Origin of the sequence: Methylophaga pinxianii (genome assembly GCF_020447225.1) — a bacterium.
GTDB lineage: Bacteria > Pseudomonadota > Gammaproteobacteria > Nitrosococcales > Methylophagaceae > Methylophaga > Methylophaga pinxianii.
The window spans coordinates 1-114414 of sequence record NZ_JAJAEO010000189.1; the positions used below are offsets into that span (position 1 = coordinate 1).

127 protein-coding genes, 1 tRNA gene and 1 other RNA gene (1 of these 129 only partly in view) are annotated in these 114414 nt (G+C 45.0%); 78 read left to right on the top strand and 51 right to left on the bottom strand.

Annotated features, from left to right (window positions below):
- Positions 1–94: 94 nt before the first annotated feature.
- From LGT40_RS15310 to LGT40_RS15390, 17 genes are all read right to left on the bottom strand, one after another.
- Complete coding sequence (locus LGT40_RS15310) at positions 95–3901, bottom strand: YhdP family protein (RefSeq protein ID WP_226073643.1); 3807 nt, start codon at positions 3899–3901, stop codon at positions 95–97.
- A 2-nt stretch (positions 3902–3903) separates the two neighbouring features.
- Positions 3904–5376, bottom strand: a complete 1473-nt coding sequence (rng, locus tag LGT40_RS15315) for a ribonuclease G (protein ID WP_226073641.1) — start codon at positions 5374–5376, stop codon at positions 3904–3906.
- Complete coding sequence (locus tag LGT40_RS15320) at positions 5369–5953, bottom strand: Maf family protein (protein ID WP_226073639.1); 585 nt, start codon at positions 5951–5953, stop codon at positions 5369–5371. The genes rng and LGT40_RS15320 overlap by 8 nt, the downstream gene beginning before the upstream one ends.
- Positions 5950–6420 (bottom strand): 23S rRNA (pseudouridine(1915)-N(3))-methyltransferase RlmH, encoded by a 471-nt coding sequence (rlmH, locus tag LGT40_RS15325; RefSeq protein WP_226073637.1) that lies wholly within the window; start codon positions 6418–6420, stop codon positions 5950–5952. Before rlmH ends, LGT40_RS15320 begins: the two co-directional genes overlap by 4 nt.
- Positions 6417–6773, bottom strand: coding sequence for a ribosome silencing factor (gene rsfS / locus LGT40_RS15330; RefSeq protein WP_226073630.1), 357 nt, complete (start codon positions 6771–6773; stop codon positions 6417–6419). Before rsfS ends, rlmH begins: the two co-directional genes overlap by 4 nt.
- 33 nt (positions 6774–6806) lie before the next feature.
- Positions 6807–7658: a YdcF family protein gene (locus LGT40_RS15335; RefSeq protein WP_226073627.1), complete on the bottom strand. Its 852-nt coding sequence runs from the start codon at positions 7656–7658 to the stop codon at positions 6807–6809.
- Positions 7658–8323: a nicotinate-nucleotide adenylyltransferase gene (gene nadD, locus LGT40_RS15340; RefSeq protein ID WP_226073625.1), complete on the bottom strand. Its 666-nt coding sequence runs from the start codon at positions 8321–8323 to the stop codon at positions 7658–7660. Before nadD ends, LGT40_RS15335 begins: the two co-directional genes overlap by 1 nt.
- Entirely contained in the window at positions 8304–9560 is a 1257-nt protein-coding gene (locus LGT40_RS15345; RefSeq protein WP_226073667.1) for a glutamate-5-semialdehyde dehydrogenase, read from the bottom strand. The genes nadD and LGT40_RS15345 overlap by 20 nt, the downstream gene beginning before the upstream one ends.
- Positions 9561–9589: 29 nt before the next feature.
- The gene (holA, locus tag LGT40_RS15350) at positions 9590–10621 is read right to left on the bottom strand and encodes a DNA polymerase III subunit delta (protein ID WP_226073623.1); all 1032 of its coding nucleotides are present in this window, start codon (positions 10619–10621) and stop codon (positions 9590–9592) included.
- Positions 10622–10628: 7 nt separating this feature from the next.
- Positions 10629–11114 (bottom strand): LPS-assembly lipoprotein LptE, encoded by a 486-nt coding sequence (locus tag LGT40_RS15355; RefSeq protein ID WP_226073621.1) that lies wholly within the window; start codon positions 11112–11114, stop codon positions 10629–10631.
- 18 nt (positions 11115–11132) lie between these two features.
- Positions 11133–13586, bottom strand: a complete 2454-nt coding sequence (gene leuS / locus LGT40_RS15360) for a leucine--tRNA ligase (protein ID WP_226073620.1) — start codon at positions 13584–13586, stop codon at positions 11133–11135.
- 158 nt (positions 13587–13744) lie between these two features.
- Positions 13745–14131, bottom strand: coding sequence for an H-NS histone family protein (locus LGT40_RS15365; protein WP_226073618.1), 387 nt, complete (start codon positions 14129–14131; stop codon positions 13745–13747).
- Positions 14132–14207: 76 nt separating this feature from the next.
- Positions 14208–14462, bottom strand: a complete 255-nt coding sequence (locus LGT40_RS15370; protein WP_226073616.1) for a YfhL family 4Fe-4S dicluster ferredoxin — start codon at positions 14460–14462, stop codon at positions 14208–14210.
- A 57-nt stretch (positions 14463–14519) separates the two neighbouring features.
- Positions 14520–15008 carry a pantetheine-phosphate adenylyltransferase gene (gene coaD / locus LGT40_RS15375; protein WP_226073614.1) on the bottom strand — a complete coding sequence of 163 codons (489 nt, stop codon included), beginning with the start codon at positions 15006–15008 and terminating at the stop codon, positions 14520–14522.
- 9 nt (positions 15009–15017) lie between these two features.
- Positions 15018–15590: a 16S rRNA (guanine(966)-N(2))-methyltransferase RsmD gene (gene rsmD / locus LGT40_RS15380; RefSeq protein ID WP_226073612.1), complete on the bottom strand. Its 573-nt coding sequence runs from the start codon at positions 15588–15590 to the stop codon at positions 15018–15020.
- Positions 15574–16875 carry a M16 family metallopeptidase gene (locus LGT40_RS15385; RefSeq protein ID WP_226073596.1) on the bottom strand — a complete coding sequence of 434 codons (1302 nt, stop codon included), beginning with the start codon at positions 16873–16875 and terminating at the stop codon, positions 15574–15576. Before LGT40_RS15385 ends, rsmD begins: the two co-directional genes overlap by 17 nt.
- The gene (locus tag LGT40_RS15390) at positions 16865–18226 is read right to left on the bottom strand and encodes a M16 family metallopeptidase (protein WP_226073587.1); all 1362 of its coding nucleotides are present in this window, start codon (positions 18224–18226) and stop codon (positions 16865–16867) included. The genes LGT40_RS15385 and LGT40_RS15390 overlap by 11 nt, the downstream gene beginning before the upstream one ends.
- Positions 18227–18289: 63 nt before the next feature.
- Between LGT40_RS15390 and ftsY the strand changes: the two genes are divergently transcribed.
- The 4 genes from ftsY (at position 18290) to rpoH (ending at position 21897) form a co-directional block, all read left to right on the top strand.
- Positions 18290–19351, top strand: coding sequence for a signal recognition particle-docking protein FtsY (gene ftsY / locus LGT40_RS15395; RefSeq protein WP_226073573.1), 1062 nt, complete (start codon positions 18290–18292; stop codon positions 19349–19351).
- Positions 19351–20013 (top strand): cell division ATP-binding protein FtsE, encoded by a 663-nt coding sequence (gene ftsE / locus LGT40_RS15400; RefSeq protein ID WP_226073571.1) that lies wholly within the window; start codon positions 19351–19353, stop codon positions 20011–20013. The genes ftsY and ftsE overlap by 1 nt, the downstream gene beginning before the upstream one ends.
- A complete protein-coding gene (gene ftsX, locus LGT40_RS15405; RefSeq protein ID WP_226073569.1) occupies positions 20010–20936 on the top strand; it encodes a permease-like cell division protein FtsX in 927 nt (308 codons plus the stop codon). The genes ftsE and ftsX overlap by 4 nt, the downstream gene beginning before the upstream one ends.
- 100 nt (positions 20937–21036) lie before the next feature.
- Positions 21037–21897 (top strand): RNA polymerase sigma factor RpoH, encoded by an 861-nt coding sequence (gene rpoH / locus LGT40_RS15410; RefSeq protein WP_226073567.1) that lies wholly within the window; start codon positions 21037–21039, stop codon positions 21895–21897.
- A 59-nt stretch (positions 21898–21956) separates the two neighbouring features.
- Here the strand turns inward: rpoH and fdxA are convergent, their stop codons facing one another.
- A complete protein-coding gene (gene fdxA / locus LGT40_RS15415; protein ID WP_069296830.1) occupies positions 21957–22280 on the bottom strand; it encodes a ferredoxin FdxA in 324 nt (107 codons plus the stop codon).
- A 153-nt stretch (positions 22281–22433) separates the two neighbouring features.
- On the opposite strand from fdxA, the gene LGT40_RS15420 reads away from it, so the two are divergent.
- From LGT40_RS15420 to infA, 17 genes are all read left to right on the top strand, one after another.
- Positions 22434–22730, top strand: a complete 297-nt coding sequence (locus tag LGT40_RS15420) for a lipopolysaccharide assembly protein LapA domain-containing protein (protein WP_226073566.1) — start codon at positions 22434–22436, stop codon at positions 22728–22730.
- 6 nt (positions 22731–22736) lie between these two features.
- Positions 22737–23921 (top strand): lipopolysaccharide assembly protein LapB, encoded by a 1185-nt coding sequence (gene lapB, locus LGT40_RS15425; RefSeq protein WP_226073564.1) that lies wholly within the window; start codon positions 22737–22739, stop codon positions 23919–23921.
- The gene (gene arsC, locus LGT40_RS15430) at positions 23918–24268 is read left to right on the top strand and encodes an arsenate reductase (glutaredoxin) (protein ID WP_226073563.1); all 351 of its coding nucleotides are present in this window, start codon (positions 23918–23920) and stop codon (positions 24266–24268) included. The genes lapB and arsC overlap by 4 nt, the downstream gene beginning before the upstream one ends.
- 9 nt (positions 24269–24277) lie before the next feature.
- On the top strand, positions 24278–24871 hold the full coding sequence (wrbA, locus tag LGT40_RS15435) for an NAD(P)H:quinone oxidoreductase (protein ID WP_226073561.1): 594 nt from the start codon (positions 24278–24280) through the stop codon (positions 24869–24871).
- Complete coding sequence (locus LGT40_RS15440; protein WP_226073559.1) at positions 24868–25233, top strand: DUF2069 domain-containing protein; 366 nt, start codon at positions 24868–24870, stop codon at positions 25231–25233. The genes wrbA and LGT40_RS15440 overlap by 4 nt, the downstream gene beginning before the upstream one ends.
- A gap of 47 nt (positions 25234–25280) precedes the next feature.
- Positions 25281–25505, top strand: coding sequence for a hypothetical protein (locus tag LGT40_RS15445; RefSeq protein ID WP_226073557.1), 225 nt, complete (start codon positions 25281–25283; stop codon positions 25503–25505).
- Positions 25506–25594: 89 nt separating this feature from the next.
- The gene (locus LGT40_RS15450; protein ID WP_226073555.1) at positions 25595–26398 is read left to right on the top strand and encodes a biotin--[acetyl-CoA-carboxylase] ligase; all 804 of its coding nucleotides are present in this window, start codon (positions 25595–25597) and stop codon (positions 26396–26398) included.
- Positions 26395–27240, top strand: a complete 846-nt coding sequence (locus tag LGT40_RS15455; protein ID WP_226073553.1) for a type III pantothenate kinase — start codon at positions 26395–26397, stop codon at positions 27238–27240. Before LGT40_RS15450 ends, LGT40_RS15455 begins: the two co-directional genes overlap by 4 nt.
- 22 nt (positions 27241–27262) lie before the next feature.
- Positions 27263–27353: transfer RNA gene (locus LGT40_RS15460), tRNA-Ser, on the top strand.
- A 247-nt stretch (positions 27354–27600) separates the two neighbouring features.
- Positions 27601–27697: signal recognition particle sRNA small type (gene ffs / locus LGT40_RS15465), an RNA gene on the top strand.
- Positions 27698–27738: 41 nt separating this feature from the next.
- The gene (gene dnaX, locus LGT40_RS15470; protein WP_226073549.1) at positions 27739–29529 is read left to right on the top strand and encodes a DNA polymerase III subunit gamma/tau; all 1791 of its coding nucleotides are present in this window, start codon (positions 27739–27741) and stop codon (positions 29527–29529) included.
- Between the two features lie 17 nt (positions 29530–29546).
- Positions 29547–29855, top strand: a complete 309-nt coding sequence (locus tag LGT40_RS15475) for a YbaB/EbfC family nucleoid-associated protein (RefSeq protein WP_226073547.1) — start codon at positions 29547–29549, stop codon at positions 29853–29855.
- An 8-nt stretch (positions 29856–29863) separates the two neighbouring features.
- A complete protein-coding gene (gene recR / locus LGT40_RS15480; RefSeq protein WP_226073545.1) occupies positions 29864–30463 on the top strand; it encodes a recombination mediator RecR in 600 nt (199 codons plus the stop codon).
- A gap of 29 nt (positions 30464–30492) precedes the next feature.
- Positions 30493–31671: an EAL and HDOD domain-containing protein gene (locus LGT40_RS15485; RefSeq protein ID WP_226073535.1), complete on the top strand. Its 1179-nt coding sequence runs from the start codon at positions 30493–30495 to the stop codon at positions 31669–31671.
- Between the two features lie 2 nt (positions 31672–31673).
- Positions 31674–32399 carry a leucyl/phenylalanyl-tRNA--protein transferase gene (gene aat, locus LGT40_RS15490; protein WP_226073527.1) on the top strand — a complete coding sequence of 242 codons (726 nt, stop codon included), beginning with the start codon at positions 31674–31676 and terminating at the stop codon, positions 32397–32399.
- On the top strand, positions 32389–33102 hold the full coding sequence (locus LGT40_RS15495; RefSeq protein WP_226073518.1) for an arginyltransferase: 714 nt from the start codon (positions 32389–32391) through the stop codon (positions 33100–33102). The genes aat and LGT40_RS15495 overlap by 11 nt, the downstream gene beginning before the upstream one ends.
- Positions 33103–33150: 48 nt before the next feature.
- Positions 33151–33369: a translation initiation factor IF-1 gene (infA, locus tag LGT40_RS15500; RefSeq protein ID WP_009726411.1), complete on the top strand. Its 219-nt coding sequence runs from the start codon at positions 33151–33153 to the stop codon at positions 33367–33369.
- A gap of 43 nt (positions 33370–33412) precedes the next feature.
- Here infA and LGT40_RS15505 read toward each other — a convergent pair whose 3' ends face one another.
- Entirely contained in the window at positions 33413–33898 is a 486-nt protein-coding gene (locus LGT40_RS15505; RefSeq protein ID WP_226073516.1) for a disulfide bond formation protein B, read from the bottom strand.
- Between the two features lie 70 nt (positions 33899–33968).
- On the opposite strand from LGT40_RS15505, the gene LGT40_RS15510 reads away from it, so the two are divergent.
- Positions 33969–34481 (top strand): zinc ribbon-containing protein, encoded by a 513-nt coding sequence (locus LGT40_RS15510; RefSeq protein WP_226073514.1) that lies wholly within the window; start codon positions 33969–33971, stop codon positions 34479–34481.
- Between the two features lies 1 nt (position 34482).
- Here the strand turns inward: LGT40_RS15510 and LGT40_RS15515 are convergent, their stop codons facing one another.
- The 4 genes from LGT40_RS15515 to LGT40_RS15530 are packed head-to-tail and all read right to left on the bottom strand — an operon-like array spanning position 34483 to position 37625.
- The gene (locus LGT40_RS15515) at positions 34483–35661 is read right to left on the bottom strand and encodes a cupin domain-containing protein (RefSeq protein WP_226073512.1); all 1179 of its coding nucleotides are present in this window, start codon (positions 35659–35661) and stop codon (positions 34483–34485) included.
- Positions 35658–36257 carry a histidine phosphatase family protein gene (locus tag LGT40_RS15520; protein ID WP_226073510.1) on the bottom strand — a complete coding sequence of 200 codons (600 nt, stop codon included), beginning with the start codon at positions 36255–36257 and terminating at the stop codon, positions 35658–35660. The genes LGT40_RS15515 and LGT40_RS15520 overlap by 4 nt, the downstream gene beginning before the upstream one ends.
- A gap of 2 nt (positions 36258–36259) precedes the next feature.
- Positions 36260–36700, bottom strand: a complete 441-nt coding sequence (locus LGT40_RS15525) for an NfeD family protein (RefSeq protein WP_226073508.1) — start codon at positions 36698–36700, stop codon at positions 36260–36262.
- Position 36701: 1 nt separating this feature from the next.
- Positions 36702–37625, bottom strand: coding sequence for an SPFH domain-containing protein (locus LGT40_RS15530; protein ID WP_226073506.1), 924 nt, complete (start codon positions 37623–37625; stop codon positions 36702–36704).
- 123 nt (positions 37626–37748) lie between these two features.
- Between LGT40_RS15530 and LGT40_RS15535 the strand changes: the two genes are divergently transcribed.
- Complete coding sequence (locus tag LGT40_RS15535) at positions 37749–38384, top strand: CsiV family protein (RefSeq protein ID WP_226073505.1); 636 nt, start codon at positions 37749–37751, stop codon at positions 38382–38384.
- Here LGT40_RS15535 and LGT40_RS15540 read toward each other — a convergent pair.
- Both LGT40_RS15540 and LGT40_RS15545 read right to left on the bottom strand, forming a co-directional pair.
- Positions 38368–39102 carry an S-methyl-5'-thioinosine phosphorylase gene (locus LGT40_RS15540; protein WP_226073503.1) on the bottom strand — a complete coding sequence of 245 codons (735 nt, stop codon included), beginning with the start codon at positions 39100–39102 and terminating at the stop codon, positions 38368–38370. The genes LGT40_RS15535 and LGT40_RS15540 overlap by 17 nt on opposite strands.
- Entirely contained in the window at positions 39099–39635 is a 537-nt protein-coding gene (locus tag LGT40_RS15545; protein WP_226073501.1) for a hypoxanthine-guanine phosphoribosyltransferase, read from the bottom strand. Before LGT40_RS15545 ends, LGT40_RS15540 begins: the two co-directional genes overlap by 4 nt.
- Positions 39636–39699: 64 nt before the next feature.
- Between LGT40_RS15545 and LGT40_RS15550 the strand changes: the two genes are divergently transcribed.
- Genes LGT40_RS15550 through LGT40_RS15560 form a run of 3 tightly spaced genes read left to right on the top strand, consistent with a single transcriptional unit; the run spans position 39700 to position 42348 of the window.
- On the top strand, positions 39700–40620 hold the full coding sequence (locus LGT40_RS15550; protein ID WP_226073499.1) for an ABC transporter substrate-binding protein: 921 nt from the start codon (positions 39700–39702) through the stop codon (positions 40618–40620).
- Positions 40610–41386, top strand: coding sequence for an ABC transporter ATP-binding protein (locus LGT40_RS15555; RefSeq protein ID WP_226073497.1), 777 nt, complete (start codon positions 40610–40612; stop codon positions 41384–41386). Before LGT40_RS15550 ends, LGT40_RS15555 begins: the two co-directional genes overlap by 11 nt.
- On the top strand, positions 41383–42348 hold the full coding sequence (locus LGT40_RS15560) for a FecCD family ABC transporter permease (protein ID WP_226073495.1): 966 nt from the start codon (positions 41383–41385) through the stop codon (positions 42346–42348). Before LGT40_RS15555 ends, LGT40_RS15560 begins: the two co-directional genes overlap by 4 nt.
- 290 nt (positions 42349–42638) lie before the next feature.
- Here LGT40_RS15560 and LGT40_RS15565 read toward each other — a convergent pair whose 3' ends face one another.
- Entirely contained in the window at positions 42639–43052 is a 414-nt protein-coding gene (locus LGT40_RS15565) for a hypothetical protein (RefSeq protein ID WP_226073493.1), read from the bottom strand.
- A 127-nt stretch (positions 43053–43179) separates the two neighbouring features.
- Here LGT40_RS15565 and trhO point away from each other — a divergent pair, with 127 nt between their 5' ends.
- Positions 43180–44175: an oxygen-dependent tRNA uridine(34) hydroxylase TrhO gene (trhO, locus tag LGT40_RS15570; protein WP_226073492.1), complete on the top strand. Its 996-nt coding sequence runs from the start codon at positions 43180–43182 to the stop codon at positions 44173–44175.
- Positions 44175–45842, top strand: coding sequence for a gamma-glutamyltransferase (ggt, locus tag LGT40_RS15575; protein ID WP_226073490.1), 1668 nt, complete (start codon positions 44175–44177; stop codon positions 45840–45842). The genes trhO and ggt overlap by 1 nt, the downstream gene beginning before the upstream one ends.
- 4 nt (positions 45843–45846) lie before the next feature.
- Here the strand turns inward: ggt and LGT40_RS15580 are convergent, their stop codons facing one another.
- Positions 45847–46308 carry a hypothetical protein gene (locus LGT40_RS15580; protein WP_226073488.1) on the bottom strand — a complete coding sequence of 154 codons (462 nt, stop codon included), beginning with the start codon at positions 46306–46308 and terminating at the stop codon, positions 45847–45849.
- Positions 46309–46340: 32 nt separating this feature from the next.
- On the opposite strand from LGT40_RS15580, the gene LGT40_RS15585 reads away from it, so the two are divergent.
- Entirely contained in the window at positions 46341–47105 is a 765-nt protein-coding gene (locus LGT40_RS15585) for a TatD family hydrolase (protein WP_226073486.1), read from the top strand.
- On the opposite strand, the gene LGT40_RS15590 is transcribed toward LGT40_RS15585, so the two are convergent.
- Positions 47106–47399: an encapsulin-associated ferritin-like protein gene (locus LGT40_RS15590; protein WP_226073484.1), complete on the bottom strand. Its 294-nt coding sequence runs from the start codon at positions 47397–47399 to the stop codon at positions 47106–47108.
- A 94-nt stretch (positions 47400–47493) separates the two neighbouring features.
- On the opposite strand from LGT40_RS15590, the gene LGT40_RS15595 reads away from it, so the two are divergent.
- From LGT40_RS15595 to LGT40_RS15645, 11 genes are all read left to right on the top strand, one after another.
- Entirely contained in the window at positions 47494–48405 is a 912-nt protein-coding gene (locus LGT40_RS15595) for an AAA family ATPase (protein ID WP_226073482.1), read from the top strand.
- Positions 48405–49373, top strand: a complete 969-nt coding sequence (locus LGT40_RS15600; RefSeq protein ID WP_226073480.1) for a DUF58 domain-containing protein — start codon at positions 48405–48407, stop codon at positions 49371–49373. Before LGT40_RS15595 ends, LGT40_RS15600 begins: the two co-directional genes overlap by 1 nt.
- A complete protein-coding gene (locus tag LGT40_RS15605; RefSeq protein ID WP_226073478.1) occupies positions 49336–51411 on the top strand; it encodes a transglutaminase TgpA family protein in 2076 nt (691 codons plus the stop codon). Before LGT40_RS15600 ends, LGT40_RS15605 begins: the two co-directional genes overlap by 38 nt.
- An 81-nt stretch (positions 51412–51492) precedes the next feature.
- Entirely contained in the window at positions 51493–52230 is a 738-nt protein-coding gene (locus LGT40_RS15610; RefSeq protein ID WP_226073476.1) for a tRNA threonylcarbamoyladenosine dehydratase, read from the top strand.
- Entirely contained in the window at positions 52223–52723 is a 501-nt protein-coding gene (locus tag LGT40_RS15615) for a hypothetical protein (RefSeq protein ID WP_226073474.1), read from the top strand. Before LGT40_RS15610 ends, LGT40_RS15615 begins: the two co-directional genes overlap by 8 nt.
- 274 nt (positions 52724–52997) lie before the next feature.
- Entirely contained in the window at positions 52998–53552 is a 555-nt protein-coding gene (locus tag LGT40_RS15620; RefSeq protein ID WP_226073472.1) for a TMEM165/GDT1 family protein, read from the top strand.
- 54 nt (positions 53553–53606) lie between these two features.
- Positions 53607–54101, top strand: coding sequence for an aminoacyl-tRNA deacylase (locus tag LGT40_RS15625; RefSeq protein ID WP_226073470.1), 495 nt, complete (start codon positions 53607–53609; stop codon positions 54099–54101).
- 161 nt (positions 54102–54262) lie between these two features.
- Positions 54263–54613, top strand: coding sequence for an ArsR/SmtB family transcription factor (locus LGT40_RS15630; protein ID WP_226073468.1), 351 nt, complete (start codon positions 54263–54265; stop codon positions 54611–54613).
- Positions 54610–55143: a rhodanese-like domain-containing protein gene (locus LGT40_RS15635; RefSeq protein WP_226073462.1), complete on the top strand. Its 534-nt coding sequence runs from the start codon at positions 54610–54612 to the stop codon at positions 55141–55143. The genes LGT40_RS15630 and LGT40_RS15635 overlap by 4 nt, the downstream gene beginning before the upstream one ends.
- A 6-nt stretch (positions 55144–55149) precedes the next feature.
- Positions 55150–55974 carry a sulfite exporter TauE/SafE family protein gene (locus LGT40_RS15640; RefSeq protein ID WP_226073460.1) on the top strand — a complete coding sequence of 275 codons (825 nt, stop codon included), beginning with the start codon at positions 55150–55152 and terminating at the stop codon, positions 55972–55974.
- 14 nt (positions 55975–55988) lie between these two features.
- Complete coding sequence (locus LGT40_RS15645) at positions 55989–56687, top strand: MBL fold metallo-hydrolase (RefSeq protein ID WP_226073458.1); 699 nt, start codon at positions 55989–55991, stop codon at positions 56685–56687.
- A gap of 34 nt (positions 56688–56721) precedes the next feature.
- Here the strand turns inward: LGT40_RS15645 and LGT40_RS15650 are convergent, their stop codons facing one another.
- Together LGT40_RS15650 and dbpA are read right to left on the bottom strand one after the other, a co-directional pair.
- The gene (locus tag LGT40_RS15650) at positions 56722–57660 is read right to left on the bottom strand and encodes a GGDEF domain-containing protein (RefSeq protein ID WP_226073457.1); all 939 of its coding nucleotides are present in this window, start codon (positions 57658–57660) and stop codon (positions 56722–56724) included.
- Between the two features lie 68 nt (positions 57661–57728).
- The gene (gene dbpA, locus LGT40_RS15655) at positions 57729–59111 is read right to left on the bottom strand and encodes an ATP-dependent RNA helicase DbpA (RefSeq protein WP_226073455.1); all 1383 of its coding nucleotides are present in this window, start codon (positions 59109–59111) and stop codon (positions 57729–57731) included.
- Positions 59112–59260: 149 nt separating this feature from the next.
- On the opposite strand from dbpA, the gene LGT40_RS15660 reads away from it, so the two are divergent.
- Complete coding sequence (locus LGT40_RS15660; RefSeq protein WP_226073453.1) at positions 59261–60109, top strand: hypothetical protein; 849 nt, start codon at positions 59261–59263, stop codon at positions 60107–60109.
- 70 nt (positions 60110–60179) lie between these two features.
- Here LGT40_RS15660 and LGT40_RS15665 read toward each other — a convergent pair whose 3' ends face one another.
- A complete protein-coding gene (locus LGT40_RS15665) occupies positions 60180–62477 on the bottom strand; it encodes a mechanosensitive ion channel domain-containing protein (protein WP_226073452.1) in 2298 nt (765 codons plus the stop codon).
- A 191-nt stretch (positions 62478–62668) separates the two neighbouring features.
- On the bottom strand, positions 62669–63199 hold the full coding sequence (locus tag LGT40_RS15670; protein WP_226073450.1) for a histidine phosphatase family protein: 531 nt from the start codon (positions 63197–63199) through the stop codon (positions 62669–62671).
- A 139-nt stretch (positions 63200–63338) separates the two neighbouring features.
- Here LGT40_RS15670 and LGT40_RS15675 point away from each other — a divergent pair, with 139 nt between their 5' ends.
- The 6 genes from LGT40_RS15675 to LGT40_RS15700 all read left to right on the top strand — a co-directional run bounded on the left by LGT40_RS15675 (position 63339) and on the right by LGT40_RS15700 (position 68835).
- Complete coding sequence (locus tag LGT40_RS15675) at positions 63339–64034, top strand: DUF2238 domain-containing protein (protein WP_226073448.1); 696 nt, start codon at positions 63339–63341, stop codon at positions 64032–64034.
- 122 nt (positions 64035–64156) lie between these two features.
- On the top strand, positions 64157–64648 hold the full coding sequence (locus LGT40_RS15680) for a hypothetical protein (RefSeq protein ID WP_226073446.1): 492 nt from the start codon (positions 64157–64159) through the stop codon (positions 64646–64648).
- Positions 64649–64888: 240 nt separating this feature from the next.
- Positions 64889–66115, top strand: a complete 1227-nt coding sequence (locus LGT40_RS15685) for an MFS transporter (protein ID WP_226073443.1) — start codon at positions 64889–64891, stop codon at positions 66113–66115.
- Between the two features lie 61 nt (positions 66116–66176).
- A complete protein-coding gene (locus LGT40_RS15690) occupies positions 66177–66767 on the top strand; it encodes a DUF5610 domain-containing protein (protein ID WP_226073441.1) in 591 nt (196 codons plus the stop codon).
- Positions 66768–66927: 160 nt separating this feature from the next.
- Positions 66928–67590 carry an SDR family oxidoreductase gene (locus LGT40_RS15695; RefSeq protein ID WP_226073439.1) on the top strand — a complete coding sequence of 221 codons (663 nt, stop codon included), beginning with the start codon at positions 66928–66930 and terminating at the stop codon, positions 67588–67590.
- A 24-nt stretch (positions 67591–67614) separates the two neighbouring features.
- The gene (locus tag LGT40_RS15700; protein WP_226073437.1) at positions 67615–68835 is read left to right on the top strand and encodes an RNA polymerase sigma factor; all 1221 of its coding nucleotides are present in this window, start codon (positions 67615–67617) and stop codon (positions 68833–68835) included.
- A 7-nt stretch (positions 68836–68842) separates the two neighbouring features.
- Here the strand turns inward: LGT40_RS15700 and LGT40_RS15705 are convergent, their stop codons facing one another.
- Positions 68843–71575, bottom strand: a complete 2733-nt coding sequence (locus LGT40_RS15705; protein WP_226343219.1) for a bifunctional diguanylate cyclase/phosphodiesterase — start codon at positions 71573–71575, stop codon at positions 68843–68845.
- Between the two features lie 111 nt (positions 71576–71686).
- Entirely contained in the window at positions 71687–72172 is a 486-nt protein-coding gene (locus LGT40_RS15710) for a type IV pilin protein (protein WP_319000270.1), read from the bottom strand.
- Positions 72173–72497: 325 nt separating this feature from the next.
- Here LGT40_RS15710 and LGT40_RS15715 point away from each other — a divergent pair, with 325 nt between their 5' ends.
- From LGT40_RS15715 to LGT40_RS15730, 4 genes are all read left to right on the top strand, one after another.
- On the top strand, positions 72498–72935 hold the full coding sequence (locus LGT40_RS15715) for a YybH family protein (protein WP_226073433.1): 438 nt from the start codon (positions 72498–72500) through the stop codon (positions 72933–72935).
- Positions 72936–72945: 10 nt separating this feature from the next.
- Entirely contained in the window at positions 72946–73776 is an 831-nt protein-coding gene (locus tag LGT40_RS15720; protein WP_226073431.1) for a YciI family protein, read from the top strand.
- Positions 73777–73825: 49 nt separating this feature from the next.
- Positions 73826–74212 carry a YciI family protein gene (locus tag LGT40_RS15725; protein WP_226073429.1) on the top strand — a complete coding sequence of 129 codons (387 nt, stop codon included), beginning with the start codon at positions 73826–73828 and terminating at the stop codon, positions 74210–74212.
- 142 nt (positions 74213–74354) lie between these two features.
- Positions 74355–74696 (top strand): zinc ribbon domain-containing protein YjdM, encoded by a 342-nt coding sequence (locus LGT40_RS15730; protein ID WP_226073426.1) that lies wholly within the window; start codon positions 74355–74357, stop codon positions 74694–74696.
- Positions 74697–74754: 58 nt separating this feature from the next.
- On the opposite strand, the gene LGT40_RS15735 is transcribed toward LGT40_RS15730, so the two are convergent.
- On the bottom strand, positions 74755–74997 hold the full coding sequence (locus tag LGT40_RS15735) for a DUF4282 domain-containing protein (RefSeq protein WP_226073424.1): 243 nt from the start codon (positions 74995–74997) through the stop codon (positions 74755–74757).
- 236 nt (positions 74998–75233) lie between these two features.
- Here LGT40_RS15735 and LGT40_RS15740 point away from each other — a divergent pair, with 236 nt between their 5' ends.
- From LGT40_RS15740 to LGT40_RS15750, 3 genes are read left to right on the top strand one after another with little or no spacing between them, the layout of a single operon-like run.
- Entirely contained in the window at positions 75234–76565 is a 1332-nt protein-coding gene (locus tag LGT40_RS15740) for a paraquat-inducible protein A (RefSeq protein ID WP_226073422.1), read from the top strand.
- Entirely contained in the window at positions 76566–78239 is a 1674-nt protein-coding gene (gene pqiB / locus LGT40_RS15745; protein ID WP_226073413.1) for an intermembrane transport protein PqiB, read from the top strand.
- Between the two features lie 12 nt (positions 78240–78251).
- Positions 78252–78839 (top strand): PqiC family protein, encoded by a 588-nt coding sequence (locus LGT40_RS15750; RefSeq protein WP_226073411.1) that lies wholly within the window; start codon positions 78252–78254, stop codon positions 78837–78839.
- A 46-nt stretch (positions 78840–78885) separates the two neighbouring features.
- Here LGT40_RS15750 and LGT40_RS15755 read toward each other — a convergent pair whose 3' ends face one another.
- The 5 genes from LGT40_RS15755 to LGT40_RS15775 form a co-directional block, all read right to left on the bottom strand.
- A complete protein-coding gene (locus LGT40_RS15755; RefSeq protein WP_226073409.1) occupies positions 78886–80247 on the bottom strand; it encodes an NAD-dependent succinate-semialdehyde dehydrogenase in 1362 nt (453 codons plus the stop codon).
- Positions 80248–80262: 15 nt separating this feature from the next.
- Complete coding sequence (gene doeA / locus LGT40_RS15760) at positions 80263–81522, bottom strand: ectoine hydrolase (protein ID WP_226073407.1); 1260 nt, start codon at positions 81520–81522, stop codon at positions 80263–80265.
- Positions 81519–82799: an aspartate aminotransferase family protein gene (locus tag LGT40_RS15765; protein ID WP_226073405.1), complete on the bottom strand. Its 1281-nt coding sequence runs from the start codon at positions 82797–82799 to the stop codon at positions 81519–81521. The genes doeA and LGT40_RS15765 overlap by 4 nt, the downstream gene beginning before the upstream one ends.
- A 34-nt stretch (positions 82800–82833) precedes the next feature.
- Positions 82834–84009 (bottom strand): N(2)-acetyl-L-2,4-diaminobutanoate deacetylase DoeB2, encoded by a 1176-nt coding sequence (gene doeB2, locus LGT40_RS15770; protein WP_226073403.1) that lies wholly within the window; start codon positions 84007–84009, stop codon positions 82834–82836.
- Positions 84010–84245: 236 nt separating this feature from the next.
- Complete coding sequence (locus LGT40_RS15775; protein WP_226073401.1) at positions 84246–84986, bottom strand: ferredoxin--NADP reductase; 741 nt, start codon at positions 84984–84986, stop codon at positions 84246–84248.
- 209 nt (positions 84987–85195) lie between these two features.
- Between LGT40_RS15775 and LGT40_RS15780 the strand changes: the two genes are divergently transcribed.
- From LGT40_RS15780 to LGT40_RS15815, 8 genes are all read left to right on the top strand, one after another.
- Entirely contained in the window at positions 85196–85837 is a 642-nt protein-coding gene (locus tag LGT40_RS15780; RefSeq protein ID WP_226073399.1) for a 2OG-Fe(II) oxygenase, read from the top strand.
- A 3-nt stretch (positions 85838–85840) separates the two neighbouring features.
- On the top strand, positions 85841–86209 hold the full coding sequence (locus LGT40_RS15785) for a YidH family protein (protein WP_226073397.1): 369 nt from the start codon (positions 85841–85843) through the stop codon (positions 86207–86209).
- Between the two features lie 10 nt (positions 86210–86219).
- Complete coding sequence (locus LGT40_RS15790; RefSeq protein ID WP_226073395.1) at positions 86220–86552, top strand: SMR family transporter; 333 nt, start codon at positions 86220–86222, stop codon at positions 86550–86552.
- Between the two features lie 138 nt (positions 86553–86690).
- The gene (locus LGT40_RS15795; RefSeq protein WP_226073393.1) at positions 86691–88949 is read left to right on the top strand and encodes a lipopolysaccharide kinase InaA family protein; all 2259 of its coding nucleotides are present in this window, start codon (positions 86691–86693) and stop codon (positions 88947–88949) included.
- Between the two features lie 151 nt (positions 88950–89100).
- Positions 89101–89346: a DUF6868 family protein gene (locus LGT40_RS15800; protein ID WP_226073392.1), complete on the top strand. Its 246-nt coding sequence runs from the start codon at positions 89101–89103 to the stop codon at positions 89344–89346.
- Between the two features lie 191 nt (positions 89347–89537).
- A complete protein-coding gene (rnk, locus tag LGT40_RS15805) occupies positions 89538–89951 on the top strand; it encodes a nucleoside diphosphate kinase regulator (protein ID WP_226073382.1) in 414 nt (137 codons plus the stop codon).
- Complete coding sequence (locus LGT40_RS15810; RefSeq protein WP_226343220.1) at positions 89935–91026, top strand: META domain-containing protein; 1092 nt, start codon at positions 89935–89937, stop codon at positions 91024–91026. The genes rnk and LGT40_RS15810 overlap by 17 nt, the downstream gene beginning before the upstream one ends.
- Before the next feature lie 2 nt (positions 91027–91028).
- Positions 91029–91268 carry a putative signal transducing protein gene (locus LGT40_RS15815; protein ID WP_226073378.1) on the top strand — a complete coding sequence of 80 codons (240 nt, stop codon included), beginning with the start codon at positions 91029–91031 and terminating at the stop codon, positions 91266–91268.
- Here the strand turns inward: LGT40_RS15815 and ribF are convergent, their stop codons facing one another.
- Entirely contained in the window at positions 91269–92201 is a 933-nt protein-coding gene (ribF, locus tag LGT40_RS15820; protein ID WP_226073376.1) for a bifunctional riboflavin kinase/FAD synthetase, read from the bottom strand.
- A 125-nt stretch (positions 92202–92326) separates the two neighbouring features.
- Here ribF and LGT40_RS15825 point away from each other — a divergent pair, with 125 nt between their 5' ends.
- From LGT40_RS15825 to folE2, 5 genes are read left to right on the top strand one after another with little or no spacing between them, the layout of a single operon-like run.
- Positions 92327–92572, top strand: a complete 246-nt coding sequence (locus tag LGT40_RS15825; RefSeq protein WP_226073374.1) for an exodeoxyribonuclease VII small subunit — start codon at positions 92327–92329, stop codon at positions 92570–92572.
- 26 nt (positions 92573–92598) lie between these two features.
- Entirely contained in the window at positions 92599–93465 is an 867-nt protein-coding gene (gene ispA / locus LGT40_RS15830) for a (2E,6E)-farnesyl diphosphate synthase (RefSeq protein WP_226073649.1), read from the top strand.
- 15 nt (positions 93466–93480) lie between these two features.
- Entirely contained in the window at positions 93481–95301 is a 1821-nt protein-coding gene (dxs, locus tag LGT40_RS15835) for a 1-deoxy-D-xylulose-5-phosphate synthase (RefSeq protein ID WP_226073371.1), read from the top strand.
- 47 nt (positions 95302–95348) lie between these two features.
- Positions 95349–95729, top strand: a complete 381-nt coding sequence (gene queD, locus LGT40_RS15840; RefSeq protein WP_226073369.1) for a 6-carboxytetrahydropterin synthase QueD — start codon at positions 95349–95351, stop codon at positions 95727–95729.
- Positions 95730–95737: 8 nt separating this feature from the next.
- Positions 95738–96547, top strand: a complete 810-nt coding sequence (folE2, locus tag LGT40_RS15845; RefSeq protein WP_226073367.1) for a GTP cyclohydrolase FolE2 — start codon at positions 95738–95740, stop codon at positions 96545–96547.
- A 46-nt stretch (positions 96548–96593) separates the two neighbouring features.
- Here folE2 and LGT40_RS15850 read toward each other — a convergent pair whose 3' ends face one another.
- On the bottom strand, positions 96594–97241 hold the full coding sequence (locus LGT40_RS15850; RefSeq protein WP_226073365.1) for a retropepsin-like aspartic protease family protein: 648 nt from the start codon (positions 97239–97241) through the stop codon (positions 96594–96596).
- Positions 97242–97280: 39 nt separating this feature from the next.
- Between LGT40_RS15850 and mobA the strand changes: the two genes are divergently transcribed.
- Genes mobA through ttcA form a run of 3 tightly spaced genes read left to right on the top strand, consistent with a single transcriptional unit; the run spans position 97281 to position 100514 of the window.
- Positions 97281–98396: a molybdenum cofactor guanylyltransferase MobA gene (gene mobA, locus LGT40_RS15855; RefSeq protein WP_226073363.1), complete on the top strand. Its 1116-nt coding sequence runs from the start codon at positions 97281–97283 to the stop codon at positions 98394–98396.
- On the top strand, positions 98389–99648 hold the full coding sequence (gene moeA, locus LGT40_RS15860; RefSeq protein ID WP_226073361.1) for a molybdopterin molybdotransferase MoeA: 1260 nt from the start codon (positions 98389–98391) through the stop codon (positions 99646–99648). The genes mobA and moeA overlap by 8 nt, the downstream gene beginning before the upstream one ends.
- The gene (gene ttcA, locus LGT40_RS15865) at positions 99648–100514 is read left to right on the top strand and encodes a tRNA 2-thiocytidine(32) synthetase TtcA (protein WP_226073359.1); all 867 of its coding nucleotides are present in this window, start codon (positions 99648–99650) and stop codon (positions 100512–100514) included. Before moeA ends, ttcA begins: the two co-directional genes overlap by 1 nt.
- A gap of 659 nt (positions 100515–101173) precedes the next feature.
- Here ttcA and LGT40_RS15870 read toward each other — a convergent pair.
- Positions 101174–101560, bottom strand: a complete 387-nt coding sequence (locus LGT40_RS15870; RefSeq protein ID WP_226073357.1) for a VOC family protein — start codon at positions 101558–101560, stop codon at positions 101174–101176.
- Between the two features lie 60 nt (positions 101561–101620).
- Positions 101621–102505 (bottom strand): DMT family transporter, encoded by an 885-nt coding sequence (locus tag LGT40_RS15875; protein ID WP_226073355.1) that lies wholly within the window; start codon positions 102503–102505, stop codon positions 101621–101623.
- A 74-nt stretch (positions 102506–102579) separates the two neighbouring features.
- On the opposite strand from LGT40_RS15875, the gene dapC reads away from it, so the two are divergent.
- The 7 genes from dapC to LGT40_RS15910 all read left to right on the top strand — a co-directional run bounded on the left by dapC (position 102580) and on the right by LGT40_RS15910 (position 109252).
- Positions 102580–103776 carry a succinyldiaminopimelate transaminase gene (dapC, locus tag LGT40_RS15880; protein WP_226073353.1) on the top strand — a complete coding sequence of 399 codons (1197 nt, stop codon included), beginning with the start codon at positions 102580–102582 and terminating at the stop codon, positions 103774–103776.
- Between the two features lie 17 nt (positions 103777–103793).
- Entirely contained in the window at positions 103794–104615 is an 822-nt protein-coding gene (gene dapD, locus LGT40_RS15885) for a 2,3,4,5-tetrahydropyridine-2,6-dicarboxylate N-succinyltransferase (RefSeq protein WP_226073351.1), read from the top strand.
- Between the two features lie 149 nt (positions 104616–104764).
- Positions 104765–105109 carry an ArsC family reductase gene (locus LGT40_RS15890; RefSeq protein ID WP_226073349.1) on the top strand — a complete coding sequence of 115 codons (345 nt, stop codon included), beginning with the start codon at positions 104765–104767 and terminating at the stop codon, positions 105107–105109.
- On the top strand, positions 105099–106241 hold the full coding sequence (dapE, locus tag LGT40_RS15895) for a succinyl-diaminopimelate desuccinylase (protein ID WP_226073347.1): 1143 nt from the start codon (positions 105099–105101) through the stop codon (positions 106239–106241). Before LGT40_RS15890 ends, dapE begins: the two co-directional genes overlap by 11 nt.
- A gap of 5 nt (positions 106242–106246) precedes the next feature.
- Complete coding sequence (locus LGT40_RS15900; protein WP_226073342.1) at positions 106247–106534, top strand: hypothetical protein; 288 nt, start codon at positions 106247–106249, stop codon at positions 106532–106534.
- Between the two features lie 72 nt (positions 106535–106606).
- Positions 106607–108733, top strand: a complete 2127-nt coding sequence (locus LGT40_RS15905) for a TonB-dependent receptor (RefSeq protein ID WP_226073341.1) — start codon at positions 106607–106609, stop codon at positions 108731–108733.
- A 165-nt stretch (positions 108734–108898) separates the two neighbouring features.
- Complete coding sequence (locus LGT40_RS15910; RefSeq protein WP_226073339.1) at positions 108899–109252, top strand: hypothetical protein; 354 nt, start codon at positions 108899–108901, stop codon at positions 109250–109252.
- Here the strand turns inward: LGT40_RS15910 and LGT40_RS15915 are convergent, their stop codons facing one another.
- From LGT40_RS15915 to LGT40_RS15930, 4 genes are all read right to left on the bottom strand, one after another.
- A complete protein-coding gene (locus tag LGT40_RS15915) occupies positions 109253–110014 on the bottom strand; it encodes an SDR family oxidoreductase (protein ID WP_226073331.1) in 762 nt (253 codons plus the stop codon).
- Positions 110015–110159: 145 nt separating this feature from the next.
- A complete protein-coding gene (gene purU, locus LGT40_RS15920; protein WP_226073329.1) occupies positions 110160–111017 on the bottom strand; it encodes a formyltetrahydrofolate deformylase in 858 nt (285 codons plus the stop codon).
- Between the two features lie 60 nt (positions 111018–111077).
- Complete coding sequence (locus tag LGT40_RS15925; RefSeq protein WP_226073327.1) at positions 111078–111428, bottom strand: nucleotide pyrophosphohydrolase; 351 nt, start codon at positions 111426–111428, stop codon at positions 111078–111080.
- The gene (locus tag LGT40_RS15930) at positions 111421–112185 is read right to left on the bottom strand and encodes an alpha/beta fold hydrolase (protein ID WP_226073320.1); all 765 of its coding nucleotides are present in this window, start codon (positions 112183–112185) and stop codon (positions 111421–111423) included. Before LGT40_RS15930 ends, LGT40_RS15925 begins: the two co-directional genes overlap by 8 nt.
- Positions 112186–112241: 56 nt before the next feature.
- Between LGT40_RS15930 and LGT40_RS15935 the strand changes: the two genes are divergently transcribed.
- Complete coding sequence (locus LGT40_RS15935) at positions 112242–112412, top strand: hypothetical protein (protein ID WP_226073317.1); 171 nt, start codon at positions 112242–112244, stop codon at positions 112410–112412.
- A 46-nt stretch (positions 112413–112458) separates the two neighbouring features.
- Here the strand turns inward: LGT40_RS15935 and fabB are convergent, their stop codons facing one another.
- The 3 genes from fabB to LGT40_RS15950 form a co-directional block, all read right to left on the bottom strand.
- A complete protein-coding gene (fabB, locus tag LGT40_RS15940) occupies positions 112459–113676 on the bottom strand; it encodes a beta-ketoacyl-ACP synthase I (RefSeq protein WP_226073309.1) in 1218 nt (405 codons plus the stop codon).
- 10 nt (positions 113677–113686) lie between these two features.
- The gene (fabA, locus tag LGT40_RS15945; RefSeq protein ID WP_041354415.1) at positions 113687–114202 is read right to left on the bottom strand and encodes a 3-hydroxyacyl-[acyl-carrier-protein] dehydratase FabA; all 516 of its coding nucleotides are present in this window, start codon (positions 114200–114202) and stop codon (positions 113687–113689) included.
- Positions 114203–114348: 146 nt separating this feature from the next.
- Positions 114349–114414 carry the end of a TolC family outer membrane protein gene (locus LGT40_RS15950; RefSeq protein ID WP_226073307.1) on the bottom strand. 1254 nt of this gene lie beyond the right edge of the window, so the window shows 66 of its 1320 coding nt (coding positions 1255–1320); the start codon falls outside the window, past its right edge; the stop codon is at positions 114349–114351.

Below are 114414 nucleotides of genomic sequence, written 5' to 3' on the forward strand. Positions count from 1 at the left end.
CATGGTGATTGGGTGTGATAGTTGTTTGTGGTGAACTACAATTATACCGAGTCACCATGCTGCTCAATATTTAACCACCAAAGATCAACAGACCCTAGGGTGTTTCAGGGCGATTCAACGATAGGTCCGGTTCATCCCAGGTACCGGTAAGACTATAGCGGTAACTGATCATATCGACCAGATCCCGGTCAAAGAGTCGGCCCGCAATACGATCCACCAGATAAATCGCTGTTCCAACCCCCAACCCTACAGGTCCGCCTGCAACTGCCCCGGCCAGCGGTAAGGAGGAGGAAACATTTGGCGTCACCACAACGGTTTGGTGGTAGGTTCTGTCAACAATGTTGATAGGACCAGTAACATCAATATTGGCACTCTCACCCTGCATTTTTAGATTATCAGTGACGGCCAGACCATTGGCGAAATCAAAATCGCCGCTGATTTCCCTGAAGGCAAAGCCTTTTCCAAAAAAGTCACTGAAGTCAAGTGCCAATCGCCGTGGAATAGCCGCAAAGCTCAATAAGCCGAAAATACGCCCGGCGGCACCTTGTTCAACATCAACTAATTGCCCATTATCAATTTGTAGATTTAGACTGCCCTGTAATTCAGCCAAAGACAAATTCAATGGTTCATCAGGCCAACTAAACTGACCGGTAACATCCACTTGATTGGACTGAATGGCCGGCTGATAGCCCAAGTCCATAAACAACCCTGCCAAGTCACTACTGGTCAGCTTTAGATTCAATTGGCTATTGTCGACCTGATTATTTTTTTGCCATATGCCATCCAGAATGGCCTGTAGTACGGAGGATTCTATACTGGCATTTTCCAACACCCAGCGGTCAGGTTGTTGAAGTGCACGAGCTTGCACTCTCCCCAATTGCATACCATCCACCGTCAAATTATCAATATTCAGCTGAAAACTCGGCCAAAGATCAGAACTGAATTTTTTACGTCCTGCATTTTCATTTGTCGATACAGGTAATTGCAGATCAACAAAGTCAAAATGCAATGTAGGTAATAAAGCGGTATCCATAGGCCAGCGAATATTCCCCCGCAATTGTCTCGATTGAACCTCCAGCTGCCAGATTTGATTTCTTTGAAATGCTTTTGACTGGACATCATTCAGCACCCACTGGTTAAAGCGCAGACTATCAACTGCTAACTCAACCTCAACAAGTGGCAGATTATCTTTTTCAGTAGTGGGAAACTCTGCTAACCATTGTTGATGCCACTGCGTCCAGTCTGATATTGATAAGTCATTGAGACGTGCTCTAACACGAATTCCTGCAGCCGGAAGCTCGGGATTGGGAAGGCCTATGGTTATCTCCCCTCTTGCCGCTTCCTCAAGTGACCAGACAGCTTGCAAGCTATCGTCATAATTCAGCTGAATAATGGACTGCTGTTGTGAATCCTCATTCAATTTGATATTGATTGTTCGAGTGTCTGATGCTTTTTTACCTAAAGGCTCTGGTGCATTTATCGTTAGCCCGGCTAAATCTGAAGTGACCTGTATATCGGTCTCAAATTCACCCATCGATTTCTCGCGGATTTCAATATCAGCCTGATAATCCGTAATTCCGTCGATAAATCCGGGCATCTTGCCCTGCCATAAAGCCGCTATCTGTTGGCTTTCTACCTCACCTTTAGCCGTCACTAAGATAGAATCTGCTTGAGGCACGACATTAATGGTCGCAGGTCTGGCAAAAACGTTGGCTGAAATGGCTTCGGCATTGACACCATCGTTATTAAAGAAAAGTTTTCCTTGAACATTCTCAACCGGCATTCCCGGCAATGTGGCCAAACTTATTTGACTGTTTTCAAAACTGACATGGCCATCCACCTCTGTGGCATCTGGATTAAGTAGTGGAATTTCCAGCTTTAAAGCAATATTGCTATTGCCCTGGGCACTGACCCAATCGGTCACTTCCCCGTAACGCGAGTTCAATGGGCTGATACGTAAAAAACTCAGAGCATCCTGAGTCGTCCCGGTTAACAGTCCAGTGAGATCGAGTACAGGCTTGCCTTTATAAACATTATTTATAACTGCATTGATATCGACAAAATTGAAACCGGCAATTTTGCCTGTTCGCGGCCGAATTTCTAACTGATTGCCAGTACTGTAGACTTGCCCCTCAATCGCTTCAAGCTCCGGCCACCCTTTACCATAATTCAGGCCGACATCACTGACATTCAGAGTCGCTTCAAATTTATTTTCAGCATCATCAGCGGTAAACGGGAACTGAGATAAATCGCCTTTTAATATGAGGCTGCCTGTTTGAATTTGCCCACTGGTATAGGCATTTTCAGCCCAGGCCAGATAATCCTGATCCAGAATTGACCTGGGCACATAACTTAACCATTTGGTGACATTCACATCCAGCATTTGGAGATTAATATCCGCAATTTTTACCTCTGCCTGCTGTTCAATACCGATCGCTCCCTGCAGCCTTAAATCATTGTTCCAAACATCAAGTTCCGTCATCTGAAACTGCCAGTTTTCCTGCTGCTTGCTCCAAACAAGATTCGCTTCGGCGACATCAAAATAAATAGCGTCAGGAAGCCAGGTTGGTGCAAATACGGTTAAATTCCGACTATTCATTAACACGTTTGCTGTACCAGGCTGCCAATCAAGTTGAAGACTTAGCCCTGTTACCCCAGGTACTTCGTCAACTGGCAGACTGGCAAACTCGTCTATCAGCATACTGGCAGATTGCGGTTCATTTTTATCATTCAATGTGAACCGCAATTGCCGAATATCACCGGCAGGTTGATATTGTGTGAGGATTGACGGAGCACTATCACTGAGTAAAGCCAGGTCAGTCACATCACTCAACCGTAAAAAACTACTCTCGGCAACTAAGCCATTGTGCTCTGAAAATTGCAGATGAATGGTTGACTGAGGCCAACTATCTCCTGCAATGGATAACTGTATCGGTTCAGCATTTAATTGCCATTCAGACCTAGTGCCTTGCCAGTTGAATTGGGCCATAAAACTGTCAATTTCAACGGCTTCCACTTCTGGTTTAGTCAAATTCGCCAGGCTCACATCACTGAGTTGAATTTGACCTCGCCATTGTTTTTTCATCATGGCGACAGCATCAAAACTCAGATCAGCCCGCCCACGCATTACTGAGACATCATGCCATTGTTGATCCATGAAAATAGTCGCCAATTGCAATCGACTAACGTCCAGCTGATTAAACTGCCAGTTTGAGATGCCTGCAGACGTTAAATACCCCTCAGCTGAGAAACTAAGTTGTTGCCCCAGATGATGTGGCAATTGAATTTCGCCAAGTAACCTTGATTTTTTGTCTTGAACCAATGCCAGCTGGTTTACATCGTACAATCCACTCAGTTGAGGTAATAACTCGTCTTCGTATTGAATTCTAGCTGACAACAATTCAATATCACGCCAGGTATGGATTTGCTCAATCCAGTCGATCTGTGAGGCATCAAATGTCTGCTCTGGCGACTTGCCTTGCAAGCCGATAAGACTTATCTCTCCACTGGCAGAACGTTGTATTCCCAATTGCAAACCGGAGACACGGGCCGAATCGACTACCAGTTCCCGCTGTTGCAAACTGGCAATAAGATCAACACCTATATAAAGCTCTTTTGCAGTAAACAGTTCGCCAATCTCAGGTTGGGCCTGCATCACAGCAATGTCGCCCACCATTAATTTGGGAAATAGATCAAACCAGTACAGTCCTGCTTCACCAATCTGAATCGGATAACCTGTTTTCTCGCTGGCCCAGGCAGCAATTTCATCCTTGCGCTCGGCAATAGCATTGGAGAACCAATAGGCTAACCCAACACAAACCAACATGATCACGGCAAGCAGGACCACAATATTGGTAAATTGTTTTCCGGCAATATGCAGGCTGCGGTGGAATAGCGACATAGCTACATCAACACCACATTAAATTGCTCACGACCATATTGAGGCTCACATTGAAACAAAATTGGCTTACCGATAAATTGTTCTAATTCAGCTACTTTAGTGGAATCTTCATCATTAAGCCGATCAATAACATCTTGAGAGGCTAATACCAAAAACTGTTTTGATTCATATTGCCGCGATTCTCGGAGAATTTCCCGGAAGATTTCATAACAGATCGTTTCCACATTTTTGGTATAGCCTCGGCCATCACAACAGGGGCAAGGTTCACAAAGAATATGCCCCAGGCTTTCGCGCGTACGTTTCCGTGTCATTTCCACCAGTCCAAGTTCGGACACCGCACTGATATTGTGTTTGGCGCGATCCAATTGCATGGCTTTTTCCAGTGTCCGCAAAACCTGCTCGCGATGGCTGACTTCTTCCATATCAATAAAGTCGATGATAATAATGCCACCGAGATTACGGACACGTAACTGCCTGGCAATGGCTTGAGCAGCCTCCAGGTTGGTTTTGAAAATCGTTTCTTCGAGATTTTTATGCCCGACAAAGCCACCAGTATTCACATCGACAGTGGTCATTGCTTCTGTTTGATCAAAAATCACATAGCCACCGGATTTCAGCGGAACTTTACGATCCAGTGCTTTCTGAATCTCGTCTTCCACACCGAATAAATCAAACAATGGGCGATCCCCCCGGTAATGTTCCAAGCGGGCAGCACATTCCGGCATAAAGCCTTCCGCAAACTGCTGGGCTTCTTTAAATGTCTCGGCGGCATCAATACGTATGCGTTCGATATCAGGCGAAAACAGGTCGCGTAAGGCTCGCAATGTTAACGGCAGATCCTGATACAGAGCTTCACCACATTGGGTACTGGTAACGCGCTGGCGTAACTTTTCCCATAATCGATGCAGAAACTCCAGATCCGCGCGTAATTCTGCGTCACTGACACCTTCCGCCGCTGTCCGTAAAATGTAACCACCTTGCTGATCACCCAGCAGGTCCGATAAACAGTTTTTCAGCCGCTCGCGTTCCGCTTCACCCTCAATTTTCAATGATATCCCAATGCCTTCCGCTTCAGGCATATACACCAGATACCTTGATGATGCTGATAATTGTGTCGTTAGACGTGCACCTTTACTGCCCATGGGATCTTTAATCACTTGCACAAGAAGCTCATCCCCTTCACGCAATAGGCTGGTGATCGGCGGGGTAATTCGTGGAGCTTCTTTTAAGTCGCCAGACTGGCCTTTAGGTATGGAAATATCCGAAGCATGTAAAAAAGCTGCGCGGGCTAATCCGATCTCGACAAAAGCCGCCTGCATTCCGGGCAACACCCGACAGACTTTTCCTTTGTATATATTGCCGACCAAGCCACGGTGTTCACTTCTTTCTATGAAAATTTCTTGTAATACGCCGTTTTCCACCACCGCCGCTCGGGTTTCACTTGGCGTCACATTGATCAGAATTTCACTACTCATGGACCATATTTACCTGTTGTAAAAGCTGACTGGTTTCAAATAAGGGCAACCCCATTACACCAGAGTAGCTTCCGCTGATTTTTTCTATAAACATCGCCGCCAATCCCTGAACCGCATATCCTCCAGCTTTATCTTGTCCCTCGCCAGTTGCCAGATACCAGTTAATTTCAGCTTCAGTAAGCGTTTTGAACTGTACATCACTTATTTGTAAGCTTAGCCAATGTTGCTGCTGCCAGACTATCGCTACAGCACTCAATACCTGATGTTGATTGCCAGATAATAGTTTTAAAAACTCTCTAGCTTGCTGCGAATTGACCGGTTTGCCGAGAATTTGTTTTGAAGGCAACACAACAGCAGTATCGGCCCCTATCACCGGACGATAATCAGCCTGTAAGGTACACCAGCCGGCTGACGCTTTGGCTAACGCAATACGCCTGGCGTAATCAGGCGGTGATTCTGCGGTATAAACCGTTTCATCTACTGATACATTTAAGACAGAGAAATCGACTCCGATTTGTTTCAGGAGTTCACGACGACGCGGCGAAGCCGAGGCAAGATAGACTGGCGGAAATTTCATGCGCGATGGTAAGGATGATTCTGCAAGACCGTCCAGGCACGATACAATTGCTCTGCAACCACAATACGAACCAACGGATGGGGCATAGTCAAATTAGATAAAGACCATTTTTGATCTGCGCGTTGCTGACATTCGAGGGATAACCCATCCGGACCACCAATTAATAAGCTGACATCGCGCCCCAATGTCTGCCAGTTTTTCAATTGTTCGGCCAGTTGCTCGGTTGACCAGTTACGGCCACCGACTTCTAATGCAATCACATAGTCATTTTCGGGTAAAGCCGTCATGATGCGTTTACCTTCTTCCTGCATCCATTGCCCGGAACTACCCGATTTACCACGTTTTGCTGGAACTATCTCTTGCAGAATCAGCTGACATTCCCGTGGCATACGCCGGGCATATTCGTTATAACCTTCCGTTACCCACTGCGGCATTTTCTGCCCAACAGCAAGCAAGTTCAGTTTCATTCATTTTCTGCCGAAGCACTTTGCGTGACTTCAGCGACAGACCATAATTTTTCCAGATTGTACGTCGCTCTGGTTTGCGGCGTCATAATATGTGCAATCACGTCACCTAAATCTACCAGTGCCCATTCGCCAACATCCTCACCTTCCATTCCCAAAGGTTGGACACCCGCTGCTTTCGCCTGTGATGACACTTCATTTGCTAACGCTTTTACCTGTCTGGTGGATTTACCTGTGGCGATAATCATAACATCGGTCACGTCAGTCATGCCGGTGACATCCAGAACGGTAATATCTTCTGCTTTAATGTCTTCCAGTGCGTCTATTACTAATAATTTCAGTTGTTCTGCCTTCATGGGCACTCCAAATAATAAATTTTGTTGTTAAGTTTAACGTATGTCGGCCTGCGAGTCTGTGGTGGTTTCAACCAAGCGTTTTGTAGGTATATCTGGAAACCATTGACTGGTTTTCCCTGTAATGAAATACGCTGTAAGTCCGACCCATTCACGCCATGCAGGTTCTAGTTTTTCGAATTGTTCAAATAAGGCAAAGTCCATTTGACGTGATTCACCCGTCTGACTTCGATAGTCGACCGGATACGGTACGACAGAAATTCCCTGTTTTTCAGCAATACCTACCGATCGTGGCATATGGTAGGCTGATGTCACCAAAAGATACTGACCATTTCTCTTGGGTATAACGGTTTTTAAACGTTGGAAATTTTCATAGGTATTTCGGGATTGAGACTCAATGATAAGTCTTTTCTCCTCAACCCCCACCATGGTCAGTAGTTCATGGCTTAGTTCAGCAGGGGTTGTGCCCGCATCAAATCGCAATAAATTATTGCCCCCTGTAAAGATGATGGGGCTATCAGGATACTGTTTGGCTAACAATGCTGCACCAAAATATCGGTCACTAGCCTGGCCAACCTGCGGTTGTTGCCAGCTAATGGTTGTTTTTATATCTTCACCACCGCCCAGAACAATAATGCCATCAATATTCTCTGGCAACTGTTCTGGCTGGCTGATTCGAGCTTCCAATGGATAAATTAACCAATCCCCCAAAGGAAAGATTATCAAACTTAAGCTGAATAACAACGCCGGAAACAAAAAACGTAGAGCAACTTTACGATAACCAAACAATAAAAACACCGTGCCCAAAACCAGCAGTAAATTCAGCACCATCAATGGACTGAGAATCGCCCAAGCTAATTTTGATAACACAAAAAACAGTTGTTCCATCAAATCTCACTGGCTTTTGATCGGTAAAGTCCTAATTGTTCAATCACCGTAATAACTGATTCCGGTAATAAAAAGTTGACCGGCTTTCCCGCCATCAGGTCTTCGCGAATTTGTGTGGCAGAAATTGCCAACGGTGTTACCTTCAACGGCCAAATCATACCTGAACTCAGTAACCTATCTTCAGTTTTGGCTAAATGTTGCTGATACCAGTGTTGCAGGTCTTCTTGCAGATCCAGAGTTTCATCAGGGCGTTGAACTACTACAATATGCGCTAATTGCAAAATTTGTTGCCAGCGTGACCAACTCTTTATACCCCGAAAAGCATCCGTTCCCAAAATAAGAAATAAAGGGTTGTCGACAAACTCTTCCCGCAAACTGAGTAGCGTATCCACCGTGTAAGAAGGCCCTTCACGATGCAGTTCACGGTCATCGACTAATAGTTGTGGAACGTATTTAACCGCCAGCTCCAGCATCAACCGTCTGGCATCCGCACTGGCCATTGTGTCCTGCCGATGTGGCGGTATGGCGCAGGGAATCAAGCGTACATGATTTAACTCTAACTGCTGGCAAACTTCCAGAGCCGAACGTAAATGTCCAAAATGTACGGGATCAAAGGTACCGCCCAGAATGCCTATCGCATCGGATTTATTTTCTGATTTGACCACTACCAAACACTATCCATTTTTGTGATGTCAAACCATTTAAACCCACCGGGCCACGGGCATGCAATTTATCAGTAGAAATACCAATCTCAGCTCCCAGCCCATACTCAAACCCATCTGCAAACCGTGTTGACGCGTTCACCAATACCGAACTGGAATCCACCTCCTGCAGAAAACGTCTGGCTGTATCGTAGTTATTGGTCACAATACTTTCGGTATGCGCTGAACTGTGCTGGTATATGTGCAGCATGGCATCATCCACATTGGCCACTATTTTGATCGAGAGAATGGGCGCTAGATATTCGGTATCCCAGTCGGCCTCAGTCGCCACATTAATATTTGGCAAAATTTGCAAGGTCGAATTACAGCCGCGTAATTCAACACCTTCCTTGAAAAAACGATCTGCCATTGCTGGTAAAAATGCTTTCGCTATATCCACATGAACCAATAAGGTTTCCATTGCATTGCAAACACCATAACGATGGCATTTGGCATTAAACGCAATCTCTTGTGCCATGGACAAATCTGCTTCAGCATCCACATACACATGACAGATTCCATCCAGATGTTTAATCACCGGTACACGCGCATCCTGACTGATACGTTCAATCAGATTTTTCCCTCCTCGGGGCACAATGACATCGACATATTCAGGCATGGTAATCAATTGGCCGACAACTTCGCGATCAGTGATTTCAACAACTTGAACCGCTGTAATTGGTAAACCAGCCTGTTTTAATCCCTGATGAATGCAGGCAGCCACTGCCTGATTCGAGTGAATCGCTTCGCTGCCTCCGCGTAAAATTGTTGCATTGCCGGATTTTAAACAAAGACCTGCTGCATCCGCAGTCACATTCGGTCTTGATTCATAAATAATGCCGATAACGCCTAATGGCACGCGCATTTGCCCAAGCTGAATACCGGAAGGTCGATAACGCATATCACTGATTTCGCCGATAGGGTCAGGTAAAGCTGCAATTTGTTCAAGACCCTCAGCCATTGATTCAATGCGGGCATCGGTCAATGTCAGCCGGTCCAGCATCGCAGCGTCCAGGCCTTTGGCTTTCCCGGCATCTAAATCCAATTGATTAGCATTTTTTAATACTGCTGCCTGGTCTCGAATGGCCTTGGCCATCGCCATTAAGGCGGTATTTTTATCACTGGTTGTTGCACGAGCCAAAACTCGGCTGGCTTCACGAGCTTGTTGACCCAATTTTTGCGTATAGGCTGCGACGTCCACAGCTCTCTCCTCTTTTAATTTTTCTGCTTTCATGTTTGCTGCAATTGCATTGGCACACCAGCAACCTGTAAACACAATGTCGTCAACATCCGCCATGCATTGTCATCTCCACCACCTTTTGCAGCCCGATCAATCGCCGCCATTTGCGGTAAAAATGCCCGCCACTCAGCGGCTGAATGTCGACGTAAGCCTGATTGAATCAAAGGCCTGGCCTTATCCCAAACGGGTGGTTTCTGACTGGCAAAGACTTGCGCCGCCTGGGTACCATTTTCAAGCTGAACAGCCATATCAATCATTCGATGTAAAGACCAGGATACAGCGGAAAATACTGCCAGCACATCATTACCCTCAGCCTGTAACATTCTTAACATACGCGGAATTTTGGCAGACTGGCCGGTATAGACCGCATCCATCAGTGAAAATGCCTCAAATCGCGCACTGTCAGCCACGCTATCTATCAATAACTGTTCATCGACATGGCCATCAGGACTGAGTAAAACCAGTTTGTCGATTTCCTGAGCGGCAGCGAAAAGATTGCCTTCTGTTCGCTCTGCCAGCAAATTCGCCACCGAGGGTGTGCTTTGCAACCCTTTTTGGCGCATTCGTTGCTGAATCCATCGAGGCAACATCTCAATGCCAACAGGCCAGACTGGGATACTAATGCCGGCATTTTCAAGTGCGCTAAACCATTTGCTCTTCTGTTGCTGAGGCGTCAGTTTTCCGGTGATGAGTAACAAAAAAGTATCCGTGACGGGCTGCTCGGCAAACTGTCGCAGAAACTCTCCTCCCTCTTTGCCAGGGGCACCTGAAGGGAGTCTGATTTCAATCAGCTTTTGAGAAGCAAATAAAGACAAACTGTCATCCGCAAATCTGAGTTTTGACCAGTCAAATCGTGCATCAGCATGCCAAACCTGTCTTTCGGATATTCCATGTGCTCTTGCTTGCTGACGGATTTGATCGGCAGTTTCTTCTACTAATAGCGCCTCATCACCAAAAACCACGCTGATGACCGGCAGACTATGTTGTAGTTGTGAGTTAAGCTGTTCTGCCTTGACTCGCATCAGTCAATCAATCCAGTGCGGATAATCGACGAACGATTGCCTGACTTATCTGTTTTTGCATCTCGTCGCGTAACAGACGTTCCTCTCCATCACGACCCAATACCTGCTCTTGGTCAAACTGATAGTCACGTCTCGCTTCAAAACTTTCGTTGTCGATTAATTTATTTTGCTGGTTATCGGTCAACTGAAAAGAAACTTCCAAAATCAGTTCATATTCACTGACTTTTGCATTGCCTCCAACCGACAATACCAGTCGCTGGTAACGGTTTCGCACAAAAGTAAGTACCGCCGCTCCCTCACTGTATTCATCAATGACATTAACACCATTACGGCGTAGAGTGCGTTTGAGCTCCAGACCTAGTCCATCACGCATACTGATACCCTGAATATGCAAAGTCTGAATACTTGCAGGCAGGTCCGCTGCACCACGCAACTGAAAACCACACGCGACGATCAGCATCGATAAACCGGCAATAATCAGTTTTTTCAACATCAATGTTTCCTTTATTTATCAGCCGATAACGATATTGATCAGCCTGCCTGGTACCAGAATAACTTTACGAATGGTTTTACCATCAATATAGCGTTGTACATTCTCATCAGCGAGGACCTGCGGTTCAATATCACCTTGTTGAGCGTTTACATCGACCATCAATTTTGATCGAAGTTTACCATTGACCTGAATCATCAGCTCGATTTTGTCCTGCTTTAATGCATCTGCATCTACCTCAGGCCATGCAGCATCAATAACCGCATGGTCATGTCCTAATTGTGCCCACAAAACATGACTGATATGCGGCGTAATGGGTGCCAACATTAACACCACCAGTTCCAAAACTTCCTGACGGACTGCCCGCGCCTGTTCATTTTGCTCAGTAAATTTTGCCAAGGCATTCATCAACTCCATCACAGCCGCAATAGCAGTATTGAATGTATGGCGGCGTCCTAAATCATCGCCCACCTTTGTCAGAGTTTGATGAGCCAACCGGCGTAAATCTGTTGCGGCTTCGGATAAATCGTTAAACGTTTTTTCCGGAACAGCACCAGCTTCGGTATGCTCATGCACACTACGCCATAACCGTTTCAGGAAACGATTCGCCCCTTCGACAGCATTATCCGACCATTCCAGCGACATTTCAGGTGGCGCCGCAAACATCATGAACAAACGCGCTGTATCAGCACCGTATTCATCTATCAAGGCTTGCGGATCAACCGTATTCCCTTTGGACTTGGACATTTTGGCACCATCCTTTAGTACCATGCCCTGAGTCAACAGGTTCTTGAAGGGTTCGTCTCCACTAACCAATCCTTCATCCCGCAATAATTTATGGAAGAACCGAGCATAAAGTAGATGTAATACAGCGTGCTCAATACCGCCGATATACTGGTCAACTGGCAACCAGTAGTCAGCCCGCTGATCCAGCATGGCTTCATGATTATCGGCACTGGTAAAACGCGCGTAATACCAGGAAGACTCAAAGAAAGTATCAAAAGTATCGGTTTCCCGTCGTGCCGGCTTGCCACATTCAGGACAATCGCATTGATAAAACTCAGGCATGGATTTTATCGGCGATCCGGACCCATCAACGACCACGTCTTCTGGTAACAATACTGGTAAATCACTTTCAGGCACTGGCACTGCACCACAGCTATCACAATAGATAATCGGAATGGGTGTGCCCCAGTAACGTTGACGTGAAACGCCCCAATCTCTTAAACGATAATTAACCTGACGTTCACCTTTGCCGAGAGTGGTTAATTCATCCGCTATCGCCTCAAATGCTTCTACCGAAGTCAGACCGGTAAATTGCGCCGAGTTCACCAGGCGCCCTTTTTCAGTGAAGGCAGCCTCATGCAAATTAATCTCTGCATCATCCACTGGTGCAATTACCTGGCGGATAGGCAAGGCATATTTTTGAGCAAATTCGAAATCACGCTGATCATGGGCAGGCACTGACATGACTGCACCAGTGCCATAGCCCATTAAAACAAAGTTTGCGACCCAAACCGGAAGTCGTTCTCCACTAATTGGATGAATCACCGATACGCCGGTGGCCATGCCTTTTTTCTCAGCAGTTTCCAGTGCCGCTTCAGTGGTATCGGTTTTTTTACATTCTTCGATAAATTGCTGAAGCTGCGCATTGGTTTGAGCCATATGCAAAGCGATTGGATGTTCAGCTGCAATCGCAACATAACTGACGCCCATCAAGGTATCTGGCCGCGTGGTGTATACCGCAATATCTTCATTACTGTCCGCGACGGCAAATGTTAGTTGAACACCTTCCGAACGACCAATCCAGTTAGACTGCATGGTTTTAACCTGCTCCGGCCAACCAGACAGCTGTTGCAGATCATCCCGCAGAGCTTCGGCATAATCAGTAATCTTCATGAACCATTGTGGAATTTCGCGGCGCTCAACCAGAGCCCCGGAACGCCAACCCCGACCGTCAATAACCTGTTCATTTGCTAATACAGTTTGATCGACCGGATCCCAGTTCACCGCAGCTGTTTTGTTATAGACCAGGCCTTTTTTGAATAAACGGACGAAAAGCCACTGTTCCCAGCGGTAATAATCGGGTTTGCAAGTAGCAATTTCTCGATCCCAGTCATACGCCAATCCCAGTCGTTGTAACTGACCGCGCATATAATCGATATTTTTATATGTCCAGTCGGCCGGTGGCACCTGGTGTTTTAAAGCGGCATTCTCTGCAGGTAAGCCAAAGGCATCCCACCCCATTGGCTGCAGAACATTTTTTCCCAGCATGCGCTGGTAACGTGAAATAACATCGCCAATTGTATAATTGCGCACATGCCCCATATGCAGTTGACCACTGGGATAGGGAAACATTGACAGGCAATAAAATTTTTCTTTACTGGGGTCTTCTACAGCACGAAAAGTTTGATGTTGTTGCCACCAGCTTTGGACATTGGTTTCGATCACATCTGGGCGATAATCAGCTTGCATGGGTTCTCTTTGTGAATATGGTGCAGGAAAGGTGAAAGGATACCTCAGCAACAGAAATGCCGAAAGCATCTAATGCTTCACTGACATTCAGCTGATGGATTAATGTAATCCGTGAAATAGACAAAGTGCAGTTTATCGACTGCACTCAGCAGGCATGTCTAGATTTTAAATTCTTCGAGCTTACGTCCACGGTTAAGTTCTTCAACCAACCACAAAGGACGCTTACCAAACCCTTTCCAGGTTTTTTGCGGATCTTCTGGATGACGGTATTTATCTGCACTTTCAGCACGTGGCTTACGCGCACCAGATAAACCCACACGCATATTTTTAGCCACGGCTGTTAATGCTTCTGCCGGCGTCACTTTTTTATCTTTTGCCAGAGCTCTTACTGCATCAGCTACCGCAACAACATCACTGTCTTTACTGTTAAGTTCGGCGACTTTTTTGGTTTTCAGTTTTTTAATTTGTTTTTTTGACTGACTAATCAATTTTTGTAGTTCTTGTTCAGAAAGCTTTTCCAATTGCATAGCAGATAAAGTACTCATCGAATTACCTTTAATTTAGGAAATATAAAAACGAAATAATATCAATACTGATAACTTTGTCTATTTGAAAAGTTTATTAATTCCCGGCAGAAACTAATATTTTATATTTTGCATAAAGTTGATCATGGGATTCAACATTATCAGGATCTTTTGGAATGCAATCCACAGGACAGACTTCAACACATTGCGGGGTATCAAAATGTCCCACACATTCTGTGCATAAAGAGGGATCAATTTCATAAATCTCCTCCCCTTGCGAAATTGCACCATTAGGGCATTCCGGTTCGCATACATCACAATTAATGCATTCGTCAGTAATAAACAGAGACATGCTTTACTCCGATAACTCAATATTAAGCGGTAATGAAACCGGTAAATTTTAACTCGACTATTTTTTGACGGCTAGCTGTTGCTTTAATGCCTCTTGTACACAGGGAGCGACAAACTGGGACACATCACCACCCAAAGCGGCTATTTGTCTGATCAGGCTGGACGAAATAAATGTAAATTGTTCGGCAGGAGCTAAAAATAAGGTTTCTACTTCTAATTGCAACCGACGATTCATTGCGGCTAATTGAACTTCATATTCAAAATCAGAAACGGCTCGCAACCCGCGTATTATCACCGATGCATTCCGTTGCATTGCATAATCAACTAACAAACCATCAAAACTGGTTATTTCTATATTTGGAAGATCAACTAACGTTTGTTGTGCTAAAGCTAAGCGTTGTTCAATCGAAAATACTGGTTTTTTTCCTGTATCTGCCGCGACAGCTATGATGACTTTTTCAAATAAACGACTGGCACGCTGAACCAGATCTGTATGCCCATGTGTAATGGGATCAAATGTTCCGGGATAAATGGCGGTAATTGACATGCCAAAACCTTATTGCATTGCAAATAAGCAATATCTTACATCACCTGCTTGTTTATCTTTAATTAAATGCCAATTATCGGGAAACTGTTCAAGATTGTGATATTTATTACATTCCAGATAGACCAGACTTTTTGGATGCAACAAGTTGTTACGAGTTAACAAATCCGCCATCTCATTCCATAAATTTGCATCAAATGGCGGATCCAGAAATACAATGTCATAAGGCTTCGACGCTTGGTTTAAAAACTGCTGGGCGGGTTGTCTGAATAAGGTACATTGCTCTGCCGCTAACATGGTTTTATTGGCTTGCAGCTGTTTATAAGCTTGCAAATCGAGCTCAACCATATCCACTTTCTCAGCGCCCCTTGAAGCGGCCTCAAAGCCTAATGCACCGCTTCCACTGAACAGATCGATACACACTGCTCCGGGTAAATAAGCTTGCAGCCAATTAAACAAGGTTTCACGAATACGATCCGGTGTGGGTCTTAATCCCTCTATCACCGGAAAAGCCAATCGTCTCCCCCGCCATTGGCCGCCAATAATACGTACCGATTGACGCGTCGACTTACTCAGTTTCGCCACCGACCAGCACCGTTACCATTTTTTGAGGATAAATACGTTTTTTATAAGCCGCTTTTATTTGCTCAACTGTCACGGCATTCACTCTTGAGTTAAATGTTTCCAAATGATCCAGCGGTAATTGGTAAAAGCCCATCATCGCCAGATAATCAGCAATTTTACTGTTGCTGTCCAAGCGTAAAGCAAATCCACCCGTAATATTTTTTTGTGCGGCTATAAGCTGATCTTCCGTGGGACCTTGCTCCACATAATCCATCACAGTCTGTTTTAATACTTCCAGAGCCTGATCTGCCTGGTCGTTACGAGTCTGCAAACCAAATTGATAAGGTCCAGCCTCTCGCATCGGTCTGAAATAACTGTAGGCACTATAAGACAGGCCACGCTTTTCACGGATTTCATTGCTGATAATGGACACCAAACCACTGCCGCCCAGAATGTGATTACCGACATAGAGTGGGAAAAAATCTGCATCATCACGGGTTAAACCAGGTTGTCCCATCAGAATTGTGGTTTGACTGGATGGATAAGGTAGGCGAACTTCACGCGCCGTTTCGAGTGGTTCAACGGCAGGTAGCGCAGGCGCTTTGGTACCAGCAGGCAAAGCACTTGAAATTTTTTCTGCCAAGGATTTCGCCTGTTTGATATCGGCATCGCCCACAATGACCAACACAGCATTGTTAGCCACATAGTACTGTTGATAAAACTGCTGCAAATCAGCAATAGTTATCTCATTGACCGAAGCTTCTGTACCCATTGGCATGGTTGAATATGGATGATCCCCATACAATTGTTGATAAAAAGCACGCTCTGCAATGGCTGAAGGTGACTGTTTTTCACCTTGTAGACCGGTTTTGACTTGGTTAATAAGACGTTCAAAGGATTTTTCAGGAAAAGCTGGCTGACTGACCACTTCAACAAATGTATCAATGGCAGGTTCCAGTGCATCCGGTTTTGATAGACTTCGCAAACTCATTACCGCCATATCACGCTCAGATTCGGCACTGAATTCGGCACCGACATCATCAAACGCAGTGGCAATTGCATCCGTATCTTTATTCTGGGTGCCTTGATTAAGCATCGCACTAGTCAATAATGCTACCCCGCCTTTAGGATCCCGTGCCGCACCGGCATCAAAGACGAGGCGAATATCCAGCATCGGTAACTCCTCAGCCTTGACAAAATACACCTGAGTGCCTTTGGACGTTTGCCAGTTTTCTATCTGTGGGCTGGCAGAAACTGAAAAGGCCAGTAAAAGTCCGGATAAAAATAAAGAGAACTTAACGAACATGTGGATCTCCAGAAGTTGGACGTGGTGTAGTGTGATCAGTCGGCATTGGGATCAGCTCTGCAACCGTGAGTCCGTCATCAATAAAATATTTTTTTGCCACTTGCTGTACTTGTTCAGCCGTTATTGCACTGATTTTATCCGGATAGCTGTCGGCCAGCCTCCAGTCCAAACCGACTGTTTCAAGCATTCCCAGTTGCATCGCTTGATAAAAAACACTATCAAGCTGATAAACTGAACTGGCAATCACCTGGGTTTTCACTCGCTGTAATTCTGCCTCGGTGACCGGTGACTGTTTGACTTTATCGATCTGCTCAAAAATGGCTTGCTTAACATCGTCAATCGTTTTGCCCTGAGCAGGTGTACCAGCAATAGTAAAAACATCGTCCAGGCGAGAAAATGCGCTGTTATACGCACTGACACCTGAGGCCACTTGTTGTCCCCGAACCAGTTCGCGAGCAAACCGACTGCTGGCACCACCATCCAAAATTCCTGCCATTACATCCAGTGCATAGGGTTCCCATTCTTCCGCTGCAGTAGTCACTACAGGTACTTTCCAACCCATCATTAAATAGGGAAGTTCCGCCGGCGCTTTCAATTCCACTGTCCGCTTGCCACGCTGCGTCACTTCAATCTGAGGTTTTACAGTGGCGAGCTCTTCTGGTTGTAGCGGGCCAAAATATTTTTGTGCCAATTGATAAACTGCGTCTGGTTCCACATCACCCACTACCACGACAGTGGCATTATTGGGGGCGTACCACATTTGATACCACTTACGCAGATCATCCGGATTATAGTGATTAATGTCATTCATCCAACCAATGACCGGGTGATGATAAGGACTGTTCACAAATGCCGCAGCATTCATCGCCTCACGTAATAAAGATTGTGGATTGTCATCAGTACGCATGCGTCGTTCTTCGGCGACCACCTCACGCTCTTTAAGCAACTCGGCATCATCAATCACCAGATTGCGCATTCGCTCGGCTTCAAGACGAAAACTGATTTCCAAACGTTCTTTTTCCAGTGTCTGAAAATAGGCTGTGTAATCACGTCCAGTAAAGGCATTTTCAGAGCCACCGTTTTCAGCAATAATTCGGGAAAACTCGTTTGGTCCGAGATTTTCAGTTCCCTTGAACATCATATGTTCAAGAATGTGTGATATGCCGGTAATGCCATTGTGCTCGTAACTTGAGCCGACTTTATACCAGACCTGCGAAACGACTACCGGTGCCCGGTTATCTGGCTTGACCAGCAATTTAAGACCATTGTCCAGCTGATATTCACTGACTTGTGCAAAGCCAATGACAGGCACTATCAGCAGTGCCCATACAATTTTTTTTAAGGTGTGCATCTGCATCTCACAATTGATCACATGATAAGATTAATAATCGAACACTAACGACAAACCGAGATTATGTTTAGTTTCCTCAGAAAAAAAGCCAAACCCAGCGAAATCAGCAGCGAGGAACAAAACCTCACTGAACAGCAGTCAGCCGCACATGATGCGGAAATTGCCGCAGATACTCAAGCCAGCGATGAACAAGGTTCAGTCGGTTTCTTTGGTCGTCTCAAACAAGGACTAAGCCGCAGTAGCGCCAAACTGACAGAAGGCTTTGCCGACTTGGTGCTGGGCAGAAAAACCATTGATGATGATTTACTTGAAGAGCTGGAAACCCAATTACTGAGTGCTGATCTGGGAATAGAAGCCACTCAGACCATCATTAATGATTTAACACAGCGCGTTGCCCGCAAACAGCTTAATGATCCCGAGGCATTATTCGCCGCCATGCATGCAGACATGGTCGACATTCTTAAACCGGTGTGCAAACCGCTTCACATTCCATCCTCAAATACGCCTTTTGTGATTCTGATGGTGGGTATTAACGGCGTGGGTAAAACCACAACCATTGGTAAGCTGGCCAAACAGTTCCAATCAGAAGGCAAAAAAGTCATGCTGGCTGCAGGCGATACCTTTCGTGCCGCCGCTGTTGAACAACTGCAAGTATGGGGAGAACGCAATCAAATCCCGGTGATTGCGCAGCAAAAAGGGGCTGATTCTGCCTCAGTTATATTTGATGCCCTGCAAGCCGCCAAAGCCCGGCAGATGGATATTTTAATTGCTGATACAGCCGGACGGTTACACACTCAATCCAATCTGATGGAAGAACTCAAAAAAGTAAAACGGGTTATGGCCAAACTGGATGCTGATGCTCCACATGAAATCATGCTGGTACTGGATGCAGGCACCGGACAAAATGCATTATCGCAAGCGGAGCAGTTTCACCAGGCTATTGGCCTTACCGGCATTTCCCTGACGAAGCTGGATGGCACAGCCAAAGGGGGCATCATTTTTGCCATCGCCAAAAAAGTCGGCTTGCCAATTCGGTATATCGGTGTCGGGGAAAAGATCGATGATTTGAGAACCTTCGAGGCGGAGGATTTTGTCGATGCATTACTGGGTCGTGAAATACAATAATGATACGTTTTGAACAAGTTTATAAACGCTATGAAAGTCAGCAGGAGGCGCTCTCCGGTTTAAGCTTTGAGTTACTGTCTGGCGAAATGGCTTTTTTAACGGGGCATTCTGGCGCAGGTAAAAGTACTTTGCTTAAACTTATCGCTTTGATTGAACGTAGTTCTCACGGCCAAGTTATCGTGAATAATCAAAATCTCAACCGACTGCCGAAATGGAAGATCCCTTATTATCGTCGTAAGATAGGTCTGGTGTTTCAGGAACATAATCTGCTTCATGATCGTACTGTATTTGATAATGTTGCTTTGCCACTCATTATCGCCGGGGAAAATCATCGTGAAATAGGTCGTCGAGTTAGAGCGGCTTTGGATAAAGTTGGCTTACTGGGTAAAGAACGTAGTCTCCCCATAGCACTTTCAGGTGGTGAACAGCAGCGCGTTGGTATCGCTCGCGCAGTGGTGAATCGTCCGCCCGTTCTATTGGCTGACGAGCCAACAGGCAACCTTGATCCAGAGTTATCTCGTGAAATCATGCATTTGTTTGAACAGTTTAATCAGGTTGGCGTCACCGTCTTTATTGCCAGCCATGATCAGGATTTGATCAATCAATTACCTTACCGACACATTACCCTGCAACAGGGAAGACTTGCAGAAAACCATTCATGAAACTATTGAATATTCATAATTACCTGTTACGTCATGTACAGGTCATGCTTTCCAGTCTGGGCGAGTTGTGGCGTCAACCTGTCGCCACCTCAATGACGTTGCTCGTTATCGGTATTGCGTTACTGTTACCCGCCGGTTTGTTTGTCATTTTGAAGAATGTCGAACAAGTGAGCGGAGAATGGCAGCATGCCAATCGCATTTCTTTGTTTTTGCAAAATGAGATTAGTGATAAGCGTGGTGAGCAGCTAGCAGAGCAGCTTCGGACTTGGCCAGATATTGTCGAAGTTTCGTTTCAGTCTGCTCAACAGTCTTTAAACGAATTTCGTGAAATCTCTGGGCTGGAAAGTCTGCTCGACACTTTACCCAGCAATCCCCTTCCAGCCGTTATTGTTATTGAACCAGCAGAAGATCAACAACAAGAAGCCATTGAGGCCCTTTTAGCGAGGCTTGCGGCCTTACCTGAGGTTGATTTGGCGCAGCTTGATATGCAATGGCTGCAACGTCTGCGCAGTATTAACGAAACCGCGCAAAGGGGTATTACAATCCTGGCTTTTTTATTATCATTAAGTGTATTGCTGGTTATTGGGAATACCATTCGGCTTGCTATCCTTAATCGTCAAACGGAAATCCGTGTCATTAAGTTAGTTGGCGGTACCAATACTTTTGTCAGGCGACCATTTTTATACACAGGAATGTGGTATGGGTTACTCGGTGGTGTACTGGCATGGATCACCCTGCTGATTAGCCTGATTATTATCAGTGGCCCGATTGACGAATTGGCCACCTTATATGACAGTCAGTTCCAATTGAAATGGTTTGCTGGTCAAATGTTATTTGCATTACCGATTTGTGGTTTGCTGCTTGGGATACTGGGAGCATGGCTTGCGGTAAGTAGACATTTAAACGCAATTGAGCCAAGCTAGGCATATACCGAAACTTTCTATCCCAATAGCATTCTAATAGATACTTTTTAATATTCTATTTGGTAAAATGACAGTAGATTTCTCTAGGGAGAACGCACACATGACAACGCATGCAGCCCAATATCAACTTGCCACAGCACCTATTGGCAATCTGGATGCATACACCAATCTCGTCCATCAAATCCCCGTTTTAACGGCTGAAGAAGAGCACGATTTAGCGACTCGACTACAACAAAACGGCGATCTGGAAGCCGCTCAGCGATTGGTATTGTCTCATTTACGCTTTGTGGTTCGTATCGCGAAAGGTTACAGCGGTTATGGTTTACCGGTTGCTGACTTGATTCAGGAAGGTAATATCGGCCTGATGAAAGCGGTCAAACGTTTTGACCCTGAAAAGGGGGTACGTCTGGTTTCTTTTGCAGTGCATTGGATTCGTGCTGAAATTCATGAATATGTCATTCGCAACTGGCGGATCGTTAAAATCGCCACGACGAAAGCGCAACGTAAATTATTCTTTAATTTACGCAGTGCAAAGCAACGTCTGGGTTGGTTGAACCAGGATGAAATTGAGGCCGTTGCAGAAGATCTTGGTGTTACCGCAGCAAACGTGATTGATATGGAACGTCGACTGGCCCAGCCAGATACTTCGTTTGACTTACCAGTTGATAATGACGATGAAGAATCCAGCTATTCTCCTGCAGCCTATTTAAAAGCAGCTGATAATAGCGACCCATCCAAGCAGTTAGAAAATGATGATTACGCCGATTTTCAACAGCAAAAACTGGTCAATGCTTTAGCTACTTTAGATGAACGCAGCCGTGACATCATTAGTCAACGCTGGTTGCATGATAACGAAAAAGCTACGCTCCACACGCTGGCCGAACAGTACCAAGTTTCCGCTGAGCGGATACGACAAATTGAAAATAATGCGATGAAAAAGCTGCGCCAGTTAATGGATTAACCAGCAGCCATAAAAAAGCCCGCTAACCGTATCGGAAAGCGGGCTTTTTTTATCCAAACCTAGCGTTCGAGTAAAGGTGTTTTATTAGGTTTGCCATCCCATTCTTCAGCATCATCTAGAGGATCTTTTTTCTCAGAAAGCACTGGCCAAACCTGAGATAATTCCGCATTAATTTGCAGAAATTCCATTTGTTCGTCCGGCAAATCGTCCTCAGAAAAAATAGCTTCCGCAGGACATTCAGGCTCACAAAGCGTGCAATCTATACATTCATCAGGATCAATAACCAAAAAGTTAGGACCTTCGTGAAAACAGTCTACTGGGCAGACATCAACACAATCAGTATATTTACATTTAATACAGTTTTCAGTGACAACAAAGGTCATGGTGAAATCTCCACAAATACAATTTTTTACAGGCCAGACCTGTCAGAATGTCGAATATTCTACATGATTTACTGCCACTCTGGGCAATGAAGATAATTACGGTATGATCATTTTTGACTCACCAGATAACCCATCTGAAAACAGGATGAACCGATGATAAGAAAAATTTTAATTCTCACCGTATTTATCAGTGCTTTTGTAATCAGCACGGCATTTGCCGCATTTAATATGCAAAGCGTGTCGCTGGATGTGTTTTTTGCACAATGGCAATTGCCCCTAGCTGTTCTCTTAATTGCTGTATTACTAGTGGGATTGTTGATTGGTGCAACACTTATTGCTCTGAGTACGCTGCGCATTCGTTATGAAAATCATCGCTTGGTCAGTAAATTACAAAATGCCGAACAGGAATTAAACAGCCTGCGGATTTTACCTGTACGTGACAGTCACTAGCTCAATATGATGATGCACTGGTTATTTTTATTGCTTCCGGTCGCGGCCTTATCAGGTTGGGTGTTGGCCAAGCAACATTATCAACGTCAGCCAAAAAAACATGCCAAAGCATTTAATCCAGAATATTTTAAAGGGTTGAATTACCTGCTGAATGAACAACCAGATAAGGCAATTGATGTTTTTATTGGTTTGCTTGAAGTGAACAGCGAGACCGTCGAAACCCATTTAGCGTTAGCCAACCTTTTTCGTCGTCGCGGTGAAACTGAGCGTGCCATTCGTATTCATCAAAATCTTATTGCACGGCCTAGTCTTCATGGCGAACAACGGTTACAAGCCATGGTCGAGTTAGGGATGGATTATATGCATGCCGGCGTATTAGACCGGGCAGAACATCTGTTTCTGGAATTGCTTCATCAACCACACCCACATCCGGAAGCGGCAAAACAATTAATGCGCATTTATCAACAAGAAAAAAAATGGGCGCAGGCCATTGAGATGGGTAAACAGATTGATTCCAGTAAGACCGGTCAGGTCAGACCTTTGATTGCACAGTTTTATTGTGAGTTGGCCGAACAACAAGTTCACCAAGATCGTCATGAAGCATTTAATATGTTGAAACAAGCCTTGTTACATGATGCCAATTGCGTCCGAGCCAGTCTGTTAGAGGGCAGACTGTATCTCGCCTTGAAGCAACCTCGTAAAGCTCTGGATGCGTTAAATAATATCGAACAGCAAAATTCCAGATACCTCTCAGAGGCTCTGCCCTATTGGTATGAGGCTTATCAACAATTAGGTGATTTACCAGCATTACGCGAGCGATTATCACAATTAATTAGCCGGCATCCGAATATGACTTCTGCTCGAATTATGCTGACACAGATTGTGGCGCAACTTGAAAACACCAAAGCCGCCCAACAATTGCTTTATGAACAACTACATCATCATCCATCTGTTGAAGGTTTACATACCTTAATCAAACTTGGCGAAAACAATCAGATCGCCCTTATCCCTCTGATTGAGCGTATTACCCGAACCATGGTGGAAAAAGGCGATCGCTATACCTGCAAAAACTGTGGTTTTTCAGGTAAAACTTTACACTGGTTATGTCCGGGTTGTTCTCATTGGGGAACAGTTCGTCCGACTGAAATTCATCTTACTGCTTTGGAAAAATTATTGGATTCACCTGCATGAGTAAAACCGTTATTTATCATAATCCGCGTTGTAGCAAATCACGCGAAACCCTCGCCTTGTTGGAAGGTCAACAACAGGATATTGAGATTGTAGAATATCTGCAGTCCCCACCTTCCGTTACAGAACTAACCACGCTATTAAAACAGCTGGGAATGCAACCAAGACAATTGCTACGTACTAAAGAAGCTTTGTATAAAGAACTGCAACTGAATAATGACAACTTGTCAGATCAACAGTTAATTGAAGCCATGTGTGCCAATCCTAAACTGATAGAGCGACCTATCGTGATCAAAAATAATCAAGCCATTATCGGCAGACCACCTGAAGCGGTGTTAGACATACTCTGAGTAACCAGCATGCATGAGATTTTGATCCTTTATTACAGCCAATCTGGTCAGGTTAAAGCGATGGCTGAACAAATTGCTCGCGGCGTGGAAAAACATCCGAACTGTACGGCAAGAATCAGAACCGTGCCCAAAGTTTCCACTGTCTGCGAAGCGACAGAACCAGATATTCCCTCATCTGGCCATCTTTATGCTACAGCTGCTGATTTGCAGGACTGCTCAGGGTTGATTTTGGGTAGTCCCACCCGTTTTGGCAATATGGCAGCTGCTTTGAAATACTTTATTGATAGTACCAGTGACTCGTGGTTATCTGGCACTTTAAACGGTAAGCCTGCTGCCGTATTTACGTCTACAGGCAGTCTACATGGCGGACAGGAAAGCACTTTATTATCAATGATGTTGCCACTACTACATCATGGCATGGTCTTTACTGGTTTGCCTTATACCGAAGCGGCATTAATGACAACACACACCGGTGGTACGCCCTATGGAGCAAGCCATTTTGCTGGGGCAGAGAATAAACGTTCGTTGAGTCAGGAAGAAATAGATCTTTGTCAGGCATTAGGTTTACGTGTCGCTGAACTTGCAATAAGGCTAGTAAAATGAAGTTAGTACGGTCCCTCAGAATCATTTCTTTACTTAGCTTTTTTGGACTGATGATCAACTTGTTGCTGTGGATCCTGATCGCTGAGCACAGCGCAAATTTTCCCGTCGCCGCATGGCTCATCATTGGCGTCATGCCATTACTGTTTCCGATGCGCGGTATTTTATATGGAAAAACCTACACCCATGCCTGGGCCAGTTTTTTGATGCTGTTTTATATTGCTCATGGCATCGGCGAAATCTACAGCAGAGATGCTGTTATTTGGTATCCGTTATTTGAAGTGGTCTTTAGTAGCAGTTTTTTTATTGCAGCTAATCTTTATATTCGTGCTTCAGCAAAATTGCGAAGAGACTCACAGACTTAGGCATTAATTAATGCTGAAATACACTTTAATATTTATCGGAGTTCGTCGTGAGTAGCATTCCAGCCATACAATCTGCATATCAAGGCATCCAAAGTGGTATGCAAAGCATGAACAAAAATGCTTTTGCTGTGGCAAGTGAGTCGACCAAAGGTGGTGATTTCGTCACTCCAATGGTTAATATGAACAGCGATAAACTTCAGGTTCAAGCTTCCGCAAAAGCCTTGCAAATCAGTTCAGACACGCTGGGCTCTTTGCTCGATATCAAAGTCTAAAGCGTTTTTCCTCGCGATTTCTTGTAATACTGGCAAAAAAAATACTTTTGACGCTACACTATAGTCGTTACTGACTACGAAGACCTATTTTGAGTTTACCTCCATACGTTGCACTCAACGAAAATATCATCCGCGAAACGCTCAATCCTGAAATACTTCATCAGCTTGATAGCCTTCAGGTTTTTACTGAGGTGACATCAACTAATGATATTCTCTGGCAAAAAGCCCAAAATGGCATAACTGGAACAGCTATATGCCTGGCTGAAATGCAAACGGCTGGCCGTGGCCGCCGTGGAAGTCAATGGATGTCTCCCGCCAGTGGCAATATTTATTTGTCAATCATGCGTTCATTAAACTCAGAATCTGTACGTAATGGTTTAAGCATTGCTATTGGCATCGCCTTAATTAATACTCTTCAAGAAGAAGGTGTAGAAGGCTTGCAGTTGAAATGGCCAAATGATGTATTACATAACCGGCGTAAACTTGCAGGAATTCTTGTAGAATCTCGTTACGGAAGTCAAAACTACGTTACCGTTGGCATTGGCTTGAACCTCTCACTACCGGACAATTTACATACTGCCATCCCTCAGCCCATCATCAGTCTGGAGCAACTTTGTGATCCGCTCCCCTGTCGCAATCGGCTGGCAGCAAAAATAATTCAAAATATGATTGAAACCCTAGAACTCTTTTCTCATCGTGGCCTTAGCGACTTTTTGCCTCTATGGCCACAATACGATGCCTTGCATAATCAAGCCATCAATATCATCAGCGAAAACGGCCAATTTACCGCACTCGCTTGTGGTATCAACGAACAAGGTGAATTACGGTACATGCGTGACCAGCAAGTAGCATACTTATCCAACAGCCACCTCAGTATCAGGTTTGCCTCATGATCTTATTAGTCGATATTGGAAACAGTCAGATTAAATGGGCCACGATACAGTCTAAGGTATTGGCTGAATCCCAACACTTCTCCAGACCCAAAACGGGTGTAAAAGCGGCTTTGAATAAAGCGTGGAAGCCCCTTGACGGCATTGAAGCTGTGTTTGTCAGCAATGTTGCGGGTGATAAAGTGGCTACCCAGCTAAGTGAATGGGTGGAAAAACAATGGAAACTGACTCCCATCTTCGTACAAAGCGAAAAAAGAAGATTTGGTGTTACAAATGCCTATGAACAGCCCGAAACACTGGGAGTGGATCGCTGGTTAGCTATAGTCGCTGGCCGCCAACATGCAAGACAAGTCACCTGTATTATTGATTGTGGAACGGCTATCACGGTCGATATCGTCACTGAAAAAGGACAACATCAGGGTGGTTTGATTGTGCCCGGGTTATCGCTGATGAAACAAATGCTCACGGATAACACCGATGCTTTAAGCAATGTCGCACAGGAAAGTGAATTTAATTTATTAGCGACCAACACACATAGCGCTGTTCAAGCAGGCACTTTGTATATGGTGACCGCCACTCTGGAAAACCTTATCAACGATCTGCAACAAAACTTTAAAGATGAAATTCGATTTTTGATTACGGGTGGCGACGCAGAAGAGTTAATTCCATTACTGCCACAGCCACTACTTCACGAGCCTGATCTTGTACTCAAAGGATTAGCGCAATACGCCAGACAAAATAATCAACGTCATAAAAATAAAACGATAAACCACACCGAAGACGAATCTTCCGCAGATGAAGACGGTGTTAAAGAATCATCAACATTGCCAGAAAACACGAACTGAGATAAGCTTTCGCCCCCTTATAGGAGAACTGGCCGAGTGGTTGAAGGCGCACGCCTGGAAAGTGTGTATAGGTTAATAGCCTATCGAGGGTTCGAATCCCTCGTTCTCCGCCAATTTAACCGGTCGACAAAATCCAGTTAGCCTTCTAATTTATCTGGTAATTCCCTTTTTATATTGCTACTGCTGTTGTCAATCAACCGCCAGCCAAAGCGTAATTGCTTTCATATGTATTCTTGACGACATCGAACACTGGAAATCGTCCAGAGCATAGATGACGATTTAAATTTCTCCGTTTTTATTCCCCGAATGCATGGCACTAAAAGCAAAAAAAGCATAGAATAGCCAACTCTATGGTGGCCCAGCCGGTCTCCTCGCGACGATATGTTGGTTACCACGTCAGGCCCGGAAGGGAGCAGCGCAGCCATCGGACTCGGGCGCCGAGATTGGGCTGGTTTGGGTCACCACCCTTATGACCACATTGGGTATCTGACAAGCTGCATGAGTTATCTGGTACTAGCCCGCAAGTGGCGCCCCAAAAAATTTGCCGAAGTTGTCGGCCAGCAGCACGTATTACGTGCGCTGATCAATGGTCTTGATCAAAATCGTCTGCATCATGCATTTTTATTTGCCGGTACCCGCGGGGTCGGTAAAACCACTCTAGCCCGAATCTTTGCCAAATCGCTTAATTGTGAACAAGGAATCAGCTCTACTCCCTGTGGCGAATGTAATAGTTGTATTGAAGTTGACAATGGTCGTTTTGTTGACTTGATTGAAGTGGATGCCGCGTCGCGCACCAAGGTCGATGATACCCGTGAGCTGCTGGATAATGTTCAGTATGCGCCCAGTCGTGGGCGCTACAAAGTCTACTTGATCGACGAAGTTCATATGCTGTCTACCAGCAGTTTTAATGCATTATTAAAAACGTTGGAAGAACCCCCTCCCCACGTCAAATTCCTGTTTGCGACAACTGATCCGCAAAAATTACCGGTCACTATTTTATCGCGTTGTTTGCAATTTAACTTGCGTCGTCTCGATATCAAACAAATCGCCGAACATCTGGCGTTTATTCTTCAGCAGGAAAACATTGATTTTGAAGCCGAGGCTTTACATCAAATTGCTTTTGCGGCTGATGGCAGTATGCGTGATGCATTGAGTTTACTGGATCAAGCCATTGCCTTTGCTGGTGGAACAGTCTCTGCAGAAATTGTCAGTCAGATGCTCGGGAGCGTTTCACAGCAACAGCTGATGCAATTACTCGAAGCATTTGCGAATAAGGATGCCAAAGCGTTACTTGCTCATACCGATGAACTGGCATCATTGGGCCGTGATTTTGTGGTTGTGTTAGACGGTTTAATGACCAGTCTGCAGCGCATTGCGACCCTTCAATTAGTCGCTGATACTGAGCCACTCGATCAACAGGATGATGCGGCACTAGAGCAATTCGCTAGCGTATTCAGTGCAGAAACCGTTCAACTGCTTTATCAGATTGCACTGCATGGTAAACGTGATATGCCTTATGCAGCAGATCCCCGAAGCGGTTTCGAGATGACATTGTTGCGGATGTTGAGTTTTCAGCCCCAAGTGGCTAATACAAATGTGGGACAGCCCCCCGTAAAAAAGTCGCAAGCTGATACGCCATCGGTGCCGGTTTCGGCACCTGTAAATGCATCAATACAACCCGATATAAATGATTCAGTTACTGAAACGACAACTGTTCATTATTCTACTGCCGTCGCACCAACAGAAACCCCAGACCAAGCCCCAATAGCCTCTCCAGCTATCGATATTAAAGAACCAACCATTGAACCTAAAACCGATTCGGTGGTTAAATCTGACTCACGGGCTCAATCAACAGAAACCGTTGATTTATCTGTATCTAGTGAAGCAGAACAGTTGGCCGGTTTGACAACTGCGAACTGGACAGCTTTGATTGCGCAATTAAAACTTTCTGCTTTTGCCAGACAGCTGGCGGACCACTGTGCATTTATCCGCGCCGATAAACATAAAATCTATCTCTCAGTCGCCCCTGAATTACAGCACCTCGCAAATGATAAATCGGTAGCCAAGTTAGAAACGGCCGTGAGTAAACAGCTACAGTTTGAAGTCACATTAGTGTTTGTTGAAGCATCGGATACGGAAAATGTCCCTACCCTGGCTGCTGAACGTGCACAACAAGCCGCAGAGCTTCAGCAAAATGCAGTTGATGCCATTCACAATGATCCCGTTGTGGAACAGATCAAAAATGCATTTAATGCCCGTATAATCGACACAACAATTAAACCCCTATAACTTTAAAAGGATCTCCTATGAAAGGTGGATTAGGTAATCTGATGAAACAGGCCCAGCAAATGCAGGCCAATATGCAAAAGGCGCAGGAAGAATTGGCCAATGTTGAAGTAACTGGCCAAGCGGGCGGTGGCATGGTGCAAATTACTATGACCGGTAAACATGATGTCAAACGCGTCAGCATTGAAGACAGCCTGTTTCAGGATGATAAAGATATGCTTGAAGATCTTATTGCGGCAGCGGTCAACGATGCTGTAAGACAAGTGGAAAAAACCACTCAGGAGCGTATGGCTGGCATGATGCCTCCTGGTATGAAGTTGCCGTTTTAGTTCTGAATATGGCGACTCTCGGACCCAGTATTGATCAATTGATCCAGGCTCTACGCTGTTTACCTGGCGTGGGGCCAAAATCAGCACAACGGATGACGTTTCATTTGCTGGAACGTGATCGTGGTGGTGGTGAACATCTTGCTGAAATGCTCAGCAAAGCTCTGGCAAATGTAAAACACTGCCAACGTTGCCGCATTTTGAGTGAGGATGACATCTGCAGTCGTTGTAATGACAGTTCACGTCGACAAGATCAGTTGTGTATTGTTGAGATGCCAAGTGATGTGATTGCGATTGAACAGGCGACGCATTACCAAGGTCAGTACTTTGTGTTGACCGGTCATTTATCTCCATTGGATGGGATTGGTCCTGAGGCGTTAGGCATTCCTGATCTTATTGAGCGTTTTGATCAAAAAACGATCACCGAAGTCATTTTGGCCACCAACCCAACGGTTGAAGGACAGGCGACAGCACACTACATCAGTGAGTTAGCCCGTGCCAGAGAGATCCACGTTACCCGTTTGGCACATGGTATTCCATTGGGGGGTGAACTTGAGTATGTTGACAGTGGTACACTGTCTCATGCATTTTCAGGACGAGAAACCTATTAACCGATCGTAATTATTAAGAGCAGCTCTAGATGACGGAAATCAACTTGGCATACGACTCATTAAAACATTTTAACGGTCTCATTCACCGTCAGCCGCTGTTTATTTCTAAAAAACTTGATGTTGACAGTTACCATCTGACTTTTCTTGATAGCAATGGCAACTCACTTGATGAAAATACGCCGGTTCCCGAATTTTTGCCGCAGCTTTCAGATATTCTGCAAGCGATAAATCATAATCAAAAAACCCTGTTGACCGTACCAGCTTCGTGGCAACAAGTGCTCTTTGATTATGCCATGCCCCGAATTGATTTAATTATTGAAGCTAATGATAAAGCTGTATTCAAATCAGCAATGCCCCATGTCAGTTATGCAGTAAACGCCAAAAATAAAACCGGTAAAAGCCGAACATTGTTAATTGATCTGAACGCTTTCTCAGAGGAAGAAATATCGGAACAATTACCCAAATGGCGTCAACAACACGAAGTTTTGTGTGCGCTAAACGTTAATGCAGCGAACCAATTCAGTTTATGCCAGCTCCACGAGATAGATTTAATGCAGGGGTTCTTCTATACCCTGCCAGATACGAGTGTTGACAAAAAAATCGCACCAGCAGCGCAAACCTTGATGGAACTGTTGGTTAAATTGCAAGACCCAGAGGTTGAAGTTGATGAGCTGGCTGAGATTATCAATCAGGATGTGGCTCTCAGTTACAAGCTGCTACGCTTAATCAATTCAGCTTTTTTTGGTTTGCCTCGCGAAGTTGGCAGTACCCGTCAGGCTATTGTGATGCTGGGACAAAACAAAATTAAAACCTGGGCTAGCCTGCTTTGTCTGTCCGGCCTCGATAATAAACCTAATGAGTTACGCACTACTGCGATGATAAGAGGTCGTATGTGTGAATTGTTAGCAAAATATTATAAAGGTCATGCCGATGTGTTTTTTGCTGCTGGTCTGTTTTCCACACTTGATGCATTGATGGATAAACCGCTTGAAGTGCTGCTCCAGGATTTACCATTAAGTGAAGAGCTGCATTCAGCGTTGTTGCATAAAGAAGGTCCAGCAGGTAATGCGCTTGAGCAAGTGTTGAATTATGAGCGTGGAAACTGGTCTGCCATCGATTATTCTGCAGTCAGTGCTGATGCACTCTTAGCGGCCTACCTGGATGCACTTTTCTGGGCAAAAGAGCTTAACTTACAGTTAAACGATTAAGTATGGCGATTAGCTGGTTAGGTGCAGCTGCGGATAGTCCATTTCCACCAGTTGAACACGCCACCTCTCACGGCTTACTGGCAGCTGGAGGTGATTTAACTGTGACGCGTTTATTGAATGCTTATCGTCAAGGAATTTTTCCTTGGTTCAATGCTTATGATCCAATTTTATGGTGGAGCCCAAACCCGCGAATGGTGTTTCACACTGATAATCTCCATATCAGTAAAAGCCTAAAAAAAGCATTAAAACAAAAACCTTTCAGTATTACCTTTGACCAGGATTTTATCGGCGTCATGCACGCTTGCGCCGCACCTCGATTAGCTAAAATGCCTGCCGAACAACATGAAACATGGATTCATAATGAAATGATATCGGCTTATTCCGAGTTACATCACGGCGGATACGCGCATAGTGTTGAATGTTGGCAACAAGGCCAACTGGTGGGAGGCGTTTATGGTGTAGCCATTGGCAGGATGTTTTTTGGTGAGTCTATGTTCAGCTTTAAAACCAATGCATCAAAAATTGCCCTGGTGGCACTCGCCGAACAACTCAATCAATGGGGATATCCATTAATTGATTGCCAGGTTTACTCAGAACATCTTTCACGACTTGGTGCCGTTACCTTGCCAAGAGAAACATTCGTTCAGCAGGTGCAAAAATTATGTTCTTTACCAGGCCAATCCGGCAACTGGCAAACCAGCGCACTACCTTTTGCTTATGAGCCTTGATTTTTACCAGGATAGACCGCACAGCTGTTCTTATCTGGAAGGCCGTTTGGCGCGAAATATTTATCCTGATCCGTTACGTCCACTAACCAATGCCCTCTATAGCCAGTTAATTCAGCATGGATTTCGACGCAGTGGAGATCACGTTTACCGTCCATTTTGCCCTGCATGTGATGCCTGTGTTCCAGTACGGATTGATGTGAGTCAATTCCATCCCAATCGCAGTCAACGCCGATGTTTACGTCATAATCAAGATATTGAGATCAACGTCCAACCAGCAGTTTTTAATGAAGAACATTATGATCTTTATCAGCGCTACTTGGCTCACCGACATGCTGGCGGTGGTATGGATAATCCCAGCAAAGAAACCTACCTGCAATTTCTGACCAGTCACTGGAGCGATACCGCTTTTATTGAGTTTCGTCTGCAATCAAAAGTGGTGGCCGTTGCCATCACTGATTTTGTACATGACGCTGCATCAGCTTTTTACACCTTTTTTGATCCCACCATGCAACAACGCGGATTGGGCACATTTGCCATTCTCAAACAGATTGAATTAGCGCAACGACAGAACTTATCCTGGTTATATTTAGGCTACTGGATTGGTGATAGTCCTAAAATGCGTTACAAGAGCCGTTTTGCAGCTTTACAACAATTTGATGGACAATGGCGCAAGTTTGATAAAAAAGCTTTGAATAATCAGTGATTTTACGGCAAAATGGATCTTTTAATAGTTAGGTAAAATCAAACCTGTATGGCAAAAGAAGATCATATTGAATTCGAAGGCACTGTTATTGACACCATGCCTAATACTACTTTCCGTGTTGAGTTGGAAAACGGTCATGTTGTAACAGCACATATTTCCGGGAAAATGCGTAAAAACTACATCCGCATTCTGACCGGTGATAAAGTTACTGTTCAGCTGACACCTTACGATTTAAGCAAAGGCCGTATCGTCTATCGCGCTCGCTAATCAGCCGTAATCTCCCACGGCTGATGAATTGTTCAATTACGTATTAATGCTGTCGCCAGGCAGCAGCAATTGCCAAGCAAAACATCCCCAGAAATGCCAGCAGCGTCCATGCAGGAATACTGAGGCTTAAGAATGTCCACGACACTTCTGCGCACTCTCCTGAACCACGTAAAACTAACGACAAAGCATCGGCCAGGGGAAAGTTTTGCATAATAAAGCCCATGCCTGGACCACAACTCGGAACTTGATCAGCTGGTAAACTTTGTAACCAGACATGTCGTGCCGAAATCGCTGCTCCCATTAACGCCATTACACCAATCAAACCTGCGTAAAATCGGCTACCGGTTTTTGCTGGATTATGTATAGCGGCTATCAGAAAAAATACCCCGATAATGAGTACGACCACACGCTGCAAAATACACAATGGACAGGGTTCCAGTTCCAGGACATGCTGCATGTAAATTGATGCCAGCAATAAGGCTAAACAAAATATAAACCCACCAAACATAAGCTTGCGTGCAGTGATCAAAACGGTTTCCTCCGTTGGATTAATTTGTGCTAAGTTAACTTAAAAACCGCATCATATAAAGGGTTAAGTCATGTCAGATAATAACTTTGAAGAAAAGTTCACCGCAGCTTACGACAAAATGATGGAGCGCATTGAGCATTTTTTTGATGATGCCGAGACCAATGCTGCTCCAACACTTAGGCAACGGATAGAACTGGCAAAGCTACGTGCAATAGAATTACGAGAGATGACCAGCGAAGAAGCCGACAAAATTGCTTATTATGTCGAGCGTGATTTGCATGATGCTGCTGATTATTTAGAAACCACAGGCAAAGAATTTTCTACCTGGTTTAATTTTGATTTACAGCTGATCGAAGCACGGTTATACGAAATGTTTGCTTCGGTTGCTGACAAAACCCGACTTGAACTCCGTCAGTTGGCCAGTCAGGCACAAATTGCCCAGCAGTATTACACAGGAGAAATTACCGGTATCGGCTCGCTTATTTGTGAATCATGTGGCACTGAAATGCACTTTAAAAAAACCGGACGAATTCCACCCTGTCCTAAATGTCGCCATACTGAGTTCAGACGTCAGGCAAAATAATTCAAACAACGTCAGCAGACCAATACCATGCGCCTTCCGCTATCAGTTCAAATAACACTTCAGTTAATGTAGGATAATGCCGTATCGCTTGCCAATCAGCCTGAGTAAGTTCTTTTTTTGTGGTTAACATGGCAAGTAGCTCGGTGCAGGCCAGCTCGACTTGATACCCCTCACCCGCCACAAACAGAAAAGCTGTTGCGTCATCTCTGAACCAGGCAAAACGTAAATACTGATTACGTTGCATATGCTCACCATGACTAAAGCGCTTATCCATTTCGATCAAGGTGGGTTTATCTGTGACAAACTCGTCAGCAAAATCCACTAATGTCGGCTTGGTTTCAGTCACTAACCGACCGACGGCCAAAGGTAATAAAGCAGCATTCTCATTTAAACAATCAAACAACTGATGTTGAAATCGTTTTATCGCACTGGCGTCAATTTCAGTCATCGAAGCTGTCGCCTTTACATTAGCATCGCTATAGAGCTTTTCACTTATATCCTGCTCTAAAAGTGTGTGAGTAAAAGCATCTAGCAACTGTTGTTGCGATGAGGCCCGAAACCCCACTGAAAAGGTTAAACAAGGATTAAGAGCAATGCCATGATGTGCATAATGCGGTGGCAGATATAACATATCACCCGGCTGTAAATCCAACTGCCGGTCAGCTGTAAACTCCTGCAATATGCGTAAATCGGTATCGTCTCTGAAAACAGCATTATCGATTGGCCTGTCACTGATTTGCCATTGTCTGCTGCCTTGTGCCTGAAGTAAAAAAACATCATAGCTATCCGTGTGTGGCCCGACTGAACCGCCTTCAGGCGCATAACTCACCATCACATCATCACGACGCCAATCGGCCAAGAAATCAAAGGGCCTCAGCAATGCTTGCAGCGGCGGGTAATGTTTATCCATATCCTGAACCAGTAAGGTCCAATGTGTTTCGGGTAATTCAGCAAAATCAGCCTGGTCAAACGGTCCATGTTCCAATTGCCAAGGCCGATCACCGAACTCCCGAATCAGACGTGATTCAATGCCGTCTTCACCCGCAAAATTGACAAGATCCTCCGGGGTAAGATCACTGACCGGAGCAGCAAACGCCTGACGAATGACTAATGGTTTCTTTTGCCAATATTCATCCAGAAACTGCTGTTGACTCAAACCGGTATTAAAAAATGCCGTCATAAGGTTCCTGCATGAAACTGTAACTGGGGATAAAGCCTGGGTTCTTTGTTATGAATGACAACACGACTAATCGCTGCGTAAGGGACTTGAATACGAAACATGGCCTCAAGGGGCATCGCCAAGACTTCGGCGAGAATAATGCGAATAACGCCAGCATGAGCAACCAGCAAAAGATGTTTATTCGTGTGGATATGCAATAAGTTTTGCCAGGCTTGTTGAATACGTTGCTGAAATGCTAGCAATGGTTCTGCATTCGCTGGGGTATTTTTTATCGGATCATCGTAGAAAGCATAAAACGCTTGTTTATTCTGCTGTTCCAATTCACTCGCGGTCTTACCTTCCCAATCGCCAAAACCGATTTCCATAAATGTCGAGTCATACTGCAACGAAATTGCGTATTTATCGGCCAGTTCTTTGGCGAAAGCTGCACATCGAGTAAGAGGTGAGCTGACAATATGTTGCCAGGGTTGAATCTTTTCAGTGGCAGAACGCATTTGCTGCCAGCCCAAATCACTTAACGGGTCATCCAATTGACCACGGTAACGCATTCCGCCTTTGGGTTCCCCATGGCGCATCAAATCGATTACTAAAGCCATCTTTAACCAACAATTTCAACTTTCAGTATGACACTGTCTACAGCCACCACCTGCACTCGGGTTCCTATCGGACAATCCGGTCCATGCACTTTCCAGGTCGAGTCGTCGAGAATCACTTTGCCCTGACCATTTACAATGGGATTGGTCAGGGTAATGATACGACCTACATGTTGCTCGCCACGTCGATTTAATAACGGTTCGTCTGTGGCAATGGGGTGCTTAAGGTAATATCTGCGCCATAAAATAATACTCAGCACCGCCAATACTGCAAACATTAGCCACTGAAACTGCCAGGGTATCTCTGGAAACAATAGTAATACCAGGCCAGTGACAAAAGCTGCAATCCCTAACCATAACGCAAAAAAACTTGGCAGAATAATTTCCAGGGTGATCAGCATCACAGCCAAAACCCACCAATGCCAAAAATCAATTACAAATACCATCTTATTTCTCTTGCCTTACAAAAGCTTCTTTCGCCAGCTCAGTAATACCGGCCAGCGAACCAATCACACTGCCTGCTTCCAGAGGCATCATGATAATTTTGTGATTGTTGGCACTGGCCATGTCCTTCAGTGCTTCGATGTATTTTTGTGCAACAAAATAATTTACTGCCTGCACATCACCCTGAGCAATTGCTTCCGATACCATGGTGGTCGCTTTGGCTTCTGCTTCGGCTAGACGCTCACGAGCTTCCGCATCACGAAATGCCGCTTCACGTCGACCTTCAGCATCTAAAACGGCCGCTTGTTTTTCACCTTCGGCCCGTAAGATTTCTGATTGGCGATGTCCTTCCGCTTCAAGAATATTAGCGCGCTTAATACGCTCTGCTTTCATCTGCCGCCCCATCGCTTCAATTAAATCAGCCGGCGGTTCAATATCTTTAATTTCAATACGGGTGACTTTAATTCCCCACGGTGTGGTGGCATCATCTACCACCGTTAATAAACGGGTATTGATTTCGTCACGCTTAGATAATAATTCATCCAGATCCATTGAGCCCATTACGGTCCGCACATTAGTCATGGTTAAATTCAGAATAGCGTTATCCAGACCACTGACTTCATAGGCTGCTTTGGCCGCATGAATCACCTGATAGAAAACCACACCATCAACCCGCACCATCGCGTTATCTTTGGTGATAATGCCTTGAGAAGGTACATCCAATACCTGCTCCATCATGTTAATTCGTGCGCCAACCTTATCAATCACTGGCACAATCAGATTCAAGCCTGGTCGCAGGGTTTTGGTATAACGTCCAAATCGCTCAACGGTAAATTCCCAGCCCTGATCGACGGATTTGACCCCCATTAAAATGAGAACAATAGCCAGCACCAGTACCACGATAACAAATAGTGAAAAACCTTCCATTACTCTGCTCCATTGCGACTTTTATGTTCACCGGATGATACCAGTAAAATAGATCCTCAGATCTTGGACTTTTTGGAGTGAGCATAAGACAATAGGCATATTGACCTTTGAGGACTGTTTTACATGAAATCTTTGAGCCTTTTCCGTTGCCTCTGTTTTGTCGCTTTAATGGGGTTTGGTGTCACTGCACAGGCTCAACAGTGGTATCACGTTGAACTTGTGGTGTTTGAATTACTCAATCCTTCTGATAACGAACAGTCACCCATATTTACACTACAGGATCCCGCCCCATTAAGAGTGGGTATGGCCAATAAAGCAATTCAACCAGCAGATAACAAAAATCTTGGTAATATTGCACAGCGTTTGCGCAACTCGGCAGGCTATCGTGTCGTGACTCACCAATCCTGGCAACAGGCTGTGGGAAACCGTAATACAGCTCAGGCCGTAGCCATCGAGTCAGATCGGGTAAAAGGGCAAGTGCGTTTTCACATTGCTACATATCTGCATGCTAATCTGGATTTGTGGTTACAAGATGGGATGCAATCCGTTGAAAGTGATTCATTCCACACCCTGCATCAACCGCGGTTGGTGGAGATGCGTCGCATACGTAGCAAGCAGGTACATTATTTTGATCACCCTCGTTTTGGTGCGATTTTACAATTGATCCCGGTCTCTACACCGGATCAAGTGTTATCCAATATGACCGGTCCGGAAACCTACTCATTACCGGCAGAAGGTGAGGCTACAACAGCGGAATAGCACTTTTTAACAGACGATGAACCCGATGCATGGAACTATCCATGGTTTCGATAATGACCTCCATTGATAAAGGGTGAGAACTTATACCAGCGGCATGGTTAGCCACCACAGCAATACTGGCATAGGCAATATTCAACTCTCGAGCTAATCCCGCTTCAGGCATTGCTGTCATGCCCACCACATCGGCTCCGTCGTTTTTCAGTCTACGAATTTCAGCAGCCGTTTCCAATCTTGGGCCCTGGGTAACCGCATAAGTGCCACCATCAATCACTGTCATTTCCACGATATTGGCAGCCAGCTGAATCTGTTGCCGCAGGGTTTCATCAAATGGATAGGTGAAATCGATATGTCTAGCTGCTGAAAAGTCTTCACTGAAAAAACTGGACTCCCTTCCCCAACTATAATCGATTAATTGATCAGGCAAAGCAATTACTCCGGGTTTATAGAGTTCTGTAATTCCACCAACTGAAGCGACAGCAAGAATTTGCTCCACCCCTAACTGGTGCATGGCCCAGATATTTGCCCGGTAATTAATCAAATGCGGTGGAATGGTATGGTGTTCGCCATGGCGAGGAATAAAAGCGACGTCTTTACCCGCAAATTTCCCAATCATTAAGGGCGCCGATGGTTCACCAAAAGGTGTTTCGCGTTGCATCTGTTGTTCAAGCTCTAACCCCTCTAAATGGCTTAAACCACTTCCCCCAATTAATCCAATCATGATGCATTCTCCTTGACTGCAAAAATACCGGGTGCGTTACGCAGATAACCTTTGTAATCCATGCCAAAACCGAAAACATATCGATCAGGAATTTGTAAACCAATGTACTCCGGTTGGATGCCGAATTTATTGGTATGTTGTTTATCGGCCAGTACTAATGCTTTCACCGAGGCAGCGCCAGCCTGCAGACAGAATTCACGTAATGCGGCTAAGGTGATCCCTTCATCATAAATGTCATCGACCAGCAAGACATGGCGTTGTTTGAGATCAATATTGGGTTTAGCTCGCCAATTTAACTCCCCGCCTACCGTTTTATCACCATAACGTGTGACATGAATATAATCCGTTTCCAGCGTAAATTGCAGTTTTGGCAGCAAATGTCCCATCGTCATCACAGCACCATTCATCACACACAATAACACCGGCGTTTTATCCTGATAATCTCGATTTAACTCGTTTGCCAGTTGCTCAAGACTTTGATCAATCGCTTTTAAAGTAAATAAGCACTCAGCTTGCGGTAGCATTTGATTCATGGGTTTACCTATCTGTATCAACATCAGGCAGTATAATAGGCTGATTTGATTACGGGAAAGCCAAATGGCTCGTTTTTGGCCAGTTCTGCTATTTATCGCGTTTGCTATTTTCATCTGGCTGCAGCCTGAACAAACGCCAACCAATAGCTCGACATCGACATTACCAACTCCGCAGCGGATCATCAGCCTGGCCCCCAGCATTACTGAAACACTGTTTGCAGTGGATGCTGGCGATAAGGTGATTGCTGTGACCGATTACTGTCAGTATCCAGCCCGGGTAAAAAATTTACCTAAAGTCGGTGGCTACCTTGACCCGAATCTGGAACAGATTGTTCGTTTAAAAGCTGATTTGGTCATTCTGTTGGAACGGCAATATGCGCTAAACCAGCAACTGCAACAGTTGGGCATTCGAACCTTGAGCATTGATAATTCCAGTCTGCAGGGTATTCGTCAAAGCATTATCGATATTGCCGCCGCTGTGGATAAGACAAACAAAGCACAAAGCCTACTAAGTGATTTTGACAGTAGACTGGAAGCCATACGTCACGCTGTTGAAGCGCAACCCAAACCCAGAGTGTTAATCGCTATTGCGCATAGCTCAAACACAAATTATTTAGATAAGGTCTATATTGCCGGACAACAGGATTTTTATAATGATTTATTGCCATTTGTCGGTGCCACCAATGTCTATCAAGGCAATCAATTACGAGTACCGGCACTTTCAACTGAAGGTCTGTTAAGGCTTAACCCAGAGGTAATCATTGATATTTTTCCGGATTCGGCCGTGTATTCACCGGACATTGCTACACTCCAGCAGCAATGGCAACGTCTGGATAAAATCAATGCCATACAAAATGATCAACTCCACATTATTCAAGCAGACTATGCGGTTATTCCAGGGCCAAGAATTATTCATCTTGCTGAAGATCTGGCGCGGATCTTTCATCCAGATATCGATTGGCAACGGATGAATCATGTTGATTAGTGCTCGCGACATTTTTGTGGAAATTGCCGGTAAAACTCTGCTAGAGGCCATGAGTTTTGACGTAGCACAGGGGGATTATCTTTGTATTGTAGGTCCCAATGGTTCCGGCAAAAGCACCTTGTTAAAAACGCTGATCGCCATTTTGCCCCTGAGCGGCGGTAAACTCACTCTGAATGCTCAAGCGATTTCCCAATATCGCCACAAACAATTGGCGAGGCTTATCAGTTATGTCCCGCAAAGTGGTGGAAATCATCTGTCTTTCATCGTGGAAGATTATGTGAAAATGGCCAGATATAGCCATCACCATGTCTTTTCGGAATGGCAAGCCCATGATCAGCAAGTGATAGAAAATGCGCTTAACATTACTGAATGCCAAGCTTTTCGGGATCGTAAAATGTCGACGCTGAGTGGAGGTGAATGCCAACGAGTGATGATTGCTGCCGCTTTAGCACAAGATACACCGTTGTTAATTCTGGATGAGCCAACGGCCTTTCTGGATCCGCATCATCAAGTAGCCGTTCACCAGCTGATACGTAAGCTTAATCAACAACATGTTAAGACTATTATTGAGGTCACTCACGATATCAATCATGCCGCACAACATAGCCAAAACGTCTTGGCATTACGCGATGGAAAATGTCTGTGGCAAGGTCCTGCGAAGCAATTTTTAGATGCTGATCGCTTACAACAGCTTTATCAACAAGCATTTGTATTTGCCCGTCACCCTTTCCATGATCGATTGATTGCTGTGGCAGATGAATCATGAATATCGCCGTTAAACTGAGTATATTAGGACTATTGAGCATGATGGTCGTAATGATCAGTCCCTGGCTGGATTTTGTCGCACCCAGTTCGGCTGAAATCCAACAAATGATTATTCATGAATTACGCATTCCAAGAGTGTTATTTGCATTTACTGCAGGAAGTGGGCTCGCTTTATGTGGCCTGGTGTTTCAGGCAATGTTTCGTAACCCGCTGGCCACACCATTCACACTCGGCGTGGCCAGTGGTGCCTCGCTTGGGGCTGCAATCAGTGTATATAGCGGACTCAGCTTTACCATTCTGGGGCTCAGTGCCACCAGTCTCAGTGCCTTTGCCGGCGCATTGATTGCCATCAGTTTTGTTTACAGCATCAGTCGCTTTCGTTTCGGGTTTTCTGGTGAAACATTATTGCTGACCGGGGTTGCTATCAGTTTTTTCTTTTCCAGTTTGATCCTGTTCATTCAGTACCTCAGCAATGTCGCCGATTCTTTTCAAATACTACGCTGGTTAATGGGCAGTTTAACGGTCGTCGGTTATCAGGAATTAAAACAATTATTACCTTTTGTCACATTAACGGCCGGCGTGATTATTTACCTGAGCCGAGAATTAAATCTGCTCATGGCCGGCGATGAAATCGCGTTAAGTCGGGGCGTTTCCGTAAAATATGTGCGCTATGCCTTGTTTTTTGTCACCTCGTTATGTGTCGGTGCTATTGTCGCCCTCTGTGGACCGATTGGTTTTGTCGGCATGATGGTGCCTCATATCTGTAGATTAATCATTGGTGAAGATCATCGGTATCTGATCCCTGCGACGTTGCTTTTTGGGGGCAGCTTTTTGGTGATTTGCGATACGCTGGCCCGCTTGGTCATTGCTCCGGCGGAGTTGCCTGTCGGTGTAATTACGACATTATTAGGAGGACCATTTTTCCTCTGGCTACTAATGCGATATAAATCGAGACATGCATGATGGTGAGTAGACAACCGTCGGAGTTAAAGGCACTTTAGGTTGTAACTAACTGTTTTTGATAATGGATATGGCCGGGGATTTGGCGAGAGAAACTATCCTGAATCTGATTTTATTCACATTGATACCGGCCGTATTCGGCAGTGGTGTTCAAAGGGGCTTTACTTTTCGCTGCCGCGGTTGTAACTGGTGTGAGATATATCCACAGACATAAGTGCTGTAGTAACAACTAATTCGCGAATGTGGGGTAGAAATTGTCTCCAGTCGAGATGGCATAAAAGTTCACCCAGACACTAGCCCTCAGCAATTTCCTGCATCAGTAATTGCGCCTGTTGGTAAAAAAGTGCCATTTGTCTCTGATATTGTTCGCTGAACTGTTGATGATGTTGTTGCATTTTATGGTGCAGTTTCCGCAGTTTATTATGAAATTCCCGTTGTTTTTGCAGATCGAGATAACTGTCACAACTTGTCATGCAATGCGGATCAAGACCACACTCGTAACGGTTAATAGTTTCTTCGTGCTGCATGATTAAATCAACGTGCTGGTCCAGCTTGGCAGTATGTTGAGGTAAACTGCGTTCAAGCTTATGCAACATCGCAATCAATCGATGAGTATGATGGGTCCAGGAATTTGCATCCGCCAGCCAGCGTGCATGATCAGCCCGCCACTGTTCACTTTCTGTTTTGAGTTTTTGCAATTCATCCATTTCACACCTCAATGTATTGCTTGGTAAAATCATTTACAACTTGTTGAATCTCACTGTCAACTAAGCATACACGACTCGACAATATCCCTGTAAAATATAGGGTTTTAAATCTTTACGGAATATCTATATGGCTCAAACTGTGGTCTGCGCATTGTATGAATTTGTCACTCTGGATGATTATGCGGCGATCAAACCATCGTTGCTTAAATTTATGCTGGATCATGAAGTACGCGGCACATTACTGCTGGCTTACGAGGGCATTAATGGCACGGTAGCAGGATCGCGGCAATCAATAGATGCGTTGTTAGATTATTTGCGGTCTGATCCCCGTCTAAAAGAGTTGAGTTTTAAGGAGTCCTATACCGATACCCCGCCTTTTTTACGTAGCCGGGTAAAGTTAAAACGTGAAATTGTGACAATGGGTGTGGAAGGCATTGATCCAAAGCAATCCGTCGGTACCTATATCAAACCCAAAGACTGGAATCAGTTGATCAGTGATCCAGAAGTTTTGCTGGTCGATACACGAAATGATTATGAAGTTCAGGTGGGCACTTTTAAAAATGCTGTTAACCCTCATACAGAAAGTTTTCGTGAATTTCCAGAATATGTAAAACAGCATCTGGATCCGCAAAAACATAAAAAAGTCGCCATGTTCTGTACCGGCGGTATTCGTTGTGAAAAGTCTACGGCTTATCTCAAAGAACAAGGTTTTGAGGAGGTATATCATCTGGAAGGTGGCATCCTCAAATATCTGGAAGATGTCCCCGAACAAGAATCCCTGTGGGAAGGTGAGTGTTTTGTATTTGATGAGCGGGTTACCGTAAATCACCGTTTGGAAAAAGGTGAATATGATCAGTGCCACGCCTGCCGGTTACCAATCACCGAAGACGATAAACAAAGTGAAAAATATCAACGTGGCGTTTCCTGTCCGCATTGTTTTGATAAAACCACCGCCGATCAGAAGGCTCGCTATGCTGAACGGGAAAAACAGATACAACTGGCTTTACAGCGAGGCGAAGCGCACATCGGTATGGAATCTAATGAAGCCGCTGAACTTCATCGACTGGAAAAAGCCCGCCGCAAAGAGCAGGATCGACTCGCTGCCCTGATAAAACAGCACTGATGAGATTACTCGCTACCCTACTGCTCTATGTTCTGATCCTGCCGGCCAGTTTCGCGCAACATCACAGCGGACAAGCCGCAATTGCATCAGCCCATCCATTGGCTACCGAAGCCGGGTTTGAAGTTCTGCAGCAGGGTGGTAATGCCTTTGATGCTGCGATTGCCGTCAGCGCAGCCTTGGCTGTGGTCGAACCTGCCGGATCCGGTTTGGGCGGTGGTGGCTTCTGGTTATTGCATCGTGAAGCTGACAAAAAACAGGTTATGTTGGACAGTCGTGAAACCGCACCATCCAAAGCCCACCGAGATATGTATCTCGATAAAAATGGCGATGTCGTGCGTGATCTCTCATTGAACGGACCATTAGCTGCCGCCATACCGGGAACACCCGCCGCTCTGGACTATTTAAGTCAGCACTATGGCAAATTGCCACTAAGTGTCACCTTAGCCCCCGCTATTCGTTATGCTCGAGAAGGCTTTGCAGTTACTCCCCGTTATCAACGCTATATGGGATTTCGCCAGCAAGCCCTGAATCCCGAAGCAAAAGCGATATTTTTGGATGGAGATAATATTCCGGTTTTAGGCACTAGAATTGTCCAGCAGGATTTGGCCAAAACATTGGAAGCCATTGCTCAAAAAGGTCGTGATGCGTTTTATCAGGGTGAGATTGCCAAACAGATGGTGAAATCTGTACAGGCAGCTGGGGGAATCTGGACAGAGCAGGATCTGGCGGCTTATCAACTGAAAATTCGCCAACCTGTAAAGACACAAATAGCAGATTACACCATGACCACGGCAGCATTACCCTCGGCGGGTGGGCAATTGATCACACTGATGTTCAATCAATTAAATACACTGGATTACTGGCAGGCAGATGCGCAACAAAAGCGGCATTGGTTAATTGAAGTCATGCGACGGGCATATCGTGAACGCACGATGCATCTGGGTGATGATGATTTTGTTGAGGTACCGGAATATTTGATTGACCCCGAATATGCAGCTCAAATCGCTAAAGATATTGCGCCAGACACGGCGAGTAAAAGTGAAGCATTGTCAGATGAGTTCACCAACAAAGGACAAGACACCACACACTTTTCGATTGTCGATCAGAATGGCAATCGTGTCTCCGCCACATTAAGTATCAACTATCCTTTTGGCAGTGGATTTGTTGCCGGCAATACCGGTGTCTTACTTAATGATGAAATGGATGATTTTTCCGCATTAAGTGGAAGCCCCAATGCCTATCAGCTGGTCAGTGAATCGGCCAATGAAATCGAACCCGGAAAACGCCCCCTCTCCAGCATGACACCCACTTTTGTTGAAAATGATCAACGTTTACTGGTTTTGGGTACACCGGGAGGCGGCCGGATTATTACTATGGTAATGCAAGGCATCTTGCATTTCATCGAAGGACAAGATGCCGCTGGAATTGTTGCTGCCCCAAGATTACACCATCAATATCTGCCAGACAAAGTACAACTGGAAACCCCTGGTTTTAGCGAAGCCGATCAGTTGGATTTAAAACGTCGTGGACATCAGCTGGAGGTTTTAAACAGACAGTTTGGCAATATGCAGGTCATTGTGGCTGATAAAAAAACCGGCCTACTCAGCGCCGCCAGTGATCCCCGTGGTGAAGGTTTGGCAAGGACTGACATTATTATCAATGACTAAACCTTCAGAGTTTCATATCCGCCGGCATAATCCCTTTTCTGGATTGGACCAACGCGCTGCCCTCCAGCACAATCAACACAATCAGTGTCAATGAAATAAGCACCAAAGCAAACCATCCTAATACTGAACGTTGAATAAAACGCATGCTTTGATCTGCTTGCGCCATCAATAAGAACCAGCCGATACCAAAAATGGCTGCCGCAACCAGATAAGCGCCCAGTAGATAGAGACTGCGTCTCCAGGCCAGCTTCCAGTGGGCTTGAACCAAAGCATTTTGGTTTTGTGAATGTCGTGCTTTGTATGCTATCGAACCTATCATGACGAGTGAACCTAATAGCGATAACGAGACGATTAACCAGAGATTGCGGGTACCAAAGAGAATCGCCGGTACAAAAAAATGAAATATCGCCACGTTGAACATTAATCGCTCATGTGGCTTACTGGCTTCATGATAGATTTCAGACATAAGATGTTCCTCTGGATAAAGGCAGTCTTAATATGTTGCACCTGATCGATAGTCATTGCCATCTCGACTTTAACGATTTCGACAAAGACCGCATTGCAATTATGCAAAACTGCGCTCGAGCCGGTATTGAAAAAATCGTTATCCCGGGTGTGACAATCGCCAGCTGGCCTAAACAAATCGAGTTGTGCAGTCGTCATCCGATGTTATCACTGGCCCTAGGTTGTCATCCGATGTTTATGGAAGCACATCCTGATGATGCGCTGCAACAACTTGAACAAGCCGTGAAACAATATCAACCGATTGCCATTGGCGAAATAGGCCTGGATTTTTATGTGGCCGAGGCTGATGTCGCAGCTCAGCTTCGTTTATTTGAAGCTCAGTTGGATATCGCCGTTCAATATAGCCTGCCCGTTATTCTCCATGTGCGCAAAGCGCATGATCAAGTGTTAAAACTATTACGCCAAAAACAATTACCTGGAGGTATCGTGCATGCTTTTAGTGGAAGCGCACAGCAGGCTGAGCAATATCGTGAACTTCATTTTCTCTTGGGCATTGGTGGTGCATTGACCTATCCTCGAGCACAGAGATTACAACGCTTGTTCAGCGAACTCCCCCTTTCGCAAATCGTTTTGGAAACCGATGCCCCCGATATGCCACTATGTGGTTTTCAAGGACAACGTAATTCGCCGGAAAATATCCCGCTGATTTTGGAGAAACTCAGCCAGTTGCGTGGTGAATCAAGCGATTATATTGCTGAAATCACCACGGCGAATTGTCGTCAGCTTTTCAATATCTGATTACTCGTGGTGATGACCAATCTCTCCTTCAGTGAACAGATAATCACGTAACTGCTCATCCATTTTTTTATCTTTACGGCGTATCCACTCCAGTGTCATGGCCGCATGTTCTTTTTCTTCGTCACGATTATGCTCAAGGATTTTTTTCAACTCAGCATCTTTGCAAGCGTCTACGCGCTGATTATACCAATCCACGGCTTCCAGCTCCTCCATCAGAGAAACAATCGCACGGTGCATATCTTTGGTTTCGTCTGATAATTCATTGAACGGCTCGTGGTAACCTTCATTTGACATTTATGTTTCCTTAGCAAAAATTGAACAGAACCCAAGTTAAACTAGCATGTCTATTGCGACAGCAACAATAACTTATATCAATACAGGACTTAACATGACGCAAGATGGCACTGACCGTATACTCCACGCCATTAACTCTGTGATCCTTGGTAAACAACAACCCGTCAAACTTGCTTTGGCATGCATTATTGCGCGAGGTCATCTTTTGATTGAGGATTTACCGGGTGTCGGTAAGACCACCCTGGCACACACGCTTGCCACGACATTAGGGTTACGTTTCCAGCGAGTACAATTCACCAGCGATATGTTGCCAGCCGATATTCTTGGAGTATCGATTTACGATCCTGAAAAACATCAGTTCAGTTTTCATCGTGGCCCCATATTTACCCAGTTGTTGTTGGCTGATGAGATTAACCGCGCCTCTCCCCGCACCCAGAGTGCTTTACTGGAAGCTATGGAAGAACAACAGGTCACTATTGAAGGTGAGAGTTTTTCACTTGAAGATCCCTTTTTTGTGATCGCTACTCAAAACCCACTTCATCAGATTGGTACGTTTCCATTACCTGAATCACAGCTGGATCGATTTCTGATGCGCATTCAACTGGGCTATCCTGATCACCAGGCTGAACGTGCTTTGTTGATGGGCGAAGATCGAAGGCAAATGCTTAAACAGCTTGATGCACAAATTACGCCGTTGAAGTTGCTTGAGTTGCAGCAGATTGCCAGCAAAGTCTTATTAAGTGACGCGTTGGTAGATTATGTACAAGCATTACTGGCCTATACCCGTCAATCAGGACAGTTTTACAATGGTCTTTCGCCGCGTGCCGGTTTAGGGCTTATTCAAGCTGCCAGAGCTTGGGCTATGATAAACGGTCGGGATTTTGTGATTCCAGAAGATGTACAGGCGCTTTTCCCTGGTATTGTGCAACATCGTCTCCAAGCACGTGAGCATTTGCCATCGACCGATTGGGTGAACGATATATTGCAACAGGTGGCCATTCCCTGATGCTGATGTGGCGTGAATATTGGCAGCGTTGGCGTCAGCACCAGCGCTATCGGGTTTTTATTTTCCCCAGTCGTTATGGATTGAGCTATTCCGTATTAATTTTAATCATGTTGCTGGGCGCGATTAATTACAACAATAGTCTGGGACATTTACTGAGCTTTTTGTTAGTGGGCGTGGGTCACGTCGCTATGCATCACAGCTATCGTAATGTGAGGCAATTGGATTATCAGCTTGGTCATGCTGAACCGACTTTCTCCGAACAGAAGATCCTGTTGCCAATCACCTTTAGCAACCAAAGCTCGCGTACTGTTCGACAACTTGAAATAGCTTATCTTCCCTCACCTTTAACTTCATCTTGGTGGCCATTTAAAAAATTTTCCCGCTATGCTTTGGTGTATAAAGCTTCCGCTATTTCGGCTCAACAAAGCTGTCTCTGTCAGATCCCCCTTCCCGCTCTACAGAGAGGATGGCAGGATTTAGGCCGACTACGTTTATCCAGTGTTTATCCGGTGGGTTTATTGTTCAGTTGGTTTTTTATTGATATTCAACAACGGGTGATGGTCTATCCCAAGCCAATCGGAAATAAACCCATGCCTTTTCCTTCAGCCATAGAATCTGCCGGTGTTTTACAACCACAGAATGGCATGGATGACTTTGCCGGTTTTCACCGTTACCGCGATGGTGATGCAAAACAACATATCGCCTGGAAAGCACTGGCTCGTGATGGGGTGTTACGTACCAAACAATTCAGCAGTCCATCAGGACAAAGTTTGCTGTTTCAATGGCAAGATGTTGCCGAACTACAGGACATCGAAGCGAAATTGTCGCAACTCTGTCAATGGATTCTCACTGCAGATGCAGCCGGGTTGCTGTATGGCCTTGCCATGCCCAATCAAGTTATTGAGCCCGATAGCGGTGATCAGCATCGGCATGAATGTTTACAGACATTGGCGTTATATGGTCAGTAAAAAGCCTGTTATTGCACCGTCAAAAACAACTATCCACTGGTTAATGGTGACATTGAGCATTATCGCCATACCCCATTTTTTTTATCAGCCATTATGGGTCGCCGCAATTTTCACGTTGATGATGGGCTGGCGAGCAATGAACAGTTGGCGTAGATGGCCATTACCGGTCGATAAACGCGCATTAAAAGTGTTACATTCCTTTTTTGCCGTGCTGACTATTGTATTAGTGTTTTATAGTTATGGAATAACCATAGGGCGTGATGCCGGCGTGGCTCTCCTCACCACGATGGCCGCTTTCAAAGTCGTTGAGGTTCGCAGTCTTCGCGATATTTATCTCAGCTGCTTCATGGGCTTCTTCTTGGTTATCACACACTTTTTCTTTAATCAAAGCATTCCTATCGTCGTATTAATGCTCGTCAATGTGATCCTCCTTATTTGTTGTCTGATTACGGCGAATGAATCTGACAGTTCAATTAAACACCGGCTTAAACAATCCAGCATAATCGTCCTGCAAGCTGTGCCATTGATGTTACTGTTGTTTGTACTTTTCCCACGCATTTCCGGTCCGATCTGGGGACTGCCTAACGATGCGATGGATATTCCGGATAGTCTGCCTGACAGCATGACATTGGGCGAAGTACCGCCACAAAATAATGCGATAACGGGCATGTCAGACAATATTACGATTGGCAATATCAGTCAGTTAATTCAATCCGACGCCATCGCTTTTCGAGTCAAATTCGAGAACAACCAATTTCCTCAACGGCAAGATCTTTATTGGCGCGGTCCGGTGTTATGGCATACCGACGGTAAGCGTTGGTTACCGTTAACTGAAAATCAAAAACGTCATGAAACCACATCCAAAATTCATGTGACTGGCAACGCTTTATCCTACAACATAACACTGGAACCTCATGACAGACGGTGGTTATTTGCCCTCGATTTCCCCACCAAATATCCGCAAACCATGCAAACCCGGCTTAGTGCAGATGGTGGATTAAACAGCGTTGAAGCTATCAAGCAACGTGTGCAATATCAGCTGAGCTCCCATACTGACTATCTTTTTAATCCAGACAGCGATCCCAACCTGCGATATGGATTAAATTTACCAGATGATCACCATCCAAGGAGTCAGCAATTAGCCAGACAGCTGCTTGAAAGCAGTACATCAAAAACCGCTTATATAGATGCTGTTCTCGATTATTTTCATCAGCAAAATTTCAGCTACAGCTTGTCTCCTCCGGCTTTGCGTGGCGACACCATTGATCAATTTCTGTTCGAAAGCCGACAGGGTTTTTGTGAACACTATGCTGCCAGCTTTACGGTATTAATGCGTGCTGCCGGTATCCCTGCTCGAATTGTAACCGGCTATCAGGGTGGTGAGATTAATCCTGTCGATCAGATTTTGACTGTTCGTCAACGTGATGCGCATGCCTGGACCGAAGTATGGCTGCCCGAACAAGGCTGGATAAGGATAGATCCCACTGCTGCGGTTGCCAGTAATCGCGTGGATTTTGGTATCCGTGATTTATTGCCTGCTGAACGACGTTCTCCCGCAGCGATTGCCAACCATGATCGTTTGGTAGAAATATGGCAATCCGCCAAAAACAACTGGGATGCATTAAACAGTGCCTGGGATATGTGGGTGGTGAGTTATGGTCCTGAAAGGCAACTCGATTTACTTAAAAAACTGGGCATGCATCAGCCTGATTGGCAGAAAATGATTGCTTGGCTGGCAATAGGTATTGCGCTGATTTTCGTCTGGATCGCCTGGACAACATTAAGACAAAAGTCTGTCAGCAAGAATAAAGTTCAACGGGTTTATCAGACATTTTGTGGCAAACTGGCGCGATTCAATATTATAAAGCGGCCACATGAAGGACCGGAAGATTTTGCGCTTCGGGCACAACACGCGCTCCCTGAGTATCAACAGCAAATTGCTAGTATCAATCATCTCTATCTACATGTACGTTATCGGGGCGACACCATTGCAGAAGATTTTTTCCAGGCAGTGAAGCAATTTGATCCCCATCCTTGAATATTCAGTCTGTCCGTTTTGCCATTCATGGACGGTTATCGGAAAATAGTCTCATCAACATTATGTAGTAGAGGAAGACAAATGGCATACAGCAGCCCACTGTTTGAGCGCACACATATCTTGCTGGGTGATGCCGGTATTGAACGGTTACAAAACAGTCATATTTTTCTGGCTGGTATGGGAGGTGTTGGATCATTTACCGCTGAGGCGTTAGCTCGTATGGGTGTGGGTAGAATGACGCTGGTGGATCATGATGTGGTATCAGCCTCCAATTTAAATCGTCAATTGGTAGCACTGAACTCGACTATCGGCAAACATAAAGTTGAAGTAATGGCGGAACGTATCGCTGACATTAATCCCCAATGTGAACTGAAGCTTATTACTGAGTTTTTAACACCAGAAACCATTCCCGATATCATCGGCCAGGGTTTTGACGTCATTATTGATGCCATTGACAGCATGAGCAGTAAAACGGCTTTGCTGGAAACAGCATGGCTAAATCAATTACCGGTGTTTTCCAGCATGGGGGCTGGTGGCAAACTTGATCCCACTCAAGTGCGTACTGGCGATTTGATGAACACTTCCATTTGTAAACTCGCTAAACAATTACGTTCACAATTACGAAAACGCGGAGTTGGCAAAGGCATTCAAACAGTTTATTCGTTGGAGCTTCCGCTTCCCCCCTTACCCCCAGAGCCGGTCAGCCGAGGTAGAGCCAGAGCAGTAAACGGCACCGTCAGTTATATGCCTTCCATTTTCGGTTTAACCTTGGCAGGTTTAGTGGTTAACCATATTGTGGGTGATGCCAGACGTGTCTGATCCGCAAAATGTGGTGAATTGCTCTCTCATCTATCAACAACATCTGCAAAAACTACTTAAGCCTTATGGTATTGAAATCAGACAGGTTGAAAAAAATGAGACTATCCCGGGCAGTTTTTTTGGCGAACGTGAAGCCGGTCTGCTAGGCAATCAATTATTGTTACGTCTTGATACGCCTGTTCATTCTGCCTTACATGAAGCTGGTCACTATATCTGTATGGATAATCAACGTCGCACCACGTTAGATACCGATGCCGCTGGGGATTATGATGAAGAAAATGGTGTATGTTATCTGCAGATCCTGCTCAGTGATTACCTGCCAGATATCGGCAAAGAACGCATGATGCTGGATATGGACCGCTGGGGATACAGCTTCCGTCTCGGCAGTGCCAAAGCCTGGTTTGAGCACGATGCAGAAGATGCGCGGCAATGGTTAATCACTCATCAAATTATTGATGAAAACAACCAGCCCACATGGCAACTCAGAGAGTAAAATTCTTTCATTGCAGCCACTGACCAGCATGCTTATAATGCTCGTCGTCTTAGGGGAGTAGTCTACCCATCTTAAGGTCTGTTTATTCTAATCAACGATAAGACACAAACAGGCCCTAGTGCGTGAATCTGTCAACATACTTGTGTCCTCAAGACACATGGCAGCTTCGTGTCATTCTGATGAATGACATTGGCAAGACCTGAGGCAAATAACAGCTCCATAGGCGGGTAGCTGTTATTTGCCTTTGGTTTTCATCCCGCCTGAGTACCTCTTCATGGAAGCTTTTTTTGTCTCAACCACCACAGTCGCTCTGGCGGAAATCGGTGATAAAACACAACTCCTGTCGTTATTTCTTGCTGCACGTTTTCGTGCTCCCATTCCCATTATTTGCGGTATCCTGGTAGCTACCTTGCTTAACCATGGCCTTTCTGCCTGGTTAGGTGTCTGGATCACCGAATTTATCTCTCCTCAAACCGGCAAATTACTCATCGGCATCAGTTTTATTGCGGTGGCCCTGTGGATATTAATTCCCGATAAAGAGGAAGATGCCTCCTCTAACCTCAATCGTTATGGTGCATTTGTGGCGACTTTGGTGTTATTTTTTCTGGCAGAAATTGGCGATAAAACCCAGATTGCTACGGTTATTCTGGCTGCTCAATACCAGCAGTTTTTTATAGTCACTCTGGGTAGCACTGTCGGCATGATGCTGGCGAATGTCCCTGTCGTATTATTCGGTTATCAGTTGATGCAGAAATTGCCATTAAATGCCGCACGTTACGCTGCTTCAATTGTGTTTATGGTTTTGGGAATAATGACGTTGTTACTTTGACAACCTGCGTCATTCGTTCATACAGTAATGCTTTTATCATCTTTTGGAGAACTCATGAGCCAGCGAATCAGCTCCCCGGTCACCGAGTTATTAACACAGCACACCATTAACTTTGAAGTGATTGAAATTCCGTTGAGTGAGGATAAAAAGCCTATACGTAATCTGGAAGAATTGCTCAGCAGTCAGGGACGTGATCCTAATTCTGTCGTTCGCAGTCTTCTGTTTAAAACCGGCTCAGACACGTTTGTGCTTCTAGCAGTAGCAGGTGGTGGACGTGCTGATTGGGCGGCACTTCGCAAACAAGTTGGTGAAAAAAAGTTACGGATGGCTGAATTTGATGAAGTATCAGCAGCAACCGGGTATGTCGTAGGTGCTGTACCACCTATTGCCTTACCTGAAGCGGTTACCGTATTAGCTGATAACAGTGCATTTCAATTTGATCAGGTCATTATTGGCAGCGGCGTATTGGGCTATGCTTTAGCTTTAAACGCCAAGGATTTGCAAGAAATCATGTCCGACGTTCCCGTTAGCGACTTCGTTAAAGCTTAATTTAAATACCCACCAGCTGGCGATCTTCGCCAGCTTCACCTCTTGCTTTCATCCAGCCCCCTTGCCTGGCGCTTATATATATCAGTATTATCTAATTAAGATATTTCTAAATTAGAAAACACTGATATAATTGCCTGAGAATTTTTGCAAGGATCTTTTTAATGAGTACCCATTCTGAGCCTGTAACGGGTTTGCACGACATTCAAAGTCATGCAAAAGCTGCCGCAGATTTGTTAAAGCAAATGAGTAATGAACATCGGCTCATGCTTTTGTGTGCTTTGGGTAATCAAGAGCTTTCGGTCGGCGAGCTTAATAATCTGGTCCCCCTGAGTCAATCGGCGTTATCGCAGCATCTCGCCACCTTACGTAATGCGGATTTGGTGACCACCCGGAAAGTTTCTCAAACGGTTTATTACCGACTCAACGGTGATGCCGCGCTGCGTATTATTGCCGTGTTGCAATCACTCTATTGTCCTGAATACCAATCGGCTTCATGTGGAGAAAAAACATGACTTATTCCATCGAAAAACCCAGCAGTGTCTTTATCACTGATACGCCCACCGACTTATGTGTTGTCGATGTCAGAACCAACGCCGAGGTAAAAGCAAAAGCCTTCCCCGGTGCCATCCATCTGCCATTACACAACCTCACTGTCGACAGCTTGCAAAAGGCGTTAAAACAACGAGCAATAAAACCTGAAAGAATTTTCCTGTTATGTCATTCCGGGCGACGTGCTGAAACTGCTGCCAAACAATTAGATGGTCATGTAGATTCAGCTCTGGTTGTCATTGAAGGAGGCATTGTGGCGGTTGAAAAGACAAATCCTGACTGGGTAATCACCCAGGGTAAAGCTATCTCCATCGAACGCCAGGTTCGCATTGCTGCGGGTGGTTTGGTATTGGGCGGAGTAATTCTTGGATTTGCCGTGCACCCGGCCTGGTTTGTCTTGTCAGGCTTTGTCGGTGCTGGCCTGATGTTTTCAGGAATTACCGATAGTTGTGCGATGGGCTTGGTCATCTCAAAAATGCCCTGGAATAAATAACCCACGATGTTAGTGATCATTGGCATTGTGATTGGCTTACTGCTGGGACTCACTGGAGCAGGTGGATCGGTGTTTGCGGTGCCATTGCTGATGATGCTGGGAGATTTTTCCATCCATCAGGCCATTACATTATCTTTAGCTGCCGTTGCGGCAGTCACGTTATATGGCACTGTCCGTAATTTGACCAACCAAACCATACTATGGAAACCAGCTGCTTTATTAGCCTGCACTGGAATACTGGGAGCACCGCTGGGCCAAATGTTAGCGACAATGATGAATGAAATGCTGCTGGCGATGGGGTTCAGTCTGTTGGCGATTATCATCGCTGTACGCATGTGGTTTACGGCAACCACCATGCCGGAAGCCAGTAAAATTGTACGTAGCAGTCATTTATCTCTGGACAAAGCAAAAGGTGTGCTGTGTAGGTTCAGTCCTAACGGGGAGTTTCAGCTGCGGCCAAAGTGTATGAGTGGATTATTGTCAGGAGGCTTTCTGGTCGGCGTTTTATCCGGTTTATTCGGGGTTGGTGGTGGTTTTCTGATTATCCCATTACTGTTGTTATTAAGTCAGATCAGCATGATACAGGCCGTCAGTACCTCTCTGGTGGTCATAACGCTGATTAGCTGTACGGGTTTTATTTCTCATCTGGCATTTGGGGAAATTCATTTTTTGCCTTTTGCTTCATTGGCATGGCTCATCATTGGAGGATTATCAGGCATGTATGTAGGACAACTTATCAGCCACAGGATTGCCAATGCTCAATTACAGAAAACCTTTTCAATCGGTCTATTGCTGGTAGCAATAACACTGTTTTATCTGCAAACAACATAGGAGCTTGCCTTACCATGTTATTCAGACAACTATTTGAAAAAAATTCATCGACCTATACCTATTTGATTGCAGATGAGCACACCAAAGAAGCGTTATTAATTGATCCGGTGGTTGATGAAACGGAAGGCTATATTCGTTTATTAAACGAACTTGGCTTAACGCTAAAGGTAGCGATGGATACGCACACGCATGCAGATCACATTACGGCACTTGGTAAACTGCGTGAACTTACCGGGTGTGAAACCTATATGGGGCAACAAGCAAATTCTTCTTGCGCGAACAATAGTTTTTCCGATGGCAGTAAAATTGTTGTAGGTAAAATCATCCTGTCCGCCATACATACACCTGGGCATACGGATGATTCTTACTGTTTCCACATAAAACACGCAGGACAACACTATCTTTTCACCGGTGATACCCTACTGATTCGTGGCACTGGCCGCACTGATTTTCAAAATGGCAGCGCTACTGACCAGTACAGCAGTCTGTTCGATAAATTATTGAAATTTCCTGAGAATACCTGGGTGTATCCGGCGCATGATTATAAAGGCTGGATGATCAGCACTATCGGTGAAGAACGCCAGCATAACCCGCGTTTACAGGTAAAAGATGTTGTTGAATACAAACAAATCATGGATAACCTGAACTTGCCTAATCCAAAAATGATGGATGTCGCTGTACCTGCCAATCGCGCTTGCGGCAACCTAGCCTAAGGAATGCTTTCGTTCGCAAGCAGCTTATTAGATCTTAAGCTGATTGAATGCAGTTACGTCCCTTCTGCTTAGCCTGATAAAGCTGTTTATCCGCCCTGTTGATTAATTCATTATGTTGAACACCTGGTGCGGGAATCATCGTACTGACACCCAGACTAATGGTAAGTAATTGACTCACTTTGGAATGCTCGTGAACGATTTGTTTTTTGAAAAGCGCCTGACGGCAACGCTCGGCAATTAACCAAGCGGCATTTTCATCAGTTTCGGGTAATAGCATCACAAACTCTTCACCACCAAACCGTCCAAAAAAATCACGAGCCCTGGCTGCGACAGTATTTAACGTTTGGGCGACTTGTTTTAAACAGTCATCACCCTGTAAATGGCCGTAAAAATCGTTATATTCTTTGAAGAAATCGATATCGATAATAATCAAAGAAAGTGGCTGCTGATTTTGCCGCGCCTTTAACCATTCAGTTTCGATCGCTGCATCAAACATCCGTCGGTTAGCAACGCCGGTAAGACCATCTTTAAAAGAAAGCTCTTCCAGCTCTTTTTGTAATTTGAACAGTTCTTCTTCGGTTTTTTTACGTTCAGTAATATCAAACATAAAACCAATTAATGAATCGACGTCCCCATTCGCTTTGCGGACCACGTGAACCACATCACGAATCCAGACATAATCACCATTTTTAGTCAGTGCCCGGTAATCTGCTTCATGGTCAATCCCGGATTGGGACTGAGCGACACAATAGTCCACCACCCACAGACGATCTTCCGGATGCATACGATTCGCCCAATCTTCAACTGACTTCCAGCTTGAAGGTTGCCAACCAAGTAATTGCTCAATTTGTGGGCCGATATAGGTGAACTGCAGGGTGCTCCAATCTATTTTCCAGGGAATAGCTTTGGTCGATTCCAACAACGTTTTATAAATATCATTTTCGGCGGGCATCTCTTTCGGCAAGTCGATCATTTCAAACCTCGTAAAAGCTTAAAACTAAAATTCACTGACAAGGTGATATACCTACTTACAGTATGAAATTAACGAATCTTTCTGGCACGAATTGCCCGCCCTTTCACTTTACCATCTGCCAGATAATTCATTGCCTGTCGTAAGGCAGATTTAGTCACGGCCACATAACTCGACATATCAAAAATATCAATTTTGCCGATCTCCGCTCCATCAAGGCCAGCATCGCCCGTCAAAGCACCCAAAATATCTCCGGGCCGAAGTTTATTTTTACGTCCGGCATCCAATTGAATCGTGACCATATTGGCTTGCAGTGAATAACTGTCATCGCGATCAAGAGAAGCAGGCACATCGCAGCGGCACGGTTTTTTCTGATATTTTTCGATTGCTAACATTCGCGGCACCTCAGCTTCAGCCACCAGACTCATGGCCAAACCCGACTCGCCGGCACGACCGGTCCGTCCAATTCGATGTATATAAACTTCGGGGTCGCGTGGCAATTCATAATTAATGACCATTTCAATCGCTTTGATATCCAGTCCTCGTGCAGCCACATCGGTGGCCACCAGAACCGGACAACTCTGATTGGCAAAGCGAACCAGCACCTGATCCCGTTCGCGTTGCTCCAAATCACCATGGATCGGTTGGGCATCAATTTTATGATTGCGAAGCCAATCGGCAACTTCATCACATTGTTTTTTGGTATGGCAAAACACAATCGCATTTTTCGGCTGGTAATGCTGAAAAAGCATCAGCAAAGTACTGTTACGTTCATGTTTTTTTATTTCATAAAACAATTGATCGATGACGGCCTGTTGATGTTGCGACTCAACGGTTACTCGAGCGGGATCACGTTGAATCGAGCGGCTGATCTGTTTAATACTGTCTGGGAATGTGGCTGAAAACAATAAGGTTTGTCTGGAGTCTGGTGTTTGTCCGATGATTTCCTGCATGGCATCAACAAACCCCATATCCAGCATGCGATCCGCTTCATCCAGCACTACGGTTTTAACTTTATTCAGTTTTAATGTGGACTTCTTAAGATGATCCTGAAGCCGCCCAGGAGTCCCCACCACAATATGCGCACCGTACTCCAGAGAGGCAATTTGCGGGCCTAAGGGCTTACCACCACATAACATCACCAGTTTCAGATTGGGAATCCCACGGCCCAAACGACGTAATTCCTTACCAACTTGATCCGCTAATTCGCGTGTTGGGCAAATAATCAGTGCTTGAACCGCAAAGAAATCAGGCTGAATCGTCTGTAACAATCCGATACCAAAAGCAGCTGTTTTGCCACTGCCGGTTTTAGCCTGGGCAATTAAGTCTTTGCCTTGCAAAATGAACGGCAGACTTTGCGCCTGGACAGCCGTCATTTGTTTATAACCAAGAGAGTCCAAGACAGCCAATTGTTCAGCGGGTAATTTCAGCGAAGAAAAATCATTTACAGACATGAGGAACTTTAAAGAAGGAAAGGATAGCGCGCATGATACCAAAAAGCCCGCTGAAACATTGCTTTACCTGTCCGTTAATGAGCCTATTGAACCAACAAATTGCGAAATAGTCTGATTATTGTCAATCAACCAACTGTGGAGGAATGGCTATGTTATTCATAAACCATCGGATTTTACCGGTCATAACCGCCATCGTGATTGGCTTGCCAATGGCATTACTGCCCAGCGAAAAATCTTATGCAGATAGTGCGGTGAGTGTGCAAATTGGTCAGCATCTCCACAACCGGCATCAGCATGGAACCTATGGCAATCGGTTTTACCGGCATCCATCTGGCGGCATTATCGGCCATCGTTCATTTGGTCTGGATCCCCGCCTGAATCATTTCAGGCAACCGCGTTATAAGCCGTATTATCGACATTATGATACGACTCGACCACGTCACCGTTCGGGTTATTATGGATTTAGTAGCAGTAGTATTACCCTGCTCGCGCCCATCATCTATTCCCAGAGTTATCAAAGCGGTCAACCGATCCGTCGTTATTCATCCAACACACCACAAACAACTGCGCCTACTTCAACGATTTCACGGTATGCGAATGTTGACGGCTGGCAAGCTTTGTCACGTTATGAATCAACAACGGCTATTAATGCCTTTAAGGCACAATCGAGCAAAGATCCTAACGCATCAGTCCCCAAAATTGGGTTCGCCCTGGCAACGGCATTGCAAGGTGAAGCTGATAAAGCCCTTTGGGCATTAAATCTGGCTCTAATTGCTGATACCAGTGATTTACGCTATTTCAGTGCTGATTCCGGTTTACAGTTAGTGCTCGATGATCTCTTACAAAATTACCCGACTCAACCGTTAATGTCTGCCACCCTGCATTATTTAAAACAGGATTATTCATCAGCTCAAGCTATGATTGAATCAGCGCTGAGTCAATGTGATAACTGTACCGGTACTCGAAATATGCAACGGCTAATCCAGTTACGACTTTAATTCATCAAACGCCCTGTTTAATCGTGAGTTTCAACAGGGCGTTTTATTAACAGCGAAGAGCTTCAGAGACTTAATGCTCTTCGTCAAAATCCTGTTTATTTTTTGGATTGGCTTTCGAAGATTTCGAGCTCTCTGTTTTGTCTGATTTCTGCTCTAACTGAATAGCCGAGTTGGCATCGCCCACCATTTTTAATGGTGCTGGAGGCGCAGAGCCATCTTTATCCTGGCCGAAGTAAATCGTCATATGCGGGAATGGAATCTCTATACCAGCTGCATCCAGGTGCTGTTTCACCAGACGATTATAAGCCCGGCCCACACCCCACTGCGTACCAGGCAGTGTTTTGATGCGTACCCGAATATTCACCGAACTATCCGCCAGTGCGGTGATGCCATGCACTTCCAATTCGTCGACCAGGATTTTTTCGCGCTGTTCAGGATCAGCCATCAATTCTGCAAAGGCTTCACGCAGATGCACAATAACTTCATCAGTATTTTCGCGATACGCCACACCATATTCACCAACATGATAGGCAAATTCACGCATAAAGTTGGACACCGTATCGACAGATGAAAACGGAATCATATGGTAGGTACCAGATAAATCACGTAAACCTAACGAGCGAATAGTAAGTTTTTCTGCGGTACCGGTAATACCACCAGCCGTCACAATATCACCAGTATTAATGGCGTTTTCCATTTGAATAAACACACCGGTAATCACATCCTGGACCAGTTTTTGTGCACCAAAACCAATAGCCAGACCAAGTACACCAGCACCGGCGAGTAAGGGGCCAATGTTCACGCCGATTTCAGCCAGCACGATCATCACTGTCATGATAATCAAGGCTATGGCTGCCGCATTCCGGAAGATTGTCAACAAAGTCTTCGCTCTGGCAGTTGGCATCTGGTTGTTATCACTTGGGTTAAGGCGGTGTTCGATCCAACTTGCCAAACCGATCCAGATTGCCATAGCGCCTATGAGAATTGCAGCAACACTAATCAGTGTACCAATCGTATGGATACCTGCTTCTGAAGCCAGCCAGGCTGATAGACTGAAAATGCCCCAGGCATCCAAAATAATGGCGGCCACGACAACCACCAGCAGAATACGTAGCGTTTTATAAATGTTTGGTACAAAACCATTTACCCGTGCTTCAAGCATGGGAAAACGTGAATGCAGATCAGCCGAAACCTGTATTGGACGGCCAATGGTTTTAGCCAAAAACTTCGCCAGTAAACCACCAATCACTAACGCCAGGATGGTTTGGAACGTCGCTTTTAACATCATTGGTAAAGCGTCTTCTGGTCGCAGTAATAAGGCAATGGCCAACACGGCGAAATAGACAATACCTAATATGTGCCAGCTCCGTGCCAGAATTCCCAGAGTGACCCGAGAAAAACTGAACGTGGCCTGTTGTGCACGCAATAACAGGCGCTGTTTAACGGAAACGCGGTTTTGCATAATCACGATAACGGCATAAATGAAAGCGCTTAGCACCACCAGTACACTAACCAATTGACCGATCACCGGATTGATATTCAGATTGACCAATGGCACAACCAGCAACATTCCATAACCAATGAAGTTAGTCAGACGTACCAGCCAAATATGCCAGTAAGTTGCGCTCTCTGCAGAAATAGGAATTAAACGTAAGGCATCATCACGCCCGGCAAAAACGGTCCGTAAAATGACTTTGAATATTTCAATGGCCAAAAAGGCATTCAAAAAAAGCGATTGGCTGAGATTCATCTCACCATTACTGCCTATCGCAAATAAGGCGACAACATAACCGGTCACCCAGGCTAAGGTAACCGTTAGTAAATCAATAACGGCTGCCAGTAAAATAGCACTGAACTTACGAATAACCGGATATTCCCCATCGGCTTCAGCCCAATGATTCGCCCGGCTGAAAGCATGTCGTGCCAGACTCCGTAAGACATAAAACACGAGTAAAGTGCCTGCGATCACCACTAACAGGAAAAAGATTTCATCGAGTGCCTGTTGCCAATCAAATGGAGTTTCATTCTCCGAACCAAGAGCAGATAAAGCAGAAAAGCCTGCGCCTACCGTCGAAACAATTTCCTGAGCAATAGATTGTGTTTTATTGGCAATTTGTCTGGCAAAAGTCGGTTCTGCAACTAGTGCTTCCGAGCTGGCCTCTTCATTCATCCCCTCCGCTGCTTTAGCCAACTCGCGTAACTCTGTAATCAGTTTTTCACGAGATTGTTCATTTTCCAACGTATCAGCGAGGGCTGAGTAATGCCCTTCATTATCAGACGAATTGGCTGGCTCTGCCAAAACGGTTACGTTCATACTGAAAGCAAATAACAATGCCATCAATAGACTTGAAGCTAACTTCCTTTTCATATCAAAAATCCACACGATGCAGAAATCTCCTGTGTCTGATTATTATTTAATTGATTGCCAGCCAAACTAAAGGCTCAAGACTTAAGTGAGTAATACGCTTAAATTATGCTTCAGCTAAAGCTCAAAAATATATCGGGCAAGCTGAGAAGAAATAATGTCCCTTTTTAGGGACTCTAACAGGCCGAAAGGGTTCATGGCAAAATCGATACGACATCGAGATCGCCTTTCCGGTTGACCTCAATGATCATCCCTTCGCCCGATGAAGTGAATTGGCCAAGTAGACCTGATATGTTGACTTGATGAGTAATATAGATGCGAGCCCTGTCAGTTTTGTGCTGGATTATGTGTGTTCGCCAATCCTGCAAAAACTGTTTTTTTAAATGGCGATTTGAGGAGTGAAAAAAAGAATTTAACGCGATCAGTTTTTTAGGTGCTCCAAAACCCAATAATTCTGCCGTCTCTAGACAACGACACCACTCACTGGAGAAGACATCGGCCTCTACGATGCCTAGTTCACGGAGTTTTTCACCCATTTCGATAGCCTGTTGCCGTCCTTGTTCAGATAAATTGCGTTGGGTTTGACAATCGGTCAACTCAAAGCCTGCCGGGTCGCCGACCCCAGGAGCCAGTGCGTGACGGAAAACCACTATGGGCTCAGCTAAAGCAAGCATTGGAGGCAAAGCAAACAGGAGAAAAATTAACTGACGATACGTCAATATCATTTTGTATAGTGCCCTTCCAATCAATTACTCATTGAGATTATGACTTAACAACGTTAAGTTGTACCTCAGTTACACGTATGATTCCAATTAAATCCATACAGTTCATTTAATGAATCATATCAGCTGAAACGGAGCCTATATGCCCAGCAAATCCATGCCTCGAAAGTTAACTCTGGCCTTGCAGTTTTGGTTATTTCTGGGCCTGGCAGGAGCCGTTTGGGAACAACAATGGCTCAACGTCGCGATGACGACCGGCATTATCATCCTCACCCTATTCCCCATACTTCTTGCCAAAAGGTTCAATGTCAATGTGCCTTCCGTGTTTCAACTGATGGCTATCGGTTTTATTTTTGCATCCATTTTTTTAGGCGAAGTACATAGTTATTACACCAAGTTCTGGTGGTGGGATATTGCGCTGCATACCACCTCAGGATTCTTGCTAGGCATAACGGGCTTTTTACTTGTGTATTTGATAAATGAAAATGACAGTTTACAAACGCAAATGCAGCCTGGATTTGTGGCGTTTTTTGCGTTTATGTTCGCGTTAGGCATGGGCGCTTTATGGGAAATTTTTGAATTTTCGATGGATCAGATTTTCGGCACCAACATGCAAAAACCCATGTTTGGTGATCATTCGGGCCTGACGGATACCATGTATGATTTAATTGTCGATGCGATCGGTGCACTGATTATTTCAATATTGGGCTATGGATATTTGAAAAAAGCACAGGCCAAATCCTTCCTCGAACGCTGGATCTGGGCATTTATCGTAAAAAACCCCAGATTGTTCAATAAACATAAAAAATCCTCTTACAAATCCAAGTTACCCGATTAAATTTTACCAGCTTGTGACATCTTCCCTAACAAATCAGGATTAACTCTGATGTGCTTTTCCATCTAGCATTCTAGTATGCCCTGTTGTTGCTGATAATCAGCTACACCCTATCTGGAGTCTATATGTTTAAGCGACCTTTTGTTTTCTTGTCACTATTATTTTTTGGTTCGCTGCTTATGTTTTCGCTGAGCGCCTGTGACCAAAATGATGATATTCCGGCTATGGATGCTGCACCAATTGCAGATGAACCGGTCATCCCGCTTTGGCTCGATGGACAAGTTGACATGTCACCTCAAGAATGGCTTGTTAAACGTAGTCGAGCAGAAGTAAAAGACGAACAAGCTGAAATAGAACGTGCCGCAAAACTTTTAATCACTGCTGCCGACAGATTTGACGAAAGTCATCGAATGATTGCCAACCGCTCAGCACAGCTTGAAGATATGCTACTTGAACATCATATCAACGAAACCGCTGTAAATCTTCTCGAATGGTTTAACAGGCTGCCAACTTTGCAAACCCCACACAGTTTCTCGGCACTTTGTCAGTACTATTACAATCTTCGCACTCAGGGAAAAACCGAAGACGAAATCATTCAAAACTTGTTACGTCTATAAACCGCTCAATTGACAAGACCAACTCACCTGAAGCTTACCCCGGCCTGAGGCGTTAATTCGGGCATCAGATCGATGCCCGAATATTTCATTGTAAATTTAATATGTCCAAGTAACAGAGCCTGTGGCATTTCTTGATGCGCCATAATTCGCCCACACTGGCACACTGCTTTATAATTTTTAAACATCTGCTTTTCTTCCCTCAGAAAAGGGCCATTCGGTTTATTGCTTACATTGGAATCTATGACATCTTCTCAAGCGAACAGCTATTTCAGTTTGATCCGAAGCCAGTTTGGTTTGCTGGCTATTGGTTTTATTGCACTGTTTACAGGCAACCTTGGCCAGAGCTTTTTTATCGGCCTGTTTCAATCAGATATTGCCAACTCATTAAACCTGTCAACGGGTGAATTTGGCGCGGTATATGCTGCTCTGACCATGACGAGTGGATTTCTGGTATTACATTTTGGCCAAAAACTGGATTGGATCGCGCCGAGACGTTATGCCTTGTTAGTGCTGACAGCATTGCTTACGGGGGTGATTTTATTGACCACCTCTCCCTGGTTAATTCCAGCCGTTATTGGTTTGGGTTTAGTCCGCTTATGTGGTCAGGGCTTAATGACCCATTTTGGCAGTACTCTGGCTGGCCGGGAATTTACTGTTAACCGGGGTAGAGCTTTAGGTTTAGTCAGCCTCGGCATGCCATTGGGTGAAATTATCTTAGCGCCGATCATCGCTTTATTACTGGGTTGGCTGAGCTGGCAGCAAATCTGGTGGGCTGTGGCTGTGGTTATTTTTTTGATTTGGTTATCTCTACTCTTTATGGCCCAATGGCCGGATGCACCCGAAATCAAACGTGACAGCAGTGGCAATAAAATTAAGGGACCCAATCCTATGCTGGAAAAGCGTTTCTGGCTGATTATTCCGTTGACGATGGCCTTGCCAGTGACGCTAACCGGTATTTTTATCTATCAGGCGCAAATGACGACAGATTTAAATGCAACAACCACTGCTTATGCATTAGGTTTAACGTTAATGGGAATTGCCCGCTTCCCGGGAGCATTACTTGGGGGTCGCTGGATAGATGAATTAGGTGTTGCTCTGCTAGCTCGACTTTATCTGGCTCCTTTTGCTTTAGCGATTATTGTGGCGGTATTGGCGGGCGGCAACGCCGGCATTTTAATTCTTATGGTGGGTGCCGGTATTTCACTTGGCATGTCTTCACCTGTGGTTGATAGCCTGTTGGTAGTGCTCTGGGGACGTGAACACCTGGGGCGTGTACGCAGTGTGAAATCAGCTTTTATGGTGTTTTCAACTGGACTGGCTCCCGCAGTGTTGGGCTTTTTAATTGAGGATGGTGTTCAGTTTGAAGCAATCTTAATAGGAATGCTGATTTTCATGTTAATAGGGTGGCTACTGGCTTTAACACCGATACGTGAGGCGGAGAAACTTTACGGCGATCCGTTTAATTAACATTAAAGTCCATGGTTGATGGGCCGCTAACCATTGCGTAGTTCCATTTGAGGACAAGAAAATGACGATTAATACTGCTCCGTTTGGCCAAACTGTCAGTTCAATGGCAAAAGATCCTGTTAATAAGCAGGAGAGTCCGTTTGGTCAGCAAGTTTCCGTTTTGGCTCAGGAAAAAAAGTTTTCAGTATCTGAATCCAATAGCAAGCTCAATTTATCGATCCTTCAAGTCTCTTTTAATATCAGTGAAGGCAATGCTGATGGTGCCATGGCCCTGCTTTACAAAACGGCTTTGGAAGGTATCAATGATTCTCTAAAAGCTGAATTTGGTGACAATGCGATCCAAAAAGCTTATGAACAGGGTATTGATGTGTCACCGGAAGCCACCTCAGAACGCATTGTACAAATGAGTACGGCTTTTTTTGATGCCTATTACAGCTCCCGCCAGGATATGCCTATAGATGAGGCACTGGAATCCTTTGTTAAGGTGATAGGCAGCGGAATTGATCAGGGGTTTAAAGAAGCCCGCGATATTCTAAGTGGGCTGAAAGTACTCGAAGGTGATATTGCCAGTAATATTGATAAAACCTATGACTTAGTTCAACAAGGACTGCAGTCGTTTATCGAAAACTATCAAGCTTCCGCATCAGCTTAATCTATCTTTATCGCCTCTCTTCTTGGGAGGCGATTTAATCCAACTCAAACTTTCCCGCCCTTGAGTTCTGTGTCATACCCGCCATACTCTGTTTTAATATGCATTCTGGGTTGCGCTTAAATACCCGAAACGTCCCGTGATTCAGCCACAGGAGAGAAACATGAATAAAACGCTAATCATTGGTGCCAACGGCCAAATCGGCAAGTTGCTTATTCAAATGATGACTGAGCAGAAAATGCCGGTTAAAGTCATGCTGCGTAATGCAGATCAGACTGACGAATTTGAAAATAAGGGCGCTGAAGTCGTCATCGCGGATTTAGAAGCCGAACTGCCAGATGATGCCTTCGCTGATTGCGATAAAGTGGTGTTTACCGCTGGTTCGGGCGGTAAAACCGGCGCTGATAAAACAATTCTGGTGGATTTATGGGGCGCCTGTAAGGCGATTGATAAGGCCAAGCAACATAATATCAAACAATTTGTCATGGTCAGTTCACGTGATGCTGGCGATCCTGAACACGGAACTAAGGCTATTAAGCATTACAACATCTGCAAATATTTCGCTGATAAACATCTTATGGAAAGCCATCTGCCCTACACTATTCTGCGTCCAGGCAGATTAACCGATGGGCCATTAACCGGAAAGATCACAACGACACGCCCTACAGATCAAGCCCAACAAACTATATCCCGGGCCAATGTGGCTGCTTGCATTTTACAATGTCTGGATCATTCTGAAACAGTTAATCAGATTGAAGAATTATATGAGGGTGACATGCCTATCCAAGAAGCTTTTATAAAATCCATAAAGGGTCGGTTGGGTTAGATCAGCCAGCCTGTTAATGACTAAATGAAGCGGTTACTTGATCAGGTTTACCATACAGAGTCGCGACAGATTCTGAGTACTTTAATACGTTTACTCGGCGATTTTGATTTAGCTGAAGAAGCGATGCATGAAGCCTTTGCGATTGCATTACATAAATGGCCAATCGATGGCGTTCCTGAGAATCCCCGTGCATGGCTAATCTCCACCGCTCGGTTTAAAGCTATCGACCAGCTCAGACGTCAGGCACGTTTTGACTATTCTCTTGATACTCTCACCGATGAACTGGCTGCAGATGAAAATGTGTTGGATGAGCAGCAAATTGAAGATGATCAATTACGCTTGATATTCACCTGTTGTCATCCCGCTTTGTCCGAAGAAGCTCGACTGGCTCTAACGTTACGGGAAGTCGGTGGCATGACGACCGAAGAAGTCGCCAGAGCATTCCTGCAGAAACCTGCGACCATAGCTCAACGAATTGTCCGCGCTAAAAATAAAATTCGTGAAGCCGGTATTCCTTATGAAGTCCCTGAAACAGATCAACTAGCAGAGCGATTACAATCGGTATTACAAGTTATCTATCTCATCTTTAATGAAAGCTACTCTGCCAGCCATGGCGAGTTACTGGTTAAACATGATTTAGCCAGTGAGGCTATAAGACTGGGCAGGCTGTTAGCCCATTTATTGCCCGAACCAGAAGTAAACGGTTTGCTTGCCTTAATGTTGCTACAAGACTCCCGACGTCATGCCAGAGTAGATGCTGATGGAGAATTGATTACGCTTGAAGAGCAAGATCGTACTTTATGGGATCAACAACAAATTCAGCAAGGCTGTGAATTAGTCATCCAGACTTTGCAATCACAGCATTTTGGCGCATTCACCATACAGGCTGCTATTGCCGCTGTGCATGCAGAGGCTAGATCATTTAAGCAAACAGACTGGCAACAAGTCATCGGACTTTATGATGCGTTATTGCAATATAACGACTCTCCGGTTGTACGATTAAACCAAGCTGTTGCCATAGCGATGGTATATGGACCTGAGCAGGGTTTGAGCAGAATTGAGCGATTATTGGCGGAGGGAGAACTGCATAATTATCATTTAATCTATGCAGCCAAAGCCGATTTATGCCGACAACTGCAACAATTTTCTAACGCTAAAATTGCCTATCAACAAGCACTTGAATTAACGCAACAAGTGCCGGAACAACGCTTTCTACAACGTCGTATTGATACATTACCCATTTAAATTTTATCTAAGCTGAAATAGGTTGTTTTTCAAGTAGTAATTGGACAAATTGGCTTGCCGGAATTGGTCTGCTGAACAAAAACCCCTGGAAGAACTGGCATTGATGTTCTTGCAGAAAAATTAGTTGGGCCTCAGTCTCCACTCCTTCAGCGATCACCTTCATGTGTAATCCGTCAGCCAGTGCGAGTATAGCTCTAACTATTGCCTGACTATTGATACCGGTTTCCAGCTCACGAATAAAATGCTGATCAATTTTCAGTACATCCAATGGCAAATCCTGCAGATAGGATAATGATGAAAAACCGGTACCAAAATCATCCATTGCCAGTCTCAAGCCCAATGCTTTCAATTGATGCATTCTCTCAATACAAAGCTCACGATTTCCTATCGCAACATTCTCGGTTAATTCCAGCTCAATAAAATCCGGATTAACACGTGTACGTTTAAGTATCTCAGCCGTTTTGATTACAATGTCAGGACGATCAAATTCCACGCCAGAAATATTCACTGAAATTGGCACGGGTTCAATTCCAAGGTTAATAAATGATTTAACAAACTCACAGACTTGTTCAAGCATCCAACGACCAATTTCAACAATCAACATGGACTGCTCCGCTATCGGAATAAATTTGGCCGGTGAAATCATGCCTAATTCAGAATGATTCCAACGAATTAATGCTTCAGCACCAATGATTTGTTTACCACTATCAAATTTAGGTTGGTAATAGACGATGATTTCGCCCTTGCTTATAGCTGTTCTGAGTTCATGTTCAAGCTTAATATTTTCAAGTGCCGTTTCGGTCATCTCTGCTGAATAGAAACGAAAATTTGCCCTTCCATCATTTTTGGCATAATACATTGCAGAATCAGCATGTTTCAGCAAATCCTCTGATGTTTCGGCATCAATAGGATATATTGCAATACCCATGCTGGCCGTGGATTTTACTGATTGTCCCGCAACAACCGTTGTGGTATCCACTGCTTTCAAAACTTTTCCGGCAATCTTATTGATGAGCGCAGGGTTATCAATATCAGTAATCAATACAACAAATTCGTCGCCACTCATTCGAACCACCAGATCAGTAGTACGAATACTGTTCGATAAATGTTCGGCAATTTGTTTCAGTAATGCATCACCAGCAGCATGACCTAAAGAATCATTCACATTTTTGAAACGATCCAGGTCAAGAAACAAAACGGCCAATTGTTTTGAGTCACGTTTTGCTCTGGCGATTTCCTGCTGCAATCTATCATTTAAAACCAAACGATTAGGTAGACCGGTTAAACCATCAAAATGTGCTTGATGGAACAGTTTTTCTTCCCAAGCCGCATTCGATAAAGCCACGGCAATACGATCCCCAAAGTTTCTGGCAATGGTTTTAAGTTCTTTGCTGATGGGCGTGTTTTGCTGATAAGCAAAACTGATCGTGGCAGAAACATTTTCATTGATTACCACCGGAATAATCATAAAGTGCCAGTTCCCGGTCAGTTTTAATAGTTTCAGATAAACAGGTAAATCATCATGACTCTCGACTTCAAGCACACCTCCCTGTTTATTCTGTAAATCCGCAAGCTCTTCCGCTGTAAGTTCAAGTGATTGATCTAACAAATCAAAATGTTGATTATTACGACGAGTATGCACCGCTTTGATAAATTGTTTATCTGCATCGAATTTGGCAATCGATATCAAATCGCTAAACATAATTCCTGGTAGTCGGGTTAACGCTGTTTCAACGATTTCATCTGCATTTAATAAGGACAAGATCTGGCGATCAATTTCCGCCATGGTGGACTGAATTTCAAACTGACTGCGCAAACGACTTGTCATTTCATTAAACGAATCACCTAGAGTTTCAAATTCATCTTTACTTTTTATGTCAACCTGATAATCAAATTGTCCTTCAGCGACACGCTCAGTGGCTTTTTTCAAGACGCTTAGTGGTGAAAGATATTTGGCAATTAACTTGGTGCTGAGAAATGCCACAATTAACACTGTCAGCAAAACAAGCGGCGGATAAATCTTTGTGAAAAAGTCTATTGCATTAAGCGCAACTGATTTTGGTTGGGCTTGAACAATAATTATATGCGGTGAGGCGAACATATTGCCCAAGGGTGCTTGCCAGAATCCCCCAAGATAATCTTCGTTTCCGAGTTTGTGATTAAAGTTGCCGCTGAATTTGTTTAAAAACTCTGTCAAGAGCGGCTTGGGAAGGAATGTATTTGGTAATGAGCTAAACCAGGATTGCCCCACATCTGTCAACACCAGCAGCTGATTAATCCCAATATTTTCAAACTCCCATAATGTTTCAGGATGTAATTCAGCCATTAAAATCCCGGCATCCGGAGTGTTTTCGTTAAAGTTTAAGGCGATCCAGATTTGTTTAATTCCAAGCTCATCGCTATCCACCGGTTTAATAAGTGTTAATCCAGAACGTACTTTTTCAATCTCTGCTTCTGTTAAATATGGCACCATCCGAGTATCACCTAACAATGACGCTCTTTGGCCATTTTTAGTCATAATTGCCAAGTCGTTAAACTGTTTATGTAGTTTCTGATCCCTGAACAAATTCTGGTCACGTAAACCTCTGCTTGATCGTTCAATTCGGTTTGCCAATAACCTTAATGCACTTTCTGCCAACACGAGACGATCAATAAACCTTAAACCATAGTCTTTGCTACTGTTTTGCAATACGCTATAAGTTTGTTGGTACAACTGCTGACTGACTTGATGAAAAGACAAAACTCCTAAAATCACTACCGGTATTAAGGAAGCGATTACAAAAGACCATAAAATCCTTTGAGCAACCTTATTACGCTGGCGGGAGTGTTTTATCATCAAGTTGTGTCCGTCCTAAAAGTCCGCCGCAAGTCCAATAAATCTTCCATCACGCGCCAATATAATGTCATCTAGGCTATCTTTTTGAGATACCTGCTTTTTGGTCAGACCATCTTTACCCATGCTGTACAGATCATATTGCGTATTAATTGGATTGATGTTGCGATCTTTTCTGGAAGGCCCTCTGGATTGAGGCCAATTATCAGCAATATTTAAATAAACATATTTGTTATCCCACGGATCGAGTCCATTGTTAGGCAGAGTGGCGGCGATCTCCAATAAAGTCGCAGGATAACGATGTTTCTCCAGGTAGAAGCGTTCAATCACTGATTTAATGGCCACAAGTTGGGAAGCAGCCAAAGCATTATTAGTTTTATCAATATAACTACGGTAGCTTGGAATCGCGATAGTCACTATGACTCCAAGCACAGCGATGACCAACATTAGCTCAATTAATGTCATTGCCTTTTGTGAAGTGATGTTCAACTTCTTTAGCCCCACGGAAAACCCTTCTTTAGATTTACTTAGGTAATTATCTAATTATCTTCCCTGATAGACCCTACGAAATGCTAGCACGGGTAGTGTTTTAGATGAGGTATTGGTTCACAAATTCTGATTGCTTGAATTCAGTTAACTGAAACATTTTATGGTGCTTATAGGACATCTCCATAACCTGAATTAAGAGCAACTCCAGACAACGTGGATTTTCTGGTTATCGGCACAAATAGAAAAATCTGTATTTATTTCTGATTGTCGATTTTTCGTGTGCTTATTCGACTAATTGATAAGGCCAATCTTATTGGGTCTTTTTGAACAGGAGAAAGAGATGAACATTAAAACTGAAGTTGAAAAACAAGTTGAGACTTGGAAACAGGCAGTGATCAGTCAGAATATTGAAAATATCATGGCGTGTTACGCCGAAGATGTCCGTGCTTTTGATGCGATTGCAGAACTGCAATTTATCTCTCGCAGCAAATACCAGGCGCATTGGCAGCGTTGTTTACAAATGTGCAAGATGACGCAGTTTGAGATTGGTCAACTTGATATTCATGTGGATGGTGAGCTGGCGGTATGTGCTTTTCTGAATCAATGTGGCGGAATGGATGAAAAAACTGGCCAAGAACAGGTCGGTTGGGTTCGAGGCACTCAGATTTATCAAAAAAGAAACAGCCAATGGCTGATTATTCATGAGCATTTTTCATTACCGTTTGATATGGAAACCGGCAAAGCGATGTTTCATCTCACACCAGAATCGGCCTGGTAAGGAGCAAACCATGAAATTTATGATTTTACGTAAGGCTGATGCCAATACTGAAAACGGTGTGATGCCGAATGAAGCATTATTATCCGCCATGGGTGACTACAATATGCAACTGGCTCAAGCCGGAGTACTAAGAGCTGGTGAAGGCTTAAAACCGACCCGCGATGGAGTGCGTATTAAATTCCAGCAGGGCAAACCAATTATCAGCGATGGCCCGTTTACTGAAACCAAAGAATTACTGGCCGGTTATACCGTTATTGAAGTCGACTCCAGACAGGAAGCTATCAATTGGGCCACACGCTGGCCAGTGGAAGATGCTGATGGCAATGCTGAACTGGAACTCAGACAACTTTATGAGTTAAGTGATTTTGCGGATGGGCCGGGTTTACAGAAACATATTGAGCTTGAACAAAAACTCCGTAAGCAACCGCTTTCCACCAGCTCTTATCTATTATTTGATGGTAACTGCCGCGAGGCTTTTGAATTCTATGCCGAAGTGCTGGGTGGCGATATCGTCATGATGATGAGTGGAGGCGAATCGCCCATAGCGGATGAAATGCCTGCCGAGTTCGCTGACAAAATCATGCATATCTCACTTCAGGTCGGCAATTGGATATTGATGGGTTCGGATTGTCCGCCCGGCATGTTTGAAAAACCACAAGGTTTTCATGTTCAGCTTGCTTTTGCAGATGAAAATCAGGCTGAAACCACGTTTAATCAGTTGGCCGAAGGTGGCAATGTACAGATGCCTTTCGAACCCACATTTTGGGCCAAACGTTTTGGCATGTTGGTGGACCGGTTCGGTACACCATGGATGATTAATTGTGGTCAATGTGCAGTCTGATTATCTTTAATAGCCTAGAAAACTATTAATAAACCATCGGGAGATTCAAATGAAATATCTGGCTTTGGTGTATTACCAGGAACAAATCATGAATAAAATGTCCCAGCAGGAATGGGACAGCCTCAATCAGGAATGTATGGCTTGTGGTGAAAAGCTGCGAAGCAGTGGGCATATGCTGGATGGCTCAGCATTGCAATCGGTCGAGACGGCCACTACAGTTCGGGTACGCAATGGCAAAGTGACGGTTACTGATGGTCCTTTTGCTGAAACCAAGGAACAACTTGCCGGGTTTTATCTATTAGATGCTCGCGATATCAATGAAGCTATCCAGCTGGCCGGAAATATTCCACCAGCACGATACGGCAGTATCGAGATCCGTCCGGTGCGTGAATTGCAGACTGAGCAAAATAGCAGTGGTGGTCAAGGAGTCCCCTAATTCATGACACAAAAGATGCAAACCTGTCTGTGGTCTAACTGCAACATCAGACAATTAGGCGGGGGTTAAAGCGCATTTATCAGCAAAAAAACGCCTGCTGGCGTACTATAGCGCGCTATGCCAATATGGTCTGGAGTGTAAAATGAGCGATTTACCTGATTGTCCGAAATGTGATTCCGACTATGTCTATCAAGATGACCATATTTTAATTTGTCCAGAATGCTCTTATGAGTGGACGGCGGATACAACGACGGATAAGAGTGAATACTCAGATGAAATTCGCGATGCCAATGGCAATATTTTGCAGGATGGCGATACGGTTACAGTGATAAAAGATTTAAAAGTAAAAGGTTCTTCGCTGGTAGTAAAAGTCGGCACAAAGGTCAAAAACATCCGCCTGGTTGATGGCGATCATGATATTGACTGCAAGATAGATGGTATTGGTGCCATGAAACTGAAATCACAGTTTGTAAAAAAAGTCTGATCGATCGGTCATGCCTCAACAATTCAAGGGCTCTATAAGAGCCCTTTTTTTGTGTCACTTATTTATCCGCCAGTTTTTTCATGTTTTCATTGATTTTAAATAAGACGATCAATAATTCACACCATATGCGGGCTCCTACGGCACCCGCCAGCACAGTCATTATTCCCATCAACAAACTGCCAAAACCTCCCGCGAACATCATGCCCAGTCCAGAAACCAAAGCGGCACCTAATAATAACCAGTAAACCAGAGTAATGATTTTTGGGGTAAGCATGGAATCGAAAAACAAAATATCTTTCACGTACACCTCTCTTTCAGAATTGAACACCATGGAGATGACAGGTTATTCCCTCCATGCATTTAAAAAGGCTTTGTACACACCCTTTTTCATTCGACTATAGATAATCATATTGCTGTAAAGTAGACAAAAAGTATGAACTCAATGTCCTTCAACCTGCCTAAGCACCATATCAATAGCTAATGCGTATAATGCCTGTCTAACCCTTGAATTTCTTGACTGACGTCACGGAAAATGAATTGAAACCAATCATCACGCTCAATAAAACGCCAGCTGAGATTGCCCCAGCTTCACCGGAAAGCCGTGTGTCATTAAGAAGAATGCGAGCTTGTCATGAGTGTGACTGGGTTGTGGTCTTACCGGCTTTGCGCCCAGGTGAACATGCGACCTGTCCACGTTGTGGGCATATTCTGGTCCGTCGGCATTTTCGTCCCGCGCAACGCAGCATGGCCTTAGCCATTAGTGCACTTATTGCCTTGATATTGGCAGTCTCATTCCCCTTCGTCAGTTTTGAAGCCAGAGGTATTGCAAACAATATTGAGCTGACTCAAACCGCCACCAGCATGATTGGTTTTCACCAACCTTTGGTCGCACTGATTGTGGCCTTGACTATCATAGTACTGCCGGCTGTGTATTTAAGCGGTGTGATCTGGTTGCAACTGGGTTTACTCAGAGCAGATCCCTTTCCATTCAGTCGAGGCATCGCCCGCTCCTTATCACATATGCATCCCTGGATGATGGCAGATGTATTTATTATTGCTGCTTTGGTCAGTCTGATAAAAATTGCCGGTATGGCCCATATTGAATTAGGCGAATCATTCTGGGCATTTTGTGTATTTGCGATTTTGTTATTAATGACAACCCGCTCAATTGATGCCGATTGGATGTGGTTTTCGCTGGCTGGCGAACCACAGGCGCCTAAAGGTATTCATACTGGTGAAACAGCAGCGTCTCAAGGCTTGGCGGGTTGTTCAACCTGTGGCCTGATTAATGAACTCCCGAAATCTGGACATGGCCACTGTCGTCGCTGCGGTGAACCTTTACATCTGCGTTTACCCCATAGTTTACAACGTACCTGGGCATTACTGGCTGCAGCCATTGTGATGTATATTCCAGCAAATGTTTACCCCATCATGACGACCACCGTGCTGGGACAAAGCAAGCCGGCAACGATTATTGGTGGCATTATTGATTTGTGGCAAAAAGGCTCATGGCCCATTGCCGCTGTCATTTTTTTCGCCAGTATTTTAGTGCCTGTATGCAAAATGCTGGCTTTAGTCTGGCTGTCCTATGTCGTGCGTAAAAGCAGTGATCTGAGTGCTACTACTCGAACTAACTTATATCGAATCACTGAATTTATTGGTCGCTGGTCCATGGTAGATTTGTTTGTAGTCGCTATACTGGTGGCGTTAATCCGTGCTGGTAACTTAATGTCTATTACACCTGGTCCGGCAGCCTTAGCATTTGGCGCTGTGGTCATTTTAACCATGCTAGCGGCGATGACATTTGATCCACGTCTGATTTGGGACGCTCCCAAAACAGGCAAAAACAGCACCCCAAGGAAACTGTGAATGAGTGATTCACCTGTCTCTAACGACGAAAACCTGACTGATCAACATCGAGCAAAGTCTGGCAGACAGTCTCGACTTTCACCCATTTGGATCGTACCGATAGTGGCGTTCATGATTGGCTTGTGGCTTATTTATGATAATTACAGTCGTATCGGCCCCAGAATTACCTTAACCATGGCAAATGCTGAAGGTATTGAAGCAGGCAAGACCATGATTAAAACGCGCAATGTGGATATTGGTCAGGTTGAACAGGTGCGTTTATCAGATGATTTAACTCACACCTTAATCATTGCGCGTATTAACCCGGAGGCCGAACCGATGCTGGTCGATGATTCCAGGTTTTGGGTCGTTAAGCCACGTATTGGTCGGGAAGGTATTAGCGGATTAAATACAGTTCTTTCGGGCGCGTATATTCAATTACAGCCCGGTAAAAGCAGTATCGAACAACGTGAGTTTGAGGTTCTGGAACAACCGCCTATTTCAACTCTGGGTGTGCAAGGCTTGCGTATCAACCTCATCAGTCAACTCGGTAACTCTCTGCGTGTTGGCGATCCCGTCACCTATCAGGGATTTAATGTGGGTCGTGTTGAAAGCGCTGAATTTGATAGTGAAAAGCGAGAAATGCGGCATCAGTTATTTATTGAGAGTCCTTATGATGTGCTGGTGACCGAGGGCACCCGTTTCTGGTCCGCAAGTGGTGTCGATTTAAAACTCGATTCCGAAGGTTTTAAAGTGAATATTGCCTCATTAGAAGCCTTGTTAGGTGGTGGCGTTACATTTGGGGTGCTGGAAGATTTACCGGTGGGTTCACCAGCCCAGGCTGATAGCATTTATACCCTCTATGGTGATGAAGAAAGTGCCCGGCAGGAAGCTTATACACAATATCTGGAATATGTATTGTTGATCGAGGATACCGTTCGCGGGCTTTCAAAGGGTGCTCCAGTTGAATTTCGTGGTATTCGTATTGGCACAGTATCGAGTGTGCCGTGGAAATTTACCTCGCCTGAACGCAATGCCCAAAGCGGCTTCGCGATTCCTGTTTTGATTCGTTTGGAACCTCAGCGGTTGGGTGGTACTGAAAAAGTCGATATCGACGAATGGAGAGCCCGCTTTGACCGAATGCTCAATGCTGGATTAAGAGCCACACTCAAATCAGGTAATCTGTTGACCGGTTCATTATTTGTTGACCTTAACTTTCAGCGTGATGAAACCAACGAGTTCGTTGCCAGAACATTTGAAGGACATCAGGTTCTGCCAACCAGTTCAACCGGACTAGCTCAAATTGAACTGAAGGTCTCGAATTTGCTGGATAAACTCAATCAACTGGAAGTTGAGCCGATTCTGACGGGTATGGACCGTAATCTGGAAAGCTCTGAAACGATGCTGAAGGAAATCCGTGATTTGACGACCAGTATTCAGACCTTGGTCAATGCTTCAGAAACGCAGGAAATTCCTGCCAATATCAATCAGACACTGGCAGAAATTCGTACCACGCTGCAGGGCTTGTCCCCCGACTCCTCCGCTTATCAGGAGATGACCAATACCTTACAACGCCTGGAAAAATTGCTTCGTGACATTCAACCAGTAGCCAGAACATTGGGCGAACAACCCAATGCACTGATTTTTGATCGTCGAGATAACAGCGACCCTTTACCCAGAGCCCCCACTGAATAATCAGGATATCCCATGTTGATCACCCTCAATAAATCGTTCATTAGTTTTCTGTTTATGCTGAGTCTGGTGGCTTGTGCGTCCAAACCAGTTAATACGCAAAAATTTACTCTGCCTGATAACTCACAAGCCACTACGCAAGTTTCAGCCAATACTGACAAGGTTTTGGTGATTGGTTCGATAAAACTCGCCGAATTTCTCGACAGTGAACGCATTGTGCTGCAACTGGACGATATCACGCTACATCAAGCCAAGGAGAACCTCTGGGCAGAAAACCTCGAACAGCAAATCCGCCGTGGTCTGCGAAGCCGATTAAGTTCACAGCTTCAAAAGACTTTGGTGGTATCAGATAACCGCGGACTTAAACAGCCGTCATGGACCTTACAGCTGGATATTGAACAATTCCAGGGTCATTTTGCCGGTATGGCTATCACCAGCGGACAATGGCAACTGCTGGATGCTCAGGGGAACCTGATTACAATGTCGCCATTTACGATTGAAACCACTCTGACCGCGGATGGTTATCCAGCGCTGGTTCGTGCCTTAGGCAACAATCTGGACAAGTTGGCCGAAAAAATTGCTAACGAAATACCGCATCGGTAAATAAAAAGGGATGAAACAATTGTTTCATCCCTTCTCTCTATCAAACTTACTTAATCCAAACCTGTTTGGTATTCACAAATTCACGGATTCCGTGCGGACCCAGTTCTCGACCATAACCTGATCCTTTTATGCCGCCACTTGGTAGTCGTGGATCTGTTTTGACAATACCATTAATAGCCACCTGACCTGATTGAAGCTGCATCGCCAAATGGGAAGCCAGTTGGCTATTTTTAGTCCAAACGCTGGCACCCAGGCCGAACTCGGTGTCATTCGCCATTTCGAGTGCATGTTCGTGATCGTCGGCTTTTATCACCACCATTATTGGCCCAAAGGTTTCTTCACGAAACGCACACATTGTGGGCGTCACTTCGGTCAACAATGTTACCGGGTAAAAAAACCCATCAGTATCCGGTAATTCGCCGCCCAATAGACATTTCGCACCTGCAGCAACGGTGTCTTCCACCTGTCTGTGCAGATTCAATTGCAGATCTTTACGCGCAATCGGGCCAATATCAGTATTAGGCTGCATGGGATCACCCAGCTGCAATTTGCTCAGCCGTGTTAACAGTAAATCCACAAAGTGATCATAGATTTCAGCCTCGACAATAATCCGCTTGGCTGCAATACAGGATTGGCCTGCATTAATAATCCGCGATAAAGTCACCACATCTGCCGCTGCCTCCAGATCGGCATCTGCCAGAATGATGCTGGGATCAGATCCACCCAATTCGAGTACACAGGGTTTAATTTCACTTCCGGCGATCTCGGCTACTTTCTTGCCTGCACCACTCGAACCGGTAAATGAAACCGCCATAATGCGAGGATCTCGAATAGCTAATTCCACTTCCGGTGTTTCAAGCGGCAAATTCACCATAATATTTTCAGGTGCACCGGCCTTTAGAAAGGCATTGGCAATCGCTTGTGCCGTTTGCGGCACATGAGGATCATGTTTGACAACACAGGTATTACCGGCCATAAGAGCTGGTGCCAAATAGCGGAAAGCCAGCCATAACGGGGCATTCCACGGTAAGATACCCAATAATGTGCCTAACGGCTGATAGCAGACATAGCTTAATGATGCATCGGAAGCTAATTCCTCTCTGGCTAAAAACCGTTCAGCATTATCAGCATAGAATTCAGCACAAAAAGCGGCTTTTTCGACTTCGGGGACGCCCTCTTTGATGGGTTTTCCCATTTCTAAGGCCATCAATTGTGCCAAATCATGTTTTTCTGCACGTAACTGTTTAGCCACAGCTCTAAGCACTTCGCCACGTTCACTGAAACTGCGATCACTCCAGTCGGCAAAAGCGGCATTCGCCTCTCCGATCCGGGCATACATTTCGTTTTTATCCAAGCTCGGAAAACTGTCTATTTTGTCTCCGCTATACGGATTGGTTGCTGTTAACATCGGAACCTCTATTATTTAACTGGCAGATTGCTGGGCGCGCTCAATTTGTTTATCGGCTTTGGCTGCATTTTTAGGCTTGTTATCCAGGCTAATGAGCTTTTGTTTGCCTTGATCCGCTTTCACCACGAAGTCTCTATCCATGGTGAAGAATGACTCGCAGCCATCTTCGGTAATGTGGATGGTGTCAGAAATGCCACAGGTTTTGTCGCCATCAACACCCCACATCCATGGAATAATATGAAACGTCATGCCCGGTTTCAGCACGGCAGATTCCCCTTGTTTAAGACTGACGATATACCCCTCGTCCCAACTTGGGGGAAAAGCAATACCGATGGAATAGCCTGAGCGAGTTACCAGCCGCGCCCCGATATCATTTTTGGTAATAATGTTGCGGATCATATTATCGGCATCCGATACCGTCATGCCTGGCTGAAAATTCTTGTGCACGGCATCCAGTGCCATTTTCATAATCTCCTGAGCCTTATACATTGACGGGCTCAGCTTACCGAGAACAATAGTACGCATCATTGCCGTGTGATAACGTCGATAACAGCCGCCGACTTCAAGAAAAACATGTTCATCCGGTTGGACAATACGCCCCTCCCAGGTAGCATGACCTATCATGGTCCGTGGACCAGAAGTCACATATGGCATCACGGCTGGCGGCTCACCGCCAGCTTTGAACATTGCAGCGCTGATGGCAGCACCTATCTCATTTTCTGTGACCTCCGCCTGCACCGCTTCAATACCTGCTTGCATACCAGCTTCAGTGGCTCTGGCTGCATTTTGCATCAAGGCAATTTCCATCGGCGATTTACAGACCCTGCCTTCCTCGACAATGCCAAAACAGTCTAATAATTTACCGTCTGTTAGTGTGGTATGGATGCAATCCTGATGATAGGCGGGAAAGAAATAACTGTTCCTTTCATAACCAATACGTTTTTTGTCCAAGCCAAATTCACGTAGTGCATCCACCAGCATCTGAATGGCATCCCCGGTATCCGGATAAGGCCGGGTAATTTCTACCCAGGTCCGATGAATGACATTCGATTCTTCCAGCTTACGGGTAATCATGAACGGTTCATCTTCCAGCGGCACCACCAGTGCCTGGAAGAATGAGTAACCCGTAGTCTGATAATCCGTCAGATACATGATGTTTTCCGGATCCGAAATCACCACTGCATCCATATGACGTTCGGCAATACGTTCACGTAACTCGCGTAGGCGTCGCTCGTACTCTTCAAAGGGAAAAGTCATGTCATCGCGATGTCTCATGCGGCTTCCTCCATCTGCATGACTTTTTCAGTCACTTCCACCAGAATATCCAAACCTGCCTGGAGATCTGCTTGTGGCGTGGTTAATGGCGGAATCAACTTGACCACTCTTCCACCAGTGCCACAGCTCGCAATCATCAATCCGGCATCAAAGCACTGATTGACTATCGCCTTGGCGCGGTCACCACTGCCGACGTCTAATCCCAATATCATGCCTTTTCCGGTGACATTGATCTGAGAGTGCCGCTCAGCAAGCGGTGCCAATGCTTCAGCCATTTTTTGGCCATTGGCTTTTACCTCAGCCATTAACTCCTCATCATCAAAATAAGTCAGTGCCTGATCGCCGGCAATAAAGGAAATGTCCTGGCCTCTGAAGGTCCCTGTATGCTCACCGGGAGACCAATGCTTATCGATCTCCGGTTTAACCAAGTTCATCGCCATGGGCGTACCCATTCCACCGATACCTTTCGCCAGGCAAATAATGTCCGGATCAATATCCAAATCATCAAAACTGAAAAATGAACCGGTGCGACCTACCCCAACCTGAATATCATCGATGATAAGCAACGCTCCGACTTCTTTTGCAAGTTTTTGCAAGGCTTGCAGCCATTCCTTTGAAGCAACCTTGACACCACCTTCTGCCTGGATGGTTTCCAGTAAAAATGCTGCTGGTGGAGCAATACCGCTGGAGCTGTCCTGATAGATTGCTGTGAGTTGTTCGATGCTGTTCATGCCACAGCCTAATTCACAACCGGGACAAACTTCATCACAACCAAAAGCAAAATGTTTGACGTGATTTAACGGCACACCTGCCGCATTTCGGAAATATTGATTCGCCGTCGCACTCAAAGCGCCCAGTGTCATCCCATGAAAGCCATGACTGAAGGCCACAATATCCTGACGTCCAGTGACTCGTCTGGCGAGTTTCATGGCAGCTTCCACCGCGTTGGTTCCGGTTGGCCCCATAAATTGCATTTTATGCGGCATATTTCGAGGTTTAAGAATAGTATCAGTGAAGTGCTGCATAAATTGCCGTTTGGCGGTGGTATGCATATCCAGACTGTGGGTCACACCGTTGGATTGGATGTAATCCACCACCGCTTTTGTCATACGCTGATTGTTATGACCAAAATTCAGCACCCCGGCACCGGCAAAAAAATCAATGTATTCTTTGCCATTTTCATCGGTTTGCCGTGCATTGAGTGCCGTATCAAAGACCACCGGATAAACTCGGCAATAGGCTCGGATATCAGACTCTCTTTCTTCAAATATACTCATTAAATACTCCTCTTGAACACGTCACTGTGACGATTTAGGGCAGTTCCTCCGGAACAGGGACGCCAACTCCAACCAGGCGCGAAAACAATCGTGTGACCACAGGTATCAGACGATCATTGAAATCGTAATGTGGACTGTGACAGGGCACCTGATGCTCAGGCCCGTCATCACTGCCAATCAGCGCAAATGCGCCGGGGATATGTTGCAGGTAATAACTGAAATCTTCCGAGGCCATAATTGGTGTTGCTGTGACAAAATCCAGTGAATCTGCACCATTTACCTCCTGCCATAAACGTCGCATTTGTGTGGCTTGTAAGGGATGGTTAATTGTTGCATCGTAGCGGGGGAAATGTTCCACCTCAGCGACTACGCCATAACTTGCTGCAGTTTGCTGACTTATTTCGGTAATCAGTCGATATATCTCATCCCGTATCTTCCTGTCAGGGACCCTGATGCTGCCACCCAGAATCGCATTTTGTGGAATGACGGTTGGTGCACTGATGGCTTCAATAGAAGTCACACTGATAACGGCGGCCTGCTGAGGCGCTAATCGTCGACTTATGATTTGTTGCAAGTTGAGAGTAATGGCACTGGCCGCTAATACGGGATCGCGGCATAACTCCGGTTGACTGGCGTGCCCACCTTGACCATGCAGTGTTATTTTAAATGTGCCGTTACCACACATGACCAGACCATCCGGACAAAGCATCTGACCAAACGGAATTGCCGGCCAGTTATGCCAGCCATATATCTCGTCAACCCCATCCAGTGCGCCATCCTTAATCATTTCTCTTGCACCATGCCCACCTTCTTCGGCGGGCTGGAAAATCAGGCTGACCGGGCCTTTCAGTTGTGCTTCGTGATATTTAAGCCATTTTGCCGTCGCTAATAAAGTCGCAGTATGGCCATCATGACCACAGGCATGCATACATCCATCATTCATCGAGCTCCAGGCTTTTAACGTCGCTTCATGAATTGGCAAGGCATCCATATCACCCCGAAGAGCGATATGCGCCGCCGAACCATTGGGGTTGAGAATACCGACCGTACCGGTGCCGGCGCATGTGCGCCAACTAATATTCAGCGCGCTGAGAATTTCGCGCACACGTGCCGCAGTGCGATGTTCCTGCCAGCCCATTTCGGGATTGGCATGGAATTCACGGCGAATTGTTTCAGCTGTGGTGATGGTGTCTTGCCAGACATCTGACATGAGCCCTCCCCTGTTTTGGACCGAACAACAAAATTGTCGGCTGATCCGTTTTAAACCTTAATTAGGTTCACATTGTGTCTTTTTAGTGCAATTTGCAATGCCATTCGATGATGTTGCTTGATAATCAGCTTCAGACTGTGAAACAGCAATTGCTATGCCACTTGTGACTGGTGCTTCGTTGTTTTGGTTCAAAATAGCGCGATTTTTCAAATGGCACCAGCCAGAAGATGGCAACACTACCAATACTTTTCGATACTGATATGCCCTGGTTCACGACGACTATGTTTTTTAAGTCCGCGCTGCAACAATACAGCCATCGTGTCTTGCACCATGTCTGGATTACCACACAACATCACATGGCTGTCTTCATCGATGCGACTACCGGCACGTATTTCCAGTTTATTGTCCATGATTGCCGCTGGAATACGCCCGGATATTGCATAATCACAAGCTTCCCGACTGACCATCGGAATATAACTGAACTGGTGAGAATGCGTTTCGGCTACGTGACGAATAACTTGCTGATAGGCCAGTTCTTCCATGTATCTTACCGCGTGGACCAGGGTAATACGTTCAAACTGTTGCCAGACTTCAACTGTTTTAATAATCGACAGAAAGGGGCCAATACCGGTACCGGTAGCCAGTAAAAATAGTTTTTTGGCCGCGGGTAATTGTTTTAAGGTCAGAAGGCCTGCGGCTTTAGGGGCTACCTTAATGGTGTCACCTGCTTTCAGTGTTGCCAGTTTTGTTGATAATAATCCACCCGGTACAGCAATAAAGTAAAAATCCAGTGGCTGTTCATCTGGCGCATTCACCAATGAAAAAGGTCGACTGACTTCTTCACCTTCAATATCGAGGGCCAAACGAGTGAATTGTCCGGCTTCAAACTTTTCGATAGGTGCGTCAACCCTCAGCGAGTGCAAGGTGGATGTCCATTGTTTATTTTCTACAACACGGCCTTCATTCCACTTTGTCATGCATATCTCCAGTTGAGTAATTTAACGAAGCAGGTTTACAGCTAGAGACCATATCAATATCTGTGGGGTTGCAGCAAAATAGAATCTATTGACTTTATCCGGCTCAAAGCTGAAACACACTGGGCGAATTTGGCTTCAGTCTGATTGTTAGACGGTTTTGTATTATCATATGATGCAATAACATTTCTATGCATTAATGAGAAACTCCTATGAATTCAGTGCTGGATATGCAGGCGTTAAGAGCTGCGACAGTAAACTCCACTCCATTTCCTTTTTTCAAGGTCGAGCGTTCGATCCGGCAAGAAGTGCTGGACCAGATCATTGGTGATTTTCCAGACATTGATGATGGGGGCAGCTTTAACGTGGATGATGTCCCCGTGAATGCGGATTTCAAAGCATTTTTGGAGTCAATCGACAGCCCTGAATTCAGACAGCTTATTTGTGAAAAATTCGATGTAAAAGTGATGGATCTTCCAATGTTGATGACATTACGCGGATATTCCAGACAAAAGGACGGACGTATTCATACTGACTCCAAAACCAAGCTGGTGACTATTTTGATTTATCTGAATGAAAGCTGGGATGCGGCCAATGGGCGTTTACGTATTTTAAATAATGCGCATGATATGGATGACTATGTGGATGAAATCAGTCCCGGCCCGGGCTCATTGGTCGCGTTCAAGGTCACGGATAACTGCTGGCATGGCTATCCAAGTTATGAGGGTACTCGTCGCTCTATTCAAATCAATTTTCTGACCAGTGAAGCAGCCGGAAACAAACATCGTTTTTTCCACAGATTAAGCGCCAAAGTCAAAAACTGGTTAAGAAAACGCAAAGTGAAGGTGGCTTAATCAATGTCATATCTTCAGGACCCCCGCGTTTTATTTGCTGCAGAACGCACATTATTGGCCTGGAACCGCACCGGTTTGACGTTTATCATGTTTGGCTTTTTGATTGAACGCTCAGGCCTGTTAATTGAGGTATTATCGAAGGGTGAAAATTATCTGAACACCACGATGACCTTTGTCATTGGTCTGGCTTTTATCCTGCTTGGCAGTGTGACAACTGTATATGCTGCCAGACAATTTCAACGTGTATTAAAAACCCTTGGTGAAGCAGAATTTCCCAAGGGATATCGGACGCAATGGGGCGTCGTTGTAAGTTTAATTGTTGCGTTGCTTGGTAGCTTTTTAGCTATCAGCCTCTTTCTCACCTACAACTGAGTCCCATGTCATGTCTAAATGGTTATTGTTAAGTATTGCGATCATCGCCGAAGTTTTTGGCACCAGTTTTTTGAAGGCGTCAGAGGGGTTTACCAGGTTCTGGCCCTCTGTGGCTGTTATCCTTGGTTATGTTGTCGCGTTTTATTTTTTAGCTTTATCGCTGAAAGTCATCCCGGTCGGTATCGCCTATGCCATCTGGGCCGGCATTGGAGTGGTATTAATTGCTCTGATAGGCTGGATTGTATTTAGTCAGAAACTGGATGTGCCCGCCATTATTGGGATATCCATGATTTTAGGTGGAGTGGTGGTATTAAACCTCTTTTCCAATAGCTTGACGCATTAACCACATTCAATATTGGTCATGCTGAGCAGTCCGTCGTTACCATTATAGGGTGACTTGAAGATCATTCGCTCCTGACCTGATTACGATTTTTTTATGCTTTAAAGCCCAATGAAGGGCAAAATAACTTTCGGATTTTTTATGAGCTCGTCAGACCCATCGCAAAACAAAATTGAGAACGGCCCGTTAATGGATGCCAATTCACTGGGTAATGCATTGCGTTATGTTTTTGCGGGTCGCCTGGCGTTACCTGATGGACATCTTCCCGAAGCAAAACATGTTGTTCCGGAGGATTTTGTCGGTGTGGGTGTCACCACCTCTGAAGACCCGGCAGTGGATGATTATATCTTGCAGCAATTGACTGAACTGCAGATTAAACAGGTACGTCTTGATTATACTTATGGTGATGAAGGTGGGCCTGTTACACGTTTACTGGAGCGCTTGTTAGCCACTGACATTAAGGTCTTACTGCATTTGGTACAACCGTTTACCGAAGCACAGCAGATGAAAACCGGTAGCGCTCAGTTACGTTGGCGCGAATTTGTACAAACTGCTGCCAGTCGTTTTGGTTCACGCGTGTCAGCGATTGAAGTGGGTTCAACCAGTAACCGTCGTCGTTGGGCGGGTTATGATACCGAAAGTTTTTTTAATACCTGGCGTATTGCCTACGAGGAAATAAAGTCTCGTCATATCAAAATTGCCGGACCCAATATCTCCGACTTTGAGCCATTGCATAACATTGCGGTATTAACCCGTTTACGGCGTGAGAATCAACTTCCGGATATCCATACCAATAATTTGTTCAGCGAACGCGTCACTGAGCCCGAGCGTTTTGATCATCGTATTTTTGGCACAAAATTAGCCATGCGACTGAAGGTAAATCTGGTCAAAAAAGCGCGCATCTTAAAAAAGATTACCAAAGACTTCGGTGTGAAAGAGTTTATTTCACCTGCCGCATTCTGGACCTTGCCACGTATTCATCGTGTACTGGTAAATGGAGAGGAAAAACAGGCTGATTATTTAAGCCGATACCTCACGCTACTGGCCGCTTCTGGTGCAATGCAACAGGCATATTGGGGGCCTTTCATCTGCCATCGTGAAGGATTGATTGATGATGGCTATGAAACCTACCCGGACTTGGAGCGAATCACACACTATCGTTCCGTATTGGGTCAACGTCAGGACTTTCGTTTACGCCCATCCTTTTATGCAATGAAAAACTTTATCCGACTGATACCAGGCAGTTTGTATGAAGGCCCTTTAGCCACTGCTGAAGCCATTGAAGTCCACGCCTTTCGCAATAACGACAAGTTGATCCATGTGTTATGGACAGCCAATGGTCAGGCCATGCCCATGCATGCGTTATATGCCCCGACACAGTTGGAGAGTGCTGAAATTATTACCCGTGACGGCGTCATGGTTGTTGAAAAACCAGAATTTGTTACCGAAACCCCCATTTTTATGTGTTGGGCTGCTGGTACTAAAATCGAATTGAAGGCCAGTCCAAAAGCACGTGAGAGAGTATCTATCTATCGCCATGCCACGGGTCAGAATCTCTATGAATTTGAGCAGGATGGCTGGAAAGGCCTGCTATTAGCCGAGAATGCAGAACAAGCCACGCAATTAAAACAGAAGTTACATCCTGCTTATTTGCCTAAAGCAAAGGAAACAAATACTTTGCGGAAAGCACGTAACGTTATTTGGAGAATAGATGATCTGCTGGACAAGCCGATCGTTGCCAAAAAACCTTTACGTATGCCACCGCACAAATTGTTGTTGGATAAATTTAAACCCTGCAAATCCAAACGCAGTTGGAATGCTGCAGCCGAATTATTGCGCCGCGGTATTCCTACGGCCTTGCCTATCGCCTACTTTGAGCGTATTGACGATAAGAGCTTGACCGAAAATTATTACCTCTGTGATTTGGTTGATCATGATTTCTCTGCTCGAGAAATTCTCACTGCCTTTAATGAAGGGGCAACTGAATATCAAGGCGTCAACGAGGACGACCTATACCAGCAGTTAAGTTATTTTCTGCTCGATTTACATGGCCGTGGTGTGTTTTTTCGGGATCTGGCTGGTGGTAATATCCTGATCAAAAAGCAAGCTGACGGTAAACTGGATTTCACCCTAATCGATATCAATCGGGCACGTTTTTTTAATCGATATCTGACATTGCCTGAGCGCCTTTCTGATCTCACAAGAATCTGTAACAAATTACATTTGGCAGGTCGAGAAAAACTGGTGGGACACTACTTACAACATACCAAGTATAAGTTGCCATTTAATTTTCGCTGTCGGGTGCCATTTTACCTTTATGATTTCAAAGTTAAATTCAAGCGGCGCTATGGTCGTAAAGCCATTAAACGCCTGTTCAATAAACTGCGTGGTCATGAATAGAAATCGGTCACTTTTATTCAGCTGCAACTCGGCGTAAATTAAATCCTGCTTATCTTTGGTTTCTATCAGCTTGAATGGAAATCAACCACATCGTTAATCGCGATGAAAGACAGATAGAACCTGACGTTCTGTTAATCAGGAGGTGTCCGCTATGACGCTGGAAAACATGACTTTAGTCTGGGGTTGGGCGACTGCTCTCAATTACTTGGTCTTTCTCCTGTGGGTGACGATCTATGCGACGGCAAGCCAGAAAATTTACCGTTTGCACAGCCGTTGGTTTACCCTGAGTCAGCAGCAATTTTCCCAACTGCACTATCTCGGAATGATGCTTTATAAGTCAGCCATATTTTTGTTTTTACTGGCACCTTATATCGGTTTGAAATTTGTGCCATCATAAGCCTGCCTGTTTCAGGGTCTGTATAACAATCTTAGCTCCGGTTCTTAAGGGGTTATGATTGAAATTGAGGCGATTATGAAAGCGAACAGGCTCTGACACACCGATTATTTCCCTCAGTGACCCCAATAATGCTGTCAAAGTCTGACGGTATTTTTTTGTGCGTCTATAAATTTGTTGAATGGAGTTTTATTGTGAATACGCAACCTGACATTATCATTTCTGAACTCGATTACGAGCGTATCGACAACTTGCTACACGCTTCTGCTGGAATCCCAGCCAATATCCGGGCGGCTTTGGAAACCGAGTTGGAACGCGCTGAACTGGTTGCACCACAACAGATTCCAGCAAATGTTGTCACAATGAATTCAACTGTTAAATTCTCCGTTATCTCAAGTGGGATAACTTTTACGTTGAAATTGGTCTATCCGAAGGATATGGATGATTCAGGAAACACCATTTCTATTTTAGCTCCGGTTGGCAGTGCCATGCTGGGCTTGAAGGAAGGTGATGAAATCAGTTGGCCCGATGGTAATGGCGGGATATTGCAGGTCAGAATCGAATCTATAGAATATCAACCGGAGCGTGCAGGTGAATTTCACCGATAACTCCGATCAAATGCGTCTGGAGTTCAATATGCTTAAAAAGTGGTTGGTCCTAGTGTCGATTGTGTTTTTTAGTGCATGTAGTCCCGAGCAATCTGATAAGCAGCGTTTGATTATTGAAGGCTTCCCAGTCAGCTACAGTGGCACATTGCCCTGTGCTGACTGTCCAGGCATTAATTATCGGCTCAATTTATTTGCTGATCACAGCTATTATCTGCAATTACATTACCTGGAATCTGGCGATAATTCGACGTTTTACCAGCTGGGTCAATGGCAGCAACATACTGATCAGCTTAGGCTGCTTTCAGATGATCCGCAGCAAACAGCCTTTCAGATAGAGAAAGATGGCAATATCCGATTACTGGATCAGGAGTATGTGTCAATTAACACCTCACTGAACTATGAGTTGCAACGAGATGACACCTTTCAGGCGGTATATCCGGTCATGCAATTTCATGGCATGTATAGTTACATGGCCGATAGCGGAATTTTTTCTGAATGCCTGACTGGGCAACGTTGGTTTGTCGCACAGGAAGCAGACAATGCTGCGCTTGAATCGCTGTATCTTGAATATGCAGAAGAGACGAACCAAGCCTTATTGGTAGAAGCGACCGGTTATATTGAACCACGTGCCAATAGTGACACGGGCGTGATGCAGCCTACTTTGATCGTCACCCAAGCCGATGATATTTGGCCAGGGGAAACCTGCGGTAAATTAGGCTATAACGAAAACCTGCTTAATACCTATTGGAAGCTGACCCGGTTGAATGATGAACCTATCGAGGTGTATGAGCAGCAAAGAGAGCCTTCACTTATTTTGGCCAGTGAGGAAAACCGCCTGTCTGGATCCGATGGTTGCAATCGGATTATGGGGGGCTATCAACTTAGAGAAGATAAACTTAAATTCAACCGGATTGCCAGCACCATGATGGCCTGCCCTCAAGGAATGGAAACTGCACAAGCATTACATTTCATGCTGGAAAAAGTCCGCTACTGGCAAATTGAAGGTCAGCACCTTGAACTGGCCGATGTAGATGGAAATGTGATGGCTCGATTCGAAGCGGTACACCTGCAATAGCCATGCAATTGATTTTTCGTGCATCAAATATACTTGAAGCCCATATTCTCGCAGGATTGCTGGATACACACGGTATTGAATCCCATGTAGCAGGGCATTACCTGCAAGGCGCAGTAGGTGACCTCCCCGCCAGTGATTTTGCGCATGTTTTTGTGAGCAATGAAGATGCTGAAGCTGCTAAAAAACTCATCAGCGATTATGAAGATGGCAAATTTGCCGATGACGGCACTCGCAGCGATTAGCTAAGCAGCAAAATAGTTCTTTGCTTGCGCTGAATCAATATGAATCTGCTCAATAAGCTGTTCCAGATTGGCAAATTTATGTTCATCGCGGAGTTTTTTCAGAAAGTATACCTGGACATGTTCTCCGTAAATATCACGTTGAAAATCAAAAAGGTGGACTTCCAGTAACGCCTTATCACTTCCTGAAATAGTGGGCCTCACGCCAATATTGGCTACCCCGTTCACGGGTTCTTCATCTATGCCGTATAGTTGGACTGCATACACCCCATTCAGTGGCACTTTTGCCCGATGCAAATGGATATTGGCAGTGGGATAGCCCATTTTGCGACCACGTTTATCGCCATGTGCTACGCGACCACTCATCCGGTATGGGCGGCCTAATAATTTTTCGGCTATTGCCAAATCCCCATCCTGCAAAGCTTCACGAATACGAGTACTGCTAACCCGCATATTATCGATGGCAAAAGTATGCATATTGACCACCTGAAAGCCATGTAATTTGCCAAACTGCTGTAATAAGGCAAAATCACCTTGTCTATCTTTGCCAAAGCGGAAATCATCTCCAACGACGAGATAGCGCACATTCAATCCTTCCACCAATAATTTTTGAATAAAGGTTTCGGCTTGCATTTCCGCTAGTTGACGATTAAAACGTAAAACACAGAGTTTTTCGATTGAATAAGCCCGAAGTGCCTCCACTTTTTCTCGAAATCGCGACAACCGGGCTGGCGCTTTTTCCGGCACAAAGTATTCAAACGGCTGTGGTTCAAAAGTAATGACTATGGCAGGCAAGTTAAGCATATCCGCTTTCATGGCCAGTTGATTCAGCACAGCCTGATGTCCCAGATGTACGCCATCAAAATTACCGATTGTGGCGACACATCCTTCAGCGGGATCTGGCAAATTGTATAAGCCGCGGATGATTTTCGGCATGAACAGTTTCAGTGTAAAAGTAAAACGCAACAGACTAACGGGAAATTAGCAAACATTCCAGCGGGCACGTCAGCTTCGATTAACTTATAATGTGCCGTTAACGCGAGATTTGTACAGAGGCCTATATGGTGGCAAAACGCAAAAAACTTGATTATGAGGCGGCAGTCAGTGAACTTGAATCACTGGTAGAGCGCCTGGAAAAAGGTGATATCAGCCTTGAAGAGTCATTAAAACTCTACGAACGTGGCGTATTACTTACCCGTGATTGTCAGGAAGCCTTACAAGCTGCGGAACAAAAAGTACAAATGTTATTACAACAATCCGGCCAGTCTGACCTAGTGGATTTTGATCCAGATTCCGAGGCATCGTGATACAACCCTTTTCACTTTTTGACTGGATGCCAGTGCATCAGCAACGTATTAGTCTGGCCTTGCAACAACAATTACCCGACCCGAATGCAGTCGCGGCCGCCAGGTTAGCTGAAGCCATGCACTATGCCACATTAAATGGCGGAAAACGGCTGAGAGCCATGCTGGTTTACGCAACCGGAGAGGCTTTCAATGCCGACCTTGAAGCACTGGATGCAGCAGCCTGCGCTGTCGAGATGATTCATGCCTATTCACTGGTGCACGATGATATGCCCATGATGGATGATGATGATTTGCGGCGTGGTAAACCGACTTGCCACAAAGCCTATGATGAAGCTACGGCGCTTTTAGTCGGTGATGCGTTGCAAAGTCAGGCTTTTGAATGTCTAACGAATAACGATTTACCTGCCACTCAGCAAATCGCCATGGTGAAATGTTTAGCGCAAGCTTCTGGAGTCATGGGTATGGCGGGCGGTCAAGCCATCGACCTCGCCTCAGTCGGAAAGCAACTGAATCAATCGAATCTCCAATCCATGCATTTATTGAAAACCGGGGCGTTAATTAAAGCGAGTGTGCTTTTGGGGGCTTATTGCAGCTCAAATTACCAGCCTGCCGACTTGAAACATCTGAGTGATTATGCAGATGCTATTGGTTTGGCATTTCAAGTACAGGATGATGTGTTGGATGTGATTGCTGATACTGCTACATTAGGTAAACAACAAGGTGCGGATATTGCTCGTAATAAACCCACCTACCCGGCATTGATTGGGCTTGAAGCCGCGCAACAGAAAGCGCAATTGCTGGTTAATAATGCATTGGATGCACTGAATAATCTGCAAAATCAATGTTTAGCTCTGCGGGCACTGGCAACATTTGTCGTGCAACGATCCTTTTAATCACGCTGATTTAACATGACAAGCCTACTTGCGCAAATCGACTCTCCCGCCCAATTACGTCAATTAGAACGTAAGCAATTGGATCAATTAGCCGTTGAGATCCGAGAACTGATCATCGACAAAATTCAACAAACCGGCGGGCATATTTCTTCAAATTTAGGTGTTGTTGAACTCACTCTTGCTTTGCATTATGTGTTTAACACGCCGGAAGATAGGTTGGTTTGGGATGTCGGCCACCAGAGTTATGCACATAAAATATTGACCGGGCGTCGGGATCAGTTACATACCATGCGTCAGCCCGGCGGGCTGTCCGGTTTTCCCAAGCGTACCGAGAGCGACTATGACAGTTTTGGTGTAGGGCACTCCAGTACCTCTATCAGTGCCGCTTTAGGTATGTCGATTGCCGCTCGTGCCAGTGGAGAATCACGGCGGTCAGTTGCCATTATTGGTGATGGCGCTCTGACTGCTGGTCAAGCCTATGAAGCCTTGGCTCATGCCGGTGATTTGAATGCGGATTTGTTGGTCGTGCTCAATGATAACGAGATGTCGATCTCCAAAAATGTCGGTGGCATGGCTAATTATCTGGCCAGATTACTCTCTGGCCGTTTCTATCGTTCAGCGCGGGAAAGCAGTAAGAAAATGCTGGAAAAAATTCCGCCCGCCTGGGAGTTTGCCAGACGAACTGAAGAGCATGTCAAGGGCATGATGGTGCCCGGCACGTTATTTGAAGAAATGGGTTTCAATTATATTGGCCCGATTGATGGACATGATCTGGATACGCTGATTACGACCTTAAGTAATCTGCGAAACAGTAAAGGTGCTCAATTCCTGCATATTGTCACCAAAAAAGGCAAAGGTTTTGAACCCGCTGAACAGCAGCCCTGCAAATATCATGGTGTCAGTCCGGCCAACAGTAAAAAATCCGGACCAACATTTACTCAGGTGTTCAGCCAGTGGTTGTGTGATATGGGAACAGCTTCTGAGGATCTCATTGCGATTACACCGGCCATGTGTGAAGGTTCCGGGCTGAACGCTTTTGCCGAACGTTTTCCTGAGCGTTATTTTGATGTGGGTATCGCCGAGCAACATGCTGTGACATTAGCGGCAGGCATGGCTTGTGAAGGCAAAAAACCTGTTGTTGCAATTTATTCCACCTTTTTGCAGCGCGCTTATGATCAATTGATTCATGATGTGGCATTACAAAACCTGCCAGTGTTGTTTGCGATTGATCGGGCGGGTTTGGTGGGCGCTGATGGCGCCACACACGCCGGAAGTTTTGACTTAAGTTATTTGCGTTGCATTCCCAATATGCTGATTATGACACCCAGTGATGAAAATGAATGTCGACAAATGCTGACGACCGGTTTCCATCATAACGGTCCTGCCGCCGTTCGCTATCCTCGTGGTTGCGGTAATGGCACAGCAATTGAGCCACAACTCGATAGCCTGCCGATTTGCAAGGCACAAACCTGCCGTACAGGTAAAAAAACTGCCATTCTGGCTTTTGGCACTCTGTTACATGCGGCACTGGATGCTGCAGAACAGGTTGATGCCACGGTGGTCAATATGCGCTACGTCAAGCCCCTGGACACAACTCTGCTTGACCAGATTGCTGCAGATCATGAATTGATTATTACCATTGAAGAAAATGCGGTCATGGGCGGCGCTGGTAGTGCCGTGAATGAGTATTTTCAGCAGCAAGGTGTACCGGTTAATTTGCGTATGATGGGACTGCCTGATCGCTTTATTGATCATGGTGATCATGGGCCAATGCTGAGTGCTTGCGGTTTGGATGCAAGTGGTATTATCGATTCCATCAATCGTTATTTTGCGTAATAATGGCCTGTTCGATAGGCTAATTCCTGAGTATAATAGTCAACATTATGAGCGCCACCTATACCTTAAAAATTCTGGCTGATTTTGCCTCTGCACACACCCTCAGGGATTACCCTGGAGATTGCCGGCGGATGCATGGTCACAACTGGAAACTTGAAGTCGAAGTCACTGCCTCAGCGCTTAACCAGCATGGCATGGGCATGGATTTTAAAACCATTAAGACGGCAACTCGTGAGTTAGCCAAAACACTGGATCATCGTTATTTGAATGATATTCCTCCGTTCGATGAAATTAATCCTACGGCTGAAAATATCGCCCAGTTTTTTTACCAGCGCCTTAGCAATACGCTAAACACCGATACAGCCAGAGTCTCTGGTGTCACGGTATGGGAAACCGACCGTGCCTGTGTCAAATATAGTGAGGATTAACCCCAATCATGACTGAACAAAACAAGCCAGTGGCAGCAGCGGAAATAGAAGACGTACAGAACATTAAAGACAAACGTCATATTGCGATTGATAAAGTCGGCATTAAAGATATTCGTCATCCTGTTGTCGTGAGTGACCGCACCACAGGCGAACAGCACACTGTGGCTAACTTCAATATGTATGTAAACCTGCCGCATCAGTTCAAAGGCACGCATATGTCACGTTTTGTTGAGATTCTCAATCAGCATGAGCGTGAGATTACCGTTAAATCATTTCATACCATGTTAGGCGAAATGACTGAACGTCTTGATGCGGAGTCTGGTTACATTGAAATGAGCTTCCCATATTTCGTCAATAAAGAAGCACCAATTTCAAAAGTCCGTAGTCTGATGGATTATCAAGTCAGCTTTATCGGCGAGATTATTGGTAAAAAAACCTGTATGACTGTCAAGGTTATTGTACCGGTCACCAGTTTGTGCCCATGTTCAAAGAATATTTCGGATTATGGTGCTCACAACCAACGCTCGCATGTGACATTAACTGTGAAAACGGACAGCTTTATCTGGATAGAAGATTTAATTGATTTGGTTGAAGATGAAGCGTCCTGCCAGATTTATGGTCTCTTAAAGCGTCCTGATGAAAAATATGTCACCGAGCATGCTTATGACAACCCTAAGTTTGTTGAAGACATGGTGCGCGATGTAGCTGCTCGTCTTAATGCAGATGATCGTATTAAGGCTTACACCGTTGAATCAGAAAACTTTGAATCGATTCATAACCATTCTGCTTATGCTCTGATTACCAAAGGATTTGATTGATACGCGAGTGCGTAAACCAAAAGCCCGGCTTCATGACCGGGCTTTTTTATTGGAATTTACGGCGTAAATCCAGCCGTTCTCCCTTCCGTTCCATATCAAAGGCCTCAAGAAAACTCATTCCCAGCAGGGCCCGCTGTGGTTCAGGACCATCAATAACTACAGCGTCAACATTATTCAGCAGAATATCACCTAGCTGAACCGACTCCAGTTGAACACTGTAAGCCAGCTCCACTCCCGAGGCGGTTCTGACACCAATCTGGTTTGATTCAAGATAGTTCAACCCCAGACGTCTAGCCGTTTCTCCATTGACGGCAATAACTGAGGCACCTGTATCGACCATAAAATCCACAGTAAAACCATTGACCGATCCACTTGTCAGATACATACCATTGGTGGGCCATATACTGACAACCGGCATCTCGGCCGGAGCGGTGTAAATCCCCCCTACGCGATTATTTAACTCAAACGTACCGCGTTTACCGGCAATATCCAATACTGCTTGATTACTGTTAGCGCTGATTAATGTCACACCTTCAGGAGTACGTTCACCAACGGATAGAAAATGCTGTGTGTGATTGATTTCCAATACAGCATGATCGCGATACAGCCCCATAATATGGATCTGTAAATCCTCCGACCACGCGTTTACGGGAATAACCAGTATAATGAACACAGAAATCGTGAATTTACGCATTGTACCTACTCAACAAAAAAGCCGTTAACTGCAAATAGCATGACTGACTCATCTTACCCAACCGTAACTGGTGTCATCCTCGCTGGTGGCGAAGCGCGCCGTATGGGCGGTAATGACAAAGGGCTGATAACCTTCGGAAATAAGCCGCTGATTGCTCATGTAATCAGTAACCTTGCTCCTCAGGTTGAGCAGTTGTTTATCAATGCCAATCGTAATATAGAGTGTTATCAAGAATTTGGCTATCCCGTTATAAGTGACTCATTTTCTGGTTTTCAAGGACCACTTGTTGGTATGTTGGCTGGTATGCGGGCTGCCAATACCGATTATATTCTGACAGTCCCCTGTGACAGTCCCGCGCCAAGTCCGCAACTCCGACAGCGTTTGCTGGAGAGTCTATTACGTTCTGGTAAAAAAATTGCCGTCGCCTTTGATGGCAAGCATATTCAACCAGTATTTGCACTTATAGACTGTGAACTGGCAGAGGATTTAGAAGATTATTTGATGGTCGGTGAGCGAAAGGTTGACAGTTGGTTGACTCGGCACCCGATGATTGAAGTTGATTTTTCCGATCAATCGGATCGTTTTAACAACTTTAATACTCCTGAAGATTTACATAGATTCGAGTACCAAACAGCTGTACCACTATTAGGAATCGCGGCATTTAGTGGCACTGGCAAGACCACCCTGCTGACCCAGTTAATTCCCAAACTTAGTGCTTCCGGCCTAAGGGTGGCCGTAATCAAACATGCACATCACTTGTTTGACATTGATAAGCCCGGAAAAGATAGTTACCGAATTCGTGAAGCCGGTGCCAAGCAGATTATCGTTGCATCCAACCGTTTATTGGCGCTGATGCAAACCAGTGACGACGATAAAACTGAGCCCGTATTAGCTGAATGTTTATCACGTCTGGAAAAACAAAAACTGGATCTCATTCTGGTAGAGGGTTTTAAACATGAAGCCATACCCAAACTGGAATTGCATCGTGCCAGTATTGGTGAGCCACTGCTCTACCCGGACGATCCGAATGTGATAGCGCTCGCAACTGATGATGTATCAATTGCGACGTCCTCAATCCCTGTAATGGATCTCAATGATTTAGACACCATTTTGCAGTTCATCCTGACTTTTATTCGACAACATCACCATGACTGAATTTATTGCTCCACCAAGTTGTGCCACCGCTGAACCCTCAACGACACTAAAAGTGGATGAGGCCAGAAAGCGGATCTTGCAGCAAATAGATGCCATTGAAAACTGGCGGAAGGTCGCCCTTCGTGACGCCTTAGGACAGATTTTGCATGAAGATGTCATCGCCCCTTTATCCGTTCCCCCCCATGCCAACTCGGCGATGGATGGCTATGCCTTACGTGGAGAGGATCTGAAAAAGGAGTCTACTCAGTTAAAACTGGTCGGCAGTGCCTTTGCCGGGCGGCCGTTTGGAGAAATCGTTAATAGCGGGGAATGCGTCCGTATCATGACTGGCGGCATGATGCCGCAAGGTTGTAACACGGTGATCATGCAGGAACAGGCTGAGCTAAATCAGGATATTGTCACGTTACATGGTGAACATCATCCTGGTGACAATGTGCGCTTGGCTGGTGAAGATATTCAGGCCGGAACAGTCGTACTGAAAGCAGGACATCGACTGATTCCTGCTGATTTAGGGCTTTTGGCGTCTTTGGGATTTGCTGAGATTGCCGTTCGTCGACGGATCCGTGTGGCATTTTTCTCAACCGGTGATGAGCTGAAATCACTAGGAGAAGCGTTACAACCTGGTGATATTTATGACAGTAACCGTTACACGCTGTTTGCCATGCTGACCCGGCTTGATGCGGAAATAATGGATATGGGTGTGATTAAAGACACGCCGGACGCTGTGCGTCATGCATTGTTACATGCTTCCAACGAAGCTGATGTTGTGATTACTTCTGGCGGTGTATCGGTTGGTGAGGCAGACTACGTGAAAAAGTTGCTTGCTGAACTCGGTGAAGTGAATTTCTGGCGAATTGCCCTGAAACCAGGCAGACCTCTGGCATTTGGCAAAATTGGCAAAGCGCACTTTTTCGGTTTGCCCGGCAATCCGGTTGCAGTGATGGTGACATTTTATCAATTTGTGCAACCCGCATTACTTCAATTAGCTGGTGCAGCATATCAACCACCGTTGTTATTGCAGGCGATTGCCGCTGAGAATATTCGTAAACGACCAGGCCGCTTTGAGTTTCAACGTGGACTTTTACGCAGTAATACCGCTAATCAATTGGAAGTGACAATGACCGGCGAACAAGGCTCGGGGATTTTGCATTCCATGAGTCAAGCTAATTGTTTTATTTTACTGGATGAAGACTGTGATGGCGTTGTCGCTGGATCGTCTGTCACCGTACAACCCTTTGCAGGTTTGATCTAATGTCTGAAAATCAATTGAAACAACAACACGAATTTAACAAACTGCATAAACGTTTGCGTCGTCAGGTAGGCCAGGCTATTGCAGATTACGACATGATCCAGGATGGCGATAAGGTCATGGTCTGTCTGTCAGGAGGTAAAGACAGCTATACCATGCTCGATATTCTCATTAATCTTCGCGATCATGCGCCGATTAACTTTGAATTGATTGCGGTTAATCTGGATCAAAAACAACCCGGTTTTCCAGAGCATGTGCTTCCTGAATATCTGAAAAAAATCGGTGTGCCTTTTCATATTATCGAAAAGGATACCTATAGCATTGTCAAAGAGGTTGTCCCGGAGGGCAAAACGACTTGTGGTATTTGTTCCAGACTTCGCAGAGGGTCGTTATATGGTTATGCAAGACAACATGGCATCACCAAAATCGCCTTAGGTCATCATCGTGACGACATTATTGAAACACTGTTTTTAAATATGTTTTATGGTGGCAAAACCAAAGCTATGCCTCCCAAGCTGTTAAGCGATGATAAAACCAATATCGTAATACGGCCACTGTGTTACGCCAGAGAATCTGATATCAGCCGCTATGCTGCAGCCCGCGCCTTTCCCATTATTCCCTGTAATCTGTGTGGTTCACAGGAAAACCTGCAGCGTCAGGTAATTAAAGAAATGCTACAGAATTGGGAAAAACAACATCCTGGCCGAGTGGAGAATATTTTTAGAAGTATTCAGAATGTAGCCCCTTCCCAATTGGCAGATCAGCAATTATTTGATTTTAAGGGACTTGAGCAGTTTCGTATCCAACCTACAGGTGATGAAGACACGGCTTATGATGAACAGATGTTTCCAGCATTAGCGCGGGTATAGTTGTTTGTTCCACGCGTAAAAGTTATGCACCTTTTGTCAAATGATTACTGTCTTCTTACGGCCAAGATTGCTAAGTCATTGAAAGCACGAAGAACAGAGCTAAACTTTTGATTTAGTTAATATTTATTGCGTGGTTAATTTTTAACCATTTCGTGCAGCGCTGTTAGAGAATAATGACTTAGCGATTTTCACCAGGGTTAACCACAGACTTATCCACAGAAAATGTGAGTAACTCGCTAAGCTATTGATTGATGCATTTAAGTCACTGACTTCACTAAATTCATTAATCCCTGATTGTTTTTTATTGAACAAAAACTTTGCTTTTATGTTGCTGTTTAAAAGTTGTCAGTAAGCCTGTGTTTACAAAAAATTGGCACATTAATTGATATTTTGGTTTGACAAGACCAGAAGTTATTCACTTTTAATTTCATTGTTACAGTGTTCTTACAACAACCGCTGCTAAGTTATTGAATAAGCAGAAAAGCATATTAACAGATTGATTTTAAATGAAATTTCAATCTGGTCAAAAATTAACCATTTTGAACTGCTGTGTTAGATATTAATGACTTAGCGATTTTCAACGAGGTTAACCACAGACTTATCCACAGAAAATGTGAGTAACTCGCTAAGCTGTTGATTATTACTTTTAACTGGCTGAGTTACTTCATAACCGGGGTAAAATCTTCAGCAAATTCCAGTGCATTACCGTCCGGATCGCGGCAGAAAAAAGCTGCTCTACCCGACTTGCTGCGAGAGAATTCTATTCCGGCACTTTCCAGGCGTTCTGCCAATGCTTCAAGATCTTCTACTAACAACGCTACATGTCGATCACGTCCACCATGTTCAGGTCGGCCATCAATTGAATCAGGGTTGGGCAAGACCATCAGATGTAGCTGTTGTTTATTATCCAAATCCAACCAGGCGCCATCATAAGCAAATTTAGGTCGATTTGGATTTAATGGGATCTGTAAGACATCACAGTAAAACTTAAGTGATTTGGGTAAATCTGCCACCAGAAAACTGGCATGTGCAATTGATTTAATCATATATATTTCCTGCAAAATTAAATTAAAAACTCAGGACGTAAGGTTTTCTTTGACCTGGGGCTAACGATTGTTTTTTTCAATCTGGGCTATACCAAATGCGGCAGCAAAAATAAGGGCCCCGCCAAGCCATTCCGCAACAGTCATCATTTCAGTGGTCAATAATGCTGAGGAAATCGCGGCAACAATCAATTCAAACAACATGATAACAGCTCCAAGATAGACCGGCATTCTGGCTAAACCATATAAAACAGTAACGGTCATTGCGATAATAATGCCTCCACCCACCAGCACAGCACTTAACCAGACTGTGATATCGACATCAGGCATAGAAGCTTGCTGTAAAAACAAAACCACAATGGAGACCCCCACTACTCCCCATAAAATAATAGTGGTTTTTAATACCATTGGTACCGCAGCCAATTTACGGCTCAATACATTGTTGATAGCAAAACATACGCTCGCAAACAAGGCTAGCCAATCCGCCAGACCATGTGGCCAAGGTAAACCTGCTTCGGGACGCCATAACATCAATATAGTGCCCCCCATCGCTAAGACAAACATGACGATGGCGATCCATGACAATTTTTCGCCCAGCCACCAGCGGCCCAGTATCACTGACCATAAGGGAGATAAGTAAAATAACAACATGACCCGCATTACCTGGCCTTCATTCAATGCTACTAAAAAGGCAAGATTGGTCATTCCAGCTGCCAAGGCCAGCCACAGCAGATCGAGCGGAATCTGTTTCCAGTGAAATCGTTGACTGATAAAAATCGGCAGACTGGCTATTCCAGCGGTGAGATACATAATCAGTGTGACCCAAACCACCGACATGCCTGCTTGCTCGAACAGCCGCATGGGATACCAGATAAGGCCCCACATGGTGGCGGCAAATATCAGGCTCAGAATGGCTAATTTAGATTCGGTGTGATTTACAGTATTCATAACGATGCTTATAACACGGCAGTCTGCTGAAGCGTTATAATGGCCGGATTTTTGTTATCCGGCGGTATGTATTCATGAATCCAGATCTGGCCCTATTACACCCTTATCCTTTTGAGAAGCTCTCTGAACTGCAGCAAGGTTGCCAACCGCCGAGTGATCTGCCGCATATTTCGCTATCTATTGGTGAGCCCAAGCACCCGACGCCGGGTTTTATTACTGAAGCCGTCATTAGCCATCTACACGGGTTATCCGTCTATCCTACTACAGCTGGCACTATCGAATTACGTCATACCATTGCAAACTGGCTGGATCAGCGCTTTCAGCTGGCAGGACATATCGATCCGATCTCGCAGATCCTGCCCGTTAATGGCACACGTGAAGCTTTGTTTGCATTTGCTCAGGCTATTATAGACAGACGAAATGATCCGCTGATTGTGATGCCTAATCCGTTTTATCAAATTTATGAAGGCGCAGCCTTTTTAGCAGGTGCTGAACCGTATCTGCTTAACTGCACCGAAGAAACCGGTTTTGTGCCGGATTTTGATGCGGTTCCAGCCAGTGTCTGGTCACGTTGCCAATTATTATATTTATGCAGTCCTGGCAATCCAACCGGCGCGATTGTCGATGCAGAGACCCTGACTAAACTGATCCAATTGGCGCACGAATATGATTTTATTATTGCCGCCGATGAATGTTATTCCGAAATCTACTTTGATGAAGTTTTGCCGCCCGTTGGCTTGTTACAAGCTGCTGTTGCTGCCGGTTATACTGACTTAAGCCGGTGTGTGGTATTTCATAGTTTATCCAAGCGTTCCAATGCACCGGGTTTACGTAGTGGATTTGTCGCAGGGGATGCCAATGTCATCAAACCCTTCCTGCGTTATCGTACTTATCATGGCTGTGCGATGCCGCTATCCACTCAGTCGGCTTCTATTGCTGCCTGGACAGACGAAGCACATGTGGTGCATAACCGTCATTTGTATAGAGAAAAGTTCGCGGCTGTGCTCGATATTTTGTCTCCAGTCATGAATGTTACCCAACCTGAAGCCAGTTTTTATCTATGGGCCGAAACACCCATAGCCGATACGGATTTTGCCCGTGGCTTATTTGATCAATATAACGTTACCGTATTACCGGGACGTTTTTTAGCCAGAGATACCAAACAAGGTAATCCTGGCGTTAACCGGATCCGTATGGCGTTGGTAGCACCACAAGATGAGTGCGTCGAAGCCGCTATGCGGATCCGTGATTATATTGAAACCCTTTCTTAAATTATTTGGAGAAACCGATGAGTGATATCCAGCAGATTATCGAAGCGGCATTTGAACGCCGTGCAGAAATCAATCCAGCCAATGCCGACGCGGAAGTTCGTAATGCGGTCAATGAAGTTCTGGGAATGCTCGACAGCGGCAAAGCCCGCGTCGCCGAAAAACAAAATGGTGACTGGGTTGTTAATCAATGGCTGAAAAAAGCCGTTCTGTTATCGTTCCGTTTGAATGATAATCGGCCGATGTCTGGTGGCGAAACACAGTATTTCGACAAGGTTGAACCAAAATTCGCCAACTTTACCGAAGCTGATTTTAATACTGCCGGGGTGCGGGTAGTGCCACCAGCGGCTGCACGTCGTGGTTCGTATATTGCCCCTGGCGTTGTATTGATGCCTTCCTATGTGAACATCGGTGCCTATGTGGATTCCGGCACCATGGTCGATACTTGGGCTACTGTGGGCAGCTGTGCGCAAATCGGCAAAAACGTCCATTTATCCGGTGGTGTGGGTATTGGTGGTGTGCTTGAACCATTACAAGCCGGTCCGACAATCATCGAAGATAATTGCTTTATTGGTGCTCGCTCTGAAGTGGTTGAAGGCGTTATCGTTGAAGAAGGTTCAGTAATTTCAATGGGCGTCTATATTGGTCAAAGTACCAAGATCTTCAACCGTATGACGGGCGAAATCAGCTATGGCCGTATACCAGCAGGTTCCGTAGTCGTTTCAGGAAATCTGCCGTCGAAAGATGGCACATACAGTCTGTACTGCGCGGTGATTGTTAAACAAGTTGATGAAAAAACTCGTGGCAAAGTGGGAATCAACGAATTATTGCGTGATATCTAAGTAATGGTGGCGGTAACCTCTTGATGTCGTTACCGCCTTTCCCACGGCTCTTGGTCAGTGGTAAACAATGATGCAAAACAAATTGATATACTGTATCATTTCCCCTCAAATTCCCTACCCAAAGGGCGCTTTCAGGTGAAAAGGCAATCATGAAACTGTTTGGCATTAAGAATTGTGACACAGTCAAAAAAGCTCGACGCTGGCTGGATGAACATCAAGTTTCCTATCAGTTCCATGATTTTCGTACAGACGGGCTGGATCAAGCGACTATCGAACAGTGGCTGAATTATGTCAGTTGGGAACAGCTGATAAACAAGCGTGGCACGACCTGGCGTAAACTTGAAGATCCACGTAAAGATCAACTGGATATATCTGCAGCTATCGAATTAATGGTCACGCATCCAACCCTTATTAAACGCCCAGTGATAGAAGATAAATCAGGTGTCTCAATAGGTTTTAATGAATCCGATTTTCAGGTCCGTTATGCAAAATAATTATTCTGACACCACTCAGCTAACCATTGAGCTGATTCAACGTGACAGCGTGACTCCTGTTGATAAAGGCTGCCAGATCATGCTGGCTGAACGACTTGCAAATAGTGGTTTCAATGCTGAATATCTGCGTTTTGGTGAAGTGGATAATCTTTGGTGTCGTCGGGGACATAATGGCCCGTTATTTGTGTTTGCAGGTCACACAGATGTGGTGCCTACCGGCCCGTTAGATAAATGGACACATCAACCTTTTGACGCCAAAATTGAAGATGGCATTTTGTATGGCCGTGGTGCAGCCGATATGAAAGGCAGTATAGCGGCCATGGTCACAGCCTGTGAACGCTTTACCAGTGAACATCCTCACCATGCTGGCAGCATCGCTTTTTTACTGACCAGCGATGAAGAAGGCCCGGCCACTGATGGTACGGTGAAAGTTATCGAAACATTACAGGCACGTCAGGATCATATCGACTGGTGCGTCGTTGGTGAACCGACCAGTACTGAGAAAGTAGCTGATGTGGTCAAAAATGGGCGCCGTGGCTCATTGAATGGTTACCTCACCGTAAAAGGTAAACAGGGACATATTGCTTATCCTCACTTAGCCGACAATCCAGTACATAACCTGGCCCCGGCATTAGCTGAACTATGTGCGGTGCAATGGGATCAGGGTAATGCTGACTTCCCGCCCACCAGCTTTCAGGTGTCGAATTTGAACAGTGGTACTGGTGCCACTAATATTATTCCTGGTACCGTGGAAATGATTTTCAATTTCCGCTACTCCACCGAAGTGACCCATGAGGAATTGCAACAACAGGTTGAAGCAATACTCGACAAACATAATGTGGCTTATCAGATAGATTGGGTATTATCTGGTAAACCCTTCCGTACAGCCGGTGGCAAATTACTCGAAGCTGTGCAAGTGGCTGTAAAACATGTAACAGGTTACGACACAACATTATCCACTTCCGGTGGTACATCCGATGGCCGTTTTATTGCTCCCACTGGTGCCCAGGTGATTGAACTTGGTCCGTTAAACGCGACGATCCACCAGATTGATGAACATGTTTCCATAGCTGATCTGGACACGCTATCAGCTATTTATCAGCAATTACTTACTGAATTGCTGGTGAACTAATCCTCATGCAGATTCGGCATACCAAACATCTATTATGGCTTTTTGCAGCAGCATTATTGCTGATGCAATCCATAGCTGTTTGGCATGATGCCGAACATGCGTTTCACGATCATGTAGCCCTATGTGATCAGCTGAATGTTGTCAGTCATACTCCTTCAACCGATAACCATAATCAACTGGCTATCGCTATCTGGCAGTATTCTTTTCAACTTGAAACTTCGGTCGCTCCGCCTGCCCGTTTCAAAAATACTTATCATTCTTTCGCAATCCGCGCACCACCCTTTATCTCATAGCGTTCACTTTTGACTGAATGCCGTTTTCTATTCGGAAATGGCTACTGATTTTTGCTATGAGGATTATTCGTGATGAATAAAAAACCTATTGTAGTGCTGCTTGCTGCAGCGCTCTCCCCTATGGCTTCTGCAGTGTTAGCTGCTGAAGATACTGTTGATATCCCACGTCTGGTGGTCACTTCTGATCCATTAGGCAACCGTACATCTGATGAGTTGATCCAGCCAGTGACGGTTATTGCAGGCGATGAGCTCAATCAAAAACGCGCCAGTACAATTGGTGAAACATTGGATGGTTTACCTGGTGTGCACAATGCTGACTTTGGCCAAGGCGTAGGACGACCTGTTGTCCGAGGTTTACAAGGTTCTCGCGTAAAGGTCTTGGAGGATGGATTAAGCACTTCCGATATATCTGGTGAAGGTGCAGATCATGCTATCGGTATGGACGCAGGCCGTGCCGATCAAATTGAGGTTTTCCGGGGCCCTGCGACATTACTTTATGGCAGCGGTGCCGCTGGTGGCGTTATAAATGTTCGTAGTAATCGATTTAATCCCGAGTTTGGTGATTCCCCTCGAGTAGATGGACAAATGTTATACGGTTGGAACGGCCATGATCGCCAGGGTCGTCTGGGATTAGAGTTGCCGATGGGTGACAGCTTCGTTTTACGCACCGATTATGGTGTGCGCCGCACCATTGATTTTGATATTGATGGTTATCAGCAAAAAGACCAGCAGGTTGGCCGTAAAGATAAATTACAAAACAGTGAAGTAGAAAATGACGTGTTTTCTATCACTGGTTTATATAAGGGTGACTGGGGCTTTGCTGGTTTAGGTTACAGCACCTGGGAAACACAATACGGTATACCTGAAGTCTTCTTAGGTGTAGGTGAAGAGGAGCAGGAAAAAATTCGCGCGAAAAATGATCGTTTTGATTTTCGCAGTGAAATTAATGATCCACTACCTGGTTTCAGTGCTGCCAGGTTGAAAATGGCCTATACCAGCTATCGTCAACAGGAAATTGGCTCCGAGTTTGATAATGGTGCATTTGTTGAAAGTGAAGTTGAAACACGCTTTAACAATAACGAAACTGAAATGCGTCTGGAAATGGTACACAACCCGATTGGTGATTGGGAGGGTGTAGTAGGCCTGCAATTCAACGACAGAGACTTTGAAGCCGAAGGCGAAGGGCATAGCCATGGAGGTGGTGATGAGCATGGTGGTGGTTTTTATATACGTGGTAATGACACCCGGACAGTAGGTTTATTTGTCCTTGAAGAACTACCCACTTATTTTGGACACTTTGAAGTCGCCGCCCGGGTTGATCATGTGCGTTCCAGCACAGATGATTTGGACGAAGCCCGTGATATTGATTTGCCAAGTGGTGAAGAACTTCAACAATCAGCCATATTAGGCAGTAACAGCTTCACGCCATTCAGTCTATCGGCTGGAACCCTGGTTGAGGTAGATCCGGCACATCATTTCAGAATGTCAGTTACCCGTTCGCAACGGGCTCCGTCGGCAGAACAACTCTATGCCTTCGGTAGCCATGCTGCAGCCGGCACAGTTGAGATTGGGGATCCGAACCTGGGTAAAGAAACCTATACCAATTTTGAAGTCGGTTTTGATCGTCATGTAGGCGCATTCCGCTATGAGCTGACCACCTTCTATAATTACGTCGATGACTTTATTTATTTGGCAGCACAAAACGATGGTACAGGCCAAGCCATTGAAATTGAGGGCGATACGCTGGTAGTTAATGAACAACAAAATGCCAAGCTGTATGGTGCTGAATTTGGTGCCATCACTGATCTGATTGATGGCCCTATTCCACTAAGTATGCGTTTGTCCACCGATCATGTACGCGGCAAATTGAGTAATGGTGAGAATATCCCTCGTATGAGCCCGACAAGAGTGGGTATCGGGTTTGATACTTCCTATGCTGATTGGGATTTCAGTCTGGATTATCGTCGTGTCTTTAAACAAACCAAAACAGCTGTCACCGAGAGCAATACTGATGGCTACAACCTGGTTTCGTTTGACGCTAACTGGTCGCCCGCCAGCCTGAAAGGTGCTGAAATCTTTATTCAGGGACGTAATTTATTGAATGAAGACGGTCGAAGACATACCAGCTTCTTTAAAGATGAATCGCCCATTCTGGGACGAACCATATATACCGGTATTCGATTCGATTTTGGTGGTTAACGTTTAACACCATACTCAAACTAAAGAGGCTCGACACTGTCGAGCCTTTTTTTGTGCCTCAAAATCAATAGCGGTTACGTTTGAAACCGACCATTACCGGAGACTATAAAGCTTAACAGACCTCAGAGATTCTGCTAGATTGGGCTATTTTCATGGATAACGTAGATGGCTTTAATCGAAACTGGGGATGACATTAGCAGCATTAAACTGGTTTATATATTTAATCTGGTGGGCTCGCTGATTTACCCAATGCTGATAATGGGGGCTTGGGTCGCATATGAGAAAAAACCGCACGCAGAACAATGGCTGCAATCCCATTATCGTTTTCAAATAACCAGTTTTTATATCAGCCTGATATTACTCATTCTTTCGTGGGGACTTTTATATCTCGGTAACTTGTACGGTCTGGCTGTCATGATGCTGTGGATTGTCTGGAATATCACTCGAAGTATTAAAGGTCTGAAAACGCTTAAAGCACAACTTCCGATAACATATCCTAATAGCTTGTTGCTGGGCTGATTAGCCCCGATAAATTGCCAAGGGACCTGTCGCCTGTTGGGTGGGCATGATTTCCATGGTGGTAACGTTCACATGAGAAGGTGTGTTGACTAACCACCAGATAGTATCGGCAATATCCTGTGCCGTCAGGGCCACGGTATTTTCATAGACTTTTTCGGCACGCTGTTCATCGGCTTTAAATCGCACCATGGAAAATTCTGTTTCAGCATTACCTGGCTCAATATTGGTCACCCGAATCTGTGTTCCTAACAAGTCCGCACGCAGTGCCAGCGAAAACTGTCTGACAAAAGCCTTGCTGGCGCAATACACATTGCCGCCAGGATAAGGCCAGTTTCCAGCGATAGAACCGATATTAATGATGTACCCCCTGTCTCTGGTATGCATGCCCGGTAGAACCAATCTGGTACATCGCATCAAACCTTTGATATTGGTGTCCACCATGCGATCCCAATCTTCTATATCCGTCGCATAGGCTGGTTCCAGCCCCAGAGCGAGTCCCGCATTGTTCACCAAGACATCGATCTGCTGAAATTCCTCAGGCAAATCGACGAAAGCCTGCTCCGTAGCCTGTTTGTCACTGATATCAAAACAACTGATACAGGTTTGACTCGCGCCACCTAACTCATTCTGCAAATCCAATAATCGCTCCATACGCCGACCAGTGATAATCAGCCGCCAGCCTGCTTTGGCAAATAGCCTGGCGCAGGCTTCTCCAAATCCAGCTGTTGCTCCGGTAATCATGATTATTGGCGATGAAGTCATGGGTTGTCTCTTCTTGGATAAAACATAGAATCACTTTGAACGGTAAGTAATTATGCAGATAATCGTTGTGGCTACCTGTTACAAAATCTATTTATTGCCTATTCTCATTCAACAATAAAGGTTTCTCTGTCGTTACAGGGAGTATTCAAGCACCTTCAGCAAAAACAATAGTACGGCGGCCACTGACAATGATGCGGTGTTCAATGTGCGCTTTAACAGCACGGGCTAATACCAGTCGTTCGATGTCCTTACCGATCATTACTAAATCTTCCGGACTATTATCATGCCGCACCCGCTCGACATCCTGTTCGATAATCGGTCCCTCATCAAGTTCCGCAGTCGCATAATGCGCGGTTGCACCTATCAGCTTCACTCCACGTTCATAAGCTTGATGATAAGGTTTGGCTCCCTGAAAAGCCGGTAAAAACCCGTGATGAATATTGATAACCTTTCCGGCAAATTCTTGAACAAACTGTTCCGACAGGATTTGCATATAACGCGCCATCACCACCAGGTCAACCTGATACTCGGCAAGCAGGGATTTAATCTTTGTTTCTTGTTGCAGTTTGGTTTCTTTGGTGATGGGCAGATGATAGAACGGTTTGTTGAACTGGCGCGCCATACTTTCCAGATCGGGATGATTACCAATAATCAGCGGAATATCACATTTCAATTCGCCTTCCAGCTCACGCAGCAGCAGATCATATGGACAGTGTGATGCCCGGGTCACCAGTAAAGCCACACGGTAAGGTACATTGGTATAGTGAACGGACCAGTTCAATTGCAAAGTGTCAGCAAGTAAACTGAATTGTTGATGCAAGGCTTCATGGGACATCTGAGCCTCATCTTCCACCTTGATTCGCATGAAATAGCGACCATGCTCAGTATCAGTATATTGCTGACAGTGCAGAATATTGTAACCACGCTCTGCAAAAAAACCGGTTATGCCTGCCAATAACCCCTTCTGGTCAGCACATTGAATCAGCAACACGATGGCATTCATGGAAAAACGACCTCTACAGGCATAAAATCAAAGCGCTGATGCTAGCACTTTATGGCTGTTTTATGAATATTCATCGTACTTATCAGCCCGGCCTTTGACTTTATCAACCGGATATTTCTCTGCATTTTTATGCATTTTTCGTTTAATGACCTGTTCTAAATCAATATTCAGATCATGACAAAGATAACTTAGATACACGGCAACGTCGGCTATTTCATCTTCCAGTGCCTCGCGTTTATCCGTGGCCAGCAACTGTTGAATTTCCGTTTTATCACGCCATTGAAACCACTCCAGTAACTCGGCTGCTTCAATTGATAAGGAGATAGCAATATCTTTGGGATTATGAAACTGCTCCCAATCACGTTCACGACGAAAATCAATCAATTGTTTAAGTAGTTCGGCATTAATCATCTGTGAGAAACCTGTTTACCTGCTGAATAAAAGCCTCGGGTTGCTCGGCATGTATCCAATGGCCGGCATCCTCAATTACGACATGTTCTGATTGGGGATAAAGTGTTTTTATCTGCTGCCAATCACTCTCGGTGACATAATCTGATTTAGCACCACTAATAAACAAAGTGGGTAATCCAACCGCTTCAACATGCTCAACACTTTGCAGCAAGCCCGGATAGCTACAGAACAATGCCTGCAGATTAATACGCCAGCTAAAGCCCTGCTCTGCTTTTTGCAGATTCAATAACAAGAACTGACGTACCATAGGGTCAGGTAAGGTCGCTGATAAAGCTTCACTTACTTGTGTTCGGGATGAAAACTTGGATAAATCTAATGTCATTAAAGCTTTGAAAATAACGCTGTGCTCATCCGCATATTGACGTGGTGCAATATCGACAATAATCAGTCTATTTAAACGCTCAGCGTAGCTTTGAGCGAATTGCATGGCGGTTTTACCACCAAGCGAGTGTCCTAGCAAATCGATGACTGCCAAACCTAAATCATCCAATAGAAACGCTAAATCCTCTGCCATCAAATCAAACGTTTGCTGAGGATGATGAAAGGACTGTCCATGATTACGCAGATCCACACTGATAACCCGGCGCTGAGATGAGAGTGTTTTGGCAATACTTCGCCAGTTATCCGCTGAACCAAATAGACCATGCAGGATAACGAGGGGCTTACCCTCGCCAACAGATTGATAGTGTAATTTCATAATGGATTACGTTAGCACGTTATAATGCCGAGTGAATAATTTTGGAGAAAACGATAATGGATGAAGCCATATTAATGATTTTAGTCAAACAGTATGCCGATCGATTTGGCATCACTTTCAGTTCAAAGCATTTGGATGATGAAGTGAAAAAACAACAGCTAGTGAGTTTGATGCAGGAAGCATTAGCAGGAAAGCGTGGGCCGGTTACCGACGCAGATTTAAATTAAAAAAAAGTACCCTTAATACGTTTATTAAGGGTACTTTTGATTTACCTTAAATTTTTTCGAAAACCAGACAGGCATTGGTGCCACCGAAGCCAAAGCTGTTCGACATCACAGCCTGAAGACCAGCGTTGTCTTTTCGTTCGAGCACAATAGGCATGCCCTTGGCTTGCTCGTCCAGGTTATCGATATTGGCCGAAGCTGCTACAAAATCATTTTCCATCATCAGCAAGCTATAGATCGCTTCCTGAACTCCGGCAGCCCCTAAAGAATGCCCTGATAACGATTTTGTTGACCCCACCAGAGGTATTTGTGTTTCAGCAAAGACCTGTTTAATCGCACCTAATTCAGCTAAATCACCGACAGGTGTACTGGTTCCATGTGCGTTGATGTAATCAACCTGTTTATTGCGCATGGTTGACATAGCCATTTGCATACAACGTTGCGCGCCCTCGCCGGACGGGGCCACCATATCATAACCATCAGATGTCGCTGCATAACCTGTCAGTTCGGCATATATTTTTGCGCCACGTGCTTTGGCATGTTCATATTCTTCCAATACCAGCACACCGCCGCCACCGGCAATAACAAAACCATCACGGTCAGCATCATAGGCGCGTGAGGCCTTATCAGGCGTTTCGTTATATTTGGTCGACAGGGCCCCCATGGCATCGAACAATGAACTCATGGTCCAATGTTCTTCTTCGGCACCACCAGCAAACACGATGTCCTGTTTGCCCAGTTGAATTTGCTCCATCGCATTACCAATGCAGTGCGCACTTGTGGCGCAGGCAGAAGACATTGAATAGTTAATGCCTTTGATTTTAAAAGGTGTTGCCAGGCAAGCAGAAGTGGTACTTCCCATTACCTGAGTAACACGATATGGACCAACCCGTTTAAGGCCTTTTTCTCGCAAAATATCAGCTGCTTCAACTTGATTAGATGACGATGCACCGCCTGACCCCATAACTAATCCTGTTTTGGGATTGGACACATCGCTTTCACTTAATCCAGCATCCTGAATTGCCTGTTTCATGGCGATGTAGGCGTATGCCGCGGCATCTCCCATGAAACGTAACACTTTACGATCAATAAATTCTTTAAAATCAATATCAAAAAAACCCGCCACATGGCTGCGAAATCCCATGTCAGCGTATTGCTGTTTAAAGCGGATACCAGAACGACCGGTGCGAAGTGATTCAGTAACGGCTGCAAGATCCAACCCTAAACAAGATGTGATCCCCATACCAGTAACAACTACACGTCTCATTGTCTTGTTCCTAAAAGTTGTCAGTTGATGTAAACAGACCAACTCGTAAATCTTTGGCGAAGTAGATATCGCGACCATCCACTGATACTGTACCATCGGCAATGGCCAGTACAAGTTTGCGTGAAATTACTCGTTTCAAATCAATACGGTAAGTCACTTTTTTGGCGCTAGGTAAAACTTGACCAGTAAATTTTACTTCACCAGAACCCAACGCTCTTCCTCTACCGGGATTTCCATCCCATGCCAGAAAAAAGCCAAGCAACTGCCACATAGCATCTAAGCCAAGACAGCCCGGCATGACAGGATCCCCCGGGAAATGGCATTTGAAAAACCATAAATCCGGATGGATATCAAGCTCAGCAATGATTTCACCTTTTCCATAGGCACCACCATCATTGGAAATATGACTGATTCGATCCATCATCAGCATATTGGGTACTGGCAGTTGGGCGTTACCCGGGCCAAACATTTCTCCATGGCCACACTGCAAGAGTTCCTCGAAGGAAAAAGATGATTGCTTACTCATGAAATTCTAAAATAACCCTACAAATTAAGCACGACATAATAGCATGATAGTTTGCTTGCAGAAAAAGTTGCAGCTATCAACGTACAGGTTCTAAAAAAAAGCCATACCCTGCAGGCATGGCTTATCGGTATTGAGCTTTGAAAAAATTAGTTACGGTTATCAGCAACTGTGGTTGCAGCAGCGGGCGGAATAATCTCCAGGCTTTCTAACAA

Coding starts and splice junctions, on each gene's coding strand:
- LGT40_RS15900 (WP_226073342.1), top strand. CDS start 106,247: ATGCAGATTCGGCATACCAAACATCTATTATGGCTTTTTGCAGCAGCA.
- rng (WP_226073641.1), bottom strand. CDS start 5,376: ATGAGTAGTGAAATTCTGATCAATGTGACGCCAAGTGAAACCCGAGCG.
- LGT40_RS15560 (WP_226073495.1), top strand. CDS start 41,383: ATGAATATCGCCGTTAAACTGAGTATATTAGGACTATTGAGCATGATG.
- rpoH (WP_226073567.1), top strand. CDS start 21,037: ATGACAACGCATGCAGCCCAATATCAACTTGCCACAGCACCTATTGGC.
- fabB (WP_226073309.1), bottom strand. CDS start 113,676: ATGAGACGTGTAGTTGTTACTGGTATGGGGATCACATCTTGTTTAGGG.
- LGT40_RS15935 (WP_226073317.1), top strand. CDS start 112,242: ATGGATGAAGCCATATTAATGATTTTAGTCAAACAGTATGCCGATCGA.
- LGT40_RS15730 (WP_226073426.1), top strand. CDS start 74,355: ATGAGCGATTTACCTGATTGTCCGAAATGTGATTCCGACTATGTCTAT.
- LGT40_RS15765 (WP_226073405.1), bottom strand. CDS start 82,799: ATGAGTATATTTGAAGAAAGAGAGTCTGATATCCGAGCCTATTGCCGA.
- LGT40_RS15650 (WP_226073457.1), bottom strand. CDS start 57,660: ATGATCGACTTGCCGAAAGAGATGCCCGCCGAAAATGATATTTATAAA.
- dbpA (WP_226073455.1), bottom strand. CDS start 59,111: ATGTCTGTAAATGATTTTTCTTCGCTGAAATTACCCGCTGAACAATTG.
- ggt (WP_226073490.1), top strand. CDS start 44,175: ATGAGATTACTCGCTACCCTACTGCTCTATGTTCTGATCCTGCCGGCC.
- doeB2 (WP_226073403.1), bottom strand. CDS start 84,009: ATGTCAGATGTCTGGCAAGACACCATCACCACAGCTGAAACAATTCGC.
- ispA (WP_226073649.1), top strand. CDS start 92,599: ATGCCAGTGCATCAGCAACGTATTAGTCTGGCCTTGCAACAACAATTA.
- dapD (WP_226073351.1), top strand. CDS start 103,794: ATGAGTGATATCCAGCAGATTATCGAAGCGGCATTTGAACGCCGTGCA.
- dapC (WP_226073353.1), top strand. CDS start 102,580: ATGAATCCAGATCTGGCCCTATTACACCCTTATCCTTTTGAGAAGCTC.
- LGT40_RS15790 (WP_226073395.1), top strand. CDS start 86,220: ATGTCTAAATGGTTATTGTTAAGTATTGCGATCATCGCCGAAGTTTTT.
- LGT40_RS15640 (WP_226073460.1), top strand. CDS start 55,150: ATGTTAGTGATCATTGGCATTGTGATTGGCTTACTGCTGGGACTCACT.
- LGT40_RS15665 (WP_226073452.1), bottom strand. CDS start 62,477: ATGAAAAGGAAGTTAGCTTCAAGTCTATTGATGGCATTGTTATTTGCT.
- LGT40_RS15475 (WP_226073547.1), top strand. CDS start 29,547: ATGAAAGGTGGATTAGGTAATCTGATGAAACAGGCCCAGCAAATGCAG.
- LGT40_RS15910 (WP_226073339.1), top strand. CDS start 108,899: ATGGCTTTAATCGAAACTGGGGATGACATTAGCAGCATTAAACTGGTT.
- dxs (WP_226073371.1), top strand. CDS start 93,481: ATGACAAGCCTACTTGCGCAAATCGACTCTCCCGCCCAATTACGTCAA.
- LGT40_RS15700 (WP_226073437.1), top strand. CDS start 67,615: ATGAAGCGGTTACTTGATCAGGTTTACCATACAGAGTCGCGACAGATT.
- LGT40_RS15630 (WP_226073468.1), top strand. CDS start 54,263: ATGAGTACCCATTCTGAGCCTGTAACGGGTTTGCACGACATTCAAAGT.
- LGT40_RS15605 (WP_226073478.1), top strand. CDS start 49,336: ATGAATGTTTACAGACATTGGCGTTATATGGTCAGTAAAAAGCCTGTT.
- LGT40_RS15870 (WP_226073357.1), bottom strand. CDS start 101,560: ATGATTAAATCAATTGCACATGCCAGTTTTCTGGTGGCAGATTTACCC.
- LGT40_RS15850 (WP_226073365.1), bottom strand. CDS start 97,241: ATGCGTAAATTCACGATTTCTGTGTTCATTATACTGGTTATTCCCGTA.
- LGT40_RS15420 (WP_226073566.1), top strand. CDS start 22,434: ATGATAAGAAAAATTTTAATTCTCACCGTATTTATCAGTGCTTTTGTA.
- LGT40_RS15715 (WP_226073433.1), top strand. CDS start 72,498: ATGAACATTAAAACTGAAGTTGAAAAACAAGTTGAGACTTGGAAACAG.
- ftsY (WP_226073573.1), top strand. CDS start 18,290: ATGTTTAGTTTCCTCAGAAAAAAAGCCAAACCCAGCGAAATCAGCAGC.
- rlmH (WP_226073637.1), bottom strand. CDS start 6,420: ATGAAACTGAACTTGCTTGCTGTTGGGCAGAAAATGCCGCAGTGGGTA.
- LGT40_RS15915 (WP_226073331.1), bottom strand. CDS start 110,014: ATGACTTCATCGCCAATAATCATGATTACCGGAGCAACAGCTGGATTT.
- LGT40_RS15725 (WP_226073429.1), top strand. CDS start 73,826: ATGAAATATCTGGCTTTGGTGTATTACCAGGAACAAATCATGAATAAA.
- LGT40_RS15610 (WP_226073476.1), top strand. CDS start 51,493: ATGGCATACAGCAGCCCACTGTTTGAGCGCACACATATCTTGCTGGGT.
- LGT40_RS15335 (WP_226073627.1), bottom strand. CDS start 7,658: ATGGAACAACTGTTTTTTGTGTTATCAAAATTAGCTTGGGCGATTCTC.
- purU (WP_226073329.1), bottom strand. CDS start 111,017: ATGAATGCCATCGTGTTGCTGATTCAATGTGCTGACCAGAAGGGGTTA.
- LGT40_RS15525 (WP_226073508.1), bottom strand. CDS start 36,700: ATGGTATTTGTAATTGATTTTTGGCATTGGTGGGTTTTGGCTGTGATG.
- LGT40_RS15595 (WP_226073482.1), top strand. CDS start 47,494: ATGACGCAAGATGGCACTGACCGTATACTCCACGCCATTAACTCTGTG.
- doeA (WP_226073407.1), bottom strand. CDS start 81,522: ATGAGACATCGCGATGACATGACTTTTCCCTTTGAAGAGTACGAGCGA.
- LGT40_RS15815 (WP_226073378.1), top strand. CDS start 91,029: ATGCAATTGATTTTTCGTGCATCAAATATACTTGAAGCCCATATTCTC.
- LGT40_RS15585 (WP_226073486.1), top strand. CDS start 46,341: ATGTTGCACCTGATCGATAGTCATTGCCATCTCGACTTTAACGATTTC.
- aat (WP_226073527.1), top strand. CDS start 31,674: ATGGCGATTAGCTGGTTAGGTGCAGCTGCGGATAGTCCATTTCCACCA.
- LGT40_RS15390 (WP_226073587.1), bottom strand. CDS start 18,226: ATGCACACCTTAAAAAAAATTGTATGGGCACTGCTGATAGTGCCTGTC.
- LGT40_RS15645 (WP_226073458.1), top strand. CDS start 55,989: ATGTTATTCAGACAACTATTTGAAAAAAATTCATCGACCTATACCTAT.
- wrbA (WP_226073561.1), top strand. CDS start 24,278: ATGCATGAGATTTTGATCCTTTATTACAGCCAATCTGGTCAGGTTAAA.
- LGT40_RS15825 (WP_226073374.1), top strand. CDS start 92,327: ATGGTGGCAAAACGCAAAAAACTTGATTATGAGGCGGCAGTCAGTGAA.
- trhO (WP_226073492.1), top strand. CDS start 43,180: ATGGCTCAAACTGTGGTCTGCGCATTGTATGAATTTGTCACTCTGGAT.
- fabA (WP_041354415.1), bottom strand. CDS start 114,202: ATGAGTAAGCAATCATCTTTTTCCTTCGAGGAACTCTTGCAGTGTGGC.
- folE2 (WP_226073367.1), top strand. CDS start 95,738: ATGACTGAACAAAACAAGCCAGTGGCAGCAGCGGAAATAGAAGACGTA.
- dapE (WP_226073347.1), top strand. CDS start 105,099: ATGCAAAATAATTATTCTGACACCACTCAGCTAACCATTGAGCTGATT.
- LGT40_RS15720 (WP_226073431.1), top strand. CDS start 72,946: ATGAAATTTATGATTTTACGTAAGGCTGATGCCAATACTGAAAACGGT.
- LGT40_RS15800 (WP_226073392.1), top strand. CDS start 89,101: ATGACGCTGGAAAACATGACTTTAGTCTGGGGTTGGGCGACTGCTCTC.
- LGT40_RS15930 (WP_226073320.1), bottom strand. CDS start 112,185: ATGAAATTACACTATCAATCTGTTGGCGAGGGTAAGCCCCTCGTTATC.
- LGT40_RS15580 (WP_226073488.1), bottom strand. CDS start 46,308: ATGTCTGAAATCTATCATGAAGCCAGTAAGCCACATGAGCGATTAATG.
- LGT40_RS15695 (WP_226073439.1), top strand. CDS start 66,928: ATGAATAAAACGCTAATCATTGGTGCCAACGGCCAAATCGGCAAGTTG.
- mobA (WP_226073363.1), top strand. CDS start 97,281: ATGACTGACTCATCTTACCCAACCGTAACTGGTGTCATCCTCGCTGGT.
- coaD (WP_226073614.1), bottom strand. CDS start 15,008: ATGTCAATTACCGCCATTTATCCCGGAACATTTGATCCCATTACACAT.
- LGT40_RS15775 (WP_226073401.1), bottom strand. CDS start 84,986: ATGACAAAGTGGAATGAAGGCCGTGTTGTAGAAAATAAACAATGGACA.
- LGT40_RS15520 (WP_226073510.1), bottom strand. CDS start 36,257: ATGGCTTTAGTAATCGATTTGATGCGCCATGGGGAACCCAAAGGCGGA.
- LGT40_RS15905 (WP_226073341.1), top strand. CDS start 106,607: ATGAATAAAAAACCTATTGTAGTGCTGCTTGCTGCAGCGCTCTCCCCT.
- pqiB (WP_226073413.1), top strand. CDS start 76,566: ATGAGTGATTCACCTGTCTCTAACGACGAAAACCTGACTGATCAACAT.
- ttcA (WP_226073359.1), top strand. CDS start 99,648: ATGTCTGAAAATCAATTGAAACAACAACACGAATTTAACAAACTGCAT.
- leuS (WP_226073620.1), bottom strand. CDS start 13,586: ATGCAAGCTGATTATCGCCCAGATGTGATCGAAACCAATGTCCAAAGC.
- moeA (WP_226073361.1), top strand. CDS start 98,389: ATGACTGAATTTATTGCTCCACCAAGTTGTGCCACCGCTGAACCCTCA.
- LGT40_RS15370 (WP_226073616.1), bottom strand. CDS start 14,462: ATGTCTCTGTTTATTACTGACGAATGCATTAATTGTGATGTATGCGAA.
- LGT40_RS15635 (WP_226073462.1), top strand. CDS start 54,610: ATGACTTATTCCATCGAAAAACCCAGCAGTGTCTTTATCACTGATACG.
- LGT40_RS15515 (WP_226073512.1), bottom strand. CDS start 35,661: ATGACGGCATTTTTTAATACCGGTTTGAGTCAACAGCAGTTTCTGGAT.
- LGT40_RS15680 (WP_226073446.1), top strand. CDS start 64,157: ATGTTTAAGCGACCTTTTGTTTTCTTGTCACTATTATTTTTTGGTTCG.
- ribF (WP_226073376.1), bottom strand. CDS start 92,201: ATGCCGAAAATCATCCGCGGCTTATACAATTTGCCAGATCCCGCTGAA.
- ftsE (WP_226073571.1), top strand. CDS start 19,351: ATGATACGTTTTGAACAAGTTTATAAACGCTATGAAAGTCAGCAGGAG.
- arsC (WP_226073563.1), top strand. CDS start 23,918: ATGAGTAAAACCGTTATTTATCATAATCCGCGTTGTAGCAAATCACGC.
- infA (WP_009726411.1), top strand. CDS start 33,151: ATGGCAAAAGAAGATCATATTGAATTCGAAGGCACTGTTATTGACACC.
- LGT40_RS15795 (WP_226073393.1), top strand. CDS start 86,691: ATGAGCTCGTCAGACCCATCGCAAAACAAAATTGAGAACGGCCCGTTA.
- LGT40_RS15755 (WP_226073409.1), bottom strand. CDS start 80,247: ATGTTAACAGCAACCAATCCGTATAGCGGAGACAAAATAGACAGTTTT.
- LGT40_RS15660 (WP_226073453.1), top strand. CDS start 59,261: ATGTTATTCATAAACCATCGGATTTTACCGGTCATAACCGCCATCGTG.
- LGT40_RS15685 (WP_226073443.1), top strand. CDS start 64,889: ATGACATCTTCTCAAGCGAACAGCTATTTCAGTTTGATCCGAAGCCAG.
- LGT40_RS15925 (WP_226073327.1), bottom strand. CDS start 111,428: ATGATTAATGCCGAACTACTTAAACAATTGATTGATTTTCGTCGTGAA.
- LGT40_RS15385 (WP_226073596.1), bottom strand. CDS start 16,875: ATGTTCGTTAAGTTCTCTTTATTTTTATCCGGACTTTTACTGGCCTTT.
- LGT40_RS15310 (WP_226073643.1), bottom strand. CDS start 3,901: ATGTCGCTATTCCACCGCAGCCTGCATATTGCCGGAAAACAATTTACC.
- LGT40_RS15355 (WP_226073621.1), bottom strand. CDS start 11,114: ATGTTGAAAAAACTGATTATTGCCGGTTTATCGATGCTGATCGTCGCG.
- queD (WP_226073369.1), top strand. CDS start 95,349: ATGAGCGCCACCTATACCTTAAAAATTCTGGCTGATTTTGCCTCTGCA.
- holA (WP_226073623.1), bottom strand. CDS start 10,621: ATGCGAGTCAAGGCAGAACAGCTTAACTCACAACTACAACATAGTCTG.
- LGT40_RS15625 (WP_226073470.1), top strand. CDS start 53,607: ATGAGCCAGCGAATCAGCTCCCCGGTCACCGAGTTATTAACACAGCAC.
- LGT40_RS15675 (WP_226073448.1), top strand. CDS start 63,339: ATGCCCAGCAAATCCATGCCTCGAAAGTTAACTCTGGCCTTGCAGTTT.
- LGT40_RS15565 (WP_226073493.1), bottom strand. CDS start 43,052: ATGGATGAATTGCAAAAACTCAAAACAGAAAGTGAACAGTGGCGGGCT.
- LGT40_RS15540 (WP_226073503.1), bottom strand. CDS start 39,102: ATGATTGGATTAATTGGGGGAAGTGGTTTAAGCCATTTAGAGGGGTTA.
- fdxA (WP_069296830.1), bottom strand. CDS start 22,280: ATGACCTTTGTTGTCACTGAAAACTGTATTAAATGTAAATATACTGAT.
- LGT40_RS15535 (WP_226073505.1), top strand. CDS start 37,749: ATGAAATCTTTGAGCCTTTTCCGTTGCCTCTGTTTTGTCGCTTTAATG.
- LGT40_RS15555 (WP_226073497.1), top strand. CDS start 40,610: ATGTTGATTAGTGCTCGCGACATTTTTGTGGAAATTGCCGGTAAAACT.
- LGT40_RS15545 (WP_226073501.1), bottom strand. CDS start 39,635: ATGAATCAAATGCTACCGCAAGCTGAGTGCTTATTTACTTTAAAAGCG.
- LGT40_RS15485 (WP_226073535.1), top strand. CDS start 30,493: ATGACGGAAATCAACTTGGCATACGACTCATTAAAACATTTTAACGGT.
- LGT40_RS15365 (WP_226073618.1), bottom strand. CDS start 14,131: ATGAGTACTTTATCTGCTATGCAATTGGAAAAGCTTTCTGAACAAGAA.
- LGT40_RS15690 (WP_226073441.1), top strand. CDS start 66,177: ATGACGATTAATACTGCTCCGTTTGGCCAAACTGTCAGTTCAATGGCA.
- LGT40_RS15495 (WP_226073518.1), top strand. CDS start 32,389: ATGAGCCTTGATTTTTACCAGGATAGACCGCACAGCTGTTCTTATCTG.
- LGT40_RS15785 (WP_226073397.1), top strand. CDS start 85,841: ATGTCATATCTTCAGGACCCCCGCGTTTTATTTGCTGCAGAACGCACA.
- LGT40_RS15440 (WP_226073559.1), top strand. CDS start 24,868: ATGAAGTTAGTACGGTCCCTCAGAATCATTTCTTTACTTAGCTTTTTT.
- LGT40_RS15890 (WP_226073349.1), top strand. CDS start 104,765: ATGAAACTGTTTGGCATTAAGAATTGTGACACAGTCAAAAAAGCTCGA.
- LGT40_RS15600 (WP_226073480.1), top strand. CDS start 48,405: ATGCTGATGTGGCGTGAATATTGGCAGCGTTGGCGTCAGCACCAGCGC.
- lapB (WP_226073564.1), top strand. CDS start 22,737: ATGATGATGCACTGGTTATTTTTATTGCTTCCGGTCGCGGCCTTATCA.
- LGT40_RS15590 (WP_226073484.1), bottom strand. CDS start 47,399: ATGTCAAATGAAGGTTACCACGAGCCGTTCAATGAATTATCAGACGAA.
- LGT40_RS15550 (WP_226073499.1), top strand. CDS start 39,700: ATGGCTCGTTTTTGGCCAGTTCTGCTATTTATCGCGTTTGCTATTTTC.
- LGT40_RS15750 (WP_226073411.1), top strand. CDS start 78,252: ATGTTGATCACCCTCAATAAATCGTTCATTAGTTTTCTGTTTATGCTG.
- rsfS (WP_226073630.1), bottom strand. CDS start 6,773: ATGAAGGCAGAACAACTGAAATTATTAGTAATAGACGCACTGGAAGAC.
- LGT40_RS15455 (WP_226073553.1), top strand. CDS start 26,395: ATGATCTTATTAGTCGATATTGGAAACAGTCAGATTAAATGGGCCACG.
- LGT40_RS15620 (WP_226073472.1), top strand. CDS start 52,998: ATGGAAGCTTTTTTTGTCTCAACCACCACAGTCGCTCTGGCGGAAATC.
- dnaX (WP_226073549.1), top strand. CDS start 27,739: ATGAGTTATCTGGTACTAGCCCGCAAGTGGCGCCCCAAAAAATTTGCC.
- LGT40_RS15530 (WP_226073506.1), bottom strand. CDS start 37,625: ATGGAAGGTTTTTCACTATTTGTTATCGTGGTACTGGTGCTGGCTATT.
- ftsX (WP_226073569.1), top strand. CDS start 20,010: ATGAAACTATTGAATATTCATAATTACCTGTTACGTCATGTACAGGTC.
- LGT40_RS15875 (WP_226073355.1), bottom strand. CDS start 102,505: ATGAATACTGTAAATCACACCGAATCTAAATTAGCCATTCTGAGCCTG.
- recR (WP_226073545.1), top strand. CDS start 29,864: ATGGCGACTCTCGGACCCAGTATTGATCAATTGATCCAGGCTCTACGC.
- LGT40_RS15510 (WP_226073514.1), top strand. CDS start 33,969: ATGTCAGATAATAACTTTGAAGAAAAGTTCACCGCAGCTTACGACAAA.
- LGT40_RS15780 (WP_226073399.1), top strand. CDS start 85,196: ATGAATTCAGTGCTGGATATGCAGGCGTTAAGAGCTGCGACAGTAAAC.
- LGT40_RS15320 (WP_226073639.1), bottom strand. CDS start 5,953: ATGAAATTTCCGCCAGTCTATCTTGCCTCGGCTTCGCCGCGTCGTCGT.
- LGT40_RS15670 (WP_226073450.1), bottom strand. CDS start 63,199: ATGATATTGACGTATCGTCAGTTAATTTTTCTCCTGTTTGCTTTGCCT.